Consider the following 115,343-nt stretch of genomic DNA (forward strand, 5'->3'; position numbering starts at 1 on the left):
AGCTGGTATTGAAGTAAGCCTAGCAGGACTACTAATACAAACAGGAGACGTTTCATAGCTAGTTCAATACTCACTATTGAAAATTCGACGATATTGCATGGATAGTAACAAAAAAGGCCACCTAATGGTGACCTTTTCAATTTTCACAGTAATTTAATCGCTTTTTGCTGTCTCAGTCATCTTAAAAACCATTTTCAGCGGTTAAGAGTTGATGCACAAATATCACTTAAGGATAATTTGTCAGCTAAAAGTTACTCGATAAATTATGCTTTACCTTTAATTTCGCTACGACCGCGGTATGGTGCTTTTTCACCTAACTGCTCTTCGATACGAAGCAGTTGGTTGTACTTAGCAACACGGTCACTACGACATAGAGAACCAGTCTTAATTTGACCAGCAGATGTTGCAACAGCAAGATCGGCAATGGTTGAATCTTCAGTTTCACCACTACGATGAGAGATAACAACGGTATAACCGGCGTCTTTCGCCATACGGATAGCCGCTAAAGTCTCAGTCAAAGAACCAATTTGGTTGAACTTGATCAAGATTGAGTTAGCGATGTTGTTATCGATACCACGCTTTAAGATCTTAGTGTTAGTAACGAACAAATCGTCACCTACAAGCTGGATCTTGTCACCCATGATCTGAGTCTGGTATGCCCAACCATCCCAATCTGACTCGTCAAGGCCATCTTCGATAGAAGCAATTGGGTACTCTTCAGTCAATGACTTAAGGAAGTCTGAGAAACCGTTAGCGTTAAAGACTTTACCTTCACCGGTAAGATCATACTGGCCGTCTTTGTAGAACTCAGAAGCAGCGCAATCAAGTGCTAGAGTTACATCTTCGCCTAGCTTATAGCCTGCTTTTTCAACAGCAACTTTAATCATTGCCAGTGCATCGGCATTTGAAGCTAAGTTAGGAGCGAAACCACCTTCGTCACCAACAGAAGTGCTCAGGCCTTTTTCCTGAAGTACTTTCTTCAAGTTATGGAAGATCTCGGCGCCTACTTGTAGTGCTTCACGGAATGTTTTAGCGCCAACAGGCTGAACCATAAACTCTTGGATATCCACGTTGTTATCAGCGTGCTCACCACCGTTTAAGATGTTCATCATAGGTACAGGCATAGAGTACTGGCCAGCAGTACCGTTTAGCTCTGCGATATGCGCATATAAAGGCAGACCTTTAAATGATGCAGCAGCTTTAGCCGCAGCAAGTGATACTGCCAAAACAGCATTAGCGCCTAACTTGTCTTTGTTCTCAGTGCCGTCAAGATCGATCATGATCTGATCGAGTTCGGCTTGAGAAGTTGCATCTTTGCCCATTAAAGCATCACGGATAGGACCATTGATGTTAGCAACTGCTTTTAATACACCTTTGCCCATGTAGCGAGTTTTATCGCCATCGCGTAACTCTAATGCTTCACGGCTACCCGTAGAAGCGCCCGATGGCGCTGCAGCCATACCGTTAAATCCACCTTCAAGATGAACTTCAGCTTCTACTGTTGGGTTGCCACGTGAATCCATGATCTCGCGACCAATGACATTAATGATTTTAGACATAATTACCTCGATTTAAGTTTAAAAATTAAAAGTTAAAATAAAATCTGGTCACCAAAATTTACATTACCAAAAAACAAAAAGGCCGCTTCCGGTCAACGGAAGCGGCCTTCAAATTGGTTTAGCCTAAATCGCGTTTCTGATACGCGGTGGCTGCAGCAACAAAGCCTACGAATAATGGCTGACCATCACGAGGTGTTGATGTAAATTCAGGGTGGAATTGACCTGCCACAAACCATGGGTGGTTTGGCAGTTCAATCATCTCAACTAGCTGGCGGTCGGAAGAAAGACCACTAAATACTAAGCCTGCTTTTTCAAGACGATCTTTATAGTTGTTGTTAACTTCATAACGATGACGGTGACGCTCTACACAAGTATTGCCTTCATAAGCAATCGCCGCTTTAGAGCCCTCTTCAAGATGACAAAGTTGTGCGCCTAAACGCATAGTACCGCCAAGATCTGACGCTTCATGGCGCTGCTCGACATTACCCTCTTCATTGATCCACTCGGTGATCAAACCAACAACAGGATGCGGTGTTTCTTTGTTAAATTCTGTTGAATGAGCACCTTCGAGACCTGCAACGTGGCGTGCAAATTCAATTAAGGCAACTTGCATACCTAAACAGATACCAAAATAAGGTAGGTTATTTTCACGAGCATATTTAGCCGCAAGGATCTTACCTTCTACGCCACGCTCTCCGAAACCACCCGGAACTAAGATACCGTCTAAGCCTTGAAGTACTTCATCGCCTTTAGCTTCAACCGTTTGTGAATCGATATACTTGATGTTCACTGAAACGCGGTTAAAGAGACCTGCGTGTTTCAACGCTTCATTCACAGACTTATATGCATCGGGGAGTTCAATGTACTTACCGACCATACCAATAGTCACTTCACCCGTTGGGTTAGCTTCCTGGTAGATCACGTTTTCCCACTCTTGAAGATCGGCTTCTTTACACTCAATACCAAAGCGCTTAGTCACGATATCATCGAGGCCCTGAGCACGTAACAGTGCAGGGATCTTATAGATGCTATCAACGTCTTTAAGAGAGATAACGGCACGCTCTTCAACGTTACAGAATAGCGATACTTTTGCTTTTTCATTCGCTGGAATCGCACGATCGCCACGACAGATCAGGATATCCGGTGCGATACCGATAGAGCGAAGCTCTTTAACTGAATGTTGTGTCGGTTTTGTCTTCACTTCACCGGCAGCGCCAAGGAATGGCACCAGAGTCAAATGCATAAAGAGTGAACGTTCACGTCCTAATTCGACACTTAACTGACGAATAGCCTCTAAAAATGGTAGGGATTCGATATCACCAACAGTTCCGCCAATCTCGACGATAGCAACATCATGCCCTTCGCCGCCCGCAAGCACTTTCTCTTTGATCGCATTGGTAATATGAGGAATCACCTGAATGGTGGCGCCTAAATAATCACCACGACGCTCTTTACGAAGTACTTCTTCGTAGATACGACCGGTAGTGAAGTTATTACGACGGTTCATCTTGGTACGAATGAAGCGCTCATAGTGACCTAAATCAAGATCAGTTTCAGCGCCATCCTCAGTAACAAACACTTCACCATGTTGCGTCGGGCTCATAGTACCCGGGTCCAAATTGATATAAGGATCCAGCTTCATCATGGTTACATTAAGGCCACGGGCCTCTAAAATTGCTGCCAAAGATGCTGCTGCAATGCCTTTACCTAGTGATGAAACCACGCCACCAGTAACGAAGATATACCTTGTTGTCATTATGAACCTGAGAAAGTGAGTTGGAAATATGTGCTTGTATGAAAGCACTAGGACGGGGCGTAATTATACCAAAGCCCTAGCGATTCGACAAACAAGTTAAACAATAAATTTGATCTAAATGGCTATTCCTGTAATTTTATTTCACCCCAATAACACTCCAGCTCCTCTAACGAGTGCTCCTGCATCGACTTGCCGCTCTGACCAGCTAAAGTTTCAACACCTCGAAAGCGTCGTTCAAACTTAGTGTTGGCCTGCCTGAGGGCTTGTTCCGGTTCGACACCCAAATGCCGCGATAAATTAACGACTGCAAATAAGAGGTCTCCCATCTCATCTTGTACCTTAGATGGGATCACTTCCTCTTGTTCAACTTCATGCAAGACCTCGGCGATCTCCTCATGAATTTTATCGACCACAGGCGCAAGCTCTGCCCAATCGAAGCCAACGCGCGCAACCCGTTTTTGAATCTTCACCGAGCGAGTCAATGCAGGCAAGCCAAGAGGTATATTATCTAATACTGAATGTAGCTCTTTTTCACTACGTTCATTAGCCTTTATCTTCTCCCAGCTCTCTTTCACCTGCTCTGTGCTTGCCCCTTCCAGTTCGCCAAAAACATGTGGATGCCTTGAAGTGAGTTTAGTACAGATTTTCTCTATCACATCACCAAAATCAAATAGCCCTTGCTCTTTTCCCAGTTGACAATAAAACACCACCTGAAAAAGCAGATCACCTAACTCATCGGGGAGTTCGTCCAGTGCCATTCGCTCTATGGTATCGGCAACTTCGTAAGCTTCTTCCAACGTAAAAGGCACTATCGTTTCGAACGTCTGCGCCCTGTCCCAGGGACAACCATTAATCGGGTCTCTGAGTTTAGCCATGATATCGAGAAGAGGCTGCATATCGGCATTATGATGCATCGAAGATCCTTGAATGAATTTTGAAAAATTAAATTTAAAACGAAAATGAAATTAAAATGAAAATGACGACCTAAGCCGTCATTATCTTTTTCTAAAGCCAGTCATGCCAGCCTTATAACCTTCTGGCTTCACTCACACCGTCAATCTGCGTCAGCTTAGCGATCACTCTCGATAAGCCGTCTAAATTGTAGAGTTCGAGTTCAAGCTCAATCGCGGCGGTTTGAGTTTTAACATCTGATGAGGAGCTCATCGCCATAACATGGGTTTTCTCGGCCGCAAGCACAGATGTTAAGTCACGTAGTAATCCCGAGCGATCATTGGCAATAATTCGCATACGGATCTTGTATCCCCCGGAGTAGTTCTCCCCCCAGACAACATCAACAGCGCGTTCCGGATGAGCACGCATCAACTCTTTTACCTGTTCACAATCGGCTCTATGAACTGAAATACCACGCCCTTTGGTGATAAATCCGAAAATCTCATCTCCCGGTACAGGTTGGCAACAGCGGGCAATATGACTCATTAAGTTGCCAACACCATTGACTTCAACCTGACCTTTGCCCTTGCGGGTAGACTTGCTCTGGCTCTTCTTAACCAGATCTTCGACCGCTTCCTCTTCGGTCAGATCGTTGATCCGCATCTGGCTTTGAACATGGTTGACCACCTGATTAAGGCGGACATCACCACCACCGATTCCGGCCAGAAGATCATCCATGCTCACCATGTTAAAGCGCTCGACGGCACTTTGGGCATCTTTGATCTTAAGACCTGAACGAGAAAGCTCCGCTTCGAGCATCTCTTTACCGGCAACTATGTTTTTATCTCTGTCTTGCTGCTTAAACCAGTGCTGGATTTTCGAACGAGCACGGGAGGTGCGAATGTAACCTAAGTTAGGGTTTAGCCAGTCTCGTTTTGGATTTGGGTGCTTGGAGGTAATGATCTCAATCCGCTCACCCGTTTCAACCTGATAGGTAAACGGCACAATTCTGCCATCGACCTTAGCGCCGATACACTTATGACCAACGTGTGAGTGAATATAGTAAGCAAAATCCAGCACGGTTGAGCCCAGAGGCAGGTCGACAACTTCTCCGTTAGGGGTAAATACGTAGACCCGGTCTTCGAATACCTGACTGCGCACCTCTTCGACCAAGTTGCCACTTTCGGCGACATCCTCTTGCCATTGAAGAATTTTACGCAGCCAGTTAATTTTCTCCTCATAACCACTCTGCTTGCCGCCACTCGCGCCCTCTTTATATTTCCAGTGAGCGGCAACACCGAGCTCTGCATCCTCATGCATCTGTTCGGTACGGATCTGAATCTCGACCGTTTTCCCCTCCGGCCCGACAACTATCGTATGAATCGATTGATATCCGTTAGGCTTAGGGTTCGCCACATAGTCATCGAACTCCTTTGGGATATGGTGCCAAAGCGTATGAACAACACCGAGAGCACCGTAACAGTCCTGAAGCCTGTCGGTGACGATTCGAACGGCACGCACATCGAAGAGCTCATCGAATGTGAGGTCTTTGCCCTTCATTTTTTTCCAGATGCTGTAAATATGCTTAGGTCGGCCGTAGACTTTCGCTCGGATCTGGTCTTTATCTAATCTGGCCTGGAGTTGAGCGACAAAGTCATCGATAAAGGTTTCACGATCGAGTCGTTTTCCATCGAGTTGCTTGGCTATCTCTTTATAGGTTTCGGGGTGGAGGTAGCGAAATGAGATATCTTCAAGTTCCCACTTAAGCTGCCCAATACCGAGTCTGTTCGCTAATGGCGCGTAGATGTCGGCAATTTCACGGGCCAATAGCACCCGGGTCTCTTCGTCGGCATTTTTCACTTCCCGCAGCAGGCAGATCCGTTCGGCCAGCTTAATCACGACTGCGCGCACATCTTCAACCATGGCCAGTAGCATGCGGCGAATATTATCTATCTGGGGCTCTCCGGCCCGGGATTGATCATCGACCTTAAGTGCACCAATGGCATTCATGGTTTCAACACTACTCACCAATCTAGCCAACCCGATCCCAAAGGTCTCCTCTAACTTATCTTTAGACAAGATCCCCGCATCGAAAACAACAAACAGTACCGAAGCCTGGAGCGTCTCAATATCCATATTGAGCGGTGCCAGGATCTCAATCATCTCTCTTGCACGTTGGTTAAGAAGATCATTATCCTCTTTACCCTCGGCCACCATCGTATCTATACGGCTGATCAGTTCAAGTAAAGTCTGGGCTTCATCCGTATCACTAATATAGCGATTGACCCACTCCTCCAGCTGAAAATCCGGATCACTAAAATGTGCTTCTCGAACTGATACCATCTCAATAACGTCCTTAATTTATAATCTAAATGGGTATAAGTGACCCATGAAAGTCATCACCCTATCTTCAGCATTGTGCAGTGTTTGTCAATTAACAAACACTGACAAATATGATAATTAACGGTAAATTAATCCAATTCAAACAGCGCCATGGCTTCGATATGATGCGTTTGCGGGAACATATCGATTAAGCCTAACTTTTTAAGCTTATAGCCATGCTTTAACAGTGGCTCACTGTCCCGGGCTAAGCTCGAAGGATCGCATGACACATAAACTATCGCTTTAGGTTTCATCTTTTTCAACCATTGCAGGCTCTCAAATGCCCCCGCTCTGGCCGGATCTAATAATAGTTTATCGACCTTTCCCAGCCACGCCTCTTTAGAGAGGTCGGCACTGAGATCGGTATGAAAAAATGACACATTATCGAGCCCGCAGTCAGAAGCATTCTCTCTGGCCTGTTTGACCATTTCGGGAACACCTTCGACAGCAATGACTTCGGCGCCGGACTTTGCCAACGGCAGGCTAAAGTTACCTACACCACAAAACAGGTCTAACACCCGTTCATTTGGCTTTACCGACAGCCAATCGACGGCCTGTTTCACCATAGATTCATTGATTGCAGCGTTAACCTGAACAAAATTGCCGGGAGTAAAGTTTAGCTTCACATCGTCCAATGCATAATATGGCAAGGCATCACGCTCACCCAGGATAGTTAATTCACCTTCATTTCCCTGAACTATCAGACTGATGTTTTTCTCACTCGCGAAGGCGGTGAGTTTTTTTGCATCTTTATCAGAGAGAGCCTTAGTCATCCTTAATACGGCAAAATAGCCATTGTCGGCATCAATTAACTCAAGATGGCCTAAGGCCTTCTTACCCGAAAGTTGATTAAGCAACAGAGATAATGGCGCAATTAAATCTGATAATGGCTTAGCCAGTACCGGACACCCATCGATATTGATAACCTGTTTGCTCGCTGAGGCCCGAAAGCCCAGGGTAATTTGCTTACTCTCTTTGTTGTAGTAAGTCGCTAGTCGAGCACGCCTGCGATAATCCCACTCCTGACCGATTAACGCCGGTGCTAGAGACTCGGCCTCGGTATGACTCAACTTAGCCATAAGATCGACCAATGCAGACTGTTTATAGCTACGTTGTTTATCTATTGAAAGATGTTGAAGATCGCAACCGCCACATTGTTGGTAATGAGGGCACTTTGGTTCGACTCTGTCGACTGAATCAGACTCTATCTTAAGCAGCTTAGCGCGGGCATGACGCTTTTTTTGTTCGGTGAGCTGTACGGTCACCTTTTCGCTGGGAAGCGCACCGGGAATAAATACAACTTTCCCTTGGTGCTGCGCTATTCCGGCACCCAAGTGATCCAATTGAGTCACTTCCAAGGTGACTTTTGCCGATAGTTGCTTAGAACTGTTTGGTTTCGCTTTAAAAAACTGTGCCATTTAGGCCTCTAAATCAATAATAATACTGGCCAAGACTGCCTCTCTTCTGGCAGTCTAGTGTAACGTTTGTCAAGAAACTGGTAAATCAGCTAACCTAATGAATAATGCCAATAACATGACCAAATACAGTCTCCGTTCCTGGGTTCTGGTACTGGCGTTAGCTCCGACAATTCTGGTCGGGATATTACTGGGCAGTTATTTTACCATAAATCGTTTCTATGAACTCGAAGAAACACTCATAGAGCAAGGCGGCAATATTATTGAGCCCTTGGCGATAGCCGCCGAGATAGGGCTCGAAAAGAAAGATTTTGAAACCACTAAGAAACTGATCACCGCAGCCCAACTGAATAAATCGTCATTGGTCCAATTTATTGCCATTTTCGATACCAACAACCGAGTCATAGTCACCTCTCACCACTATAAAGATCACGAGCTCATGCGCTATGACCAGCCCTTAAGTAGCTTAATGCGCACCGAACTCGAACAAGTGGGTGATAGCCTCATTTTACGCAGTCCGATTTTCTCATCTGAACATGAACTCAAAGTTAACTCCTTCGAAGAACAGGATGCCGAACAGATCATTGCGACTAAGCTTGGATATATCGCGGTTCTTATTAATAAAGAAAATGCGCTATTGGAACAGCACAGAGCCGCAGTTGCCGCATTTATCATAGTATTAATCGGCGTTCAGCTGAACCTGCTATTTACCTTCAGGCTTGTCAAAAACGTCACCCAGCCGATCACCGAAATGGTGCGTGTCGTCGCTAAGATTCGTGAAGGTAAACTGGATACCCGTGTCGATGGCAATCTAATCGGAGAGCTTGATCTTCTAAAACGTGGTATCAATGCCATGGCCGGCTCTCTGTCCGACTACCACGACGAAATGCAACAAAATATTGATCAGGCAACTTCCGATCTACGGGAAACTCTGGAACAGATTGAGATCCAAAACGTCGAACTCGATCTGGCGAAAAAGCGAGCCCTGGAGGCCAGCAGAATCAAATCAGAATTTTTGGCGAACATGTCCCATGAACTCAGGACTCCGCTCAATGGCGTTATCGGCTTTGCTAAACAGCTGTTAAAAACCCCGTTACACTCCAGCCAACAGGACTACATCAATACTATAGAAAAAAGTGCAACTAACCTTCTGGGCATCATCAACGATATTCTCGACTTCTCGAAACTCGAAGCTGGCAAGATGGTGTTGGAAAACATGCCATTTGCACTTAGGGAAGTGCTCGATGATACCATCACACTACTGTCAAACAGCGCACGGGAAAAAGATATCGAGCTTGTAATCGATATTGAATCAGACGTCCCCGAAGACCTGTCCGGCGATGCAATGCGAATAAGCCAGATAATGACCAACTTGGTGGGAAATGCCATCAAGTTTACCGATCAAGGTAGTGTTCACCTCAAGCTGCAATTAACCGAATTCAATAATGAACAGGTTCATTTACGCTGTGAAGTCACTGACACCGGAATTGGTATTGATGAAAGCCAGCAAGAGATGTTGTTTCAGGCGTTTGGACAGGCAGACTCCTCTATCTCCCGTCGTTTTGGTGGCACGGGGCTAGGATTAATCATTACTAAGCGCCTGGTCAATAGAATGGGCGGGCAGATAGGTTGTATCTCTAAACTCGACAAAGGATCAACATTTTGGTTCACCCTTCCATTGCAGACCAGCCAATACCCTATGGGACAAATATTGCCCTTAGATAAATTGCAGGGCAAGAGTGTACTCTTATTAGAGCCCAGAAAGTTATCGAATAACACACTCAACAGGCTCGTTAATCACTGGGGAATGAAGGTGACTAACGCCCACTCTTTCGAGCAGTTAGGCAGCGTCCTTAACCAAAAAGAATCTTTTGATTACGCATTAATCGGCTGTAAGGGGTTAGATGCAAACGGAAATATATCGTCTCGACTGCAAGAGATAAAAGCACAGTGCCAATATCTGGTCTTACTATGCAGCAGTAATGAAGCCATCACTCATAATTTATTGCCATTTGTCGATAAGGTGATCCCGGCGCCAATAGGCGAAAAAGCATTGGCCCAAATCCTTATCGATCCTCAACCCGATTCTGACAGTGTTTCTTTATTGGAAGACTTAGGCATACCGGAGCCCATTGAAAGGCAACCTTTACGGGTCTTAGCTGTCGATGATAACCCTGCAAATTTAAAACTTATCGACACCTTGCTCAAAGAGCTCGTCAATCAGGTTACCGTGATTGATAGTGGCCAAGGTGCAGTGAGTATCGCGCAGGAGCGTAGCTTCGACCTGATATTTATGGATATTCAAATGCCGGGCACCGACGGTATCAGTGCCACTAAGCTTATCCGTCAGGATTCGTTAAACCGAAATACGCCAATTATTGCTGTCACGGCCCATGCCATTGCCGAGGAGCGTGAGCGAATTCAACAAAGTGGAATGGACGGATATTTGCCAAAACCTATCGATGAAGCGGCATTAAAAAGCGTCATCAGTCGCTGGAAGACCAGGCCTAAGTTCACTCACTTCGATCAATTTACACTAAACTGGGAGCTATGCTTAACCCAGGCTAATAATAAGCAAGACTTAGCGCTCGACATGCTGAAAATGCTGCTAGACTCTCTTCCGGAAACGACTCAACAGATAGAGGGTGCGCTTGAGCGGCTCGATGATAAGCAGATGCTGACTACCGTCCATAAATTGCATGGAGCTAGTTGCTATTGCGGTATCCCAACCACACAAAAGCTATGTCAGGAAGTTGAGTCAACATTAAAGCGAGGCTCGAGTATTGCCGATGTCGAACCTGAAATACTTGAGTTACTTGATGAGCTAACTAAGGTAGAATCGGCTGCAAATCAAGTAATATCCCAGTTATCAACGGACATAATCGATGACAATCAAACCAGGCTTCTTTAAGCGCGTAAAAGCATTAGATTTCCAACAGAAGAAAGTATTTGCTATTGCCTTATGCCAACGCATGCTTCCTAATTATCAGCTGTTTTCTCAAGTTTGTGAATTTGGCGATCCTCAGGTTTTAGACACTGTCTTAAACTTGCTATGGCAATCTTGCTACGATCAAAAACTGAAACTTAATATTGATATCTACCTGGAAAGGTTAGAACTTAACACGCCAGATGCTGCCGACTTTGATGTCTACGGCGTCTATCCGGCTATGGATGCATCCACTGCGCTCATCTCACTTCTCAGCGCCATTCAGGGGAAGGTAGAAGAGGATATCGTCAATATCAGTAAGCTTTCGTCGAGCACAGTCGCAAACTATATTGAAGCAATTTCTGATGTTGAGATGGATGAAGAAGCTTTCGATGACTACATTTTTAATCATGAAGTCATGGTTGAAGAGAAGACTTTGCAAGATTCTCTACTGCAACTTATCGAAGACAACCCTAAATTGGATGCAGGGTTTATCAAGGCATTACGTAAGGAGATCATTGAGGCAGGCGTGTCGAATATCGGCATAGCGACAGCGGAAGTTTAACTCTCTCTATTAAAGTCATGCGTAAATTGATTTATGAAGGTCATGTCCTGACCAACTCTGAGGGATTGACCGACACCTGGAAACTCATCATTGGAACACAGAGCCGTATAGGCTCTCTGTTTGAATTAAGAAGACAAGTCAGTTTCTATCAAGAGCTTGGCGTTCTTCCTCCCCTAAGAGTTAGTTTGCTAGCCGCAAAATCAGCTAAAAATGATAGCGCCAAAAAAGTGGGCAAGCCCGTATCAACCAAAAGAAGAAAGTCGAATTAATCTTCATTCGACTCTTCTTCAAGTGCCACCTCACAAACTAACCCTTTTCCCCATTAAGATAAAAAATTAAACACAAAATATCTGTGTATTAAGACCTTAGGGGAATACCAAGCTCCTCATGTTTTATGGTATTTGTAACACTTAATCGTTTCAGGGATGGTATTGATGTCACCTATCTTAACCCCGCTATTTTCAGTACTTGGGATCATGTTGTTAGGTTCACTAACCCAAAAGCTCAGAGTATTGCCGAGCGATACCGATCAGGTGCTAAACCAATATGTTTACTACATCGCCTTCCCGGCAATCATGCTGTTCGCATTGGCGCAGACTCCCATAGAGGAGATCCTTCAATGGGGATTTATTGCCGGTTACAGTTTAGCCATGCTGCTAACCTATTTATTGGTTGCCGTTACCTCCCTGCTCATCAATAAAAACCGTTCAGATATCGCGGCAGTACGAGCATTAAACACCACCTTCGGCAATACCGCATTTATTGGCATTCCATTGCTTTTAATGATGTTTCCAGGGCAACAAAGTGCGTTCGCGGCGGCAGCAATCGCAAGTTTACTCTCGGTTGTGGTATTTGCAATTGTACTGGTAACCCTGGAGCTATATCAGGGCGAGAAACAACAATCTGCGCTATTGACCATTACCCAGTCGCTGCAGCAGAACCCTATCGTCATAGGCAGTAGCATAGGCGTTATTCTTTCAGCGTTACAGATACAGATGTTTGATGCCTTATCTATGATGATAAAGCAGATTGGAATGAGCTCCAGCCCCTGTGCACTTTTTGCTATAGGCATGGTTCTGTCAAAGGCTCGCGGCACCAATCAGCACGGGCACACCAACAAGATAAACCAACTTATAGAATTAAGCTGGATTAACCTCTGTAAGCTGATCATTCAGCCCTTGCTCGCCTATATTTTATTGTCAGCCTTCTCCATCGAAGGAGATTATCTGAGCATGGGCGTTATTTTAGCTTCACTCCCCACTGCGGCCAGTGTCTACCTGCTGGCCCAAAGGTATCAGGTCAAGGCACAGATCAGTGCTCTGGCGATTATGTTGGGCACCTTATTGAGTATTTTAACTCTACCGATCGTTGATACTTTGCTTAACACTCACTGACGAGTTTAGTGGGCAATATTCACACAAAGCTTTACTGTATATAAAATCAGTATATACTGTTTAAAAACACAGTACATTTAAAAAGGATGTCGCTATGCTTTGCCAACTCAGTATCAATAACTTTGCCATCGTCCGCTTTCTGGAGCTTGACTTCAAACCCGGAATGACGAGTATCACTGGCGAAACGGGTGCGGGTAAGTCGATAGCCATTGATGCTTTAGGACTCTGCCTGGGTAACCGAGCCGATGCCAATACGCTCAGGCCTGGGGCGACCAAAGCTGAGTTTAGTGCCAGATTTTCTTTATGTGATGTGCCACTGGCAAAACGGTGGCTTGAAGATAATGACCTTGAATTGGATGATGAGTGTATCCTAAGGCGCACTATAGGCAGTGACGGCCGCTCCAGAGCTTACATAAATGGTAATCCAGTGCCATTAGCCCAAATTAAAAATCTTGGACAGCTGTTAATCGGGATCCACGGACAGCACGCTCACCATGCGATGTTAAAGAGTGAACACCAACTGACCCTACTCGACAGCTACGCCAACCATAGGCTATTACTGGAGTCTGTATCGAACAGTTTCCAACGGTGTAAGCTTATCGAAAAAGAACTTAAAGCACTTCAGCAATCACAGCATGAACGCATAGCCAGGAAACAACTGCTTCAATATCAAGTTGAAGAGCTGAACGAATTTGCCCTATTGGATGGCGAATTTGAACAGATAGAAGCAGAGCATAAGAGACTGGCAAACGGTACAGCGCTGGTTGAAGCATGCCGTAATGAGTTGTTTATCCTGCAGGATAATGATCAAGGCAGTGTAGAGTCACTCATTAACGCAGGAATAGGTCAGGCTCAAGAGTTAGAAACCTATGATCCACAACTAAATAGTGTGGTTAACATGCTGAACGAGGCTTTGATCCAAGTGCAGGAAAGCAGTAGCGAACTGGAACGTTACCTTGATGGGCTGGAGCTCGACCCGGAGCACTTTTCCTTTCTCGAACAACGGCTCTCTAAAGTCATGCTCTTGTCTCGTAAACACCAAGTGACCCCTAATGAACTCTACACACACCACCAGGCTCTGGTCGGCGAGCTTACATCACTCGATTCTGACGAGGAAGCACTCACTTCGCTTCAAGAGCAGGTAGATGCGAGTCGAGCCAGTTTCATCACTCATGCGAAAAAACTTAGCCTGAGCCGAGTCCGTTATGCCAAGGAACTTGATAAGAAAGTCACTCAATCTATACACGAATTGAGTATGCCGAAAGGAAAGTTCTGCATCTCAGTCAACTTCAATGAGTCCCATATCTCCCCTAACGGTTGTGACAGCATTGAGTTTTTGGTTACCACCAACCCAGGGCAACCATTACAACCAATATCTAAAGTCGCTTCGGGGGGCGAACTATCACGCATAGGTCTGGGTATTCAGGTGATCACTGCCAAGAAAGTCTCTACACCTACCCTGATATTCGACGAAGTCGATGTGGGGATATCGGGCCCGACCGCAGCAGTCGTAGGTAAAATGCTTCGTAGTTTAGGAGAATCGACTCAAGTACTGTGTGTGACTCACCTTCCGCAGGTTGCAGGTAAGGGCCATCAACATATGTTTGTCAATAAACAGAGTAGAGCCGGGAAAACAGAAACCTCTATGGTGCCATTGGATAAGACACAGCGCATAGAGGAGTTGGCTAGGTTACTGGGTGGCGATGTTATCACCAGTAATACACTGGCCAATGCAAAAGAACTTTTACACTCCTGAGATCTATACGGCTCTTCAGGTATCAAAAGCAGTTGTGGCACTCACGTCGAGTGCCACAGTATCGAAAGCATAAAAGAGTCTAAGCCAAATAGTAGGCCAAAGCCTGCAGGCAAGCTAAGGCAAAAATACCCGCAAGCACATCATCTATCATGATACCAAAGCCACCTTTCACCTTGGCATCCAGCCAGCGAATGGGCCAGGGCTTTATGATATCGAAGAAACGAAACAGGCCGAATCCAACAAGTAACCAAATCCAACCGGCTGGCGCCGCAATCATAGTGATCAGCAGACCGGCAACTTCATCCCAGACAATGGCGCCGTGGTCATGTACGCCCATATCTTTGGCGGCCTTGTCACAGATATAAAAACCGGCAATCACACTCAAGAGGGTGAGTGCCAGATACCAAGGCAAACTCAGGGGAGCCATGAGTAGGTATAAGGGAATCGCAGCTAAGGTGCCAAAAGTACCTGGTGCCTTAGCCGCCAGGCCGGATCCAAAACCTAAAGCTAAAAAGTGAACGGGATTAGCCAGTGAAAGGCGAGTCAATGCTTCATCTTTGGAGAATATATTCATCAGGAAAAATGCTCGAAACCTAGGTTATTCGGTATAAAACGCTCTCCATCGCGAATTAACTTTACGCAATCACCCGTAGTGATCTGCCCTATTTGAGTAAACTGAACTCCGGCATTGGCCAAGGCCGTCTCGAGCGCTCCCTTCTGCGCTTCCGGAACACTAAACAGTAACTCGTAATCTTCTCCGCCCATTAAAGCGTAGTTTAATGCTTCATCCATCGACACAGACTCAGTCACCGCACTCGATATAGGCAAGCGGTTAACATCAATCACGGCGCCAACTTGAGAGCATTTAAGCATATGTTTAATGTCAGATGCCAAACCATCGGAAAGATCGATGGCACTGGATGCTAGCCCTCTTAATGACTGACCCGCCAACACACGAGGTGTGGGGTAATAATGCCGGTTAATCAGGTATTCATGGTGCTCTGGATCGACTTGTCGTTTACCACGGATCACATCGAGTCCTAGGGCTGAATCGCCAATGGTACCAGTAACGTAGATCCAATCACCATTTTTGGCACCACTACGCTTTAACGCTTTTCCCGTAGGTACCTGACCATTTATCGTGATAGTAATTGAGCGAGGTCCGCGAGTCGTATCGCCACCAATTAATGCCACACCATAATACTCGGCGGCATCGAACAAGCCTGAGCTAAACTCCGTCAACCACTGTTCATTCACATCGGGGAGCGTTAATGCCAATGTCATCCAGGCAGGTTCTGCCCCCATGGAGGCTAGGTCGGAAAGGTTGACTGCCAGTGATTTGTATCCCAGAGCCTGAGGTGGAATATCGGGATAAAAGTGGACATTCTCAACCAAGGTATCACAAGATATCGCGATCGATTTATTCAATGCAGGCTGAACCAGCGCGCAATCATCACCTATGCTTAGCTCTACATCACGGCGCGAGAGAGAACGATTGGTAAAGAAGTTTTCTATTAATTGGAATTCTTTCACGGTAATAGGAACCCGTTAGATATTTGAGGTGAGTTAAAGAGAGTCGACAAGATCATTACAAACGAAAAATAGAATGAACAAAAAAAACGGCATCCTGAGATGCCGTTATCTTGTATTACTTACGACCGACAATCTTGTCGAGAATACCGTTTACAAACTTATGGCCATCTTCTGCACCAAAAGCCTTTGCCAGTTCAATAGCCTCGTTGATCGCAACCTTATAAGGCACATCCTTGCGAAATGTGAGTTCATAAGTAGCGAGTCTCAATACGGCTTTCTCAATAGGAGACACCTCATCAAATGGGCGCTCCACATGAGGAGTGATAAGCTCGTCTAACTGAGACTGTTTAGTTGTGGTACCTGTTAGCAGCTCACGAAAGTAAGCAACATCAACACCATCAACTTTTTGCTCAGTGAGAAACTCATGTTCCACATCGGCAACATTATTTCCGCTTAACTGCCAAGAGTAAATAGCTTGAACGGCTAAACGACGGGCCTTACGGCGCTCAGAAGGCTTCATTTTTATTCCTAATCTTGCAACTGCTGTTCTAGTTCTTGCAGTACATTAACCATTTCAAGCAGGCCAAGTGCAGCTTCGCCGCCCTTATTACCCGCTTTAGTACCAGAGCGCTCAATTGCCTGCTCTATGGTATCGGTAGTCAACACACCGAATGAAACAGGAAGATCAAACTCAAGTGCGATTTGAGCTAAACCTTTGTTACATTCACCTGCAACAAAATCAAAATGTGGCGTACCGCCACGGATAACTGCACCGAGTGCAATGATCCCATCAAATTTACCGCTGGCAGCTACACGACGCGCCGCAAGTGGTAACTCAACCGCTCCGGGAACACGTACTACTGTGATATTATCATCAGAGACTTGACCGAAACGTTTAAGTGTATCAACCGCACCTTCAAGCAGGCTTTCAACAACAAAGCTATTGAAGCGTGAAACTACGATAGCGATTTTGGCGTTTTTCGACTCGATATTACCTTGAACTACGTTCATTTATCTTACCTAAATTAGCTTATTTACCCAGCACGGGCGCGGAAGAGGCGGTATGATAGCACAGCCCCCAGCGTTGATCCCCATGCAATTCATCAGAATTGATTAATTTTTCTTATCAACGACTCCACCCAACACTATTTTTCGTTTGAAAAACAGTTTCAGGTAGAACCAATCATTTTACTCGGCGATATAGCCTGTGACTTCTAAACCGAATCCGGAAAGTGAATGATAACGCTTTGGCGAGCTTAATAACCGCATCTTTGTCACACCGACATTAGCAAGGATCTGTGAACCGACCCCGACCTGACGAGAAGTCCCGTGCCATTGAGCAGGTGCGACCGCTTGACCGCTATCTTCCAGTTCAAATGTTTTTACTTTCGCCAGGATGTCACTGCTATGTTCCTGATGACCCAGTAACACCAATACACCTCCGTCATCGGCGATGCGCTTCATTGCCTTTTCGAGTGGCCAGCTACGCTGTTGATCGCGTTCTGAATGCAACAGATCATTGAAGGTGTTTTGTAGATGTACTCTTACCAACACATCCTCTTTGACCTCACCTTTAATCAGCACGTAATGCAGCTGGTTATCTATGGTGTCTCTGAAGGTCAGCATATCGAACTCACCGAAACGAGTTGGCAACTTACACTGCGCTTCGCGCACAACACTGGTCTCTTTGGTGTTTCGATATTCGATCAAATCGGCAATGGTACCCATTTTAAGACCATGCTTTTCGGCGAAGATCTCCAGATCCGGACGACGAGCCATAGTGCCGTCATCATTAAGGATCTCAACGATTACCGCAGAGGGCTCCGAGCCTGCCAAACGTGCTAAATCACAGCCGGCTTCTGTATGGCCGGCACGTATAAGCACGCCGCCCTCTTGCGCCATCAATGGGAATATATGACCCGGCTGAACAATGTCCGTAGGTTTCGCATCTTTAGCAACGGCAGCTTTTACAGTCACCGCTCTATCTTGAGCAGAAATTCCCGTCGTAACACCTTCGGCAGCTTCGATAGAGACAGTAAAGTTAGTCGAAAATTGAGCATTGTTGTTCGTTACCATCAAGGGTAAGTTCAACTGCTGACAACGTGACTTGGTTAAAGTCTGACAGATCAAACCGCGGCCATAGGTCGCCATAAAGTTAACAGCTTCTGGCGTCACCATGTCGGCAGCCATGATCAAGTCACCTTCGTTTTCTCTATCTTCATCGTCCATCAAGATAACCATTTTGCCGAGGCGAATATCTTCGATGATCTCTTCTATACTGTGTAACGACATTGTAAGGCCTTAATTTTTATTGTAACGATTCCCTATTCAGCAATAGAAATAGCTGAATAGATATATTTTAGTAATAATTTAATCTTCTATTTACAGGTTTTGCCAGTGTTTAACGCAAAAAACCTGAGCGAGCTAACAGATCCATAGTCACATTGGACTCCGGCGCTTCGGCCGTATCGCTTGAGTAAGTCATTAATCTTTCTAAGTGACGTGCAATCAGATCCACTTCGATGTTCACAGTGTCGCCCGCCTTCAGTTCTACCAGGGTCGTTTCACCTGCGGTGTGAGGCACTATGGTTAATCTAAAGCGATTATCGATCACTTCATTGACGGTAAGACTGACACCGTCAATAGTGATCGAACCTTTATGAGCAATATAGCGGGCTAAGATTGAAGGTGCTGTAAGCCAAAACTCAATAGCCTTACCTCGAAATTGCCTGTCATCGACCGAAGCAATGCCGTCTACGTGACCACTGACCATGTGACCACCAAGACGAGTCGTCGGGGTCACCGCTTTTTCCAGGTTGACCTTAGTGCCGACCTGATACTTGGCAAATCCTGTTAAATTCACAGTTTCAGCTGATATGTCAGCAACATAACCATCACTAAGGCATTCAACAACCGTGAGGCAAACACCGTTGGTAGCAATACTGTCACCTAAACGTACGTCGCCTAAATCGAGTTTACCACTGGCAACGTTTAAGCGAATGTCATCACCTAAACGTTCAATTTTTCTCAGTGTACCGACTGACTCTATGATCCCAGTAAACATGAACTTATGACCTTATTTTTAACGTTAAACGGGTATCTTTACCCAATTTACGCTCATCAATTAACTCGACGGCAGGAATGTCAGCCATCGCTTCATAGCCGGGCAGTGAGATTAGATTACGCCCAGCCGACCCTAATATTTTCATCGCTTGATATAACACCAGCTCATCTCCATGGCCTTGCTCGATTACACTCCCTGCCAGAGTTGCACCGGCTTCGACAAGAACAGAATTACATGATTGACCAAGATGTTTGAACAGGAGCGACAGATCGACACGGCCACAATCATCGGCGGGTAACTTGAGATGAGATACATGATCAGGCCAGGCCGTTTGTTCTTCAATGGGATATTCACTGCAAGAGACAAGCAAGATGGGGCTATTGACGGAAAAAAGTTTAAACCCCTTGGTTAACCTTGCTCTACTGTCCAGTATCACTCGAAGTGGTTGGTGGATCTCACTCGGGGCGAGTTCATCGGCCAGCACACCTAGCTCACTATGGCGCACATTCAGCGATGGGTCATCGGCAAGGACAGTCTCGATACCTGTAACCAAGGCGCAATGCCTGGCTCTTAAACGCTGTACATCGCGTCTGGCCTCACTGCCCGTTATCCACTTGGAGACACCATTGTTAAGTGCCGTCTTGCCATCTAAGCTGGAGGCTAACTTAACCGTGACCTTGGGCAGTTCAATGCGCATACGCTTCATAAAGCCCGGATTGATATCGCCAGCCTCATTACTCAGCAAGCCGACGTCGACCTGGATGCCGGCATCCGTGAGCATCTTGATCCCACGGCCACTAACCTGAGGGTTTGGATCTTCAATAGCCACAACTACACGTTCGACACCGGCTTTTATCAAGGCTTCTGCGCATGGCGGAGTACGGCCATGATGACTGCATGGCTCGAGCGTTACATAGGCCGTAGCACCTCTGGCATTGTTGCTCGCCATAGCTAATGCATACACTTCGGCATGAGGGCCACCCGCCCTAATATGAAATCCTTCGCCAATGATCTGGCCAGCTTTACTCACTACACAGCCAACACAAGGGTTAGGCCTGGTGGTGTATTGCCCTCTGCGCGCAAGTTTAATTGCGCGGCTCATCATTTCAATATCTTCTACAGACCACATATTATTCAAACCACATATTATTCAGAGCAGGTAGCTATTGATGCTATTCACACCCTAATACCATTTATTTTTGCAGTTTAGCGATAGCATCACCGAATTCGGACACATCTTCAAATGCACGATAGACTGAGGCAAAACGAATATAGGCCACCTTATCCAGGTTAACCAACTGGTCCATCATCAGATTACCGATCATTTCCGACTTAACTTCACGCTCGCCCGTTGCACGTAAGGTAGATTTAATTTTAGTCAGCGCCTGCTCAATTTGATCCATCGACACAGGGCGTTTCTCAACGGCCCTTAACATACCGCCTCTGAGTTTCTCTTCATCGAATGGTTGACGGCTGCCATCTTGCTTGACGACCCGAGGCATGACAAGTTCGGCCCCTTCAAATGTGGTGAATCTCTCATGACATTCGGCGCATTCACGGCGACGCCTGACTTGATGACCATCAGCCACCAAACGTGAATCGATCACTTTAGTATCTGTTGCGCTGCAAAATGGGCAATGCATAGAGCCTCCGAAGAAGTTAAAAATGGGAATGACTGTTTAGAGGATTTTCTCTACCAGGCCGTCAGGAGCAGAGTTCACAGATGATACCTTTACTCCTGACACAAAAATGGCCGCTAAAAAGCGGCCATTGGAGTTTACCTGATTTAGCCTACAAGGTTAACCGTAAACAGGGAACCTGGCGCACAATTCAAGCACCTGATTCTTAACACGCTCAATCGTGCCTTGATCTGTGATGTCATCCAGCACATCACACATCCAGTTAGTCAACTCAACCGACTGCTCCTCTTTGAAACCACGACGCGTGATTGCCGGAGAACCGATACGAAGACCAGAGGTGACAAATGGTGAGCGTGGGTCATTAGGAACAGAGTTCTTATTAACCGTAATATTTGCATGACCCAGAGCCGCATCGGCGTCTTTACCTGTGATATCTTTACTGATCAAATCAAGCAAAAACAGATGGTTGTCCGTACCACCGGAAACGACATCATAGCCTCGTTCGATAAACGTCTTAGCCATGGCCTTCGCATTCACAACCACTTGCTCCTGATAAGCAGTAAATTCAGGCTCGAGTGCTTCTTTAAATGCAACGGCTTTAGCCGCGATAACGTGCATCAAAGGGCCGCCCTGACCACCAGGGAAAACCGCGGAATTAAGCTTTTTATAAACAGCTTCATCGTCGCAAGCGGATAGGATCAAACCACCACGTGGACCCGCTAGCGTCTTATGGGTTGTCGTAGTTACAACGTGAGCGTGCGGGAGTGGATTCGGGTAGATGCCGGCAGCAACCAGACCTGCAACGTGAGCCATATCTACAAACAGGTAAGCCCCTACTTTATCAGCGATTTCACGGAACTTGCCCCAGTCGATGATACCTGAATAAGCACTGAAACCTGCGATGATCATCTTAGGCTTATGCTCAACGGCAAGACGCTCAACTTCGGCGTAATCAATCTTGCCAGTCGTTTCATCAATCCCGTACTGAACGGCGTTATACAGTTTTCCGGAAAAACTCACGTGTGAACCATGAGTTAAGTGACCACCATGAGCTAAGCTCATGCCCAATACCGTATCGCCGCCTTGAAGCAGTGCCATAAATACGGCTGAGTTAGCCTGAGAACCTGAGTGAGGCTGTACGTTGGCATAAGTAGCACCAAATAGCTCTTTGGCACGAGAAATCGCGAGCTCTTCTGCGATATCAACGTGTTCACAGCCACCGTAATAACGCTTACCCGGATAACCTTCGGCGTATTTATTGGTTAGCTGAGAACCTTGAGCTTCCAGAACACGTGGACTGGTGTAGTTTTCTGAAGCGATAAGTTCGATGTGCTCTTCCTGACGACGAGTTTCATCTTCAATCGCTTGAAACAGTTGTGGATCAAAGTCCGCGATATTCATATCTTTTTTCAGCATTAAAATCACTCCAGCTGTAAATTCTTATAGTAGGGTTGCGCGGTATTCTACAGCGCAATTGATCACAATCCCAGCATTTAGAACATGAAATTCCTTGCTATTCGTTGTGAGCAGTGCTCACAAACAGACGCAAGCCTACGGATTTTGCCATTGAGTGACTGTTTTCTCAGTTTTATTCGAGATTTTAAATCAAACTCATTGGTTTGAGGACAATTCCAGAAAACACTTTTTCATTTTCAACCTTAGTTTAACTCCAGTTCCACTCACCCCAACCTCTTCCAAAGGTACACTTTCGTCTACTTATGACTCAATTCTCTCTCAAACAGGAGAACAAGCATCGAACTCTCCATTTCATCGACTCCAGTTGATTAACATCACATCAGGCAATGATAAATGGGTAAATGTACCGATGACGGTTCAATCTATGAATATCAGATTTATGTTCACTCTCGATTCGAGTAGAATTAACCCAATTCTTCTATCGGATAAGATAAAAAATATGGCTCAGTTTGTTTATAGCATGCTTAGAGTGGGCAAGATTGTTCCACCTAAAAAGCAGATCCTAAAAGATATCTCATTAAGCTTCTTCCCCGGCGCCAAGATTGGCGTACTCGGTCTGAACGGCTCTGGTAAATCAACCCTGCTTCGCATCATGGCCGGTCTGGATACCGAGATAGAGGGCGAAGCGCGCCCGATGCAGGACCTTAAGATCGGTTACCTGCCCCAGGAGCCTAAGCTGGATCCGACTCAAACGGTTCGCGAGGCTATCGAAGAGGCCGTTTCTGAGGCTAAAAATGCCCTCACCCGACTCGATGAAGTTTATGCACTTTATGCTGAGCCCGATGCAGACTTCGACGCGCTGGCTAAAGAGCAGGGACAACTGGAAGCGATCATTCACTCGCAAGATGCCCATAACCTCGACAACGTACTCGAACGCGCGGCGAACGCACTGCGTCTTCCTGATTGGGATGAAAAAATCGAAGTGCTATCGGGTGGTGAACGTCGCCGTGTCGCCATCTGTCGCTTGCTGCTTGAGAAGCCTGATATGCTGCTTCTCGATGAGCCTACCAACCACTTGGATGCAGAATCTGTCGCATGGCTTGAACGCTTCCTGCAAGATTATACCGGCACCGTTGTGGCCATTACCCACGATAGATACTTCCTGGATAATGCAGCCGGTTGGATCTTAGAACTCGACCGTGGTGAAGGTATCCCCTGGGAAGGAAATTACTCTTCATGGCTTGAGCAGAAAGATGCCCGACTTCAACAGGAGTCGGCAACCGAGAGTGCTCGCCAGAAAACCATCGCCAAAGAACTCGAATGGGTACGACAAGGTGCTAAGGGCCGTCAATCTAAGGGTAAGGCACGTATGGCTCGTTTCGAAGAGCTTAATACCAACGATTACCAGAAGCGTAATGAAACCAACGAACTGTTTATTCCACCAGGGCCGCGCTTGGGTGACAAGGTTATCGAGGTTAAAAACCTGACCAAGTCTTACGGCGATCGCGTACTCATCGATGACCTGAGCTTCTCGGTTCCAAAGGGCGCTATTGTCGGTATTATCGGTGCAAACGGCGCGGGTAAATCGACACTGTTTAAGATGATATCCGGTGCGGAGCAACCAGATAGCGGCTCGGTCGAAGTGGGTGAAAGCGTTCAAATAGCCTCTGTCGAGCAGTTCCGTGATTCGATGAATGACAAGAACACGGTATGGCAAGAGATCTCCGAAGGCCAGGACATCATGCGCATCAATAACACTGAGATCCCGAGTCGTGCCTACGTAGGCCGTTTCAATTTCCGTGGTGGCGATCAGCAGAAGATCATCGGTACCCTATCTGGTGGTGAACGTAACCGTGTTCACCTGGCGAAGCTGCTACAGGCCGGCGGTAACGTACTGCTTCTCGATGAACCAACCAACGATTTAGACGTTGAAACTTTACGAGCACTGGAAGAAGCCCTGCTGGAGTTCCCAGGCTGCGCTATGGTCATCTCTCATGATCGTTGGTTCCTCGATCGCATCGCGACTCATATTCTTGATTATCGAGATGAGGGTAAAGTCAGCTTCTACGAAGGTAACTACACCGAATACTCAACCTGGTTGAAAGATACCTACGGTACCGATGTCGTCGAGCCTCATCGCCTTAAATACAAGCGAATGAACAAGTAGATCCAACTTAACAATGACTCGACACTCATCACCGAGGTTGAGCGCTAAAAATGTTAAGCCATTCAAAAAAGCGAAAACTTAGGTTTTCGTTTTTTTATGTCTGGAACATTTATGAAGATTTACCATGGATGGATATAAATCTTCGTTATGTCTGGCCATAAATGTTCCATTCATTTATTGCCATTTCCGCCATCTGACCCATATGGATATGGGAAATGTCTTAAAAGCGTACGGAACGCTTTAGACCTTAGCAGTCAGAACATTTATGAAGATTTACCAGGGATGGATATAAATCTTCGTTATCCCTGCTTTAAACAGCTTAATTTTTATACGCTCCATACTGAGACACATATTAACAAGAGTGCTAGTATGGAGAATCACCCTAAGAGTGGTATCCGTCATATCCAGATAACTAAAACAACTAATAATAACTAAAAACAAGAACAGAGAGCCCTCATTGAAAAAGTTCATCACTTTACCTTCACTCGCCTTGCTGGCTTTTACTCACTTAGCCATCGCCTCGACGACAACTTCATCTTCCACAGAAGCCTCGGCCGTGACCGATGGCCCCTATCTGTTCAATCAAGCAAATACAGATGCCCCCAAAACTGCTTACTGGATCTGCACAAACAAGCTACTCAGCACCCAGGTTCAGGGGTTACGGCTCGTTAGTCCCGATAACTGTGGCCAGCTACCACAGCCGACACTGAACCCGAAGGCAGATCATATCTCCGCCGGTACCTACTCCAATATTAATAAAATCGTGGCTCTCAGTGATGTTCATGGCCAATACGATATATTGCTCACCCTGCTTAGAAACCAGAACATTATCGATAAAGATAACAACTGGGCCTTCGGTGATGGTCATATGGTGATGACGGGAGATATGTTTGACCGAGGCCATCAAGTCAATGAAGTGCTCTGGTTTATGTACAAGTTAGATAAGCAAGCCAATGAGGCTGGCGGCAAGCTTCACCTGTTGATGGGGAACCACGAACAGATGGTGATGCGCGGCGATCTTCGTTACGTGCACGAGCGTTATCAAACAGCCGCTAAGCTACTTGAGAGAAGTTACGATGAACTTTATGACGAAAGCAGTGAGATAGGCCAATGGCTGCGGGCGAAACATACACTGGTCAAAATCAATGACACCCTGTTTTTACACGGTGGCATAAGTGGCGAGTGGATAGACAGAGAACTGACATTAGCTAGCGCCAACGAGCTTTACCGCAAGAATATCGATAAATCGAAGCCTGAATTAAAGCAGGACGAGCTGCTTAATTTTCTCTTCTTCGGTAACGGACCGACCTGGTTCAGAGGTTACTTCAAACCCGGTTATGATGAGACTGAGCTGGACAAGATACTTGATTATTTCGATGTGGAACATATCGTCGTCGGGCACACCTCGCAAGAGCAGGTGCTGGGCTTGTATAACAACAAGGTCATCGCGGTAGACAGCAGTATCAAGGAAGGTATGTCAGGTGAACTATTGCTGATGCAAGACAATACCTTGACCCGAGGCCTCTATAACGGGGAGCGTATCGCGTTATAATCCGGCTGCTCGCCGAGATGGGAGGTTCATTTTAAAGCCAATGTTAATAGGTTCAGTTAAAGATGAACCAAGACAGAGGCCTATGCCCTCTTGGTCATATTAGCCACCACCAGAAGAGATGAGTTCTCTATCATGCGCTCGATTTCACCAGGTGGGATCGAGCCATCGAGAATGATGGTGCTCTGTAGCGCATTATTCATCTCATTCTTATCGCTACTGATTACAGCCATCATTTTAATTGCTTCAAGTTACCTTTTTGGTACAATCTCAACAATTTGGCAACTATTAATGAAAATTAATAGGCGCAAAGCTACTAGCCTAAGTGCAAAGCATATGGTCGTGGGGTTGCAATTTATATGGACATTTCTACAACCTTATCCTACAGCGTTTAATCGCAGATAATTATTGTTGAGGTGTAAATGCTCCCTTCAAGACAACTACTGATTTCTTTCGTTTTTATCTCTTTACTAAGTGCATGTGGAGGTGGAGGTGACGAGCCTGTTTCACCTCCGGATGTAACACCGCCTACTCCTCCAGTAGCTTCCTGTGTGAACCCTCACTCAGCTGATTATCCGGATAGCTACAACGGCAAATTTTCAATTCCCTCCCCAAGAGGCGAATTATCCAGTCATATAACCAGAGGAATAAGCTTTAAAGATTATTCTCCTGTGTTGCTATGGGGAGCATTAGGCCAAAGCAATCAAGGTGACTGTTCTCAAGATGAATACGTTAAGTTGATGTACCTACAAGCACTTCAAGCGATGAAAGCATCGGGTACTCAAAGAACATGGCTATATAATTATGGCCGTTGGAATAGTGAAAATGAGTTATGGGTAGTAGAAGAGAATGATTATCAAATCCCTAAACGATATGTTGAATACATTGTGGAGCAGGCTGAACGACTGGAAATAGACATTTATTTTGCTTGGCAATTTACCACCAATAATGTCAATTTTGAAGACTTGGTTGTACTCGGTGAAGCGGTAACAATGGATAAACTAAAACAAATTTTAGACGCTCACCACAATAACATGATAACTCAAGCAAAGTATGCCCAAGCAATCGGCATTAAAGGCATCGCAGCCGATTGGAATGCCATGAATATCAACTTATCAACCGATGAAATAAAAGATTATTATATAGAGCGTTTTGCTGAAATTATCGATGACATCAGAGTAAACTTTGACGGTGAAATTGTATGGGGACAAGTTGGATACGTTTTTAACGACGAACGAATTTTCTCTCGGGTTGATAGCTTACTTGTTAATGCAATGAATGCAGGGGGAAGTACGCAATTTACCGCAGAAGAGAGTGCTAACTTAACCCCTGAACTTGTGAAAAATAAAACGCTAACATCCCTTGAAAATATGAAAACCCAAATCTACTGTTTAGACATTCATCAGCCCTGCTGGCACGGAAAGTCTGATATAGAACTTCCTATTACCCTCAACATTCAGGTGCAGAGCCGTGATGACTTTTTTTTAAAAGGTTGGAAAGAAGATGGTTTTTGCACTAGCGCGACACTAGAAGACGGGGCTGTTGATAATTGTATTCAGGAGTCTTTCGTTACTGATTTTTCTGTGCAAGCTGTTGGCATTGAAGGCATTATGCAAGCCATAGCTGATCAAGACAGTTTTGAAATCGGCAGTGTTGATATTCACACCGGCTATTGGTTATCAGAGACCTTAGTACCAGGTAAAGAAGGGTTCCCTAACATATCGCAGTCAATTCGCGGCAAGCCTGCTGAAAGCATATTGAAACATTGGTATACCGGAAGCAACTAAGCTCTAGCAAGTTAAAGATGAATCAGGACAGAGGCCTGCGCTTTTTGGGTCATCTTAGCCACAACCAAGAGAAAAGAATTATCTATCATGCGATCGATTTCACCTTGTGGGATCGAGCCATCGAGAATGACGGTATTCCATAATGCCTTGTTCATATGATAGCCGGGGATCACCGAAGGGAAGATATCTCTGAGTATCGCCGCCTCATCGGGATCGCATTTCAGGTTCATCCACCAGCTCGGTTGCTCTGAAACAGGCCTTGTCTCAGGATCAGCCTCAGCTTCTTTACCCACCTTGCCGATAGAGAGAGTCGCAAACATCTTGCCTTTGACCTTGAAGACATAAACCCCCTCCCCGAATGGGAAATCGAGTTCGGTCTGGGGCTTTGACAGCAGGTAGGTTTTAGCACGTTCAAAATCCATCTCACTCATTCCATTATCAGCCAAGATGATAAGTACGTTAGCACCCAATAACCTGGTTTAATATCTATATTCGATGAATTGGTGATCTTGAAAGGATTATGGCTCAGTTGCTATGAACTGGTACTTTTTGCATCAAAGCTTCAGGAACATGTACTTTGGCGAAGTCATCCTCTCCCAAAAAAGAAAACCTCAATAAAGTTAATTATTGAGGTTTTGTTTTAAGTAACTAGAAACTAACCTATTTCATCTCGGCTAATCTTTGTGCATCTAACGCATTGTTAAGTTTATCTTCGACGAAGCCCGGTGAGTGAGTTGCACCCGATATCAGTCGGTACATGGCCGGGATAACCAGCAGGGTCACAAAAGTCGCAAATGCCATGCCGAAGAAGACTACGGTACCCACCGCGATGCGACTCTCCGAACCTGCGCCGGTTGACATAATCAAAGGTACTGCGCCAATTAAGGTGGTAAATGCCGTCATCAAAATAGGACGTAGCCTTCGGGCCGATGCGTCGATAATCGCCTGCTCCAACTCTATGCCTCTGTCTCTGAGCTGATTGGCAAACTCGACAATCAAGATGCCATTCTTAGTGACCATACCGATCAACATGATCATGCCTATTTGACTGTAGATATTTAGCCCCTGACCGGTTAGGAATAACCCCAGGAATCCACCAAATACCCCCATAGGCACGGTAAACATCACTACCATAGGGTTAATAAAGCTCTCGAACTGCGCCGCTAACACTAAATATGCCACCAGCAAGGCCAAGCCAAACACCATCAGCACACTGCTCTGATTCTCTTTAAAGTCTTTCGATTCACCGGTATAGCTGACCGAAATGTCGCTGGGTAAGATGTCTATTGCCGTCGCATCGAGAAAGTCCAGCGCCTCACCTAAGGTATAGCCTTCGCCCAAGTTGGCTTTCAGGGTGATAGATTTCTGCTTATTAGTGTGGCTGAGCTTATGGGCCGAGGCTACCTCTTCGATATGTGTTATCGAGTCTAAGGTGATTAACTCCCCCTTAGCCGAACGCATATAGATCTGGCTTAGATCCGCCATGCTGTTGAAACTGTTTTCATCGCCTCTGAGGTAGACATCGTACTCCTCACCGCGCTCGACGAAGGTGGTTTCACTGCGCCCTCCCAGCATCACCTCTAAGGTCTCAGAGACCTCTGAGACACTTATCCCAAGCTCGGCCGCGCGCTCCCTGTCGACACTCACCACAAGCTCAGGCGTGGTTTCGGCATAATCGAGATCCACGCCTTCGAGCATAGGGCTGTGTATTGCCTCCTCTTGCAGAACCTCGGCCCACTTGAACAGCTCTTTATAGTCGGAGCCGCCAATCACAAATTGCACAGGCTCGCTGGACTGCCCCCTGAAACCGGGCAACATAGGGCGCACCATCACATCGGGGATCCCCTGAAGCGCCTTGGATACGACTCCCAACGCCTGCTGAGCATTAATCTCTCTCTCCTCCCAGTCTTCGAGCTGCATGATCACAAAGCCCGTCTGATCACCCGCTCGCCCACCGAAGGCAGGTGCCTGCACGCTGAATGACTTAATCACCCCCTGACCTAACAGGGGCATCAACCTTTGCTCAACGATATCCATATTGGCGGTCATACGGTTATAACTGGTGCCTTCAGCCCCCTTAACGAAGGCGAAGATCACCCCCCTGTCTTCCTGTGGGGCCAACTGTGAAGGCACGCTCTGCATCAGCAAACCACTGCCGACAATACAGAGCACAATCACCACCGGGGCGGCGAATCGAAAACGTACGGCTTTGGCCACTAACACCCGATAGACGCGTTCAAGCTGACTAAAGATCCCTTCGATCCACAGGTTAAAACGATTAGGTTTAACGTTGGCCTTGAGGATCTTACTCCCCAATACCGGCGTCAGTGTCAGCGCGACTATCGATGAGAAGATCACCGACATAGCCAACATGACCGAAAATTCGGTAAATAGTCGCCCTACCATCCCCTCCATAAATGAGATAGGCAAGAACACCATCACCAACACTGCAGTGGTCGCAACAACGGCAAAGCCGACTTCACGGGTGCCCTTGTATGCGGCCAGCAGTGGCTCTTCACCTCTCTCGATATGATGGAAAATATTCTCCACCACCACAATCGCATCATCGACCACCAAGCCGATTGAGAGAATTAAGGCCATCAGGGTCAACAGGTTAATAGAGAAGCCGAAGAAGTTTGCCGCAATAAAGGCGGAGATCAACGACACAGGCACAGTTACCGCCGGAATAAGTGTCGCACGCGCCTGACCGATAAAGATATACAGGACCAATACCACCAGCCCACCCGTGATAAACAGCGTGTTGTAAACCTCTGTGATTGAACGGTCGATAAATACCGTTGAATCATAGTCGACCACCAGCTGAGTTCCCTCAGGCAAGAATTGCTGTATCCGTTCAACCTCTTGATGAGCGGATTTAGCCACCTCCAAGGGGTTGGCATCGGACTGAGCAATAATCCCCAGACTCAAGTTAGGTACACCATCACTCTTAAAGGTCGAATTTTCATTTTCTGCACCGATAAATACTGAGGCTACATCTTTAAGATAAACGGGCGTGCCATCGCTGGCCGTACGTACCACTAAATAGTCAAAGTCTTCGGGGTGATAATAGAGACGTGCAGTTCTCACCGTCATCACTGTGGTGTCATTACGGACCTCACCACCGGGCGTTTCCACATTCTCTTTTTTCAAGCTAGCGATAATATCGGCAGTAGTAACATTTCGTCCCGCCATCAGCTCAGGTTTTAACTGAACGTACATCACCTTATATAGGCCACCTGAAATACTCACAGAGCTCACACCAGTGATCAGACTAAACCTGTCTTCCAACACACGCTGTGCATAATCGGTGAGCTGAGTTCTGTCCATCACAGATGAACTTAAGTTGATATATACTGAAGGCTCTCCGGAGCCATTATCCTTAGAAACGATGGGGTCGTTCGCTTCATCGGGTAGACGACGTTGGGCACGGGCCACCGCATCACGAACGTCACTCACACCTTCTGTAAGATCCCAGTCCAGATCGAAGGTGATGGTGATACGCGACATGCCGTTTCGGGTCACCGAGGTGATCTCATCGATACCACTGATACCGGTAAGTTCATCTTCGAGTGCCGTGGTTATCTGACTCTCCATGATGGTCGCCGAAGCCCCCTCATAGGTTGTCATGACCGTAACAACCGGATTCTCCACATCGGGCATCTCACGTACTGCTAATTTGGAAAACGACACGACGCCAAACACACAAAGCAGTAAACTTAAGACAATAGCGACAACGGGACGCTTAACCGAGATATCTGAAATCAGCATTAACCTCTGTCTCCCGCAGGCTCGTTTAACTCAGTTTCGGCTGATGCGAGTTGCTCGGTGAGATCGTTAACCTTAAGGCCGTCACGCATATTAACCAGCCCCTGAACAACAATACGCTCTCCCACATCCACGCCTTCGGTAATAAGTACTTCATCCTGAATTCTGGCCCCCAGTGTCACTTGGGTGCGTTTCGCGAGATTATCCGCTCCAACAACATAAACGAAGCGCTTAGTGCCGGAATACTCGATAGCCTGAACCGGGATAACGGGCTCAGATACAGCCGGGAAGCCTAAGCTTGCCGACATCAGCATGCCAGGCTTGAGCTTATGACCTTGGTTATGACTCTGGTTTTCAAAACTAACTCTAACCTTTAAGTTCAATGTTTCTGGATTGATACGGGGATCGATAGCCACTAACTCACCGGTGAAGATATCATCGGGCCAGGCACGATTCGTCGCCGTCACAGTCATTCCTACACTCAACATAGAGAGGTAGTTCTCCGGTACCTGAAGGTCGAGTCTCATCGAAGACAGGTCATCGAGCGACAATAACTCACTACCGGCTGTGACCATCTTGCCTAAGCTGAAATCGAGTAAACCAGCGGTTCCGGAAAACGGCGCTTTAATATAATGGAAATCGAGCTCGGCTTGTGCTGCAGCGAGCCTTGCCATTGCAATATCGACACTGGCCTTCTGCGCATCAATTTCGGTTTGAGTGATCGCACTTTGGCTTATCAGTTTCTGAAACTCTTTAAGCTTACGTTTTTCATCGAAGAGATAAGCTTTCGCTTCGGCAACACTGGCCTGAGGCTTGGCATCTTCAAGCTGGATCAGCAATTGCCCCGCCGTTATCTCCTGATTGGCCGCGACGTTAATGGCTTTAATCTTACCGGCCACCTCGGGAGCTATAAAAACTGACCTGTCTGCCTCCAGCTTTCCTATCAATGCAATTTTTTGAGAAAGCAGATGTTGATCGACCACGCCGGTGACCACAGGAACCACCCTGGGGGCACGGGCAGCTTTATCACCGGGCTTCTTCGCCTGAGTGAAACTGCTGAATGTTACGATAACTGCGACAATCATGATAGGGAGCAAGATCAGGCTTTTTTTCATCGATTATTTCTTTTAATGCTGATTAGATTAGTTGCCACTATTTTAAAGAAAAATCAGGCTTTGTAGGGTAAAGCTGTGTAAAGCAGCGCAAATGAGAAGATGATTTTGATGGGAATCTTGTAACAACTCATTGCAAGTAACAAAGAGGAAACCAACCCCTTACCCCAGCTTAAATACAGGTCAAAAAACGCAACATGAGATACTGAATGTTTATTCGTTTAAAATGGTGAACTTCGCTTACGAGGCTTTGCCTCCATTAAGCTCTTGCCGGATCTTTGTTAATCTTATGGTGAGCAAATTAACTATGAAAATAGGACCCACATTGAAACTTTGCTGGTTAGACACTGACAACAGGCGCGATGCCTATATTTTCTATAAGCATTTTTTGCCCTATGCCAGACTGAGTAAAAAAGAGAAAATAGGGGTTTTATTTACCCAAAAAGGTGAAGGCGAAAGTGAAAAACAGCTTATTGCAGCAGTCAGGCTAAGACCGATTGGCAGTTTCACGCTTCTCACCGGCATGCTTGTGCATCCGGACTATAGAGAGCAAGGTTTAGCTCACCAGATCATGACATCTCTGGCGGATACATTTGAAAACAACAGAACATTTCTCTTCTCACTCCCCTCTCTGGTCGACTTCTATCAGCAGCATCAGTTTATTCAGACAGAAGATGTGCCTAATGATATTTTGCATCTTTTTTCAAAATATCGAAGTCAGGGAAAAGAGCTCGTTTTAATGAAATTTAGTGATGAAGCTCAGTGATGACGACAAGCCTGTACTTATTAAACAAGCGAGCCAAAAAAGTTAAGAATAATATCGAACTCTTTTAGTCAATGAGGATTTTGCCTTTTTACATTAAGGCTTACCTTGTCATTATAAGCATAATGAAGTAGAAAGATAACCCGACTTCACTTTCAGCTCCAGAGACCTTATGACGCCTAAAAAAATTGCTATATTTGTCGATGTTCAAAATATCTATTACACCTGTCGTCAAGCCTACGGTCGACAATTCAACTATAGAAAACTGTGGCAACAAATTAGTCATGAGGGGGAGATAGCTTCGGCAACGGCGTATGCGATTCATCGCGGCGATGATGGCCAATTAAAGTTTCAGGATGCTCTCAAACATATCGGCTTCGATGTTAAATTAAAGCCCTTTATTCAGAGAAGTGATGGCAGTGCCAAAGGCGACTGGGATGTCGGTATCACCATAGATATTATGGAGGCAGCCAGCGAAGTCGATAGCATTATTTTGCTCTCAGGTGACGGTGATTTCGATCTGCTTATGCTAAAAATCTATCAAAAGTATGGAATAGACACCCAAGTCTATGGCGTCCCATCGTTAACAGCAAAGTCGCTCATCGACTCAGCATGTCAATACCATGAAATTGATGACGCTCTGCTGTTATAGCTCAGATATAGTGCAGAAATAGTGCAGATATAATGCGGAAACGGGTAACACTCTTCCTCCCCCGATATATAGAGCAATAGAGAGTAGAGTTAAGCCTGAGCAGCTATAATTGAAATGTCATATTGTCTTTTTGAGGAAACATCATGACTATTTCTACACGTTTAAATAATTATCTTAGCGATAACAAGGTCGACTATAACCTTGTGGCCCACCCCCATAGCTTCAACTCCCTGAGTTCTGCGATTGCCGCCCACATATCTCCGGCACAAGTTGCGAAAGCCGTGATTCTGGAAGACCATGAGGGACGAAAAATGATGGCCGTCCTCCCTGCCGATCATAAGATCAACTTAGGGGCACTCAGCGATAAACTTAATCGAGATTTCCATCTGATAAAAGAACAAGCCGTCTACCAGATGTTCAATGACTGTGAACATGGCGCGATACCTCCTATCGGTGATATCTACAATATGGACGCCGTTTACGATGATCTCTTAGTGGAATCCAGTGAACTATATTTGGAGGCAGGAGATCACAGTAGCTTTGTTCATATAGAAAGGAAGGATTTCGTTCGACTGATTAAAGATGCCAAACATCTTAGGTTCAGCCATCAAACCATCCATTAGCTCGGGCAGACAATAAGGCACTGGAACCTATGGATACACAACATAGGTTCCTATCGCTCTTTAAAAGTCAGTCATTGAAAATGAAAGCTGCACCTTGCACAAAAACAGGTGCAAACCTATTAAAAAAGACTGAATGGGTATCTGCGGGTGAAAATCAGAAGTGCGCCTAAATGTAAAAGTGAGCTTTAGCAGCTCCTGTCGTCAACCTCTGGCACCAGAGAAGCTAGCTTAATTGCCTCCCGGTGCTTTATTACACTATGTAAACCTCTAAATCTCTAAATCAAAAGCGCCAATCTTTTGCAAAATCATACCTGAAGCCAACCACCCAAGATGAGAAGTCATCAAAATAGACCATATCACGATACAGATACTCGATATGGAAGCGTAAATTTTCGTCCGGCAACCATTCCAGCGTGGTGTTGTAACCATCGAACTTCCGACTAATCAATTGCCCATAACCATCATCAAATTCGAAGTAGCCTAACTTGACCTTAAACTGCTCACCCAATGGATAAGCCGCCGCCAAATCAATGGTATGGCCGTCACGGTCTTGAGATATTAGATCCCTTTTGTAGGTTCGCTCCTGATAGGCTGCGGCTAAATACAAGCCATTAGCAAAACCATGAGCCAGAGAGGCTGCCCACACTTCATCCTCACCGGTGATCACCTCTGAAGCCAGACTATCCTCAACCAGATAGCTGATAGCCCCATGAAACTCACCATGGTCGAAACCTACCCCAAGGTTAACCAGATCGGCATCATCGCTGCCACTCCCTCCATCAAATTGTCCGGCCGCAAGCCAACTAAACTTACCGGTTTGCAAACGATAGGTAAGCATATTATCGACGAAGAAGACGCTCTCGGCATCATAGGCAAACGGACTATTCGCATGGTTGAAAATATCCACATATTCGGCGATAAGCAGATATTGAGGGGGTCTATCTTTACCAATTCCAACTCTGCCATAGGGGCTAGCCACTGCGGCATACGCCTTTCTGGCTTTACCAAAATCACCACTATTTGCCATGTCTATGCTCCATTCGCCATGCAATTCGGCTGTCCATCCCGGCATAAACTCATTGGTCGCTCTAATCCCCGCACGGGACAGTGCATCGCGAACATCATAAAACGAGTCACCGTCCTCATCGATGTAACCAAAGGTCGGCCTCATGGTCGCGTAAGCGCTAATCGTATTATTAGTTTTCTCTGGGGTATCCATGGCTTTAGATGGGGAAACTTGCCTTGGCTCAACGACAGGGGCTGCAACCTGAACTTGTTTTTCCTGAGCTTGCTGTTGCTGCGCTTGCAATTGTGCTTTCTCTAACTGTTCGACCTGTTTCTGTAACGTCTCAATTTGCAGCTTCAACGATTCGAGCGTTATATCGGCCCCAACCGCTCCTGTACTAAAAGCTCCGACACAAATTACAATAATAATTAAATTTGCGATTATATGGTTTCGCATAATTTTTTCCCGGGGTAACTAGCGGTAGAAAAAGTATAGACCATTCTTTTTAAAGATAAGATTTAGATGAAATACATGCTTCACGACCAGAAGCCCTGGATTTCATGCTGGCAACGAGTAAATAGCCACTGTTTCCCACTAAGCTAAGGATAATATTGGAATTAAATGCAGTAACAGTTCTACTTTCCATAATTTAGATAGTTAATTTCGCCACATTGGTCATAAATTTACAGATTTAGTAATGCAGATCTAACTTTGGACCAACTTCCATACTATTACCGCGGATTTTTAGAGCCTGATCACACCTTTGGTAAATCAAGGTTGGTACTTTAGTTACCAGAATATTAAAACTTTAAACTTTAAGCATAAAGGTGAATTTATGGCTGCTAAATTTTTCATACCGTCTGTCAACGTGTTAGGACAAAATGCGGTTGACGAAGCGATTGGAGATATCAAGACATTAGGCTTCAAAAGAGCATTAATTGTTACCGATAAACCACTGGTAGAAATTGGTCTCGTAGGACAAGTTGCAGATAAGCTGGGTACTGCCGGTATCGAAGTTACAGTCTTCGATGGCGTTCAGCCAAACCCTACTTCAGGTAACGTTGAGTCAGGTCTTGAGTTACTCAAAGCCAATGACTGTGACTTTGTAGTCTCTCTGGGTGGTGGTTCACCTCATGATTGCGCCAAAGGTATCGCCTTAGTAGCAACTAACGGTGGCAGCATCAAAGATTATGAAGGTCTTGATGTATCTACTAAGCCTCAACTGCCACTTGTTGCAATCAACACGACAGCGGGTACAGCAAGTGAGATGACACGTTTCTGTATCATCACCGACGAAGCTCGTCATATTAAGATGGCCATTGTCGATAAGCACACAACCCCAATTCTATCTGTCAACGATCCTGAATTGATGTTAGCAAAACCAGCGGGTCTAACGGCTGCTACGGGTATGGATGCACTAACTCACGCTGTTGAAGCTTATGTTTCTATCGCTGCTAACCCAATCACAGATGCGTGTGCTATCAAGGCTATCGAGCTTATCAAAGCTAACTTAGTTGAAGCCGTTGATAATGGTCAGAGCATCGATGCTCGCGATCAAATGGCTTACGCTCAATTCCTCGCGGGTATGGCCTTTAATAACGCCAGCCTTGGTTATGTTCATGCAATGGCGCACCAACTTGGTGGTTTCTATGACCTTCCGCATGGCGTATGTAATGCACTACTTCTTCCACACGTTCAAGAGTACAACGCTCAAGTCGCTGCACCACGTCTGAAAGACGTAGCTAAAGCTATGGGTGTTGATGTATCGGCTATGGATGATGCTCAGGGCGCTAACGCGGCAATCGAAGCGATCAAGGCACTGGCATTAGCTGTGAAGATCCCAGAAAATCTTACTAAGCTAGGCGTAAAAGCGGAAGATATTCCAACATTGGCTGACAATGCTCTTAAAGATGCATGTGGCTTTACGAACCCTAAGCAAGCGACACATGAAGAGATCTGCCAGATCTTTACTAACGCTTTATAAAGACTCTCTGCGCCAATAAATTTGGCGCAAGTAAAGTCGTTTCGTTTTCTCCCTGCATCTGAGAACGTAACATAAAGGCCCACTCTTAAAGAGTGGGCCTTTTCTTTTGTCCCGCGTTTGCCCAAACATACACAGCCATCAAATACACCAAAGAAATAGGCAAATGATGATATAACTCGCGATCTAACTCAAAATTTCGAGATAAAGAATTACACATAATGATACAAACGTTATATTGTAGTGTTAGTTAGCTTTTTCCCTGCAAAGAATCAGCAAGCTAGAAGGCCTGTTTACTTTATATGAGTGAACGGGCCTTTTTCATATCCGCCTGCACCCCTTTCAATTTGTTGAAGCTTAGCCCACTTAGAAATCAATCAAATGGCTCTATTGAGAGCAAAAACTTAGCGTGTACTATGATCTGGTATGGAGTGAAACAGAGAGGGATAAGCTGTAATCTACAGGCATAAAAAAGGCCGCCCTAAGGCAGCCTTTATTTTTTTATCCGAAGAGGTTTCGGATTAAAGAGCTACAACGTTTGCAGCTTGAAGACCTTTCTGGCCTTGCTCAACTTCAAAAGATACTTTCTGACCTTCTGCAAGAGTCTTGAAACCATCTGAAGCGATAGCACGGAAATGAACGAATACGTCATCACCGCCATTTTCTTGAGAAATAAATCCGAAACCTTTCTCTTCGTTAAACCATTTTACTGTACCAGTAGTTGAATTAGACATGTATTGCCCCTTATATAAATTCATAAAAAAATATCGCGAAAGTGCGAAGTGCTGAGAAGTTGAATTATTAAGTATTACGATGAAGCTAAGGGAAACACTACGGACAAAAACTTACGAAGATCTGACGCGGGTTTACTTTACTTGATTCTTTAATAACTCCAAACAACAGAGCGGGAGCAAGAATAACACGAATTCAGGATTTGTAAACATAAAGTGTCCAAATAGACCAAATTAAGGGATTCAGCCATAACGAAAGCTAGCTGGCTAAAATCAACATCAATAACTATGTGCCTATAAAAAAGGCCCACGAAAATTCGTGGGCCTCTATCTGAGCTCAATGCAGCGCTTATTACTAAGCTTTTGCCTCGCCTTTCACCCGCTCTCTAAGTTTTTGCATCATCACATAAAACACAGGAACCAGCAGAGTCCCCACTATCGTCGCTGCAAGCATGCCACCGAAAACAGAGTAGCCCAGAGCACGACGACTTCCCGCTCCGGCGCCTGTCGCAATAACCAGAGGAAGCACACCGAGCAGGAATGAGAAGGCTGTCATTAATACTGCACGAAAACGCAGTCTGGCTGCCGTTTCGCCCGCATCTAGAATACTCTTACCCTCTTCTCTTAGCTGTTTTGCAAATTCAACGATCAAGATGGCATTCTTACAAGCCAGTCCAATCAAGAGCACCAAACCAATCTGAGCATAGAGGTTCAAGTCCGTTCCCATCAGCCAAATATTAAGGAAGGCACCAAGTAATGCAATCGGTACCGCCAGCATTACCGCAAACGGAATTGTCCAGCTCTCATACTGAGCCACCAGGAACAGATAAGTAAACACTAACGCTAAACCAAAGATAAGTGGCGCTAAATTGCCCGCCTTAATCTCCTGATAGGTCTGACCCGTCCATTGATAGGTATAACCTGTAGGCAGACTCTGCTCTGCCGCACGCTCCATCGCGCTAATAGCATCACCCGAGCTAAATCCTGCCGCAGGAAAGCCATTAATCGTGGTCGAACTAAACATATTGTATGAGTTCATCACATCCGGGCCCAAGATAGGTGTCACCGTCACCAGCGTACTCAGAGGCACCATCTCACCACTTGCCGAACGCACGTAGAAGCTGGAAATATCCCTGTCCGAATTACGAAACTCACCTTCGGCCTGCACAATAACTCTAAACACCTTACCGTAGCGGTTAAAGTCATTCACATACATGGAGCCAAGCATGGTCTGCATGGTTGTGAACACCTCACTCAATGAGATCCCTAACGCCTTGGCTTTATCCCTGTCTACATCCACATACATCTGCGGAACATCGGCACGGAAGTTACTAAATGCCATGGCAATTTCAGGCTGCTCATTGGCCTTCATAATCAAGGCTCGCATCACAGAAGCCAACTCTTGAGGTGAGCGACCCTGAGTATCTTGCAGCACAAACTCGAAACCACCCACACTACCCACACCAGGGATTGGCGGCAATGAGAATGCCATGGCTTTCACCGATGGATTAGCCGCATACTTAGCCTGAAGCTTGGCAACTATCGCTGCCTCGACCATATCAGGGGTATCCCGCTCCTCCCAAGTGGAGAGAGTAACGATCATCAAGCCACCATTGGACGATACAGAACCAGTTAAGATGCTGAAGCCACTGGCGTGGATCACATTCTCAACACCTGGCTCGGCCAGCGTCAATTCGACTAACTCTTCCATCACCTCTTCGGTACGGTTTAATGAGGCACCATCAGGGAGTTGGATATCGACCATAAAGGCTTTTTTATCTTCCATAGGCACGAAGCCTGAAGGTAAGATTTTGGCAACGCCACCCGTGACAGCAATTAAACACACATAGACGATCACGACTAAAGAGAGTTTGCGCGTCAATGACGAGACAAGCCCCATGTATTTACCGGTGAAACGTTCAAAGTATTTATTAAACGTGGCATGAAAACCAGTTTCGTGCTGCTTGGGTGCTCTAAGTAGTGAGGCACATAGCGCCGGACTCAAGGTTAGCGCGTTTATTGAGGAGATAAGTACAGCGATACAGATGGTCACAGAGAACTGGGCATACATCTGTCCGGTAATGCCTGGCATCACAGCCGTTGGAGCAAATACAGCAAGCAGCACTAACGTAGTCGCAATAATGGGACCGGTAACCTCTTTCATCGCCTTAGAAGTCGCCTCTTTGGGAGAAAGGCCTTCATCCTGCATCAGACGAGTCACGTTCTCTACCACCACGATCGCATCATCGACCACAATACCAATGGCCAAGATCAACGCAAACAGAGATACGGTATTAATACTCATACCAAACAGGAGTAAAAACGCAAAGGTAGCAATCAAGGAAACCGGAATAGCAATTCCGGGAACCAGCGTCGAACGGGCATCTTGCAAGAAGATATAAACAACTAACACAACCAGTGTGATAGAGATGAAGAGAGTCTGTACAACCTCTTTAATAGAAGTTTCAACGAACTCGGTCGTGTCATAAAGCACTTCATATTCCAGATCGGTAGGAAAACGCTCTGAAAGTTTCGCCATTTCGGCTTTAATTCCGGCGGCAACTTCCAATGCATTAGCGTCTGGAGACTGGTAAACGGCGATAATAGCCGAAGGCTTATTGTTTAACTTACCTTGTGCGTCATAGGTTTGAGAACCTAATTCGACACGAGCCACATCGCTGACAACAACCTTAGAACCGTCGTTGTTCGCCCGGATCATGACATCCCTGAACTCGTTTGGATCTTTTAAACGTCCCTTAGTCTGCAGGGTATATTGAAACTGCTGCTCCGGATCAACAGGTGCCGCCCCGATGCGTCCTGCGGCCACTTGAATATTTTGCTCCTGCAAGGCTGCAATCACATCTTTTGCTGTCACGCCAAAGCTTGCCATCTTATTCGGATCAAGCCAAATTCGCATAGCATAATCCAGCGCACCAATAACCTGTACTTTAGACACACCATTTTGGCGTGCTAATGCATCGGTGACATTCAGGCCGGCATAGTTAGTAACAAACAGCGAGTCAAAGGTCTCATTGGGCGACACTAAGTTCACAACCATCAAGATATTAGGGCTCTGCTTTTCAACTGTAACCCCCTGACGTTTAACCTCTTCAGGCAAACGTGGCATCGCCTGCTGAACCCGGTTTTGCACCTTGACCTGCGCCATGTCGGCATCGGTACCCACATCGAAAGTGACACTCAGTGAGTAGCTACCATCGTTGGCACTCTTAGACTCCATGTAGATCATATCTTCAACACCATTGACCTCAGCTTCAATAGGCTGGGCTATAGTGTCTTTGACGATATCGGCACTGGCACCTGAGTAGTTGGTAGATACATTAATTTGCGGTGGTGCAATCTCGGGAAACTCTGAAATCGACAGGATCGGAATAGAGATAAGTCCAACCAAGGTCAGAACGGTCGAAATAACGAAGGCAAACTTAGGCCTGTTAATAAAAAACTCACTAATCATTGCAGCCCCCTTCATCCAGGCTCAAACCGTCTGCACAAACGCTCAATTTTATGGACCTGTTAATAACAAACTCACTAATCATCTCTAGCCCCTGTCATCAATAGACGTGATGGATACATACGCATTGAACCAACTAAATATAGGTTCACTCATTATGGCGGTCCTTATTTTGAAGTATTGCTCTCGGGAGATGAGGACTCTTGAAACGGCACAATTTCTTGCTCGACCGCCTTCACCTGAATACCCGGACGAATTTTTTGCAGACCATCGACGACGATACGTTCTCCATCATTCAATCCACTCAAAACACGCCAATCGATACCAAAGCGCTCTCCGAGTTCAACGATACGCTTCTCGACCATATCTTGATCATTCAGCACCATCACAAACCGCCCCTGTTGATCTTCCTGCACCGCAGCTTGCGGGATCAGCAAGGCATTCTCTTTAACCGGAGATTCAATCACGAGCGTGACAAACATTCCGGGCAACATCATTTTGTCATCGTTTTTGAATGTGGCTCGAATAGGTAACGTACCGGTAGCAGCATCAACCCGATTACTGACAAAGTCGATATAACCGATTTCATTGAACATAGAGCCATTGGGCAGACGCAGGCTGATAACGATATCTGAGAGTTCTACTTCTTTGTCGACTACTTTGGAAAGGTTCTCTTGAGCGTTGATTAACGTTTTCTCAGCGACCTGAAAGTTAACCCACATGGGCTGAAGTTGAACTAAGTTAGCCATGTCTGAGTTAGGGGTAATGATGTCACCGGTACTTACCATAGCATTACTGATACGTCCTGAAATTGGTGCATATACCTTGGTATAGCTTAACTGCAGCTCTGCCCCAAGTACTGCAGCCTCAGCCTGGACAACACCCGCGGCAGTGGTGAGTTTACGCGTGGTGAGTTCATCCATATCCTGAGCGCTGATCATCCCATCGGGAAGTAGGCGTCTGCCGCGCTCCCAGTTCATGACGGCGACATCTCTGGAAGCAAATGCCTGTTTAAGCACCGCTTTTTGTTGCGCTAGCTCAGCGACGTAAGTTGCGGGATCGATCTCGAACAGGAGAGCACCGGCTTCCACATCGTCCCCCTCGACGAACGTTCTTTTAAGTAACTGGCCCTGAATTTGTGACTTGATGGTGACATCTTCCGAGGCATTTGTGCGACCCACAATCTCGGTCCTCGATTGGATCTCTTCCGTTTTAGCCGTGTTGACCACCACACTAGGTAACATGGCCTGTCGAGGGGCCGGAGCCTCACCGCATGCTGTAAGCTGTAAACCTGCGATGAAGAGAATACCCCATTTTAATTTTGAAACGGTTTGAACAGCCATAGAGGCCTCCGAGTAAGAGTTTACAAATTCAGATTATTTTCAAGAAATTATAAGCAGATAAAATCTTTATTGAAACCTGTTTACAAGTTTATTTCATAAAACTAACAGCCAAAAATCTATGACAGAGCTTTTCCTGTAACTATCCCTTTAATTTTGATCTTCCAATACAGGAAAGTGACTCTGGACGATGCAAAAACAAGGAGTTTCAATCCTGTTTTATTTGAGTTTTGAATCCGGAGAATTCTCACTTAAAAACCAAGAGTAGAAAAATCAGATAGCATCAGCTTAACTGATAGGTATACTCACATATCTGCTATACGCTCAATAAAACCTCATGTTTTAATGGGGACAGTCTAAATAAATCCACTAGCGGTCAATTAGCTGTTGCTTTATTAATCGATAGCGAAGCAAGTTTTAAAACAGTGGTAAAAGTGAGATCTAGCACAAGGTTATAGGTAATAAACTCATGCTAAAAAAGAGTCAGACCAGCTTGAATCACTTCTGACTTATTAGGTTAACTGGCACAGTAAACTTACATAAGTAAAGACGAATAAAGTTGACCAATTTGAATAGCAATGCCTATGATGGCATCAGTATCCGCAAACAGGTAGGTAATATATGACAGCAATTTCCCATGTCTACAACTATACAGTTCGATGCCCACACATTAAGGACCCTGCACATCCAACCACCTGGCAAAACCATGTAGAATTCAATCAGTCTTGCGAAATTGGCTTAAACAGAATCACTAAATGGCATGGCCGTTCGGGTCACCGTATTTTTGAGATCGATGGTTTTGTCGTTCGTGAAGCCGACACCGAAAGCGCATACTTTGCGATGCAAACCAGTCGACTCAGAGGCGATGGTCACGCTTTGGCCACTTTCAAGATATTTATGGATGACGCGACTAAAGACACATCAGTCGAAGAGATTATGCAGCACCTCATTGCAGACTACAGCGACAAGATCGCAGGTCTTTAATATCGAAGGAAGTTTTCACTCTTTAGTAATGAAGAGTCTTTAATATAAAATGAAACTGCCTCAATTGATGAGGCAGTTCACGTTTCTGCCCAATCAAATCCTGCACAGATCACACTTCTACACTTTCCCTCCGTTAACGAAATACAAGATAAGTTTAATGGTAAAGAAATAACACCATAAATAATCAATAACTAACATTGAACTTTGTAAAATCTAACGGCTTTACCACTCATTCCTATCAAATTGCCGATTTTCATAGGTACTGTTACACTTTTTCAGCCATTAATTCGTTCATAAAAATAAAAAAATATTCTTGGCCGTGATTGGGTAACAACGAAATCAAGCTGTTCGCCAGTCCGATGGATGATTAAACCTCTTCATTATTAATTAATTAAAGGATAATTGAACTCATGCAAGAAATGGTCAATATAGTCATCGTCGGTGGTGGTGCTGGTGGTATGGAGATTGCCACAAAACTGGGTCGTAAACTCGGAAAAAAGGGAAAAGCTCGGGTCACTCTAATTGATTGTGCCGAAAGCCATGTTTGGAAACCTTTGTTGCATGAGGTTGCCACGGGAGCACTGGATATCGGTATCGATGCTCTCAGCTATCGCGGTCATGCCGCCAATCATGGTTATCATTTTCAGCAAGGGGCTATGACCAACATTGACCGCGACAATAAGCAGGTCATATTAGCGCCTATTATGGATGATGCCGGTGAAGAACTACTGCCGGCACGTCGTATCAGTTATGACTATCTGGTTATTGCCATTGGCAGTATCGCCAATGACTTCAAGATCCCGGGTGTTCGTGAACACTGCGTCTTCCTTGACAGTACCGAGCAGGCTATGGAGATCCGTAGCATGCTGTTAAATAAATTCATGCGCTATGCGAGTCACCACCAGCTGGATGAAAAGATAAAAATTGCCGTTGTTGGAGCGGGGGCCACCGGGGTCGAGATGTCCGCTGAGATGCATCACGCCGTCGATCAACTCAGCGGCTTTGGTTACAAAATCGATAGCAGCCTGTTAGAGGTAACCTTGGTCGAAGCCGATGAACGAATTTTACCTAAAGTAGAAAAGCGTGAGATTTCAGATTCGGTAGCGAAGGAGCTCACCGCAATTGGTGTCAATGTGCTTACCAATACCCGTATCAGTGAGGTCACCCCCGAAGGATTACATACTACCGAAGGCAAACAGATCCCTGCAGATATGGTTATTTGGTCAACGGGAGTTAAGGCTCCCGATTTCTTAAATGAAATTGGTGGACTCGAGAGTAACCATATAAACCAGATTATGGTTAAGCAAAATATGCAGACAACCCGTGATCCCCATATTTTTGCCATTGGAGATTGTGCAGCCTGCCCACAAGAAGATGGAAGCTGGGTTCCGCCAAGGGGGCAGTCAGCAAGACAGATGGCATTGATGACGGCGGATAACATCAGCCTGATGATAGGCAACAAGACGCCTGGCCACGAATACGTTTATAAAGATCTGGGCTCATTGGTTAACCTGTCAAAATTTCATACCGTGGGTAACCTGATGTCATTCATGGGAGGAGGTGTATTAGTAGAAGGTAAGATAGCCAGATTCGTCTATACCTCCTTGTACCGTAGACATTTGATCGAGCTTCACGGGGTATTTAAAGGGACCTTGTTAATGTTTGCCAAGGGGATCAGCCGCATTATTCATCCTCACCTGAAGCTTCACTAGTCTCAGGCAGAAAGCCTGTAGTCATCACATGGAGCCTCCTAACGGAGGCTTTTTAATTTCTAAGAAAAAAGGTTAAAATACCAGGCTGTCGACAACATTTTTCACTCATGCCAATCACTTTATTAAGCCATTCGCATAAGCAATTAACATAAGAGTAACCATGACTAAATTACTATCATTAACATTGATCCTCGCCACTCTCATCACTCTATCTGCCTGCGCGGAGCTTAAAGAAACGGGACGTATCATTGGAGATACCACCAAAGAGGTGACGACTGAAATTGGTCACGCAACAAGAGACACAACCAAAGCTATAGGTCATGCATCTCGCGATGCCGTGAAATCGGTTAACGACGATCTAAGCAAGAAAGACTAATGCTTTATATTTGGCCCGGTTATCGCTCCGGGCCGAACTTTGCAATATTCGTTGCCCGTTAAGCGGCGCTGGCTCTTATTCCATGTGCCATAGGTCCCCCTTTCTCGTCAACATTCACAAATACCATCTTGTTAATACACACCACAGGCAGATGAGTCACTTTATTTCTCACTTCACATCGAACAACAATAGAGGTATTACCGGAACTGATTAACTCGAGTCCAAACTCAATGACATCTCCCTGTCTTGCCGGTGTTATAAAATTAATCTCAGAAATAAACTTAGTGACGATACTGGTACTTTTCATCTGGCAACCAGCAAAGATGGCAGCCTCCTCATCTATCCAGCTTAATATTTGCCCTCCAAACAGTGCATTCGCTGGATTCAAATGTTCAGGTTTAATGAACCTTCTACTGTAATATTTCATCGCTTTCTCCCCTTGCTACTCACGCTCAACATGAGTGATTGCCTAAACTAGAACCTCCATACCTATAAATGAGTAGCACAAAGAGTGCCAACATAAAAAGCGCATTATCAACGCCTTAGACACGAACCAAGTATTGACAATGCACCAAGACTGGGATGACTCAGTGATGAGCTCCCTTAAATGAAGCAAAATACCCTAGGCACACCAACGCATTTCATCGTCATAAAAGCTCAACATTAGTGTCCTCAGCACGTCATATAAATCACCGACTATCATCGCGTTAACCAGCTGGACTCAAAGTAAACACAATAATTTAAGGGTGATGATAGTGATTAATATGAAAACTGTAGCTGCGCTCGTTTCATGCAGTTTAGTGACTATGGCAGCCAATGCTGACCTGTTACCGTCCGCACAAACTGACAGCGAATGGTTTAAAGCCAGTGCACTAAAGGTCGCGGAAAAGACTGAACAACAGACTAAAGAGAAGGCTAAAAACGTGATTCTTTTTGTCGGTGATGGCATGGGGATCTCGACCCTAACGGCAGCACGGATCTACCAGGGCCAGCAAGTTCAAGGTAACGAAGGTGGTGAAGAGAACTTTCTCAGCTTCGAGAACTTCCCTAATACGGCATTAGTTAAAACCTATAATACGAATCAGCAAACTCCTGATTCTGCCGGCACAATGACAGCGATGGCAACAGGCGTTAAGTCTAAGGCGGGCGTATTATCCGTCTCAGACACCAGTTTACGCGCTAACTGTTTGTCATCTAAAGGGAATGAATTGATCACACTCGTCGACCTTGCCAATGCAAAAGGGCTATCGACCGGCGTTGTCAGTACCGCACGTATTACCCATGCCACACCGGCAGCCACCTACTCAAATACCCCGGAACGTAACTGGGAAGCGGACAGCAACCTACCAACTGAAGCCGTTGTAAATGAATGCCAGGATATCGCATACCAACTTGTGATGCGTGAAGAAGCCAATGCGCTTTCTGTGGCACTCGGTGGCGGTCGTCGTAACTTCATTCCGGATACGGTTACAGATGGTGAAGACAAGTCGGGTCGTCGTAAAGATGGTGTCGACCTGACTAAAGTCTGGACCGAGAACTTCAGCAACTCTGCTTACGTATGGAATAAAGCCGGGTTTGATGCCATAGACACAAGGGCGACGGATCACCTGTTGGGCTTATTCAACTCTTCACACATGGAGTATGAAGCAGACAGGGCTGATGATACTGCCGGTGAGCCCTCACTCACACAGATGACCACTAAGTCTATAGATATACTAAAAAAGAATGAACAGGGCTACCTGTTAATTGTGGAGTCGGGTCGAATAGACCATGCCCACCACGCAGGCAACGCAAGCCGGGCACTGGCTGACACGGTTGAGCTTTCAAACGCAGTTCAGGCCGCACTCGACAACACAGATCCTGAAGAGACCTTAATCATGGTTACCGCAGATCATAGTCACGTATTCACGATTGCCGGCTACCCGAAACGCGGCAACCCTATCTTAGGCTTAGTTCACAATGTCGATGGCAACCTGGCCAGCGCCGATGATGGGAAACCCTACACAACTTTAGGTTACACCAATGGTCCCGGTGCCGTGATAGGTCTGCGTGATGATCTCTCATCGGTCGACACTCAAGATAAAGACTTTATGCAACAAGCTCTTATTCCAATGGGAAGTGAAACTCATGCGGGTGAAGATATCAGCTTACATGCCACAGGCCCGGGCTCACATCTGGCTCAGGGCGTTATCGAGCAAAATGTTATTTTCCATATCATCAATCAGGCCCAGTCCCTTGGCGGCACGAAATACTAGAATTTTGGAGCAAAAAAATGAATAAGAAATTACTCGTACTGTCTATGGCAGCAATATTAGGTCTGACGGCATGTGGAAGCGATGGTGACAGTGGTGCAAACGGCAACGATGGTAACAATGGCGGCGATGGGAGTAACGGCAGTAACGGGAAAGATTGGACGGCCGTAAATGAGTGGTATATCGATGGTCAGCGCCGTGTAACAAAAGCCGCCGACACAGTAGTAAACAATCAGGCCGGGGCAGCTAAGAACATCATATTGTTCGTTGGTGATGGTATGGGGATCTCCACGGTTACCGCCGCACGCATTCTTGAAGGTCAGTTAAAAGGAGATACGGGGGAGGAAAACTCACTTTCTTTTGAAACACTTCCCCATATCGGCCTGGCTAAAACTTACAATGTCGATGGTCAAACGCCGGATTCTGCCGGTACCATGACGGCAATGGTCACAGGCGTTAAAACCGATGTTGGTGTGATATCTCAAGCGGAAGGAGTCAGCCGCGGAAACTGCGCCTCAACCTCAGGCCAGGACCTGATGACCTCACTCGAACTCGCTTCGGTAGCTGGCTTATCGACAGGGGTTGTCTCTACCGCCCGAATCACTCACGCGACTCCTGCCGCCACCTATGCACACTCACCTGAGCGCAACTGGGAGAGCGATGCCGACCTACCGGCAGAAGCGATAACAAACGGTTGTAAAGATATTGCCGCTCAACTATTAGACTATAGCTACGGCAGTGGAGTGAATGTGGTCATGGGGGGAGGTCGACGCGCCTTTATTCCCGATACAGTTACCGATGCTGAGGGCAAAACAGGTAAACGTAAAGATGGACGAGATCTCACCGCAGAGTGGACGGCTAAATACAGCAATGCAGCCTACGTCGAAGACAGAGATAGCTTTTTAGCATTAGACCCGACAACGACCGACCATGCCCTTGGCCTGTTCAACTCATCCCACATGGAGTATGACTACGACCGGACGACTGAGGGAGTAACCGGTGAACCTTCACTGGCAGAGATGACGGCTAAAACCATCGACATTCTCAAGAAAAATGATAAAGGCTTTGTGCTTATCATTGAAGCCGGTCGAATCGATCATGCACATCATGCGGGTAATGCCGCCAGAGCCCTTCACGACACAATAGCACTGTCTGAAGCGGTACGTGTCGCGATGGAGAAGACCTCATCTAAAGATACCCTGCTTATGGTCACGGCCGATCACAGCCATGTATTTACCATTGCGGGCTATCCTACCCGTGGCAACCCTATACTCGGTCTGGTGAAAGGAAACGACTCCGCCGGAGTGCCGGTGATCACTAACTCAACGGACTCAAACGGCCTGCCCTACACCACAGTTGGGTATACCAATGGACGCGGTTTTGCAGAGCTTAGTACCGGTGGCGACGAGCGTTATGGCTACCCTATCCAGGCGGGTCGAGTAGACCTGAATTATGTCGACACGCTTAATGCTGGTTTCCATCAGGAAGCACTCATTCCATTAGAGAGTGAAACTCACGCCGGTGAAGATGTCGGGATATTCGCCAGTGGTCCCGGTGCACATTTGATACAGGGAACGGTAGAGCAAAACCATATCTTCCATGTGATGAATCACGCCGCAAACCTGGTCGTAAAAGCACAAGCGGCCCAGTAAGTATCGACAGAGTCGGTTAACAAGCTAACCCATCGAAATTATTGATATGGATTAGTCAATCAGGGTCACCAAAGTGCGTTTTTGATGACCTTGATTTTATTTTACCTTCAACAAAGTAGTGGAGTTTTTATGAAGTACACTTTACTTAACGCAGTACTTAGCGCAGTGATAATACTCTCAATCAGTCATGCCTCTCTTGCCCACTCTGACATTCCGGCTCCGAAGCCACAACAAATGCCAGCACCTTCATTTGAGTGCGCAAGTTTATCACCAAGCAACATAGATGCTCGATATGCCGTTTTCAGTAGCCAATCACAACCGGGCTATGAGGTGAGTGATAGGGAGATTAGGCTGATTAAAAGCCAGAATAGAGTGATCTACAAAAAATCCCCCATAGCATTTGAGGCCTGGGATAGAAATGGTGAATATGTACGATACTTTCCACAGGAGTTGCGTTCAATAACTTATCGGCCCAGCGACCTCCGCTCCCTCAATATGAGCTACGATCTCGAACAGCTTTTCCACTTAGTCTCACCTAAACTCAAGTCACAACTAAGGCCGGCTGAGAGTATTGAGCGCTCATGTTTTACAGTGAATCAATACCAAGGCCAACAAGATGGACAAGAGATAGAGTTGGAGTGGATAGCATCACTTTCGCTCCCCTACCGACTTACCATAGGGCAAGGCCAACAAAGAACAACCTATCGCTTAATCTCGGCTAACAACATCAATGCTGATGAGTTCAATGCCCTCACCAGAGACTATAATGATTTGGATTTCGCCGATGTCGGCGATAGTGAATCAGACCCCTTTATCGCTAAGATGATAACTCAGGGGTTTATCCAACATGGTAATTCAGGTTTTTATGACAGTAATGGCAATCAGCTCTCAGAGGGTCATGGCAGCCACGGCCACTAACCTTTACATGTAGAGGCTGTGACGTACACAGGCCTTTAGATACACAAGTCTTTAGATACACAGACCCGAAAATAAAAAGTCTGCTGATGCAGACTTTTTACCAAAAAACTTCCCTACTGAGCTATTTCAGGTGTCGCTTGAGTTCACCAATAAAGGTATCGATATCGTCGCGACTTATATCGGCGTGAGTCACTAACCTGAGTGTAGAGCCAGGGCTTATCAAGATACCTGATTGCTTTAGTTTCGTCGCGAGAGATGAAATATCTACGCCGTCGTTGACTTGTGCGAATACCATATTTGTCTGAACTTGGGCGAGCTCGACTCGGAACTCTGCCAGTGTCGACAACTGCTCTGCAAGATAACGGGCATTATCATGGTCGATGGTTAAGCGCTCAACCTGATCTGTTATCGCTAAACCCGCTGCCGCCGCAAGTATACCGGCCTGACGCATTCCACCACCTAACATTTTACGCCAGCGTCTCGCTTTCCCTATCAAGCGTTCATCACCTAACAAGATGGAGCCCACCGGAGCACAAAGGCCCTTAGATAAGCAGATAGAGACAGAATCAAAATATTGTGTGATTTCACTAATCTCAATATTCTGCGCAACGGCCGCATTAGCGACTCGCGCCCCATCGAGGTGAATTTTCAAGCCATGGTTAAACGCTAATTGTTGCGCCTCGGCAATATAGTTCTGGGGAAGCACCTTGCCGCCGATAGTATTTTCTAAACTCACCAGTCGCGTATTAGCAAAATGCACGTCATCTGGCTTGATTGCCCCTTTGATATCCGACAGCAAAATCGAACCATCGGCTTGGTTGTTCAAGGGCTGAGGTTGAATGCTACCCAGCACCGCTGCGCCGCCGCCTTCAAACTTGTAGTTATGTGCCTGTTGACCACAGATATATTCATCGCCACGCTCACAATGCGACATCAGGGCTAACAAGTTGGCTTGTGTACCGGATGAGGTAAACAAAGCGCCATCGAAACCATACATTTCAGCAGCCAGAGCCTCTAAACGATTTACTGTCGGATCATCACCATAAACATCATCCCCAACTTCGGCAGTCGCCATCGCTCTGCGCATCGCCTCTGTAGGCATGGTCACGGTATCGCTACGAAAATCAATCATAAGGCCCCTTTACAACAAATAAAATATTTCGAGATTAGGCATACTAACCTTACTGCTGACGAGGTGCTACTGTTAATCGAGCAGAGAAGTCTTCTAAAAGTATCATCAAGATTCAGATAAATATTCAACCATCAACACATCAAACAGCTACTTTAGTAATATACCAAACAGAAAGATTAGCATTAATAAAAACAAACTAAGCACAAACCCACAACAAACAAGAAACCAACACCTGCACCACACGCCAAAACATTAGAATAACTAATAGCAAAAAACAATAAAAGTCAGTATTCCTCACCCGAGTTTTAGTGCAAAATCTCTGCTCTTTTCTCATGATGGCGTATTCCAATGCAAGAAGTTCAATTTATCAGCCTACTATGGCTTATCGGTATCATTGCTGAAGCCATGACCGGTGCATTATCTGCCGGGAAAAAACAGATGGACCTTTTTGGTGTTGTGATTATTGGCTGCGCCACTGCGATAGGCGGCGGAACCCTAAGAGACATGTTACTGGGTAACTACCCGCTAATATGGGTAGAGAACGTACATTACCTGATAGCGATAGCCTTCGCTTCGCTTTTAACCGTACTAATCGCACCGGTAATGCGCTACCTGTCTAAACTATTCCTGGCTATCGATGCACTCGGGTTAGCCGTGTTTTCAATCATAGGTGCCCAGAAAACCTTGATGTTAGGTTTTAGCCCTGTCGTTGCTGTCGTAATGGGAGTTGTCACCGGAGTATTTGGTGGTGTGATCCGCGACATCTTGTGTAACCAGGTGCCATTGATTTTCAAGAAAGAGCTTTATGCCTTAGTCGCACTGCTAACCGCGGGCCTATATGTTGGCCTCAAATCTTTTGAAATTGCAGAGACAATCAACTTAGCTATCTGCTTATCATTTGGTTTCAGCTTCAGAATGTTAGCGATTAAGTTTCACTGGGGCATGCCCAAGTTTGATTACCAATATGAGCACGGCCATGATGGCGCGTCGCACTAATATAGATCATAAACATGCGTTTTAGAACATAACAAAAACGCAGACATAAGTGTTCCAGACACAAATAAGGTCGGCAGAGGCCGACCTTATTTGTTATTACTCTTACCTGATAATCCAATCGAATTATACTGAAGGCGTCTCCTTCAGATGAAGATCCATCTGCGGATATGGAATACCGATATTGGCTTCATCGAGAGCTATTTTAATCTGCTCAAGCAGTTCGAAATATGCAGGCCAGTAATCGCTGCCTTTAACCCAGGGACGAACCACAAAGTTAACCGAGGAATCGGCAAGCTCAGAGATAGCAATCGTATAAGCAGGATCTTTTAAGACATACTGGTTATTCTCAACGATTGTGGTCAACACCTTCTTAGCTTCGGCTAAATTGGCATCATATGACACACCTATCACTAAGTCGACACGACGTGTATCCATGGCTGAATAGTTAACAATAGTCCCATCCATCATCGCCGAGTTAGGTGCAATAATCAGCTTATTGTCCGGTGTTAACAGCTTGGTCGAGAAAATCGTGATCTCATCGACGGTACCCGAGATACCCGCAGCATCAACATAGTCACCTACACGACAAGGACGGAACAGAACCATCAAGACACCTGAAGCAAAATTTGACAGTGAGCCCTGCAGCGCCAAGCCAACGGCTAAACCGGCGGCACCAATAACAGCGACTAAAGATGCGGTTTGAACGCCTAGCTGTCCCAATGTCGCAACGACCGTGAACGCGAATACCAGTGACCAGGCAATATTAGATACAAAAGAGACCACTGTCGGATCAATTTTACGTTTGGTCATCAACTTATCAGATAGTTTCTTAGCAACACCAGCCAGATACTTACCGACAAGGAAAATGACAATTGCAAAAATAATTTTCATTCCATAGGCTACGATAAGCTCTGGTGCTTGCTCGATCAAACCTTCCAAGTTTTCCATTTAATAACTCCCTAAAAATTAACCAAACACAGTTTGGACATATCAAAATTCAAAAATTACGGCCAAAGCCTTTTTCTCAATTATTCATTCAAATCCACGACAAACTCGACTCGTCGATTTAAGGCTCTCCCTTCAGGCTTTTCGTTGCTGGCAACAGGTGATTCAATCCCCATTCCTTTTACAACAAAACGCGAAGAACTAAAGCCATAATCCTCCACCAATATTTGCTTTACTGCGACGGCTCTTTGAGCCGATAACTTTTGGTTTAAGTCCAAAGTTCCCATAGAGTCTGTATACCCCAGAAGACAAAGGTTCACATCATAGCGTTGCAGAAATTGCTTTAATCTCGCCAAGGTCTTCCACTGAGAAAACATCACTTCAGCCTTAGCAAATTCAAAATTGAGCGGCAACTCACTGAGTTCACTACAATTGGGCGGGTAAACTTCACCAGAGGTTGTGCTTAAGCATATACTTTTAAATTCGGCCTGTTTCTCACAACCGGCGGCATCGACCCGAGCACCTGAGCGGGTATCCGGACAGGCATCCTTCATATCAGGAACGCCATCATGATCGCTATCGCTCCAGCTAAATGCCGTAGAACTAAGTATCACGCCTGCAATACATAGAAAACTGAGCATAAGTTGTTTCATCACTTTATCCCGCAGCCTTATATAACTATTACTTGAAACTATAAACTTTCATATCATATCGAACCAGCCAGCTTAAACACTTGCCTTCACGACTTTTCTACAATGTTAACTACTTATTTTAACAGAAACAAAGTGGGTAGGCTGAACTAATACCAATCGGTATAAGAATAACAAACAGAAAGGGGGAAATATTCTTATGGATGACAAACGTTAAACAGGAACATATGTAATAAACATAGCACTTGCCAGTGCTGCTATTCCTCATCCCTATTAATATAGTGCTATTTTGCCCCCTCCTGCGGCCGAAGAGTATTTTATATCTATCTGCGTAATTATCAAAGCTAAAGCAGTAAAAACTCAATAACTATCGCAGCCAAATACTCTCCTCCGCCTTCAGGGCAATTAATGAATAATTATGCTATTTGCATCTGACTTCTGAAATAGTCATAGCACCAGTTAAACACAATCGCATAAACAAAGAAGAAAATTAAGAATGCCGCCTCAAGAAGAAGGGCTGCGGTTAAACTTATACCTAAAAACCATGCAACCAAGGGCACTGTGACAAAAATGATTCCACCTTCGAAGCCGAGGGTATGTCCGAACCTCATTAACAAGCTACGTGATGAACGCTCTGCACCAAATTGCTTATCAAACCAGATATTGTAAAAATAATTCCAAATTACGGCGTAAACACTCAAGCCCACCCCCACCGCAACCAAAGAGGAGGCGTCTTTATCATTGAACATGGTGGCCAAAGGCACTACGATCGCCAAGGCTAATAACTCAAATAAAATTGCGTGAAATACTCTCTCTCTGGTCTTCATATTAATGCTCCAATCTCTTAACTTGAAGCCATTATCATCTAGATGTAAGATACTTAAAAATTAGATACCATCACAATTACTGATATGTCTACCATTGAACAGCTCATCTCATTCGTCACTACCGTTGAATCAGGCTCATTCTCTGCGGCTGCGAGAAAATTAGGTAAAGTACAATCTGCGGTCAGTCAAAATATTATGAATATGGAGATAGACACTGACCTGCAGTTATTTGACAGAAACGGACGTTACCCAAAACTCACCAAGGCCGGAGAGAAGCTTCTGCCTCAGGCGAAAGCCGTCATAGCGCAGCACAGACGTCTGGATCAACAGGTAAAAGCATTAGAATCGGAGGAGGAGCTAAAACTGACTCTTGCTATCGATGAAGGGATCCCCTATTCAGGGTTGGTCGACCTTCTGCCACAACTGGAGGCGCAACACCCGCAACTTCAACTGGAGTTTCTATGCGCATCCAGCCAAGACGTCATTCAGTTAGTGGCCGATAAACGAGCGACTTCCGGTCTGGTATTCAGCGAAAATGTCTACCCCGAGATGCTCGATTTCGAAACTCTGGGCACGGTTCAATTCGAACTATTAGTTAGCCCAAAACATGCTCTGGCACAAACTGATGCCGCTCATGTCGATATTCTGAAACTTCACAGACAACTGGTTATTGGCTCTCAGGGCTCGAAAGTCACCTGGTTTAATCAGGCCCACTCTCCCGATGTTTGGTATGCAGATAACTACTATGTATTGCTTGAATTGGCAAAATCAGGATTTGGTTGGACACTGCTTCCACTGCACTTAGCGGAAGATGCCATTAACAAAAAACAGCTCTGTAAAGTTCCGGTACAATTCGAACAGCTTGGTTGGCAGGCAAATGTGGACGTTATTCAACATACCGCGATGGAAACCTCGGCAAACCGTTCTCTTCGAAAGCTGTTAAGAAGGCTGCTTCAGATGTGAGTCTGAGTTAATACCGATCGGTATAAGGGGCTTGAAGCCAATAGACCCCAAGCACTCCTGAAAAGCTTACCGCAACACTTTAAATTAAGAGCTTAAAGATGAAGCCTGGGCATACCAATTTGACCACACAGGCTTTTCCGGTGGCTCAACTTGCGATTGCATTCCCTCGAGTAAACGTATCAATAACTGGCGATCTTCCGCTATGGTCGAGTAAAAGAGTGGATCATAAAAGCAACGACGTTGAACAGGTTCCAATTGTGTATCAAAGCCCAGATCGACTCCTTTCAAGCATAGCTCTCTGGCCTTGCCATGCAAAGCATGCACATCGGTATCGGCTAACAGATGAGCGACAGGCCCCATCAATAGGATAAGAGACATTCGCCCAGGTGGTGTTCTCTGCCAATCATTGAGTTTCCCCTGTTTGGCTTGCTGTAAAAGTGCCTCCCACTCCGATTGCACCTGAGTCGAAAGAGACTTTGCCTCTACACCCTCACCCTTTTCATACTCTGTAAACCACTGTTTTAGAAACTGCTCCATTTCGCACCACTCACTTCAACAATACAGTCATAAAAATCGAGAGTACCATTCACAGCAAGCACTAGGATGTTGGACTTTAGTCTAGACTCGTATAAGTTCACACAAATTATGCCGCTCCAGCTCTCATTTTCTGATATCGAGTCACTAAATGTGTTTTTACAAGCATCTATTTTAAATAGAAATTATCGCTATCATGAATAGATATTTAGATTGAACTCAGAAGAAAGCGCATAAAAAAGGGGAGCATATTAAATATGCTCCCCTTGTTATTAGACACTAACCCGCTATTTTGCTTCCGGCTTAGGGGGATAGTTCAACAACATTTCAGAGATAGCTTTATTGACTACTTCGACTCTCTCTTCCGGCGTATTCTTTTCACGGATAGTATCGGCTACAGAGCCACGCCATATCAGCTTGCCGGTTTCTCTATCAACCATATCTAAAATTAAGGTTCCAACCTCATACTCACGAACCGTTGTCTGAGTATGCATAGATCCGCCCATGCCCCATCGAGAAGAATAATAGGGGTTATAACCAAAGTTTGTATTGAAGGTATCTACGTTAATCTTCTTATCTACCTTGGTGAGGTAATTCACCAAAATATCTGCTGTTTGAGGATCACTGAGTGTAACGCCCTTCATTGAAAGCTGGCTATCGACAGCTGCGCGTACACGTTGATCCATCAAGCCATCTAAATGGTAACTGGTATCCTGGTTTTTCTGTTCAACCCAGGCATAGGTTTTCACATCACTAAAATTAGCCGCAGGATCATAATCTGAACTTGTCTTCATCGAACTACAGGCGCTCAACGCCATTGCAGTCAAAACAACTATAACTTTTTTCATCTTAAAACCCCGTCAAATCTTAAATTTACACAATACATATTTAAATATCAGCTTACATAGCAATCTTATGATCTACAACTCAATTTTGTATGAAAGCTTGTATCGTTCAGCTTGACTTAAGCTCCAACCTAAATGATAATGATTATCAATCACGTGATATTGGAGTTATCTATGTTTTGGTTTGCAACCGCCTTTCTTATTTCGGCCGCTGTTTACATGTTTGCCCCGGTTAAGGCCACAGCCCAAGCAGAGAGTTACTCTGATAAGCTCAACCTTGGTGATCTCAGCTTGTTAATATTACCAGCCGGAGTACTGGTCTGGTTGATGTTTTCCCTACTCAGCGGGGACACAAACAGCTATGGTGCAGCATCGATTGGCTTTGTACTTACTGCCTGCTCAATAGCATTGCCTAAACTTCATAAATTCATCCTCCCCTGCGCAGCACTAACCGCAATCTCACTCTTAATAGGAGTCGCACAGGCTATTTAAGTCATTCTTATTGCCGGCAGACATTGAGCCTTATGTCAGTTAGAGGCAATTTCGGAATTGCTCCAACTTATCTATATCCCTGCAAATGAGTAGATAATTGTCCATTGACCACCATGTGTGGTCATTTTTTATTTCTACGTTTTGTATTCACATCATTCTTCAATTTGTTAGACTCTGCTTATCATCGCTAATTAATGACGCTCCCATGAAAAAAGACTCAAATGTTTCTCTTGTTTATAGTACAGATATTGGCAGGATCTCCTCTGAAATCGAAACGCCTCAGGCACCTGTAGGTGATGGAATCATTAGGATCCACAAAGACAGCAAGGGCCGTAAAGGAAAAGGGGTCTCTATCATTAAAGGCCTTGGATTAAATGAGAAAGAGCTGAAAGCTTTGGCACAAAAATTAAAAAAACAGTGCGGTTGTGGCGGTACAGTAAAAGAGTTCAATATTGAGGTTCAAACTGATAATAGAGAACAGTTAAAGACCCTATTAGAGAAGCTCAATTACAAGGTTAAATTAGCCGGCGGTTAATCTCCATATTCAATATAGCTGGCCTATTCCCTTTAGTGGAGCTCAAATGGAAAGTTTACAAAATCACTTTTTAATCGCTATGCCCTCACTTAAAGACACTTTCTTTGAACGTTCGGTGATCTACATCTGCGAACACGACGAAAAAGGCGCGATGGGAATAATGATAAATCGCCCTATTGGTATAGAGGTCAATGAGCTCCTGCTTCAGATGCAACTCAAAGAGGAGCCTGAACTTATCACCTCTTTAGGCGCAAAAGTCCTCGTAGGTGGGCCTGTAACTCCTGAAAGAGGATTTGTACTTCACACTCCTCAATCAACCTGGAACAACAGCCAGTCACTCACTGACGAACTCATGCTAACCACATCAAGAGATGTATTGTCGGCATTGGGAAGTAATACCGCCCCGGAGCAGTTCATTGTTGCATTAGGTTATGCTGGATGGAGCCGAGATCAGCTTGAACAGGAACTGGCTGAAAATACCTGGTTATCTATTCCTGCCACTGCTGAGCTGCTATTTTCTACCGAATATGAAGATCGTTGGCAACAAGCCACCGAATCCCTGGGCTTCGATATATGGCAGTTGTCTAACCAAACCGGTCACGCATAGTCAGGTCAGACATAGTCGGATCTGGCTGAGCCAGCTCAATCTTCGAGCAACAAACCAGGCTTGGGTTAGATACTCTAAAGCCATATTCCAACAATTTATTAAGAAGTTATTTATGAGTTCATTAACTGTTTTAGGATTCGATTACGGCACTAAGAGTATAGGCGTCGCCATAGGGCAATCGCTTACCGGTAGCGCTAACCCCCTGTTGTCTATTAAGGCTGTCGATGGGATCCCTAAGTGGGAAGAGATAGGCATGCTGATAGAGGAGTGGAAACCCGACCTGGTCGTTGTAGGCCTACCTCTGAACATGGATGGCTCTGAGCAGGAGATGACACAGAGAGCCAAGAAGTTTGCCAATCGACTCAATGGGCGATTTGGGGTCAAGATCGCCACTCAAGATGAACGTCTCACGACCGCCGATGCAAAGGCCAGACTATTTGAGATGGGCGGCTATAAAGCGCTAACTAAGGGACAGGTCGATGCAATGTCGGCGGTATTGATCATCGAAAGTTATTTCGAAAGCATGTATTAAGAGGCGAGTAATACCAATCAATATTGGTGTAAAGTTTCCCCGCTGATATGACACAAGCAGTCACATTGAAAATAGAGTCTTAGAGGCTCAGTCCCAAGGCATCACTTGGCTAAAATCCTTGTGAACATTGAGAATAGTTATCTAGCTATGAACAAAAAACCAGCGTATGGCAACGCTGGTTTTTTAGTTTAAGACCCATAGATCATGAAACGATTAATCCATATCCAGTGTAACGCCTTCCATAAAGCCTGAACCTGAGGAGTCTGAGCCTTGAAGTTTAATCATCAAGCGGAGATCGTTAGGTGAGTCGGCGTGGTGGAGCGCATCGGCGTAACTTATCTCCCCTTCACTATAGAGATTCAATAACGCTTGATCGAAAGTCTGCATCCCCTGCTCGTTTGACTTGGCCATTGTCTCTTTAAGTGAGTGCAGCTCATTTTTCGCAATCAAACTTCCGATCCTTGGCGTGTTGATCAAAATTTCAATGGCTGCACGTCGGCCTGTACCGTCCGCTTTGGGAACCAATTGCTGGGCGACAATACCTCGTAAGTTTAAAGAAAGGTCAAATAACAGTTGCTGATGCTTACTCTCCGGCACTAGGTGCATGATACGATCCAGTGCTTGGTTTGCATTGTTTGCGTGCAAGGTTGCCATACACAGGTGACCAGTTTCAGCAAATGAGAGCGCAAACTCCATCGTCTCCTGGCTTCGGATCTCACCGATTAAGATCACATCCGGAGCCTGACGAAGCGAACTTTTAAGGGCAGCATCAAATGACTCGGTATCGATACCGACTTCTCGCTGAGTGATGATACTCTTGCGGTGATCATGAACAAACTCAACGGGATCCTCAATTGTCAGGATATGACCTCTAGAGTTTGCATTTCGATAACCCACCAGCGCCGCTAATGAGGTCGACTTACCCGTTCCCGTACCACCGACCATAATGATAAGCCCGCGCTTACTCATCACCAGATCTTTTAAAATTGGAGGGAGCTTTAAATCTTCCACTTGCGGGATCTTAGTTTCAATCCTACGCATGACACAGCCCGGCGCCTCTCTTTGCCAGAAGGCACTGACACGAAAACGGCCCAGATCTTTTGCTGCAAAAGCAAAGTTACACTCCCGACTCTCATGAAACTCTGTCTTCTGCACATCAGTCATCAATGACTCAACAAAGTCCAGTGCCTGAGCCGGGGTAAATGAGCTCTCGCTTAAGGGTCTCACCTCACCATCAACTTTTGCACTGGGTGGAAAGCCTGCAGTGATAAATAGATCCGATGCTTTACGCTCCACCATTATTTTTAAGAAGGGACGAACATCCATAATAAAGCCTTAAAACCTAGCTGATATTAAAAAGTTTGCTTGTTTGCACTCTTATGTTGTGCATCTTCGCGAGTAATTTGACCACGATTGACCAAATTTTGCAGACATTGATCTAAGGTCTGCATACCGTGAGCCATGCCCGTTTGAATCGCAGAATACATCTGGGCGACTTTATCTTCACGAATAAGGTTACGGATAGCCGGGGTCCCCATCATTATCTCGTGAGCGGCAACACGGCCACCACCCACCTTCTTAATCAGGGTCTGCGAAATTACCGCCTGTAGCGACTCAGACAACATGGTTCTTACCATGCCCTTTTCTCCTTCGGGAAACACGTCGACCACACGGTCAATGGTTTTAGCCGCCGATGTGGTGTGCAAGGTACCGAATACCAGGTGACCCGTTTCGGCTGCAGTCATCGCAAGACGAATGGTTTCAAGATCTCGCATCTCACCCACCAGAATAACATCGGGATCTTCACGCAGTGCACTACGCAAAGCCGCATTAAAGCTGTGAGTATGTCGGTGAACCTCACGCTGATTGATAAGGCATTGCTTATTTTGATGAACGAATTCTATCGGGTCTTCGATGGTTAGAATATGCTCGTGACGCTGATCGTTTATATAATCAATCATGGCCGCTAAGGTCGTACTCTTACCCGAACCTGTAGGCCCGGTGACCAGAACCAGTCCACGGGGAAAGCTGGAGATCTTCTTAAAAATTTCCGGCGCGCCGAGTTGTTCGAGGCTTAAGATATCACTGGGAATGGTACGGAATACGGCCGCGGCGCCTCGTGACTGGTTATAGGCATTGACACGAAAACGCGCTAAATTGGGCACTTCAAATGAAAAATCTATCTCTAAATGCTCTTCATAATCTTTACGCTGCTTATCATTCATGATGTCATAGACGAGTCCATGAACACCTTGATGATCTAAAGCCGGAAGATTAATCTTTCTGACTTCGCCATCAACACGTATCATAGGAGATACGCCCGCTGAAAGGTGTAGATCTGACGCTTTGTGCTTTACACTAAAGGCAAGTAACTCTGTGATTTCCATAGTATGGGATATCCATTCAATCAAAAAACTTACATCATGACAACAATAGCAGACAGGCTGGCTAACGCCCAGCAACGAATTACCCAAGCGGCCAAGTTTTCATCAAGAAATGCCGATGAAATTCAGTTACTCGCGGTAAGTAAAACTAAACCTAATACAGATATTATAGCGGCCTATGCTGCCGGTCAGAGACTTTTCGGAGAAAACTATGTCCAGGAGGGAGAATCTAAGGTAAACGAACTAAAATCTATCTGTCCTGAAATCCAATGGCACTTCATCGGTCCCCTGCAATCCAATAAGACAAAGGTCGTTGCGGGCCTCTTCGATTGGATGCATACCCTTTGTCGGGATAAAATTGCTATACGCCTCAATGACCAACGTCCCGATACGCTGCAACCACTCAATATTTGTATTCAGGTCAACATTAGTGGCGAGGCGAGTAAGTCTGGAATTGTCCCTTCTGAACTCATGGCACTGGCCAACACAGTCAATACCCTTCCCAAATTGACGCTGCGTGGATTAATGGCTATTCCAACGGCAACAGATGATAAAAACAAGCAGAAGGATGAGTTTCAACAACTGCAGAGTCTATTTCTGGAATTAAAAACTATCTATCCTGACATTGATACACTCTCTATGGGGATGAGTAACGATTTGGAGCAAGCCGTTGAACATGGCTCGACTATGGTTAGAATTGGCAGTGCGATATTTGGTGAAAGAGAGAAGGGCTTGAATGCTTAAGTAACAGCCCAGGGGATTTTAGGTTTCATTAACCTATCGGGCTTGTTTTATTCAGTTAATGCCCAAATATAAATAGACATAAACAGATAATAAGAGATGTCACATGGTTGAGAAGAAGTTGTGTTTTATCGGGGCAGGAAACATGACCCGCAGCATTACCAGCGGGTTAGTAAAAAGCGGCTATACTCCGTCACTCATTCACGCGACGAACCCCAGCGTCGGTAAATTAAACGACCTGAAGCGGGACCTCAATATTCAGGTTTCACATAATAACCTGGCAGCGGCCAAAGAGGCCGATGTCATCGTCTTAAGCGTAAAACCCCATTTTATGCAGGCCGTATGTGAAGAACTCGGTACCCTCGACCTATCAAAAAAGCTCGTTATCACCATAGCCGCTGGCATTACCGCTAATCGTTATAATGATTATTTCGGACAAGAGATCAAACTTATCCGTACTATGCCCAATACACCGACTCAAATTGGCGTAGGTATGACGGGGCTATATGCCGGCGACAACATCTCAGAAGAGCAAAAGCTGTTCTGTGAACAACTGATGTTAAGTGGTGGCAAAATCGTCTGGGTAGAGAAAGAGGAGGAGCTGAATCAGGTTATTGCCCTGGCGGGCAGCTCTCCTGCATATTTCTTTCTGTTTATGGAATCCATGATAGCTAACGCAACCAACTCAGGCATGGATGAACTCAAGGCTCGGGCCTTAGTTCAGCAAGCCGCGCTTGGAGCAGCCGAAATGGTAATTCAAAACCCACAGCTTTCTGCCGCGCAATTAAGGGAAAATGTCACCTCTAAAGGAGGTACCACGGCTCAGGCGATTGCCGCCTTTGAATCTGGTAATATCAGAGGACTGGTGAGCAAAGCTATGGATGACTGTGTCGCCCGCGCCCAAGAGATGGCTGAGCAATATTAATTTCGATAGTACTAACCTTCAACATTATATAATAGAGCATACTTATGAATGCATTAAGTTTTTTAATCAGTACCGTTTTTGATCTTTACCTGATGGTTGTAATTCTCCGAATTTGGCTTCAACTCGCTAAGGCCGACTTTTACAACCCATTCAGTCAGTTTATTGTAAAAGCGACCCATCCGATTGTCGCACCTATGCGCCGTATTCTCCCCTCCATTGGTGGGTTTGACACGGCATCGGTATTACTTGCCCTTATGGTCGTCGTTGCTAAGTTTGTTATCCTCAGCCTTATTGCCGGCGCAGCCATCGATATCCTAACAATTTTGTTAGTTGCCGTTGTTTCTGTCTTCAAAGAAGCTGGAGTACTGCTCTTCTGGATGCTGATCATTCGAGCCATATTAAGCTGGATTAGCCAAGGTCATAACCCTATTGAGATGGTTATGGGGCAGTTAACCGAACCTTTCCTCTCACCAATACGTCGCATTCTTCCTCCTATGGGTGGCCTGGATCTTTCATTGCTTGTAATGATGATCATCCTTAACTTCGTCAATATCTTGTTAGCCCAATATGTACCTTTCTGGGCAAACGTATAGTGCTTCCAGCCTCCAAGCAGCAGGATGACCTGCTGCTTAACCTCTATATTCAACCCAAAGCCAGTCGGGATCAGATTGTAGGGATCCATGGAGAGGAGCTTAAAATTGCCATCACGGCACCTCCGGTCGATGGTAAGGCGAACGCTCACCTCATCAAGTACCTGTCGAAAGCCTTCAAAGTACCTAAGGGAGATATCGTGATCCTCAAGGGACAATTAGGCAGACATAAACAGGTAAAAATACTTTCCCCCAGGCTTATCCCTGAGATCATTAACGCACTGTTGTAGATGTTTTTGTAACAAAATGAGTGGTATAACTGTGTTTAATGATGTAAACATCTATACTTTAGTAATCCACGATAGAACGGATAACACAGGAGCCGGTCATGTTCAGAGCTATTTTATCAGCACTAATTCTCACTCTCGCCTTTGTCGGGAATGTTTCTGCAGAACAGAAGCAGAAGGTAGGTAATTTCGATATTCACTATGTAGCCTTTGGCAGCACATTTCTCACTCCCACTATTGCTAAGTCATACGGAATCAAACGCAGTAGTTACACCGGGATAATCAATGTTTCTGTGCTCGACACCAACCAAGACGGCAATCCCCCTGTTGCAGTTGAAATTTCAGGCATTGCTAATAACCTTCTCGATGCCCGTATCAACTTACAGTTCAGGGAGATCCGTGAAGCTGATGCTATCTACTATGTCGCAGAGGTCCCCTACCGTGATGATCAGGAGATCAACTTTAAAATCGCAATCAAATATCAGAATAAACTCAATACACAGTTGAAGTTCAAACAGAAGTTCTATGTAGAGTAGAGTTTGTTCCTGGCTAGCTCTGTCACTTTGGATTTAACCGATTAGTATTTTTCAATAACCTCCTGCGGGAGGTTATTTTTTATCACTCACACTCGTGGCATCTAGTTTCAGCGATTTCCCGTGATCATGACTACCGTTTCCCTCTGTGCTTAGTTATCATTGCGCCCAACTATTGAACTCCATTCTTTTAAAGGTATCTCATGGATAAATTTGTCCTCGCCAGCGGTAACAAAGGCAAGCTTAAAGAATTTTCAGAAATATTTTCTCAATATGGTGTAGAGGTACTTCCTCAAAGCCAGTTTAATGTCGAAGAGGTTCCAGAAACAGGCACTACTTTCGTCGAGAATGCCATTATTAAGGCGCGTCATGCAGCTGAAGTTACCGGACTAGCGGCAATTGCCGATGACTCAGGACTCGAAGTTGATCTGCTGGATGGGCAACCTGGAATATATTCGGCCCGATATGCCGGAGAAGACGCCAGCTCCGTCGATAACTATGAAAAATTATTGCAAGCACTGAAAGAAAACAAGAAAGGCAGAACCGCAAGATTTCAATGTATCCTTGTCTACATGCGCCACGCAAAAGATCCTACCCCCATCATCTGCCAAGCATCATGGGAAGGTCAGATAGGTTTCGAAGTCAAAGGTGATAATGGTCATGGCTACGATCCGATCTTTATCCCGGCGGAGCACCAGTGCACCGCAGCAGAGCTTTCCAGTGAAGAGAAAAACCGCCTCAGCCATCGTGGAAAGGCGATGTCACTGTTAATCGATGCAATGCAAAAACAAGGCATACTCATTTAATGCCGGGCAAAACACCACTAAACCTTGATATCTTTAGGGAGCATGAAATTAAGCATCTCCCGAATCGGTTTTCAATGACTCCAGCTTGTTCTATGGGTCTGCGAAACATGAATATATCGACGCAACTGCAAGGCACACTTATATGTTAACTCTCCCTCCACTTAGCCTATATGTGCATATCCCATGGTGTGTGCAGAAGTGTCCTTATTGCGACTTTAACTCCCACGGTCAGCATGGAGAGTTACCGCAACAGGCGTACATTGATGCACTAATCGATGATCTGAAAAACGATATTCAGTATGTTCAGGGGCGAAAATTACATTCGATTTTCATCGGTGGTGGCACCCCTTCATTGTTTGATGCAGCTCAAATCGAAAGGTTGTTGACTCAGGTTTCACTTCTTATCCCCTTCAGCGAACAGATAGAGATAAGCATGGAAGCCAACCCGGGTACGTTAGAGCATGATGATTTCAAAGCCTATTATCAAGCTGGCGTGACGCGACTATCGATCGGTGTACAGAGCTTCTCCAGTGACAAATTAAACTTACTGGGTCGGATACATGATAAAGATGAAGCTAAGGTCGCCGCTCAAAAGGCTTCAGAGGCCGGCTATGACAGTTTTAACCTGGATCTTATGCATGGGCTCCCTAATCAAAGCTTTGATGAGGCTATGGCCGATATCGATACTGCAGCCGCACTTAATCCGCCGCACCTGTCCTGGTATCAGTTGACCATTGAGCAAAATACCTTGTTTCACTCGAAACCACCTCAACTGCCCGATGATGAAGCGCTATGGAAGATCTATGAGCAAGGTCAGAAAAAACTGGCAGGCTTAGGCTATGAGCAGTATGAGATATCTGCTTATGCCAAACCCGGATATCGGTGCCAGCACAATATCAACTATTGGCAATTTGGTGACTATCTCGGTATAGGGTGTGGCGCCCATGGAAAGGTTACCCTTTTGGAATCGAATAAAATAATCCGGACAGTCAAAGTTAAACATCCAAAAGGATATTTGGCTGCAGAGAATTACACCTTCGATCTGACTGAGGTCACAGAAGATGAGAGAGCCCTCGAGTATCTGATGAACCGCTTTCGCCTCATATCTCCTATCCCTAAGAGTGAGTTTGAACAGAGAACCGGCCTATCCCGTACCGTTATCAAAGAAGGCATTGCCAAAGCCAAAGCTAAATCTTTGATAACAGAGAATGAAGAATATTGGGAATTAACTTCAAAAGGTCAGATGTTTGTCAATGAGCTGTTATCACAGTTCTGTTGATTAGCCCCCCATTTCCGGGGAGTTAAAAGTAGTTTTTAGCTCTCCGGAAACATCTGCTAACACTTAGATCAAAACTTTAACGAACAGCTTCATTAGGATTAGCCTTCAGTTTTTAAAATAACAAGAAGACTAAAACAGGTCCTAATTATGCCTATAAGAACAAAAACCTGCATACTCGCCCTGGCTTTAACCACCATTATCGGTGGCGCAGCCATTGCTACCCCTTCACAACATCCTCTCAGCCCTGGCGAACCCAAGGCTCAAAAAGCTGAAAATGAGTCAGAGAAGGCTAACGCACTGTTTGAAAGTATCTTCATGGAAAATGTGATGCAGAGCCCGATATCTCAGACTCATTTAGGTATCAAGACTGACTATGACAAGTGGGATGAGAGAGGTGAAGAAGCCGATTCTAAGTCACTGGCGCGCACGAAACGTCATCTCACACAGCTTGAGCAGATTGATGCCACCAAGTTAGATGAACAAACACGCCTCAGCTTTAATCTCATGCAACAAAAGTTGAGTCAGGAAGTTAAAGACTACAAATGGCGCTTTCATAACTATCCGGTCAACCAGATGCATGGTGCCCACACAATGGTCGCATCTTTTTTAATTAACCAGCACCAGATCGACAGCCACGCCGAGGCCGAGGCCTATATTAGCCGACTCAGGGGAGTGCCGGAATACCTTGTTCAACTGGAGAAAGCACTTCAGATCCGGGCAGAGAAAGGCATTCTTGCCCCACGCTTCGTATTTCCCCATGTCCTATCCGATAGCAAAAACATCATCAAGGGAGCACCATTTGACTCCGGTGAAGACAGCGCAATCTGGGCCGATTTCAAACGTAAAGTAAATCTGCTGGAGATAGAAAGCAAAGATAAGCAGCTACTGTTAAGTGAAGCCAAACAAGCCTTGTTGACTCGAGTAAAGCCTGCTTACGAAGAGCTTATCACCTATATTGAACAACTCGAAACCAAGGCTGATACTCGTGACGGAGTTTGGAAGTTTCCCCAGGGTGAACAGTACTATAACAACGCATTGGCACGTACCACGACAACCGATATGACAGCCGAGCAGATCCACGAGCTGGGTCTGAAGGAGGTCGCTCGTATTCATAACGAGATGCGTGAGATCATGAAGAAAGTGAATTTCGAAGGTGATCTGCCCGCCTTCTTTAAATTCATGCGTGAAGATAAGCAGTTCTATTACCCCGCAACGGATGAGGGACGAGATGCCTATTTAAATCAGGCAATCACGCTTATAGATACCATGTCCTCCCGATTAGATGAGGTATTTAACGTTAAACCACAAGCCCCTATGATTGTAAAACGCGTTGAAGCATTCAGAGAGAAATCGGCAGGTAAGGCTTTTTATAATCAACCTACTCCCGATGGCAGCAGACCCGGCACTTACTATGCAAACCTCTATGATATGGAAGCCATGCCTAAGTATCAGATGGAAGCGTTAGCTTATCATGAGGGGACACCTGGGCATCATATGCAGATAGCCATCGCACAAGAGCTTGAGGGTGTACCAAAATTCAGAAAATTTGGAGGCTATACAGCCTACATTGAAGGTTGGGGGCTATATAGTGAGTTTTTCCCGAAAGAGATGGGACTCTATTCCGATCCCTATTCAGACTTCGGTCGACTCGCGATGGAGCTATGGCGCTCTTGCCGGTTAGTTGTTGATACGGGAATGCATGCTAAGAGATGGACCCGTGAAGAGTCTATCAACTTCTATGTTGAAAATACTCCTAACGCAAAATCTGATGCGATTAAGATGGTTGAACGCCATGTTGTCATGCCATCACAGGCCACAGCCTATAAAATCGGAATGCTAAAAATACTCGAATTAAGGAAGAAAGCTAAGCTGGCACTGGGTAAGCAGTTCGATATCAGAGAGTTCCATACTCTGGTGCTACAAAATGGACCTTTACCATTAGACATACTCGAAGAGCAGATAGATCAATGGGTTTCTCGAGAGGGCCAAGTAAACCAAGGGTAATTGAATCAAATTTCAGTCAATCTGAAAATAAAAAAGCCAGTTGGGAGATCCAACTGGCTAAATCAAAACCTTCAATGCATTTTGAAACTTAATGTAAAAAGTACAAAATCAAAGCTGACTCTTCAAATGATCTATCTTAACGTATTTAGTGGCTTTACTTATTCTTAGTAAATAACACTAATGTAGAGTACAGAAAGACTAATTTTTCACTTAAAGAAAAATACCCCGGTATAAACCGGGGTAAAACCAAAACTAGGATGATGGTTTCAAGGCTGACACTGTTTTAGTTCTTAAACCTCTGCCAGCATCGATTTGGGTTGCATTAATAGCTAGTCTGCATAAATAAATCAAGAGGGGTCATTCTTAACAAACTTATGGGGGTCAGGCCTTCCCAAATCAACTAGTTGCAATTGTATGCTTTTAAGAACAAAGCGCAATAGAAACACAGACACAGTATTAGTACACACTTAATAAGAAGGCGGTATATTACTAATATAAATACATTGTAATTGCATGTTTTAAAAACAAAAAAACCTCACCCTGTCATCAGGTGAGGCTTATCATCCTTTACAGAAAACAATGTTTCCTAAAAATGCTGTAAAATTATACCTTTGATGGATAAGCTATTAGGCATTCAATACCTTACATTTAGCCCCTTTCGGATAGGTCTTTTCCATTTAGAGTAGGGCTACTTCCGCTTGGCATAGAGTTCGGCATAAGGCTCATCCCAATAAGGAGGCGAACCGATATGTCCTTTAATAAAGTCAATGAAAGCGCTGACTTTAGGAGCTAAATGCTTTCTTCTTGGATACACAGCCTGCAGAGGCAGGTGATGAGTTAACTGCCAATCTTGCAATAAGGGAACTAAGGTCCCTTTTGCTACCTCATCTTCAAGCAGGTAACTTGCCAGATATACCACGCCTAAGCCACTGACTGCGGCAGACTTTAATGCGGGGGCATTATCGACTCTGAAATTGCCGGATACACCAATTTCGCAATAATCGTCACCCTGTTTAAATTGCCAGACGCTATGCTCATGCCATTCACCTTGATAAACAAGGCAGTTATGGTCGACTAACTGCTCGGGACGATCCGGTTGACCATGTAACTTGATATATTCAGGAGATGCGGCGAGTAAAAACTGACACTTCATCAAAGGTCTGGCAACCATACCTAATGGCAGTTGCTCAGACATGGTGAGTAGTAGATCTAACCCTTCACTGACAACATCGACTTTATGATCCAGCAGGCTCACCTGTAGTTCCAACTCGGGATGCGTCGTCATAAACTCAGGTAGAGCAGGAATTATATGCATAGTACCAAAGGACTGAGAGATCCCGACCTTTAGTACCCCGCGAGTCGCATCATTAAGATTATGAACACTGGCAATAGCCTGATCGGCATCTCGAAGTAACTCTTCACCTTGGGTATACAATAATTGTCCGGCTTCGGTTAAGCTCAAGCTTCGCGTAGTACGTTGAATAAGCTGAACCCCTAATTTATGTTCAAGATCAGCAACTTGAGTGCTCACCTTGGACTTAGAAATCCCCAATTTCCTTGCTGCGGAACTAAAGCTGCCGGCACGGGCAACATGAGTAAAAATTGCGATAGGTTCCAATAGTTCTAACATGTAAATCGCCTTAAGGTGTTTACGACACTAACAATACTTACATTAAGTAAGGGAAACTGAATTAAACAAATCTTGAAATATTCCATTTAAAACAGTCGCTTATTTTATAAAAGCACACTAGAGTAGAGTCAGACGTCTGACCGAGTCAACTAGCAAAAAGGTCAGTTTTCTTATTTTTTTGTAAGTATACCAAAGATTTGTGCTTTGATTCTAATCCCTATTTTTTTGTCTTAAGTTTTACATCAGAAAATGCTAGGTAATATGGCTTAATTTTGTTGGAAACAGGGAGGAAACTCAATTTTTAAGTGGAGCTTATTTCGGGTGATTTATACCAATCGGTATTACACCTCAAACAAAACGAAAAAAGCCCGTATTCAGATAATACGAGCCTGTTGCATAAATGGTGGGAGGCAACTAAGAGTCCAAGTTTACATTAACACTCTACTCAAGCAGTTTTCTGGCAGGAGCATCAATTAAACGATATTCACTCAGCTCCGGGACTTCTGCTCTCAAGTTTTGCTCCAGGGCTATCAGGTATTGAAAGTTATCACACATTTCATCGGCTCTTTTCTCGAGATCTTTGGTCTGCGCTTCCATTTGCATCTCAATATCTTGGCCTACATTTTCCATTTTTCTAGAGAAAGACTCCATTTTTTGCTCGAAAGAATCGCCATCTCCCGAAAGCATCTCGCTACCTAAGTTAACCATCATAGTTCCCACAGAGCTTCTAACCAGTTCTTCCATCTCCTTTTCAAACTCTTCACCAAAGGTATCTTCAAGCGAAGATTGCGTCGATCCAAGATAAAACTTATCTCCGTGTTGATAGGCAACCTGCTCGACCCGCTCCTCCAGTCCATCCATCATCTCGTCGAGTTTTGCTCCAGCCGCATCTCCAAGTAATGGTGTTAACGCCATACTCGCTGCCGAGGAGGCTATACCTACAGCGTCATGCACCAGTGCGATCACCTCAGGAAGCTGGGTTGAGACCTCTTGCGAATATTGAGTCAATAACGTCTTCTGCTTACTATTTAATGAAACCTCTTTGCCATCCACATAAAGTTTATCGAGTTCGATTCGGTAGACCTCTGAGCGACCTTCACTCACCGTGATCATTTGAGGTTCGACGGCAACGTCATAATTTAGTGCAACCTCACACTGATTATTATCTTGGTACGACTCTGACGAATGCTCCTCATGAGCCGATACAGAGTTAACTACACTCCCCGCAAAAAGAACTGCAGAGATCCCTATAGAAGTTGCTAATTTTCTCATCAAATTTTCCTTAACCTTAATATTCCAGAAGGGTTTTAATAAATGAAAAGAGCTATTATTCACTACAGCAAAACCCGATATACTCAATATAAAAGCACAAGGCGTGCCAAGACTGCAACTAACTGATTACATGGAGATTACAAACGGAGTGAGGAATTTTGCTGTTGGATATTAGTAAATAAAGCCAGTTTTTGGCCAATTTACTAATACCAATCAGTATAAAGATGTGATCGCTCAGCGAGAATTTAGCGCTTCTGAGGCAAGGCCATTCATTGCTCCTGCAGGAATGACATTTACAACATCCATGTTGCTCGCAGCGAGTGAAGAGCATAGTTGTTCTACGTTTAAGCTCGTTAACACAGCATCAGAAGCGCTAAAACTCGCCTTTCAGGAGTGTTTTTGGCTGCCTACTTCATCAAAGAATAACTTCACAAGGGATCACCATTGCATCATCTATTCGCCTTGAATTAGTTTGCCTAAAATAACTCTGAGTAGATCACTTTCTTATACTGATTGGTATAATACCAATCGGTATAATTCTCTGGAAATGAAAGGTTACTAGAAAATGGAACGCCCAAGGCGTTGACAGAACTCTTCAAGTGCTGCGGTTCCTGCGAGTGAGTTACCATTTAAATCTAATTCAGGAGACCAAACACATATAGACATGTCTCCCGGGATCACTGCAATAATGCCACCACCGACACCACTTTTACCAGGCATACCGACTCGATAGGCAAATTCACCAGCGCCATCATATAAACCGGAAGTGGCTAATAAGGCGTTCATTTGACGTGTTTGTACAGGAGAGATTAACTGTTTTCCGGTCAAGCTTTGGCCCCGGTTAGCCAGATATAACATAGCTTTAGACAGATCCGCACAGCTCATACGAATAGCACAATAATGAAAATAACTCCTCAATACGGTATCAACGTCATTGTTGAAATTACCGAATGACTTCATCAGATAAGCAATCGCCGCATTTCTTGCGCTGTGTTCATATTCAGATCTTGCCACCACCTTGTCTGAGACAAGCTTATGATTACCACTGAGGTGACGAATACTTTCAAGCATACGGTGCTTCGGTGCCCCCAACCTGGATTGCAAAAGGTCAGCGATGACTAATGCACCGGCATTAATAAAAGGATTTCTCGGCAGTCCCCGCTCTAACTCCACCTGAACCAGAGAGTTAAACGACTGACCCGATGGTTCTTTGCCTACCCGAGACCAAATTTCATTCTCTTCATATAAAGTTAAAGCCATTGTAAGGCTAAATACTTTTGAAATACTCTGAATAGAAAAGGGCTCGAGATAATCTCCAGCCCCTATAGTAGTTCCATCTATAGTTGTGACGGCTATTCCGATCTTATTTGGATCTACGCACGCAAGGGCCGGAATATAGTCAGCAACTTTTCCCTGTCCAAGCAGAGGCCGAACTTTATCGACCACCTGCTCTAACAAGGCCTGTTCAGGCATTAGCTCCACCAGATATCATATAGATCACTAACGACGACATCAGATACTTTCTGTCCTTCCCAAAATGCAATCGCAGCAGCACGATCATCTTCGGTGCACTTGCCAATATCTTGAGTAGCAATAATACCTTCCCACTCTTTATGACCACCGCCATGGAAACCTAAGTCACGCGGCTCAATCACTTCATCAATAAACTGATCGACTATTGAATCGATCTGCTCTTCAGAAACTGACTCATCAAATGTCCAGTTGATATCGAAACCAAATTCTTGAAACTCATCTACGCGCAATTTTTTACGCAAACGACGACTACGTGTTGCCATTGTAATTCCCACCTTAATTAACGTGATTTTATAAAAAGAGTACAAATAAATATTTGTAACAGTTAATCAACTACAAACTCAGTCGATACGCTCAAACATTATGTCCCATACACCATGACCGAGTCTGTGACCTCTGGCCTCAAACTTAGTGAGTGGTCTATGGTCAGGACGTTCAACCACATCCCCTGTCGGCGACTGGTTCTTATAACCTTCTGCAGCCCCCATCACTTCCAACATATGCTCGCTATAATTTTCCCAGTCCGTGGCAAGATGGAAAACACCACCGGTTTTTAGGGTACTGCGGATCAGTTGTGCAAATTCAGGCTGAACAATACGGCGCTTATGATGACGCTTCTTGTGCCAAGGATCTGGGAAGAAAAGCTGCACTCGAGCAAGTGAGCCCGGCACAATACTATTTTCAAGCACTTCTATAGCATCATGATGGAAGACGCGTAAGTTAGTCACTCCGGCTTCTCCTGCAACACTGAGACAAGCTCCCACGCCAGGTTTATGAACTTCAATACCGATAAAGTTAAGTTCAGGAGAGGCTTTAGCCATTTCAACAAGAGAAGCTCCCATACCAAAACCAATCTCTAGCACTGTATCTGCATCTCTACCAAAGACCTCTTTCAAATCTAGTGGTTCTGGAGAGTAATCAAGACCCATCGCTGGCCAATGTTGCTCCATAGCGGCGGCTTGACCTTTAGTTAATCGGCCTTCTCTTAATACAAAGCTTCTTACTTTGCGAAGGTACTTACCTTCTTCATTAAACTCCGCTGTTGTTACGTCGCTCATTATCGCCCTCGATCTTGGCATGGTTAATAGAAAACTAGGGCATTATCCAAAGATCATCAATCAGTGCAAGCCCAATATACTTAACAGTTCATAAATAAGTGACCAAAGTATACCAAGTTTCACAAACTGTGCGAACGACACTCCCCTATTTCCCCCACTACAGTTCAAACATAGCTTGTCTCTATAAGCCATGATAGATAGACTGCGCGTCATATAATAATGACAACTTTAAATGTGCCTAATATGCCGCCAAACGACTCCAACTCCTCCGGTAGTGCAACTTTCTCTACCCGCATCATCGGCTGGTACGATGAATTTGGCCGCAAACACCTGCCTTGGCAAATAAACAAGACCCCATATAAGGTATGGGTATCGGAGATCATGTTGCAGCAAACTCAGGTTAGTACGGTTATCCCCTACTATCTTAAGTTTATGGAGCGTTTTCCGGACATTCAATCACTCGCCAATGCTCAGCAAGATGAAGTACTACATCACTGGACCGGGCTCGGCTATTATGCTCGTGCACGAAACCTACAAAAGTCGGCACAAATTATTCGCGATGAGCACAATGGCAATTTTCCAACTGAGTTTGAACAGGTGCTTGCGCTTCCCGGCATAGGCCGCTCTACCGCCGGTGCGGTGCTTTCACTCTCATTGGCGCAACATCATCCAATTCTCGATGGCAACGTAAAACGCGTGCTAGCCCGTCATGGTGCTATCGAAGGTTGGCCAGGGAAAAAGACGGTCGAAAATAAGCTCTGGGATCTAACCGATAAACTCACTCCACTACGCGATGTGCAGAAATATAACCAGGCCATGATGGATATTGGCGCTTCGATCTGCTCTCGTTCTAAACCAGCTTGTTCCCAGTGCCCTGTAGCAATCGACTGTCAGGCTCAACTCTCCGGAAGACAAACTGAATATCCGGGTAAAAAACCTAAGAAAATTACACCAGAGAAAAGTGCCTTCATGTTGGTCTTATCAAAAGGCGATGACGCCCTACTGGAGAAACGTCCTCCAGCAGGGATATGGGGAGGTTTATGGTGCTTCCCTGAGTTTCCAAGCCGCCAAGAGCTAGGGTTGTATCTGGTCGAAAATGGGCTAGACTCCGCTAAAATGGAAGATTTACCAGGCTTTAGACATACTTTCAGCCATTTTCATCTGGACATAACTCCAATTTATATTCATGTCGACGGCTGGAGAGATAATCAGATCATGGAAGATAAGCCCTCACTCTGGTATAACTTACCCAATCCCCCTAAAGTTGGTTTAGCTGCAGCAACTGAGCGAATTCTGGCCAGCTTAGGTTCTGTATTAATTAAGGAGTAATCATGGCTCGCACTGTAAACTGCGTCTATCTGAAAAAAGAATCTGAAGGCCTAGGGTTTCAACTATATCCTGGTGAGCTGGGTAAACGCATTTTCGATAACGTCAGCAAAGAAGCCTGGGCTCTTTGGCAATCGAAGCAGACCATGCTTATCAATGAAAAGAAACTCAACATGATGAATGTTGATGACAGAAAGTTTCTTGAAGAGCAGATGATAAACTTTCTCTTTGAGGGTAAAGAGGTAGAGATCGAAGGCTACGTCCCTCAGAAGGATGATGAGTAACTGACACAGCTCTTGCTAACAAGAAACCCAGATTATATATAAAGAGCTACATAACTCTTGTTAACAAGAAGTCCAGACACAAAGTAAATTTCTATCCATCCATGGGAAATTTACATAAGTGTTCCTGACACAAAAAAGCGCCGTTAGGCGCTTTTTTATTAGGGGAAACTGGAGATAAGACTGGAGACAAAGTATGGAAACTTATTTCTTAATTCCTTCAACCACTAAGTCTAAGGTTACATGAGAAGAGGCAGGACCTAGATCCATCTTGATGTCATAGTCTTTTAACGCAAATTCGGTGCTCCCGGTAAAACCGACACGATATCCGCCCCACGGGTCTTGGCCCTCTCCGATGCTATTTGCCTCTATCGCTATCGCCTTAGTTACACCGTTAAGGGTGAAGTCACCATTAAGCAGGAACGCACCATTACCCTGATCGACAACCGAAGTTGAGACAAATGTTGCTTGAGGGAATTTTCCTGTATTTAAAAAGTCAGGGCTACGAAGATGCTTATCACGCTCAGCATGGTTAGAGTCAACACTACTGGTATTAATAGTCACATTGACCTTAGCATCAGATACCTTGTCGGCATCGAAACTGAAGTCCCCCTTAAAATCATTAAAGCGACCCGCGACAAAACTGTAGCCTAAATGGCTTACCTTAAACTGAATTGATGCGTGAGCACCTTCAGTATCAATCACATAATCTGCAGCAGCTGCCGCTCCACTCAGTAACATCGAGGCCGTTAATGCTGTTGCTAATAAACTTTTTTTCATCACTTCTATCCTTCAATTAATATATTATGTTTTCACTATCTTTAACCGGGTAAGGTCGAAACTATTGAGTTTCTAACCTCGCTTTACTTTCACCATTCTTAGTAGGGTTGAGTCTTTATCGACAAAGTGATGTTTTAACGCCCCAAGAGCATGTATCAATGCCAGTCCCATCAGGCTATAGGCTGCATACTGATGTACTAAGCCTGCGATATCGGCCTGGTCATCGATAAATGCACCAAATCCAGGCACTTCAAACCATTCAAATACCCAAATACCACGGCTATCGGCTGTAGAAATTAAGTAACCACTAAGCATGATGAGCAATAACAACAGGTAAATAGCAGAGTGTGCCATCTTCCCCGCCTTCTTCTCCCACGCTTTATGAGTCGGTTCACCCGCAGGCTTAGGATTAAGCTTGCGCCAAATTAATCTGAAGAGCGTAAGCATCAACAACAAGACACCAAAACTCTTATGCAGATGAGGCGCGGTTTTATACCAGGTACTGTAATAAGTCAGATCTACCATCCAAAAGCCCACCGCAAAAAGCCCTAGCACTGCCAGTGCTGAAACCCAATGGATTAATATTGTGATCCTTCCATAGGAATTTGTTGTGTTGCGAAACATAACTAATCTCGTCTATAAACCTTCACTCCATCTTACGTTCTATTTTTAAAACTAAAATATCGAAAAATCGGCGTATAACGCCTACTTTTTAGAACGTTTAATCTTTCCGAGCACCAAAGTTAGTATTTCTATTGATTAAACTGGAGAGTAATTACAATAAGATGAGTTATTTTTAGCCAAAACGAGACTTTGCAGATGAATAAAACAGCTATCATCTGGATACCAGCTCGAGTTTGAACACTAACTAACCGAACAGTTACTGGATTACAAAAAAGCACTTGCAGGAAAAATTACATCGCTATAAGATACGCGCACTCCAAACGAGACGGGTCATAAACAACCTGATTAATACTTCGCTTAGAGTAGATGACTAACACTTAGTTTAGTTGCCCGAATAGCTCAGTCGGTAGAGCAGAGGATTGAAAATCCTCGTGTCCCTGGTTCGATTCCGGGTTCGGGCACCAATATTTAATTTAATAGTTAATAACTATTAAGAAAGATAAGCCGGCATAGCTCAGTTGGTAGAGCAACTGACTTGTAATCAGTAGGTCCCGAGTTCGACTCTTGGTGCCGGCACCACCTTCTTCTTATGAAGAGCGATGAAGCCACTCTTTTGAGTGGCTTTTTTGTTCTGAAATTTAAAAGCAAATAGCTCAAAACTTCAAGAGCTCAAATATAGTTATCAGTAGGTCTCCCCCGCAAGAGCTTCGACTCTTGGTGCCGGCACCAAATTATCTCTCTTTGTTGAAAGTTAAGAGTTAAGAGTTAAGATAATAAGCCACACTCTTTATCGTCTTTTTCAGATCTATGGTTTGAAGAACACAGCCCCCGAAAATCCTCTTCCCTGGTACCGGATAAGGCGATGATGATCATTATCACCTGTATGTGAAGCATAATAAGTAGAAACAATAAATGGAGAGTAATAGTCAGCTTCATCTTCTTCTGCAAATTTTTTAATCGTCTATTTAACGCCCAATCAACTTCTACCTTCAAATTATCTCAAGCTCTAACAGGTTAAGGTACAGATAAACCAGCTCGCTTTATCTCCGATACTATCCTTCAGACACTATCCGTATGCACTATCAGGTAGATGAAACCTACCCACAGGTGATTTTTACACCTGAACTTGCTCGCAATTAGTACAAATATCACGTGATCGTTCAGTTTTTGACAAGTTGAACATCTTTGTTGAAAAACTACTTGCGCGCTCCGAAGCATCGCTATATTATACGCGCACTCCAAACGAGACGGGTCATAAACAACCTGATTAATACTTCGCTTAGAGTAGATGACTAACACTTAGTTTAGTTGCCCGAATAGCTCAGTCGGTAGAGCAGAGGATTGAAAATCCTCGTGTCCCTGGTTCGATTCCGGGTTCGGGCACCAATATTTAATTTAATAGTTAATAACTATTAAGAAAGATAAGCCGGCATAGCTCAGTTGGTAGAGCAACTGACTTGTAATCAGTAGGTCCCGAGTTCGACTCTTGGTGCCGGCACCATCTTCTTCTTTATGAAGAGCAGAACAGCCACTCTTTTGAGTGGCTTTTTTGTATCTGAAATTTGAAGTTTGAAATTTCAAGTGTTCATGAATAACTATCAGTAGGTCTCCACCTACAAGAGCTTCGACTCTTGGTGCCGGCACCATACAATAGAAAAGCCTCGACATTGTTCGGGGCTTTTTTATGTCTGAAATTTACAGTTCAAAGAATCAGATATTCTCTCCCTCTCGTCAGTCTTATGCCATGTTAAAAACACTTCAGGACGGGACAATTCATAGATACAAAAAAGGAGCCTTGAAGGCTCCTCTGTTTAACTGTGCTTACTATTTACGGTTTACTGCTCACTAGCAGCTATCACTAAATACTAATGCTAAGAACTACCAGCTCTTCATCTTATAGCCTTTGACGGCATAAAATAGGATAAACAGGTAACAGGGTAACATCACCATATAACCGCCCTGCTGCCCCAATGACGATACAGAGCTTGTCAGTCCCCAAAATAGTGGGCCAAAGGCTCCGCCGGCAATACCCATAACCAGTAATGCTGAACCGGTACTGGTTAACTTCCCCATGCCCGATAGCGCCAGTGGCCATACCGCCGGCCAAACAATCGCGTTAGCCAAGCCAAGGAAAGCAATCATCAGCAAGGTATCAGGCAGCTGTGCACCACCTAACGGAACCAGCACGGCGTTTGCAATTGCATAGGACTCGTTGTCACCAAATACAATGCCTAAAGTTAGCAGTACTCCCAGTATTGCCGAAATCATCAGGGCTTTTGGCTGAGAGATAAAGCGGGGAATGGTCAAGATCCCTAAGGTATAACCAAGCACCATACAGATCATGGTATATGAGGTCATCACACCATAACTTTCCACACCTAAAGAGAGGGCAAATGTACCTATGGTATCACCGGCAATAACCTCGACGGCAACGTAGAAAAACAGCGCCGCCACACCAAATGCCAGATTAGGATGAGACAAAGCCTCTTTTATATGACCTTTACTGTTGGCATCACTGGCATCATCTTCTTTTGCTAATTCAGGTAGAGGCGATTTCTTAACTACCAATGCTAATAAACCGATAAACAGCGCCATTCCCATATATGGGATCACCAGGCCATTGGCCATCTCATCAATCTGAACCTGAGTCAGCTCTGTCCCTACTCTATCTTTAAAGCTATCCAGAATAAGAGCCGTAAATACCATGGGTGCTATAACCCCGGCACCTTTATTCAAAATTCCCATCACACTAACACGTGCGGCGGCAGACTCTTCAGGACCAATGCGGACAACATAGGGGTTCACAGCTGTTTGAAGTAGAGTCTGGCCCGCTCCCATCACCAGCTGCGCAAAAAGAAATAGTGCAAAAACCTGAGTCTTAGCGGCGGGGATAAACAGCAAACCAGCTATCATCATGACCCCCATACCCAGCGCCATGCCGTTTTTATAACCCACCTTTCGTATTAACCACGCCGAAGGTAGCGCGGTAAAGGTCACTGCAATATAAAATGAAAATAAAATTAGTGACGCTTGCAGCGGAGATAATTGAAGGATCTGTTTCAGATAAGGCATCAATGAACCATTGAGCCAGGTTGCAAATCCCAGCACAAAAAAGAGCACTGCGACTATCGTCATCGGGATAACGCTACTGCGCTTCTTATCACTATTTAATGTCATTTCCATAAGCCTGCTTCTTATAATATTTAATTGTGGAATACGGTACGGTTAATCTTCACTTACTCATATAAATCTGTGGCTAAACACTGCCAAACCCCCTCTATTCACGGGTTAATTTAAACAGCTTTGTTTCACTGATGTTAAAACAGAAACATAAAAAAGACAACGCTGTCATTTTATTCATTTAACATCAGATCATATGTTCATGAATTTTTATGCGCTAAATCAGTAACAAATTCTCGTGGCATAGGATTAAACCTTAATGAAAATATTTCGCCTATACATCCAAAATAGCAGCAACCACTGTACTAACAGCAGCGAAATAACGGCGACCAGTTCCTGGCCCGCTGCTGGAATGGCGTCGATGATGCCACCGAAGAGGCCTTTGGCGGTAAATTTCCAATTGATGAGACTGGAGGCAAGATAAATGATAATGGCATTGCACCCGATAACAACGAAGGGGAAAGCCATTGTCTGCCACTTAAGCAGATCGACAATAGCATAGAAAATAGTGAGCAGAATTAAGCTCCAGCCTATGGTTACTAAGGTAAATGAGCTGGTCCATAGATCTTTATTTACCGGCACGACAATATCCAACAGCCAACCAAGTCCCAAGAAGCCAACTCCAGCGATTAACATATAAGCCACTTTAGCCCATTCACCTTTAGGGTGAGGCCTAACGATAAAATGCCCGACAAATACGCCAGCCAGCGCATTAGCTACGGCCGGAATAGTTGATAAGATCCCCTCAGGATCTAATGGGCGGTTCTGGTAAGTGATCCCCGGAAGAAAAAGAGTATCAATAAACGCGTTAACAGAACCTTCAGGAGTGAAACTCCCGGCCCCATAGCCCGGAACCGGGAATAATAACTGCAGGAGTGCATAACCAATCAAAACTCCAGCCATAACTATGATCTGTGTACGTAAGCTGGTATGCCATACCAGGATTGCGGCAAAAAACCAGGCAAAAGCGATTCGCCCCAACACACTGGCATATCTCACTTCACCGGGCACGGTCGGGGCTCCTGTCCCCCAGCCGTGGTTGTATAGAATACCGAAGAAAAGCAGGAGTAATAGACGCTTAACAGCGTGTTTATACAGAGGCATTCTCTGAGCTACGGGTAACTTATCTAATCGCTTTGGCGATAAACCTAATGCTACTCCCGATAGAAAAATAAATAGCGGAAAGATAAGATCGTAAAAGGTAAATCCATGCCATTCACTATGGTGCATCTGAGCGTCAAACCACAGCCAGCCTTGCCAACTGGTCAAGGCAAGCAAGCCTGCAAATAGAGCTTCACCGCCTAAAATCCAAAACATGTCGAAGCCCCTTAACGCATCGAGAGACATTAATCGACGTTTGGAGACCTTAGCTTGAGCAACTTCCATTACTTCTTCCCTAGTTTATTCTTCTTGTTTTGTATTTCTTATTATTGGCTTGCATAACAAAAAGCCCCGACAGCATCTCTGCCGGGGCTTAAATTCGTTTAACTACAAATGGCTAAGGCTAAAACACACGTTCGCCACCAATATAGGTTTGTTCAACGTTAGTATTAGAATTGAGCAAGATAAGGTCTGCCCGACAGCCTACAGATAGCAGGCCTTGCCTCTTCTCAAGATTAAGAAATTGCGCCGGATAGAGAGATCCCATTCTTATGGCTTCGTCTAAATCTATTCCTAACATATTGACGGTATTGCGAACCGCTCCAGCCATATCGAGTACGCAACCGGCAAGCTCACCCGTGAGCGCATTTAATCGATCACCTTGTCGTAACACTTGAGTGCCAAAGAGCTCAAAACTCGCTTCACTATCCAGGCCGACCGGAGGCATAGCATCGGTAACCAGCATTACCTTGCCTTGGGGTTTTGCGTAGATAGCCACCTTAGCCGCAGCCGAATGAACATGGTGTCCATCGACAATCAAGCCACACCAGGCATCCCGGCTTTCTAAGGCTGCACCAACCATGCCCGGCTCTCTTGAGCCAAATGGCGACATAGCATTAAACAGATGAGTAAACCCGGTAGCGCCAGCTTCGAGTGCGGCTACAACCGTTTCATAATCGGCATTTGAATGACCAAGGCAAACCTTAACATCGGCTGCAACGAGTGCCTTAATCACCTCAACGGAGACATTTTCTGGTGCCAAAGTCACAAGCTTAATGCCTAAGTCATCGCGACTATAGAGTTCGAGTTCGGCGTCGGATATGCGACGAATATGAGATTGAGGGTGCACCCCTTTTTTAGGAATAGAGAGGTGCGGCCCTTCAAAGTGCACACCCAATACACCAGCACTAGCTTTAGTTAATGATGCGGCAACGGCATCGGCCGCTCTTCGCATCACGTCGATGTCATCTGTAATGAGGGTAGGCAGAAAGCCTGTGGTACCGAATTTAGCGTGTGCGGAACCTATCGTCTCGATGCACTCGACCGAGGTATCTGCATTTAATAACGCCCCGCCACCACCATTTACCTGCACATCGATAAAGCCGGGAGAGAGCATCCCATCCAGTTTCACTTCCTTTGCACCGGAAACGGTATCAAATGCCAGAATATGCCCATCTTCAATAGTTATCGGGTATTCACTATGAAAAAACTCACCATCGAATACTTGCTGTGCAATAAAAGTCTGCTTCATCTCATTTAGATCCTGAGTCTACTTTAATCATCTGTTCTGAAACTGCTGACGGGCATAGTATGCAGCCCCGAATTCCGGTGGCGCCAATGTGGGCGAAAGCTTAGCAAGCACATCTTTACCCAACCATGGAGCCATGGGCTCTGCAAGACCACCAATCATAGAGAAACGAGGTGGTTCAATTTCAAATAACTTGCGCGCCAGCTCACTGATATAATCAGCGCCCTCTTTGACTATGCCAAGAGCAACTTCGTCACCAGCATGGGCGCACTCAAGAACGGTACGAGCAAGTTTTGCGTAAGTCCCGGATGACTGCCCCGCTAACTGTTCAACAATTCCCAACGCATCTTTAGTCTTAAAGTAACTCAGAACCCGTTCGGTTAATGCCGTCTCTTCAGCGAAGCCATCGAGATAAAGTAAGACCCGCTCAGCAGCTTGTAAACCTAACCAAGCACCACTACCTTTATCACCTAATGCAAAACCATGCCCACCCAGGCATAGCTCCTTACCGTTAACATTGGCGTAGCCACATGAACCGGTACCGGTAATGATAACGGCACCATCTCCCCCCTTGTGTGCTCCGATGCATGCAGTATGCAGATCTGTGGTCACATACATACTGGCAAACGGATGATCCCAATTAACGATATCATTATAAAGTCTGGGAACATTAACTCCTGCAAGACCGAGACCAGCGACTAAGGTTTTGCTGTCACTCAAGTTCATTCCTGCATCTTTCAATGCAAGCTCAGTAGATAGCTGAATCGACTCAAATGTTTGAGATAAACCGTGAAGTGGATTTGCGCGCCCGGCGACACCAGTACCAATTACAGCATCCTCACCAGAGTAGATCGTTGCCCGGCATTTACTGCCACCACCATCAATACCAATAAACAAGGGTTTCCCCATCGTCTGGTTCACACTCATACAGACCTCATTCACAGTTTTCATCCGGAGCCTAGCAAGCTCTAACTAGATTCCGCTACCGATTAAGTTAACCTCATGTTACAACACAAATGACAGCGTTGTCATTTACTTTTTAACCCTAATTGCAACTGTATACGGTCTCCCCTTCGAGCCCTTGTGCCAGTAAGGGTTAGGTGTGACCAAGATTAATATTATCCCGAAGCCACACCTGTTAACCCTTTGTTACATAGAGACAGGTATTACACGACCGCTAATGTTACATGACGACTAATTTTACCTTACGACTGGTGTTACCTGACAACTAATGTTACCTGACAACTAAGGAGCGCCCCCTTCGTTTGCCGTCAGCGCCAACCGCCCTCACTTCAACATGCCCCTCAACGGCTACAGGAGACTGATATGCTTGCCACTGTCCACCAGCAACCCGATATTCAATAACGAGTCCAGGATAAATCAGGTTAGTGAAAAGCTTCCCCTCATGGATATGAGCGCCTACTGTAGGAATGCGGTATTCGATACCTGCCATATCGAGCTTTGATAACTCTTTATGTCCGAGTGTATTCGCGATAACTGACCATTGAGCCAATTGGCGGGCACGCATCTCTTGGCTGAAGAAACCGGAGTCTTGATTATAAAGCGCGCCTTCATGCTGGTATGGCACTTCCCAATCGGCCTTATGCCATGCCTTCTCGGCTAAGATTAATAACCTTGGGAAGGTCATATATTCGACGACGGCATCACTTCTTAAGGTCTCAGACCAGATCTGACCCTGTATACCAGAGAAACCCATCCCTTTGTTAATTGGACCACTGACGCGTTTACCATTTTCATCTAATTGCTCAGTATCATCCGCTTCGAAAGCCTGCCCCTGAATATCGGTCCATTGTTCGGCATTTGCAGGCAGGTTATCCGGCATGAAGCCATACAACTTTCGCTCGTTGGTATTTCTGCTTGCCCAATAATAACCATGCTCTTTAGGGTCTGCTTCGTATGGAAAATCGAAATAGAGCATTTCCGGCATACCTAAAATGGCATCCCACCCCAAGTTCACCTGCTGATGCGCACGCTTATAACCGCCATGAGAGATCACATCCCAAACGTTACTCTGTGACTGCTCTGGCATATTTTCATGGCGGGTATGACTCATACCATCACTCCAGCCGGCAGGCTCTATGCCTTTCTTACTGAGGATATTTGAGACTCGCTCGACAAAGTAAGCACCAAACTCATCACTGGATTTTACGCCCTGCTCATTGTCTGCAAGGAATCTTTCACAGACAGGAGATTCGAGCCAGGCACCGGCCGTTTCATCGGCGCCGATATGATAAATTGAGAGCGGCAGACCCGCTTGCAGGTGCAACTTGGCGATCTCGTCGATAACCTTAGTCACAAAGTGGAAGGTCGATTCCATACACACATTCAGGGTATTGTCGTCATAATATTGAATCGATGAATAAACCGTCTTGTCATCGAAGTCGGCTAACAGATACTCCTTCGCGGCTTGCTCATTACCCAACGCCATAAACTTGTTGTAGCGAGCCTCCATCGACTTAATGGCCGCCCGTGAATGTCCCGGCATATCCATAGATGGAATGACCTGGATCTGTCTCGCAGCGGCATACTTTAATATCTCGATGTAGTCCGACTTAGAGTAGTAACCGTTGACTGCGGTGTCTGCAAAAGGACCACTGCCGAGTTGAGGCAAGAGACAGCTTGTCTCGGTCAGATCATGGCAACGTTTACTACCTATATCGGTCAACTCAGGCAGGCCATCTATCTCTAACCGCCAACCTTCATCGTCAGCCATATGCAGGTGTAGCTTATTTAGCTTGTATGCCGCCATCTGATCTAACATATCTAAGATCAACTGCTTACTATGGAAGTTCCTGGACACATCAATATGCATACCACGAAATCCATATCTGGGCTGATCTTGAATACTCATGGTATTAACAGATAGCTTGTTTGTGTCTATCAGGCTGGTCAAAGAAGCCAACGCATAGGAGAAACCGGCATCATCGCCTGCTGATATTGTGATATTGTTTTCTGCGATATTTAAGCGGTAACTTCCGCTTGCCTGCCCGTCGGTTACTTTTTTAAAGTTGACTACTAAACCGTTTTCACTCTGGCCCACACCGATACGCTCGAGTCGCTCCAGTGCCGCTGTAATTGCGCCGGCATCGATTGAGTTTAGGTTTAACTTTATGCCTTGAGCGAGAGAAACAGGTCTATCGCTCGATGTTACTTCAACGCTTAACGGAGTAGGTATAATTGTGTTCACAGCCGATTCAGGCTGTGTGTCTACACCTTGATTATCCAGAAACAGAACCTCAGGTGTCGCCCACTTCAGCTTATCTGTATCGCTTCGCTTATATTGTGTGTCTGCATCGGTAAACGCGACATTATATGGCCTGAGTTCCATCCCGGTCTCAGCATCCTTGGTGACTTGAGTGCTTTTTATCACTACCGGCTTTAGCTCACCCGATACAAGGTAGTAATTTGGCATCGCATCCGTTTCTGATAACTGCCAAAGCTCACCACGAAAATCTATGGTCTTAGTAATCCCTTTCTTAAGTCCTTTGAAAGAAGCTGTCGGCTCAATTTTGTGAAGATCGCCCTTAACTCTGGTAATGGTAAACTCATCACTATTCACCGACTTAACGGGTCTCATCTGGCTAAAGTATATCGCCCAGTCTTTACTCGCGATATCGACAGAGGAAGTGAGATCGATTTGAGCGCTGAAGCAGCGTCCATCTACGCCGAAAGTTGGGCAGCCATCGGGATAGTTAGTGATTAAGCGATACTTAATATCTAAGGTGTCACCGAGTCGATTGAGCGCTGACTGAGTAATACTCTGGTCTATCAGTATCTTGGCTTCTGTGGGACTGGTTACCTTCTGGCTACACGCGCCAGTGCTCAGAACTAAAGTTATTGCTGCAGCGATAAGTTTAAACTTCATCATCTTCCTCTTAATGTCAATATTCCCTCATTCTCACTAACAGAACGAGCTAACTTAAGTCCGCAACCCTTCCCCTTGCAATATCAAGCCCTCGGTCAACTAAGCAAATCGCTTACTATCATGAGAGGCCGTACCTGAGATCGTGGCTTAATCATCTACTTTGTTAACATTCACCTGAGAGCAAAATATATATTCCACCTCAAGCTGAGCCCCATTGGCGAAATAGGATTCATATAATGTTGTCAGTTGCCTGCGTTATGGATTACTCCTGAACAGAGTCTTTGAGAAGTGTAACCGTCGATAAAAAGGGAGAACAGAAAAATTATCGCGATCAGGAACAGCAGTTCAATAAACCACTGCCCCACACATTCATAGCCCCAAAGAAAAAAAGCCAGGTGTATATTCTCAATCTGAGTGTAACACCTGGCCAATACTAGTTTCTGGGGAGAGACTAAATTTACAAACACAGATGTATAGAGCTTAAAGCCAGTATTCATCTGCCAAAAACATGAATCAGGAGACCTCTTCCTTCTCATGCAGACCTTACAGACAAGTTATCACACAAGCAGATGACAACGCTGTCATTTATTAATGTACACAAAATAACACAGAATATCTACATTTACCTTACATTCATTTTGAACTTTTTTCTTACCTACTTATGAGTCTCAATTAATATAAGTTAACCCCCAACTTTAATGAGGGGTTTAACTTTTAGCATCCATAAAAAAACCAGTCAGGAGACTGGTTTTTAGAAGGAAAAATCAAGCTATAACAGACAGTTTAAAAACTCATATTTAAACCAAGAACATAACGGCGACCATTTTGGTATACAGACATTAGTCTGCTCTCCGTCTGATCATATTCCACTACTTGCTCATCGGTTAAGTTAACCGCCTCAAATGTTAGCTTGAAGTTTTCGGTTATGTTGTAAGTTGAGCTAAAGTCGAGTTGGCCATAATCATCATTATACAGTTCGGCACCAGTCCAGCTTACGCCCTTGTACCAATCGGTTCTGTAGTTATACATGAAACGTGCACCGAATGTGTCATTCTCATAGAACACCTGAGTATTTGCCATATGCTCAGATACGCCTTCTACTAAGCCTGAGCCTAACTGACCTTCGACACGGTCTTGATCACTCTCAGCATTGGTATAGGTATAGTTTGCAGCAATACCGAAATCACCAAATGTCTGTTGATACCCAAGTTCAATACCGTCGGTTGTTCCACCAAGACCATTCTCCGGACGGCTGATAGTCACATCAACCATCTCATCTTCTTGCTCATGATAAAACTGATCTACATAGGTTCCGGTAGTACGGTAGCTCTTAATATCTTTAAAGAAGTATGTTGCTGATATTATTGATGCATCTCCGAAGTACCACTCCCAAGAAATATCAAACTGGTCCGCAATCTCCGGATCTAAGTTTGGGTTACCAGCCGTACCGACAGGGAACTCACCATTTAGATCACCAATTGATACTATTGGTGCTAAATCAGAGTAGTTAGGACGAGCCATTACGCGAGCCGCTGCAAATCGTACAATTTGCTCATCGGTAACATCGAATGCAATGTTAAAGCTTGGCAGGATTTCAGTATATTCCCTCTTCTCGGTTACCCATTCTTTATAAGCAGGAGTTAAATATGTCTCCCACTCACCACTACCGACAGTTTCTAATCCCCAGGAATCACCACTGAAATTATAGCTGGAAGCGGTCTGCTTCGTTTGAACAATTCGAACACCTAAGTTACCGCGGAATCCTTCACCATCGAAATTACCCTTGATATATCCACCGAGTATTTTCTCATTGAGTTCCCAGATCTCAGCTAAGTTATTATGTACCGCATATTCGGCTCCCTCACCGAACCCAAGGTTCATAAATGTGTCACGATCTCCCTCTAACTGATCAACAACATTGCCACTGACAACATTACCCGCAACAGACTGGGTACCATTGGTTTGGCCACAAGTATCCAAAGTAGGACACTGCTCGAAAATATCCCACATATAAGGTGTTGAACCATCAGCTTTTTGCCAGTGCCAGCTATATGCCTGACGCCCCTGCGTTCGGTCATGATCTCGATACTTTAAACCCGTCTCGATGGAGCTAAACGCACCAAACTCTACTGGGATTTCAAAATCAATCTGGCCAAATGTCTCTTCATCGGTAGTAGGCTTGTTACCACCCCAGGTCCAATTTTGACTCCACTGAGAGCCATCTGTTGGATCTACGCCTATGTTTACCGATGGCTTACCGGAAAGGTCAAAAGAGTATCCAGAGTCGGCAGGGTCTACGTTAGGAACAAAACTCCAGGATGTTTCGTTGTAAGTACCACCTTCAGCCTCTGTTTTACCTAGCTGTGCATGTACGCTAAATGCATCTGCAGCATAGTTAATCTCTAAATCAATAGAAGATGTTTCGGTGCTTGACTCCCTGTTGATGAAATCCCACTCATAAGAGCCACCACTGGCTACCGTGCCTTTGTATATATTTGAGCCACTTGCAGCTGTACCTGTAAGTGAATCCAGGTTGTTTTGTGGTCGAATAAGCAAGTTACTGTTGAGGTTGTTCGCATCCATCTGCGAATCAAGAACATTTAATGTAAAATCTAATGAATCTGTTGGCGCATACTGAAGGCTGGCAAACAGTGTTTGACGCTCTCTATCCTGCTTAAATATCGGGTTACCGATGTCCTTAGGCGCCCTCATACCGTTTTCATCTTCCGGGGTCCATCCCAGAATCTCAAGCCCCTCACGCTGAACAGTTCTATCTTGCTTAGTAGCAGAAACTAAAATACCGAAAGTTTCCGACTCATTTTTCCATGAATACAGTGCATCGATCTGGGGATCTGTTTCTCCAGATGTATCTGAGTATTGTCCTTGCAAGTTTAGGTTGACCGAGTTTGCATCTAGCTCTAACGGCTTACGGGTACGCATAACAACCGTACCACCAATAGAACCTTCATCCATATCCGCAGTAGAGGACTTATAAACTTCTAGAGTTTTAACTAATGAAGAGGGCAGCAGAGTAAAGTTAAAACCACGGGAAGGGTTATCTAAGATAAACCAGTCAGCAGTAGCTACATTTTGACCGTTAAGTAAGGTACGGTTCTTCGTTGGGCCAGAACCACGAATTGTGATCTTCTCGCCTTCACCAAACTCACGACTCACACCAACACCGGTTATACGAGATAGTGATTCAGCAACGTTCTTATCCGGGAATTTACCGATATCTTCAGCGGTAATGGTATCAACAACAGCGTTAGCAAACCGTTTATTATTGATATCGGCTTTACGTGAAGCGCGGATACCACGCACTTCGATCTTCTCGATATTCTCGTCTGCTGTAGAACCTGCCGATTCTGCTTCGGCAGCAACAGCAGACATAGACATTGCAGTACCAAGCAGTAGGGCGATATTTGTAGCTAGTACAGTTTTCTTAAAATTAGATGGTCGCATCTCATTTCCCTTCCATAACTTTATTTTATTTTTTTAATTTCCATAACCATTCCCTAACGGAATGACAACGCTGTCATGTTCGGTACAAACATTACACAAAAATTAACCTGTGCGCTACAACAAAATAACCAAAAAGAAGAAATACCCGCCTAGCACAATATTTATTTCACAATTGTGATGAGCAAGCCCGAGCTTAAGAACTGAGGGTTACAAAGGGTTTCAGCCCCGTCATGCATAGATACGAAAAAAGAAATATTTATATAAGTGATATACGATTTAAATTTCTTGTTTGCTAATTAGGGGAAAAGTTCGCACTATAGCCAGTAACAAGTTGAGAATTAGTTTTTCGTAAAGCTTAGATTTGCGTTCAATGGTTAGCCTTGAAGCATCTCAGGTTAATATGCGTAATACACTGATATAAAGAGTGTTTAGCTGAATGAAAGTCACAATAAACGATGTAGCAAAGTATGCTGGCGTCTCGATAAAGACGGTTTCCCGAGTCACTAATAATGAACCATCTGTAAAGCAGGCAACCATTGACAAGGTCAATGAAGCCATCGAAGCACTAAATTACCAACCCAATCTAGCAGCAAGAAATTTAGCGGGTACAAAATCCTATGTGATCGGCTTTATTTACGACAATCCGAATGCTTATTATGTCATTGATATGCAGAATGGAATCCTATCTTCCTGCAAAGATCTTGGCTATGAGCTGCTAATTCATCCATGTAATGCTAAGGCCGATAACATCTGTGAAGAGTTAACAAAGATGGTTAAGCATGCAAGGCTTGCTGGCTTAGTGCTAACTCCACCGTTATCTGAAGATCCCAAAATATTGGAAGCATTAGATAAGATAGATGCAAATTATGTACGTATCATAGCCGGCGCTAAAATAGATGATGAGACCGGCCTGGCAGTGCTGGTTAACGATAAACATGGAGCAGTTTCTATCACACAACACCTGATTGAACTCGGCCATAAAAATATCGCCTTCTTGAGTGGCGATCAGCACCATGAATCGACCAAAGAGCGTTTATCCGGTTTTACCCAGGCAATGAATAACAATAATATTGTCATCAATAAAGACAATATTATTGAAGGGGAGTATTCATTCGAATCTGGTGTTAATGGAGCGAAAGAGCTGTTGAGAAGGGATGACAAGCCTACAGCCATAGTCGCCTGTAACGATGAAATAGCAGCCGGAGCGTTATTTGCCGCCAGACTCGAAGGACTGGATATTCCTAACGATATCTCTATTGTTGGTTTCGAGGATAGTCCATTCTCGAGACAGACATGGCCTAAGCTGACGACGGTTCATCAGCCAAACCAGAAGATTGCTCAGATGGCTACCGAACTATTGATCGCTAAAAGGCGAGCACAAACTTCAGAACACGCCAAAATTTTTATCCCGGAGCCGGTGATCAGAGACTCCTCGTCCAGTCCCGCTTCCAAATAACCCATACAAGCTGTAGAAATAATAATGCCGCAGAGAGAGCTCTGCGGCATTGTTATTTCTAAAACATAAAAGAGTAGACTAAACCGCCTCTTCGTTTTCTTCACCGGTACGAATACGTATTACACGCTCGACTTCGGTAACAAAGATCTTACCATCACCAATTTTTCCTGTTCGAGCTGTATCTACAATGACTTCCAGAGCCTGCTCTAATAATTCATCTTGAATGACCAGTTCAATTTTTACCTTAGGTAAGAAATCCACCATATACTCGGCACCGCGGTAAAGCTCCGTGTGACCTTTCTGTCGCCCAAAACCTTTAACTTCAGAGACCGTCATTCCGGTGATCCCTATTTCAGCAAGCGCCTCTCGCACATCATCTAACTTAAATGGCTTAATAATGGCTTCGACCTTCTTCATCAAACACTCCTTTTATACTTGCTTCAATGGGGTTTATCTCTCAAGCCTTAAGCTTAACATGACTGGCATGGACACTGTAGTCGATTATATTATTTACAATAAAGAAGCATTTTTCTTAGTTCAGAACAATCTAAATCACTTCTTACATGCCTCTTATCAGCGGCTATACTCAGATACTGAGCAGCTATTCTCTATAGTGACTCAATGGTGATTGCCGGATGCAAACACCTGAATTTCCAGGGAGGAAATCATGAAAACCTGTACCGGATTTACATTAATAGAGCTAATGACTACCTTAGTAGTTGCTATGGTACTTATCAGCATAGCAATGCCATCGCTCGCATCTTTATATCATGCCTATCGTGCAGACAGTGCCATACGAACAATACAAAGCACATTGCAACTAGCCAGAAACAGCGCGATTAGTTATGGCTCTCGGGTTACAGCTTGCCCACTGCTGGAAGGAGATTGTACACAAGACTGGACATTAGGGATCACGATATTTATCGATAGAGGAGATTCCAACACTATAGATGGCTCAGATAAAATTTTACTGACAACAGACAACTTTCATCAAAGCGACTTTGTCACCTACAATCGCACAGCAGTTAGATTTCAACCCGATGGGTTAGCTTCCGGAACCAATGGCACTTTGCGCTACTGCCCAAACTCTGTATCTAGCAAGCATTCAAAAGCGGTTATCATCAACCAAGCCGGCAGAGTACGCTTTTCTAAAGATAGTAATATCCGATGTGATTAAACTAAACTTAAAATCCTCTAGCCTTTGTCAAAATTTCCTTTACAGCCAATATTTTGGCTGTAAATAATTGTTATTTGATGCTGTAAACTACTTAGTTCTCACATATACTTAACAGATAATTGAAGGGAAGATCTCATGCTACGATTATCAAAAGGTTTCACACTCATAGAAGTAATGGTGACAATAGCTGTAGCGGCTATTTTACTTGGTATAGGTGTGCCATCTTTGGTTTCAGTATATGAAAGTGTACGAGTGAATAACAATATCGAAAAAATCAACAATATTTTTCTATTCGCAAGAAACCAAGCTATTAGCTACGGTACAACGGTAAACGTTTGTGCATTCGCCTCAGCGACATCATGCGGTACCGACTGGGGAAATGGAATAAGAGTATATATAACGAGAGCCGATAGCAGTGAAAAAGAACTGCGTGTGATTGATAACTTTAATCCCAATGATAAGCTGAAAGGGCCAAGTTCTGCTTTTACTTTTTCACCCGATGGTCTGTCAAGCAGTGCAGATTTAATTTACTGTCCGGGAGGAAAAAGCAACAACTCAAAAAGTGTAACAGTTAGTAATAGCGGATTAATATCATACGGTGAAGATGGAAAAAGCTGCTAAGCTCGTGAGTAAATTAATTTGTGCTATGAACTTAGCAGGTTTAAAAAGTAAATGTTAATTTAGAACAACTGTCAGTGTCAGAGACTACACTACCTTAATGTTCTCTCATCAAGGCGCTTAGCTTTCTCACTAGAAAAATCTTCTCCCAATGAAACACACTCAAACACATTTCTTATGAAATATTTTTTCCCTTGATGATCTGTTAACTGTTTACCCGGCAGACCAGCCACTTTTAGTTGCACATCTTTCTCTTTCCAGCGGTAGAACACTATTTGTTCCCCTTTCTTTGTGCTGGACACATGGCACTTATATTCTTGATAAGCTGCTTCTGCGGGAACAATAAAAAGTGCCACAGCGAATAAAATACCGACATATAGAGTATTTCTCATCATTTCCAGCACTCCTTATTGGGCCCCTTAACTCCAGTATCGGTTAAGGTAATTGTTTTGCAAATAGAGTCGCGGCTAGCTTGTGTTCCTATCGCCTTGGCAGTGATCGTAAAAGAACTCGTACCACTAGATGTCACTTCATAGTATCCGTGTTCAGTTTTATAAGCTGTTGCGCCTAACCCCAGTTTTGTCATATCCGTCGCATAGGCTCTATTGTCCATATAGTACTGTTCTTGCAGGTTTGCAACACGTAGCACGGCGGCGACCCCTTCTGAACGACCACTTTTAGTGACATAATCTATATAAGAGGGGTAGGCTATAGCCGCTAATATAGCGACAATAGCTACCGTGAGCATAACTTCAATTAAGGTAAATCCTTTTATATTTCCCATTACTGATTCTCATTTAAATGATAGTAAATTCGGTTAGTCGTTAGCCCACTGCCTAACTCTACGGTTCCTTTACATTCACCATTTTCACATTCCCCCTTACCGACACCGATAATGTAAGCGATAGATTCTTCACCCTCTTTAGGTTCTGGGATGACAATCTGTGGGGTATCCGGAACCCGCTCACCAATTTCATAGTAAAGTTCACTGGATGTCCTTGTTCCCTTGTGCAAATCAAACACATAAAGTCTACCTTGACCAGAGAAGCCACAAATTCCGGCATCCAGATCAACCTCAGTATTAACTGGAGGCAAGAAAGAGGTAAAATAAACTTTCCCGTCGAAAATCAAAGACGCAGAAAGACTCTTTTCACCCGAACCTGTAAAATTAAAATACCAGCCCTTCTTGGTACCGAAGGCAATATTGTCACTTTCGGATGATGGAGCCGATGTGGTGACATTATATAGATCTGCAAGTGTCAAAGCTTCTGGGGTATCTTCACCTGTAAATGTCTTGGTCACGACATCTCTATCTTGAAATACATAAAACATATCGTTGGTAACCGTACCTAACGGGTGAGTACGATTCCCCGTACCAACAGTAACCGCATCATAGGGAAGGTTTTGGTAGGACAACACTCCCCCCTCACTATGAATATTGCTTATTTGAGTCTGCGCTACCGTGGGTTCTGCAAAAAACATCCTGTTATCTGGTGCTGTTCCCGAACCGATAGCTGCAAATTTAAAAGTTGACCAACCAGTTTTATCAGCTGAAGGTAGATCCATACGCCAAACATTACCACCTATGTCTGTTGCATATACTCTGTCAGTGATACCGTCATTATTACTGTCTAATACCGCGACCTTGTTCGGAACACTATACATACCTGCAGCTGAAAACTTATGGATAAACTCACCAGTATCGGCATTGACAATATACACAGCCTCTCCAGTTCCATCAGATGATGCCATGCCTCCACCAAATATGAGCACAGGCCCCTCTACTCCAGATATAGAGGTAACCACAGGCTCTGACCAAGTTTGTCCTAGATCCTCTAATCCACTGCTGTTTGAGTCAATCTTCCACTTAAATGCTGGGCTATCAGGATTGGTAATGTTTAACGAATAGTAGGAAACCCCACCTCGACGCATTCCCAAATAAACCCACGCCTTATTGACTTTGCCACTAGAATCCGTTTCAGTGTACGCGACAGGTGATAGGTCCATACCATAGACGCTATGCTCACCAGTTGGCAGATTTTCTCTTAAATCCGGAATATTGTTGAGCAGTTCAGCTGGAGCAAATGCCCAAGACTCTGTAACAACCCCAACGGAGTAGTCTGAACTTCCTTTGTCAGAGTCTTTAAACATATGCACTAACCCTTGGTTGGTACCAACAAGGATCCGAACATCTAAGCTTGAAGTTGAGGGGCCAAAGTTGATTGCCAAAGGTTTAGAGTGCAGTGGGTCTCCCATCACATCTTCTCTGGCACCGGAAAAGCTGCCATTATTATCATCATCATCGACATCCACACCATAGAGCCAGTCAAGATGCTCTCGAACCGCGGTCGTCTGAGAGTCTGCAATAGGGCTACCAAGTAGTGAATACATAGTCGAGGTCGATACGTTATCAATATCGACTAGGCTACTTCCGCTATTGGTGAGTATTCTTCTATTTTTAAGTGCCGTTCTCAATGCGGGTAAGACACCGCCGGCAGTGACTTTATTGCCATCATTGTTTGCTCCCGAACAGGTATTCCAAAAAGTACACGTGGTCGAAGCAATATTACCGTTAGAATCGATCGCATTAGCCGTACCGCCAGGGCCGACAATATCCCCCGAACCATTGACCTTTAGCTTTTTAAGGTTTCCACTCCAGCGAGGACCTTGTCCGGGCAGGAACATTGCAAAATAGGCTGAATTGTAGGTTTGGGTTTTATCGAAGTTGTTACTGGCGATGCTGGGTGATGTAAAAGATGAGTCAATAGACAAAATAGACTTCAGAGCATCATCCATCGCAGTGACTAGATCAAGGCCGTTCTTAGCAACGTAATAGCCTTTCGATACACCACTCACTCTGGGGTTACCCCCTCGAAATGCAGCTTCCTCGAGCAGAGCCGCAGCCGCATCCGCACCTTCGGAAAAGCCGATTGTGAATAACCTTACATTTTGCTGATTATCGACGCCACTTGAATCTTTTACACCTTTAACTAAATCATTATTGTACATATATGCTGCTAACGCAGGCATATAGCTTGTCTCATCGTCACCTCTTGTGTTCGTAAAGGTAAAAGGCGCATAGTTGGCGGCATTAGCAGCGGCAGCAGTTAACCCGGCGATAGCACCATCAGCAGCCCTGTCTAACGTTGGGGCACCGTCGGTAATATAGATGATATAGGCGGTATCGGGGCACTTTTTAAAAGGTGTGGTATAACTCCCCGAACTGATAATACTTGGTGGGTTATTTGGCACATAACCATCTATTTCATACCGTCCCTGACCGTTTCTATCTTTATTACCAAAGGTCACCGATCCACCACTAAAGTACTGATGTGCTTCATATAAAGTTTCACATAATGGTGTATTGGTTTGAGCCGGCATACCATTGATTAATGAAATAAGAGTGCTCTCATTGGCCGGTGTCATCTCCTTAATGTCAGAAACGATCCTTCCTCCATCAATCTCATATTCTTGGGGGTAATTGAGGTTAAATACCGCCAGCCCCGCATCAATAGGAATAGATAAACCGGTCAAAGCTGTCTTCAATGCATCCTTTGCTACTTCCAGGCGCGTGCCCGTGCCACCGCTACTTTGCCCCTCTTCAGTTTTAGTTACCCACTGATACCAAACTAAATAGTGCGGTGTATATAGGGTAACGGGTGAGCCTTTACCAAAATCTGTATTGGTCTCACTAAACGAACGATCGGCGTCCGTGGCTCCGGAGGTATACATATTTTTGTCATTTATTGGGTAACCATTGTCAAAATAGGTTTCATTTTTCCCCTTAATGATACTCCCCGGGTTTGCAGGATCAGGCTTAATAATATCTTCATGGCAGTCAACCAAAGCAGCCTTATTCAGACCGTTATTTTCAGCTAAAGAGAACCACTCCCCGCTCTTACCGCTTGACTTAAACTCTCTAATATAACCTGTATATCGGCCGCGCTCATTTAATGCTGTAACTGCACTATTACAGTTGTTATTCGACACCTCAAAACGACGACTTTCGTTGGGGTCCTCCGGTACAGGCATACTGGCGGTATTATCGATTCCGCCGGCATTCCAATAGATTCCTTTATTATTGATATATCCGGAGTACCCATCTAAATAGTCACCAAAACCATCGGCGTAATTACATGCCCCGCTGGCTTTCTCAGCTGCAGAACAGTACGAACTCACTGCATTTTGATCCTCTGTCGACATACTACCGGAGTTATCAAAAACAAATAAAACCTGTGGACGTTTACCGGTATTGACTGAAGAGTCAATCAGATAGAGTTCAGTATCGTCGGCAAAAGTGCCTGCCGACAAAATCACTAAAACGGTGAACACACCATATAAACAGTTTTTATAAAACATATCGTTAATTCCCTGTCAGCACTTGCTGCTCTACACCCGAGGCAACGGTAAGCGAACCTAAATCATCTCGACCAAATGCCACCGTACTCGTTATTTGTACTCGTCTACAACTAACCAGATCGGCCCCAGTGGCATTTGATGTTCTCTGACAACCAACATCTCTTACGCCAGTCTCAGGTAACGGAGTGATCACTTGATTGCTGCCAAAAGTTGTCACAGTAGTTCTGGTAGCAAGGCTGGCGAAAGAAGCGCCAGCATTATCGGCTATCACCTGAGTGAGTCCGCCATCGGCAACAGCCTTTGCTTCGAGCCTTTCTGAACCTGCGCCAGCCATTCTCATCGATTGATTGGAGTTTACGGCTAAAGCGACACCAATCACGGTCATGATGACAAGCACGATCAAAGAAAAAAATAGTGCAATACCTTTCTGTTTTCTCATCTAAAACCTCAATTAGCTTCTTATCAATACCGGATTTTCTAAAACAATTGTCGTCGACATCACCTTACGCCTAAAATGATCGTTAGGCGCATCGATAACCTTATCGCCAAGCTGATATTGAGTTTCATTGGTATAGTTATTATCCTGTTGAGGCGAACGTACCAACAAATACATTTTCAGTGCTACCAGTCGCTGAAAACCTTCATTGTCCCACATCAAAGAGGTCACACTCTCTGCAGGCATATAGCTATCAGGAGTGCTATCACCGTCATTATCAAAACCATAGAGAATTCTCATGTTTTCGATGCCCTCAACCAATTGTTCATCATTACTCATGCCCGTACTTGTAAGGGTTTTACGGCGAAGAATAGGAATACTTTCGGCATTGTCACCAATAAAGTAAACGTGGTGCTGATACTCCCAGATCCGAGAGTTTGTTAAATTAGCTGATGGCGCCCCATTACTGAAAAAAATAGCCTGACTGGAAGTCGCTGATACGTAGTATCCAGATGCATCACCTGCCACAACACTCGGACCAACAAAACGCTTAATCTGCAGTACATCAGTTTTATTTTTTACACTATCGGATAAACACGCCAAACTCTGAGCACTTACACCGTTTTCATACCCCCATAGACGCCTAAAGTGGGCAGCTTGATTATTCGGTAAGCTGGCATTATTTAAGCCTGCTCCAATGCAGTCTGTACCTGTGGGAGGAATTGTTGCATCAACTGTCGTATTCACACCCACGATGAAATCAGTACCAGTAAGATCTCCCATAAACCCCAACTGACTAATATCTCGCTCCATAATAGCCAGTGCAATACGGCCATTTTCCTGAATCTGATTAAATTGTCCTGTTGTCGTCACATTAGATGAAGACATATTAAACATGGTAAAAACACCCGCAGACAAAAATAGGCTAATCACCAGCGCCACCATCAACTCTACGAGTGACATCCCTCTTTGAAACTTTGTCATACTACCTGCTAATTTCTTCATTTAAATGATCACTGTTTGCAATGTAAAGAGTCGACGCCTATCACTTGAAGTTCCACAACTGCCTGTTTCACCTGCATCCGACACTGGGCGAATCCCTTTCCAGGCCATAACCACTGTGACATTGTTGCCATTGATAGTTACGCAGCCTGTCGGAGTGTCCAGCCCACCAACGTTTGTCGTTCCTACCTTCTCAGCTTGACCCACAAAGGACGCTCTCCATTCATAGAGATCCCATGCTACTGTTTCGCTTGTGCTACATATAGCAGCTCCTGTACATGCTTTTGAGGGAATTGTAGGGACACCAGTATAGTTCCCTGCATAATCTGGAAGTTGGTCTCGATTGAGTTTCATTCGGCTGATAATATCGCTGGCATAATAGGAGGCTTGAGTCTGCTGAAAGGACTCGAAGCTACCGCGTTTAGCGACAATATGAAGATTGAATATACCAACCAACCCAATAACTAAGATCACAAGTGCAACCATCACCTCGATTAAGGAGAAGCCCTTAGCTCTGTCATTCATCTGTGTCAAATCCCCTTCCTTCGCCACATTATTGACGGTAAAAATGGTAATTTACCCTTTAAAAATCTGAAAGTTAGGCTAAACAACCATAGTAATGGTTAATGATAGTTTAGTCGAATGTTAGGCGCTAGTAATATTAGTGTCTAAAAATCGACTCTGTTAGATCCAGTATGAAATTCAGGCAACAAAAAAGGAGGCCTAAGCCTCCTTTTTATGAATATAACTAACTAGTTAATCAAGTTACCTGAGTTCGGCCGGGACTGCAAAAACGGTATCCTCTTTACGTCCTTCAACCTCGGTAATAACGCTGGGCGCAAGCTTGGCGACTGCGTCTATGACTTGTTGAACAAGCACTTCGGGAGCTGACGCTCCGGCGGTCACTGCAACTCTTGTCACGCCGTCAAACCAAACAGCATCTATATCTTCTGAATTGTCGACCAGATAAGCTTGAGTACCTTTCTTCTGGGCTAGCTCACGAAGACGATTTGAATTGGAACTGTTCTTCGAACCAACCACAAGAAACAGGTCGACATCATCTGCAACGTTGCGCACGGCATCTTGCCTGTTTTGGGTAGCGTAGCAGATGTCATCCTTTCGAGGGCCTTGAATCGCCGGGAAGCGCTTCTGAAGTGCCTCGATAACATCCTTGGTATCGTCCATCGAAAGGGTCGTTTGAGTAACAAAGCATAAGTTATCCTCATCTTTGACGACTAAGGACTCTACATCGGCCGGAGACTCAACCAGCAGCACACCACCATTGGGGTTATTATACTGCCCCATGGTGCCCTCAACCTCAGGATGGCCCGCATGGCCAATCAGAATACACTCGACACCTTTACGACTGGCACGGGTCACCTGCAGATGAACTTTAGTCACCAATGGACAAGTGGCATCAAATACCTTTAAACCACGGCGCTTTGCTTCGGCTCTCACGGCTTGCGATACACCATGAGCACTAAATATCACAATACTATCGTCGGGAACCTGATCAAGCTCTTCGACAAAGACAGCACCTCGGTCTTTAAGGTTCTGTACCACATAGCGGTTATGTACGACTTCATGACGCACATAAATCGGCGGTGAAAACAGTTCTAATGCACGTTCAACAATGCTGATAGCTCTATCGACACCGGCGCAAAAACCTCTGGGGTTTGCCAGTTTTATCTGCAGACTCTTAGCTTCTTGCATACTCTAAAGTACCTGTACGACTTCAAGTTCGAATGTGACTGTCCGACCCGCTAAAGGATGGTTCAGATCGACCGTAACCGAATCTCCAGCCAGTTCACGAACGATACCGGGGATCTCACTTCCACCAGGGCCGCCAAAACTGACGATAACACCAGGCTCGAGTGACATATCAGCCGGAAATTTACTTCTGTCCATATGATGAATCGCATCAGGATTAGACTCACCAAAGGCATCAACAGCGCCGAGGGTAAAAGAGTGCTTATCCCCTTCGACCAAGTTTGCTATTTGAGACTCAAAAGCCGGACTCAGAGTATCGTCACCGATATTCAATCTGGCGGGTTTGCCGGAAGCCTTGGTGCTATCGGCAGTAGAGCCATCTTCTAGCACTATATTCATATGACATAAAATTGAACGTAGATCAGACAAGTGTATTACTCCTTCGCCGCGTTATTATCATTTTGCTCTTTCTGACTCTTCTCTTTATCGTCACCGATAAATGAGTCAAGAATGATCAGACCCGCACCGATACAGATAGCCGAGTCGGCAATATTGAAAGCAGCAAAATGACTGGTATTCCAGAAAAAATCTAAGAAGTCTACAACATAGCCGTGTTGCAAACGGTCAATCAGATTTCCTAAAGCCCCGCCAATCACTAAGGTATAGGCTAAATTTAGCCTCCACATCTTAGTCGGTTGCTTTCTGAGCCATATAGTTAATATGGTGCTAAATGCGACAGCAATAAAGGTAAATAACCATTTTTGCCACCCTCCGGCATCACTTAAAAAGCTAAATGCGGCGCCATAATTGCGTACATAGGTAAAGTTAAAGAAAGGTAATAAGTTCACCGATTCATGCAGTTCAAAGTTGGTTAAGACCCATTGCTTCGATATCTGGTCGGCGATAAACACCAATACAACTACCCAATACCAACGCAAACCACTGTCTTTCCAGTTAGTTGGCATTAAAATGTTTCCTTCTATGCATACTTTGGCACATCGTCTTATCAAATAGATACTGATAATAGCGAAAAAAAATCTAGCGAATCGACCAACGAAAGTCGGAAGCTTACGCTTCCGACTTGGTTAGTATTAACACTTCTCTTTAAGCAAACTGACGAACTTCACCGTCACCTTCAATATTGGTCACACAACGAGTACAAAGCGTTGGATGCGCTTCCACTTGACCAACTTCTTCTCTGTGATGCCAGCAACGTTCACACTTCTCAGTTTCTGCCTTATGTAATCCAAGCTTCAACGATGTCATTTCGGTTTCGATAGCATCGGCAGGTGCAGATGATAGTGAAACAATCTCAGTTTTCGAGGTCAATAGAACGAATCTGAGCTCATCTCCTAATGTCGCTAATGCTTGTGACAACGCATCGTCCGCATATAGAGTAATTTCAGCTTCCAGAGAACCACCAATCTGTTTCTCACGTCGAGCTTGTTCAATGACTTTATTGACTTCGCCACGAACCGTTAGCAGTTGCTCCCAATAATCATCACTCAAATCTGACTCTAATGTCACAGACTCAAGGCCCTGATACCACTCTTGAGTGAAGACATACTTCTCACGCTCACCCGGCAGTAACTGCCAAATTTCATCGGCGGTGAAACTTAAGATTGGTGCTACCCAACGCACCATAGCTTCAGAGATCAAGTAAAGCGCACTCTGACAGCTACGACGTGCCAGGCTGTCTCCCTTAGCCGTGTACTGTCTGTCTTTAATGATATCTAGATAGAAGCTACCCAGCTCAACTGAACAGAATTGCATTAACTTCTGTGTTACCACGTGGAAGTTATACTGTTCGTAAGCTTCAAGCAGCTCCTCTTGCAGTGCAGCGGCGCGGCGCACAACCCAACGATCCAGCGCAACCATATCTTCAACGGCCACGAGATCTTTAACAGGATCGAAGCCATTGATGTTAGCAAGCAGGAATCGTGCAGTATTACGAATACGACGATAGGCATCGGCGCTACGTTTTAAGATCTCATCAGAAACCGTCATCTCACCGCTGTAATCGGTCGCAGCGACCCATAGACGCAGGATATCGGCACCTAACTTATTCGTCACAGTTTGTGGCGCAATAACATTACCGATAGATTTTGACATCTTGCGGCCGTTACCATCCACGGTAAAACCGTGAGTAAGCACTTGCTTATAAGGTGCTTTGCCATTCATAGCTGTCGAAATCATCAATGAAGACATGAACCAGCCACGATGCTGATCGCTACCTTCTAAATAAAGATCGATCTCATGACCCTGATACTCGGGACGTGAGGCTACAACCGACGAGAAAGAAGACCCTGAGTCGTACCATACATCCAATGTGTCTGTCACTTTACGGTACTGATCAGCTTCATCACCTAGAAGCTCTTGAGCATCAAGATCCCACCAGGCTTGAATACCTTCCTGTTCGATCTTATTGGCAACACGCTCCATCAAAGAGGTGCTGTCCGGGTGTAACTCTTCTGTTTCACGGTGGACAAATAGGGTAATTGGCACGCCCCAGGTACGTTGGCGGGAGATACACCAATCCGGACGATTCTCAACCATCTTCTCGATACGGCTCTGGCCCCAATCCGGGATCCACTGAGTCTGTTCAATCTCACCAAGCGCCTGCTTTCTCAATCCTTTTTGATCCATAGAGATAAACCACTGTGGCGTAGCTCTAAAGATGATCGGAGTCTTATGACGCCAGCAATGCGGGTAACTATGCATGATATTTTCATGCTTGATTAAGGCACCCTTCTCTTCGAGAAGCGCTACGACATTGCCGTTAGCCTTAAACACATGTTGACCGGCAAATATCTCTGTATCAGCCTTATAAACACCATTATCACCGACAGGGTTAGCCACTTCCAGACCGTACTTCTGTCCGACAACGAAGTCATCCTGACCATGACCAGGCGCCGTGTGTACAACACCGGTACCCGAATCAACGGTTACGTGGTCACCTAAAATAACCGGTACGTCAAAGTCATAGAAAGGATGGTTAAATCGCAACAACTCAAGCTCTTGCCCTTTGACCTTACCTAGTGCCTTATGAGACTCGACGCCATAACGCTCCATGCAAGACTCTACCAGCGCATCGGCAAGGATAACTGTAGAGGTAGCGCCATCTTTTACAAACTCAACCAAAACATAATCAAGCTCTGGCGAAACAGATAGGGCTCTGTTTGCCGGCAATGTCCACGGTGTCGTCGTCCAGATAACCATAGATGCAGAACCTGCGCAGTCCTGCACATTAAATTTAGCAAGTAAGGCAGCTTTATCTGCAGCAGCGAAAGCGACATCGATAGCCGGAGACTTCTTATCTTCGTATTCAACTTCGGCTTCGGCCAGAGCTGAACCACAATCCGTACACCAATGAACCGGCTTAACACCTTTATGTAAGTGGCCACTATCGATCACTTTAGCCAACGAACGAACGATATTCGCTTCAGTATCGAAGTCCATCGTAAGGTAAGGCTTATTCCAATCGGCAAAAACACCTAAGCGAATAAAGTCATCACGCTGACCGTCGACCTGCTTAGCGGCATATTCGCGACACTTTTCACGAAATTCAGCTGCCGTTACTTTATGTCCCGGCTTACCGACTTTCTGTTCGACCTTTAGCTCGATAGGCAAACCATGACAATCCCAACCAGGAATATAAGGTGCATCGAAACCAGATAGTGTTTTAGATTTTACAATAATGTCTTTTAGGATCTTATTGACTGAATGGCCTATATGAATGCTGCCGTTCGCATAAGGAGGGCCATCATGTAAGATAAAAGGCTTACGGCCAATACGGCTATCACGGATCTGTTGATACAGCCCATCTTCTGTCCAGGACTTCAACATCACTGGCTCACGATTAGCCAGATTACCACGCATCGGAAACTCAGTTTCCGGCAAATTCAAAGTAGATTTATAGTCGCTCATTGATCCTATACCGTTAATTTAGCCAAGAGGCTTAGCCTGCATCGCAGCCAAGCAGAGCTTTGGCTTTGTTAGCGTCATTGTTAATTTGTTTCTTCAGCGCTTCCAGTGATTGGAATGGCTGCTCATCTCGAATCTTTGCTACCAATTCGACTTCAACAGTTCGCCCGTACAGGTCACCGTCGAAATCAAAAAGGTGTACTTCTAATTGGCATACTTGGCCATTGACTGTAGGCCTAAAACCTACATTAGCAACACCTTCATAAGTATCGCTATTATCCCAATATAACTTAACGGCAAACACTCCTCTAACGGGAGAAACTTGGCGTTTCAAAGCAATATTGGCGGTTGGAAAACCTAATGTTCGTCCAATTTTTTCACCGTGCGCTACTTTGCCACAAAGGGTAAATGGGTGGCCGAGTAAACGTCTGGCTTGCTCCATCTTGCCTTTGGCAAGTAACTGTCTGATCTCTGTTGAGCTGACTCTTTTATCACCAAGAAGAAAACTCTGGGTACTAACCACTGCAAAGCTGTGCTGTTCACCGGCAGACTTGAGCATATTGAAATTGCCCTTGCGCTGCTTACCAAAACAAAAATCGTCACCGACAACCAGGTACTTCACCCCAAGAGATTCAACCAATAGCTTATCGATAAAATCTTCAGCAGGTAAGTTAGCGAACTTTGCATTAAAGTTAATGCACACTAACCTGTCAATACCCAGTTCTTCGAGTAAGAAGATCTTATCTCTCAAGATACTAAGCCTGGCAGGTGCACTTTCGCCCCTGAACATCTCTTGTGGTTGAGGCTCAAAGGTCATCAATGTCGCCGGAACCTTCAATTGTCGAGCCTTCTTTACTAGCTTCGAAATAACTTCAGCATGTCCACGATGGACGCCATCAAAATTGCCAATAGTGAGAACACAACCATGATGTGCTGGTAAAATATTATGTATACCGCGAATTAGTTCCATTACATTAAATAACTAGCTAGCTTAAGTGGGCGGATTATATACCAGCTGACATGGATAATCAGCAATGATCTTGCTCGCTCTTACATTGAACCACTATTTATAGTCCGGTTTTAATCTTCCAGGGACGAATTCCCAGCAGTATCATGCTCAATAAATAGCTCACAGCCCCTAAGCCAATCAGACCTAAGAGTGATATTGCCCTTTGCGAAAACACTTGTTGCAGCCAGGTATCCTGACCGGGTAAAAACTGTATTAATACAAGTGTCATCACTAAACAAGACAATAATGTTTTTAAGAAGAAGAGTCCGGTTTGTCTGTTTACCCGGTAAACGTTAGCTTTATGCAGGCCGCGATAGAGTAAACTTGCGTTCAGCAATGCCGACAGGGAGGTCGCAATAGCTAAGCCAACATACCCAAATGGAATTGCAAAGATGACGTTAAACACCATGTTACTCACCATAGCTATGATGCCATACCTAACCGGCGTTTTAGTGTCTTGCCGAGAATAATAACCGGGGGCCAGCACTTTAATCAGCATGAAACTCAACAAACCACTGCCGTAAGCCATCAAACTATAGGATGCCATCTCCACATCATCGATAGTGAACGCACCACGCATAAACAGAACCATTAACATAGGCTTGGCAAGGATGATCAAGCCACACATTGCTGGCATGCCAAGTAATAATATCGCTTTCACTCCCCAGTTCATGGTCGTTTCAAAGCCTTTACCCTCATCATTGACATGTTTTTTAGATAATGCAGGCAAGATCACAGTAGCAATAGCGATACCAAACAAGCCTAGGGGGAATTCGAGCAGACGATCTGAATAGTATAACCAGCTGATTGAGCCGGTCATCAGGTAGCTGGCAATAAAGGTATCAAACAATAGATTTATCTGAGAAACCGATACCCCGAAAATCGCAGGAATCATCAAGGTTCTTATTTTGGTGACGCCAGGGTGATTCCATCCCCAAGAAGGTTTAACAAGGGCCTTCTCTTTAAGTAAAAAAGGCAGTTGAAACAGAAACTGTATTAAACCACCAAAAAATACCCCTAATGCCAGACCGATTTCTGGCTGCTCAAGTTCAGGTGCAACAAACAGGGCAGCGCTGATGATCGCAATGTTTAAGAAAACGGGTGTAAAGGCTGAAACGGCAAATCTGCCTCGAGTATTGAGGATAGATCCAGCCAGCGCCGTGAAGGTGATAAACCACAGATAAGGAAAGGTGATTTTTAACAAGAAAGAGGCAAGTTCAAATTTAGCACCGCTGGGTTCATCATTAACCCAGGCGACGAACCAACCATTACCAAACAGTGCAATGATAACAGGCGAAGCAAGCACACCGACTAGAGTGACAATACTGACCAGTACCCCTAATGTCCCGGTAACTTTAGCGATGAGCAGACGAACCTCTTCATCGGATTGCTTCTGCTGATACTCGGTGAATACAGGTACAAATGCTTGCGCAAATGCGCCTTCGGCAAACAGACGCCTTAAGAAGTTAGGGATTTTATTCGCCAGGATAAACACATCGGCACCGCTCCCCGCTCCCATTAGGTTCGCAATCACAACATCTCTGACTAAACCTAAAACACGAGAAACTAAGGTCATTGCACTAACGATAATGCCTGACTTAATTAATTTTTTACTCAAAAAACCCCCTGAATGGAGCCGAAAACTTCAGGCGAGTAGTCTCAAAAAGTTGATTTTCCCCCTGTCACCTTCCAACAATAGCTGCTAGAATTGCGCATCATATTACACGAGTTAGGTTGAAGATAGCCAAGTTGGTTGGATTAATTTATCTTTAGGATAAAGATTCAATCATTGTCATTGACAAAATGACAAAAATAGGGCATATTCCCGACCTTTAAAATATCTAACCCTTTTAGGAGTTGCACCTTGGCTAATAGCAAGTCTGCAAAGAAGCGCGCGCTTCAATCTGAAAAGCGTCGTCAGCATAACGCTAGCCGTCGCTCAATGTTACGTTCATACGTAAAGAAAGTTATCGCAGCAATCAATGCAGGCGATCACACAGCGGCTACTGAAGCATTTAATGCTGCACAACCAATCCTTGACCGTATGGCGACTAAAGGCCTTATTCATAAGAATAAAGCTGCACGTCATAAGGCACGCTTGAACACTAGAATCAAAGCACTTGCTGCTTAATTTTAGATTTAGCGTTTAAAAAACCGGCCTAGGCCGGTTTTTTTATATCTGTTTTTTGCCTTTAGCCGGGATATTCAAAATTCAGGCACAAAAAAAACTGACAAAATCAGTTAACTTTGTCAGTTGAAGATGAATAACATGCCTAATGGCAGTAGATATTATTCAGCAGCTTGATAATTTCCGACACCTCTTTACTCTTCAGAGAGTAAAATACGGTTTGAGCTTCCTTACGGGTCTCGACCAAATTATCTTTACGCAGCCAGGCTAAATGTTGAGATAAAGCAGACTGGCTTAACCCCAATTTCTTGTTCATTTCACCTACACACATCTCTCCTTCACTAAGAAGGTAACATAGGATAAAGAGACGGCGTTCATTCGCCAAAGCTTTCAACATCACAACGGCATGATCTGCCCGTTGCTGCATTAATTCAATATTCATTACTCGCAAATTCTCCTAAAACAATCCCCGCCACTAATATAGCGTTGCCTTACAGATATAGTCGGGACATAAAGCACACTTTTTGCTAGATTGTTTTCAAAAGTGGGACATAAGTAATAAAAACAAAGGAAACTTATGAAAATCTATCGTCGTACTCTGCTCATTAGCCTATTTTTCACTGGGTTAATTGGCTGCCAACACATCCAGTTAGAAGAACCAAATGTAAAAATAACCAAACAGTTACAGCAAAGCGCATTAAACTCCCCTCTCGCTTATGATCTCGTGGAATCTCTCACAGTCGAAGTTGGCCCGAGACTCGCGGGAAGCGAAAAAGATCTTCTTGCCGTTCAGTGGGCTGAAAATAAGTTAAGCCAACTGGGCTTCGATAAAGTCTATAAAGAAGCCGTTCAAGTTCCCGTATGGTCCAGGGGAGAGGCTAAAGCCAAAGTGATCTCGCCTTTCTCACAACCTTTAGTGATCACAGCATTGGGGGGAAGTGTTGCCACCCCGAAAGAGGGCATTAGAGCCTCTATCGTAAGATTTGACACATTAGAATCATTAAAGCTTGCTGATAAAGGTGATGTTGAAGGAAAAATTGTCTTTATTGATCATATTACCGAACGCCATAAGACAGGCAAAGGCTATGGTAAAACCGTGGGCGGACGCTCCAGGGGAGCTATTAGCGCATCACAGAAAGGAGCTAAAGCTATCGTCATCCGCTCCATTGGCACCGACCATGACAGAATGGCGCATACAGGAATGATGAGGTACAAGGATGGCGTTGCAAAGATCCCTGCAGCGGCGATGTCGAATCCGGATGCCGATCTTATTAATCAGATTTTGAAACGAGATCCGAATGTTGTACTCGATCTCTTTATGTCATCACAAAGCCATGGCTTTGCGACCTCTTACAATGTTATTGCAGAGGTTACCGGCGACAGCAAACCTGATGAGATAGTGCTAATCGGTGCCCACTTAGACTCGTGGGATGAAGGCACAGGCGCAATTGATGACGGAGCCGGTGTTGCCATAGTCACGGCGGCGGGCAAGTTAATTCAAGACCTCCCTCAAAAGCCTGCGCGAACCGTTCGTGTGGTACTTTATGCCGCCGAAGAGGTCGGCCTTGTGGGCGGTAAAGCTTACGCCAAAGCCCATAAGCATGAGCTGGAAAAACATTACATTGCTGCTGAGTCGGACTTTGGTGCGGGTCGGATTTACCAGATAGATTTTAGGGTAAACGAGAGTGCCTTAGAAGCGATACAAGCGGTCAGCAGTCCTATGGAAGACAATGGGGTTAAGTTAGGTAGTAATACAGCTTCAGGAGGGCCTGATGTCTCCATGCTACCAAAACAAGGTGTTCCAGTAGCCTCACTCAGACAAGATGGTCATGATTACTTTGATTACCATCATACGCCAAACGATACCTTGGATAAAATCCACCCGATGGCATTGCAACAGAACGTCGCAGCCTACGCGCAATTTGCCTACCTGATGGCCCAGTCAGAAGTTGAACTCAGGCCCCTTACAGCCGGGTCCAACCTCAAGCCGGTTATAATAGAAGCAAAATAAGCAAGAGTCTGGCTTCTCATTAAAAAAAGCAGCCTAAGGCTGCTTTTTTAATCCTGAATATAAATAATCGACTATATTCGACGGCTTATATTCAACTTTTTGTATTAAAGAAGGCATTCCATACTGAAAGCTGTTAACTACTGTTCCTCTCGCTTGAAAACAGGCGCCAGTGCGGTCGACTCGGCTTCACAGTAGTAATAACCTGCAACATCAAACTCGATTAGCCCTGCGAGGGTTTTAATATCGTTATCCAGGATGTATCTCACCATCATGCCTCTGGCACGTTTAGCAAAGAAACTTATCACCTTATATTGACCATTCTTTCTATCTTTAAAAACAGGAGTGATCAAGGAGCCCTTTAGTGACTTAGGTTTAATAGCCTTAAAATACTCGTTAGAAGCCAGGTTCACCACAATCTCATCGCCCTGTTCCGATAGAGCCAGATTAACCTCATCGGTTATCACATCTCCCCAGAACTGATACAGGTTCGTCCCTTTGGTGTTGGCTAGCCGGGTCCCCATCTCGAGGCGGTATGGCTGCATCAAATCTAATGGTCTGAGTAAACCGTATAAACCAGAGAGAATTCTGAGGTGTTTCTGTGCGCGCTCAATACTCTGCGGAGATAAAGTGTCGGCATCCAGTCCGGTATAGACATCACCACGAAATGCATAAAGGGCTTGTTTGGCATTATCAGTAGAAAAATCCCGACTCCAACTTGCAAATCGGGCCGCGTTTAAACCGGCAATCTTATCGCTTACCTTCATAAGTGATGCTATATCAGATGGGGTTAGCTTACGGCACTCTTCGATAAGTTGTTCACTATGTTGAACCAGTTTAGGTAAAGTATGCTCGCTTGTGCCTGCTTCATTTTCATAATCTAATGTTTTTGCTGGTGAAACTAAAACTAACATCCCTTATCCTCTAATATCTCGTCTGGGCTTATCATACCCAGAGCCCCATAAAAAAACCACGCTAGTTCGCGTGGTTTTTTAGATTGTGCTAATTCATTCAACCGAACGTCAGCTCAATAATATTGTACTCGGTTTTACTCTGGCGAAGATTCTGCTGAGGTATTTTCCTTCATCACCCATATCCCCTCTTCCAGCTCGTCAATTTCAGGGAACTGACTGCTGTCAAAAACCGGAGTTAAGCCAGCTTTAACCTGACGCTCATAATCTTTAATCACTGCAAAAGCGACTTTAGATAACATAACTATCGCAACAATATTAACCAGAGCCATAAGCCCCATAGACACGTCTGCAAAGTTCCAAACCAGACTTAACGAGGCAACAGAGCCAGCCATCACCATAGCAAGCACCAAGCCACGGAAAATAAACAGTACCTTCTTACTTTGAGTCAAGAACATAACATTGCTTTCGGCATAACTATAGTTAGCGATAATCGAAGAGAAGCAAAACAGAATAATAGCGAAGGCAATAAAGTATGCCGACCAACTACCCAGCTCATTGGTTAAGGCCAATTGTAAGAGTCCAATACCTTGCTGACCATCTGGATTATTTAATACTCCGGACAACAAGATAATTGCAGCAGAAGCAGTACAGATCACCAGCGTATCGACAAACACACCAATCATCTGAACAAAACCCTGAGATGCAGGGTGGTTTGGGTTAGGTGTAGCAGAGGCTGCAATATTTGCCGCGCTGCCCATACCAGCTTCGTTTGAAAACAGACCGCGAGCAATACCAGCCATCATAGCTCCCATTGCACCACCGGCAGCCTCTTCCCAACCAAACGCACTCTTAACGATTAATGAGATCGCCGCCGGGACCTGATCGATATTGATCACAAGCACCACAAGGGCAATGACAAGATAAGCCACAGCCATAACGGGAACAATCAGCTCTGATGCTCTGGCTACTTTCTTCAAACCACCGCAAATGATGTATGCAGAGGCAAGCATGATAACAATACCGATTATGGTTTTATCAAAACCAAAAGCATTATTAAGTGCATCGGTCATGGTATTAGCTTGCGCCGCATTGAAAGCAAAACCAAAAGCTATGATAAGTAGAATGGAGAAGATGCTTCCCATCCAACGCTTACCGAGGCCGCGTTCCATATAGTAAGCGGGGCCACCGCGATATTGCCCTTCACTATCTTTAACTTTATACACTTGAGCTAAGGTCGATTCGATAAATGCCGTCGCCATACCTAAAAGTGCAATCAACCACATCCAGAAAATAGCGCCAGCACCACCAACAGTAATAGCAACGGCAACACCCGCCATATTACCTGTACCGACTCGTGCAGCCATTGAAGTACAAAAAACCTGGAATGAAGATATCCCATCAGTCTTGTTGCGCCCTTGAATCACTAATTTGGCACCATGACCAAACATGCGAAACTGAATAAACCCAAGGCGAAGTGTAAATAGTATACCGGCAGCAACCAGTACATATATAAGTACGCTCCCCCACAACAAGCCATTTATGGCATTGACCGCAGATTCAATCGCGTTAATCAGAGTCTCAAACATAATTATTTATTATCCCCATGACAAAAGCGGACTGGCAAAAACTGCCTAGACCGGGTTTGACGTTAAATTTCCTTCCCAATTTGATCAAAGAATGTCGGTGAGATTATCTTTTAGAATTGTCCTTTCATGATTTTTTACATCATGCTCACCAAATTCGATGCAGCAAAATAGCATAGCATGAAAAAATCACCATGTGACACAGATCACATTTAAGCATTTAGATAACACTAGAATCACATGGATAAACAATACTAAGTTACTGTTGTAACTGATTCAACAAAGGATTTACTCGCTTTCTGGCAACATTTAAGAAATTTAATAACTTTACCGAAATAAGATGTAGAACACATTTTTGTAATAAAATTACAAATATAGTACCGAATATGAGCTTTGGTTAACTTTTTGCTTACTATAAATGGGGTTATTTATGTCACAACAGCAAGAGATCAGCGCGTTAAAGAAATTTGTAAGAGCTACAAACTTTCTAGCGACATCGCAAATTTATCTAAAGAAAAACGTACTGCATAAGCGTGCACTTGCACACACAGATATCAAGCCTAGACTACTAGGTCACTGGGGTACTTGCCCTGGTATCAACTTTGTCTACGCTAACGTCAACCGTCTAATTGTTAAAAACAACCGCTCATTCGTCTACCTAGTAGGCCCAGGTCACGGTTTCCCTGCAGTACAAGCTAACCTTTTCATGGAAGGCTCTCTTAGCCATTATTACCCAGATGTTATTCCATACAATGAAGAAGGTATCACTGATATCTGTCAGAAGTTCTCTGCAGCTTATGGTTACCCTTCACACGCTAACCCGGAAGCACCTGGACAAATTCTGGAAGGTGGTGAACTAGGTTATTCACTTTCAGTTGCCTGGGGTGCAGTATTAGATAATCCTGATCTGATTGCAGCTTGTCTGGTTGGTGATGGTGAGTCAGAAACCGGTCCTCTTGCTGCTTCTTGGTATGCAAACCGTTTAGTAGACCCTGCCACTAACGGTGCGGTACTACCAATCGTTCATATCAACGGTTATAAGATCTCTGGTCCAACTCGTATGGGTCGTATGAGTCACGAAGAACTTGATCTTGAATTCCGTGGTCTGGGTTACCACCCAATCATCGTCGATGACGAGCTTGAAGAAGACGTCTACGTTCAGATGGCAAATGCCATGGACAAGTCATATGAGATGATCACAGATATCCAGAAACGTGCACGCAGCGGTGAAGATGTTGTTAAGCCACGCTGGCCTGTCATCTTAATGCGTACCGCTAAAGGTTGGACCGGTACTGCTGAGTACAATGGTAAGAAGCTTGAGGGTAACTGCGAATCTCACCAGGTTATCGTTAACAAGTGTGCTACCGACAAGGGTCATCTAGACGCCCTAAACACTTGGTTAGCAAGCTATAAGTTCGATGAGCTTTACTCAATCAACGATAAAGGCGAGCTAATCTTCGATAAAGAGATCCAGACTCTTCTTCCGCCAAAAGATCTATGTTGTGGCCGTCAACACTTAAGCTACGGCGGTGAAGTGGTTCGTGCTCTTGCAAACCCGGATCTGTCTAAACTCGCTTACGGTGCAGAAACGCCTCGTGGTACACGTGGCCTATCT

At 44.8% G+C, this 115,343-nt stretch carries 99 protein-coding genes, 4 tRNA genes, 1 pseudogene and 1 riboswitch (2 of these 105 only partly in view); of the genes and pseudogenes, 43 read left to right on the top strand and 61 right to left on the bottom strand.

Annotated features, from left to right (window positions below; genetic code table 11):
* The 6 genes from ftsB to rlmD all read right to left on the bottom strand — a co-directional run.
* Positions 1-56, bottom strand: the 5' end (the start) of a protein-coding gene (gene ftsB, locus EKG39_RS02460) for a cell division protein FtsB (protein ID WP_126504700.1). It extends 244 nt beyond the left edge of the window; 56 of the gene's 300 nt are visible here — the first part of the coding sequence; it begins with the start codon at positions 54-56; its stop codon lies beyond the left edge, outside the window.
* Positions 57-263: 207 nt separating this feature from the next.
* A complete protein-coding gene (gene eno, locus EKG39_RS02465; RefSeq protein WP_126503877.1) occupies positions 264-1,559 on the bottom strand; it encodes a phosphopyruvate hydratase in 1,296 nt (431 codons plus the stop codon).
* Between the two features lie 118 nt (positions 1,560-1,677).
* The gene (locus EKG39_RS02470) at positions 1,678-3,315 is read right to left on the bottom strand and encodes a CTP synthase (protein ID WP_126503878.1); all 1,638 of its coding nucleotides are present in this window, start codon (positions 3,313-3,315) and stop codon (positions 1,678-1,680) included.
* 122 nt (positions 3,316-3,437) lie between these two features.
* A complete protein-coding gene (gene mazG, locus EKG39_RS02475) occupies positions 3,438-4,229 on the bottom strand; it encodes a nucleoside triphosphate pyrophosphohydrolase (protein ID WP_126503880.1) in 792 nt (263 codons plus the stop codon).
* A gap of 112 nt (positions 4,230-4,341) precedes the next feature.
* Positions 4,342-6,549 (bottom strand): GTP diphosphokinase, encoded by a 2,208-nt coding sequence (relA, locus tag EKG39_RS02480; RefSeq protein ID WP_126503882.1) that lies wholly within the window; start codon positions 6,547-6,549, stop codon positions 4,342-4,344.
* 128 nt (positions 6,550-6,677) lie between these two features.
* Entirely contained in the window at positions 6,678-8,006 is a 1,329-nt protein-coding gene (rlmD, locus tag EKG39_RS02485; RefSeq protein WP_126503884.1) for a 23S rRNA (uracil(1939)-C(5))-methyltransferase RlmD, read from the bottom strand.
* 97 nt (positions 8,007-8,103) lie between these two features.
* On the opposite strand from rlmD, the gene barA reads away from it, so the two are divergent.
* The 4 genes from barA to recN all read left to right on the top strand — a co-directional run bounded on the left by barA (position 8,104) and on the right by recN (position 14,644).
* Positions 8,104-10,914 carry a two-component sensor histidine kinase BarA gene (barA, locus tag EKG39_RS02490; RefSeq protein ID WP_126503887.1) on the top strand — a complete coding sequence of 937 codons (2,811 nt, stop codon included), beginning with the start codon at positions 8,104-8,106 and terminating at the stop codon, positions 10,912-10,914.
* Complete coding sequence (locus EKG39_RS02495; RefSeq protein ID WP_126503889.1) at positions 10,889-11,494, top strand: YjaG family protein; 606 nt, start codon at positions 10,889-10,891, stop codon at positions 11,492-11,494. The genes barA and EKG39_RS02495 overlap by 26 nt, the downstream gene beginning before the upstream one ends.
* A gap of 434 nt (positions 11,495-11,928) precedes the next feature.
* Positions 11,929-12,888: an AEC family transporter gene (locus EKG39_RS02505; RefSeq protein ID WP_185817507.1), complete on the top strand. Its 960-nt coding sequence runs from the start codon at positions 11,929-11,931 to the stop codon at positions 12,886-12,888.
* A gap of 94 nt (positions 12,889-12,982) precedes the next feature.
* Complete coding sequence (recN, locus tag EKG39_RS02510) at positions 12,983-14,644, top strand: DNA repair protein RecN (RefSeq protein WP_126503895.1); 1,662 nt, start codon at positions 12,983-12,985, stop codon at positions 14,642-14,644.
* A 79-nt stretch (positions 14,645-14,723) separates the two neighbouring features.
* Here the strand turns inward: recN and EKG39_RS02515 are convergent, their stop codons facing one another.
* The 9 genes from EKG39_RS02515 to glyA form a co-directional block, all read right to left on the bottom strand.
* Positions 14,724-15,218 (bottom strand): phosphatidylglycerophosphatase A family protein, encoded by a 495-nt coding sequence (locus EKG39_RS02515; protein WP_126503897.1) that lies wholly within the window; start codon positions 15,216-15,218, stop codon positions 14,724-14,726.
* A complete protein-coding gene (gene thiL, locus EKG39_RS02520) occupies positions 15,218-16,177 on the bottom strand; it encodes a thiamine-phosphate kinase (protein WP_126503899.1) in 960 nt (319 codons plus the stop codon). Before thiL ends, EKG39_RS02515 begins: the two co-directional genes overlap by 1 nt.
* Before the next feature lie 115 nt (positions 16,178-16,292).
* Positions 16,293-16,697: a transcription antitermination factor NusB gene (gene nusB / locus EKG39_RS02525; RefSeq protein ID WP_126503901.1), complete on the bottom strand. Its 405-nt coding sequence runs from the start codon at positions 16,695-16,697 to the stop codon at positions 16,293-16,295.
* 8 nt (positions 16,698-16,705) lie between these two features.
* Entirely contained in the window at positions 16,706-17,188 is a 483-nt protein-coding gene (ribH, locus tag EKG39_RS02530; protein ID WP_126503903.1) for a 6,7-dimethyl-8-ribityllumazine synthase, read from the bottom strand.
* Between the two features lie 177 nt (positions 17,189-17,365).
* The gene (gene ribBA, locus EKG39_RS02535; protein WP_126503905.1) at positions 17,366-18,469 is read right to left on the bottom strand and encodes a bifunctional 3,4-dihydroxy-2-butanone-4-phosphate synthase/GTP cyclohydrolase II; all 1,104 of its coding nucleotides are present in this window, start codon (positions 18,467-18,469) and stop codon (positions 17,366-17,368) included.
* A 109-nt stretch (positions 18,470-18,578) separates the two neighbouring features.
* Entirely contained in the window at positions 18,579-19,241 is a 663-nt protein-coding gene (locus EKG39_RS02540; RefSeq protein ID WP_126503907.1) for a riboflavin synthase, read from the bottom strand.
* Between the two features lie 4 nt (positions 19,242-19,245).
* Positions 19,246-20,370 (bottom strand): bifunctional diaminohydroxyphosphoribosylaminopyrimidine deaminase/5-amino-6-(5-phosphoribosylamino)uracil reductase RibD, encoded by a 1,125-nt coding sequence (gene ribD / locus EKG39_RS02545; protein ID WP_126503909.1) that lies wholly within the window; start codon positions 20,368-20,370, stop codon positions 19,246-19,248.
* Positions 20,371-20,434: 64 nt separating this feature from the next.
* Entirely contained in the window at positions 20,435-20,884 is a 450-nt protein-coding gene (gene nrdR / locus EKG39_RS02550; protein WP_012141619.1) for a transcriptional regulator NrdR, read from the bottom strand.
* A 156-nt stretch (positions 20,885-21,040) separates the two neighbouring features.
* A complete protein-coding gene (gene glyA, locus EKG39_RS02555) occupies positions 21,041-22,297 on the bottom strand; it encodes a serine hydroxymethyltransferase (protein WP_126503911.1) in 1,257 nt (418 codons plus the stop codon).
* Positions 22,298-22,796: 499 nt separating this feature from the next.
* Between glyA and ettA the strand changes: the two genes are divergently transcribed.
* Together ettA and EKG39_RS02565 are read left to right on the top strand one after the other, a co-directional pair.
* Positions 22,797-24,464, top strand: coding sequence for an energy-dependent translational throttle protein EttA (gene ettA / locus EKG39_RS02560; RefSeq protein ID WP_126504701.1), 1,668 nt, complete (start codon positions 22,797-22,799; stop codon positions 24,462-24,464).
* A gap of 457 nt (positions 24,465-24,921) precedes the next feature.
* On the top strand, positions 24,922-26,016 hold the full coding sequence (locus tag EKG39_RS02565; RefSeq protein ID WP_126503913.1) for a metallophosphoesterase: 1,095 nt from the start codon (positions 24,922-24,924) through the stop codon (positions 26,014-26,016).
* Positions 26,017-26,096: 80 nt separating this feature from the next.
* Here the strand turns inward: EKG39_RS02565 and EKG39_RS02570 are convergent.
* Positions 26,097-26,216, bottom strand: a pseudogene (locus EKG39_RS02570) (MmcQ/YjbR family DNA-binding protein); the annotation flags it as partial.
* 67 nt (positions 26,217-26,283) lie between these two features.
* Positions 26,284-26,369, top strand: a riboswitch (cyclic di-GMP riboswitch).
* A gap of 66 nt (positions 26,370-26,435) precedes the next feature.
* On the opposite strand from EKG39_RS02570, the gene EKG39_RS23310 reads away from it, so the two are divergent.
* A complete protein-coding gene (locus tag EKG39_RS23310; RefSeq protein WP_185817508.1) occupies positions 26,436-27,800 on the top strand; it encodes a glycoside hydrolase family 113 protein in 1,365 nt (454 codons plus the stop codon).
* A gap of 11 nt (positions 27,801-27,811) precedes the next feature.
* Here the strand turns inward: EKG39_RS23310 and EKG39_RS02580 are convergent, their stop codons facing one another.
* The 3 genes from EKG39_RS02580 to EKG39_RS02590 all read right to left on the bottom strand — a co-directional run bounded on the left by EKG39_RS02580 (position 27,812) and on the right by EKG39_RS02590 (position 32,680).
* The gene (locus EKG39_RS02580) at positions 27,812-28,222 is read right to left on the bottom strand and encodes an MmcQ/YjbR family DNA-binding protein (protein WP_126503915.1); all 411 of its coding nucleotides are present in this window, start codon (positions 28,220-28,222) and stop codon (positions 27,812-27,814) included.
* A 238-nt stretch (positions 28,223-28,460) separates the two neighbouring features.
* On the bottom strand, positions 28,461-31,568 hold the full coding sequence (locus EKG39_RS02585; RefSeq protein WP_126503917.1) for a multidrug efflux RND transporter permease subunit: 3,108 nt from the start codon (positions 31,566-31,568) through the stop codon (positions 28,461-28,463).
* Complete coding sequence (locus EKG39_RS02590; RefSeq protein ID WP_126503919.1) at positions 31,568-32,680, bottom strand: efflux RND transporter periplasmic adaptor subunit; 1,113 nt, start codon at positions 32,678-32,680, stop codon at positions 31,568-31,570. Before EKG39_RS02590 ends, EKG39_RS02585 begins: the two co-directional genes overlap by 1 nt.
* Before the next feature lie 304 nt (positions 32,681-32,984).
* Between EKG39_RS02590 and EKG39_RS02595 the strand changes: the two genes are divergently transcribed.
* From EKG39_RS02595 to EKG39_RS02605, 3 genes are all read left to right on the top strand, one after another.
* On the top strand, positions 32,985-33,443 hold the full coding sequence (locus tag EKG39_RS02595; protein WP_126503921.1) for a GNAT family N-acetyltransferase: 459 nt from the start codon (positions 32,985-32,987) through the stop codon (positions 33,441-33,443).
* A 169-nt stretch (positions 33,444-33,612) separates the two neighbouring features.
* Positions 33,613-34,092: a LabA-like NYN domain-containing protein gene (locus tag EKG39_RS02600; protein ID WP_126503923.1), complete on the top strand. Its 480-nt coding sequence runs from the start codon at positions 33,613-33,615 to the stop codon at positions 34,090-34,092.
* A 143-nt stretch (positions 34,093-34,235) separates the two neighbouring features.
* Positions 34,236-34,715 carry an aminoacyl-tRNA deacylase gene (locus tag EKG39_RS02605; protein ID WP_126503925.1) on the top strand — a complete coding sequence of 160 codons (480 nt, stop codon included), beginning with the start codon at positions 34,236-34,238 and terminating at the stop codon, positions 34,713-34,715.
* Positions 34,716-34,995: 280 nt separating this feature from the next.
* On the opposite strand, the gene EKG39_RS02610 is transcribed toward EKG39_RS02605, so the two are convergent.
* Complete coding sequence (locus EKG39_RS02610) at positions 34,996-36,177, bottom strand: porin (RefSeq protein ID WP_126503927.1); 1,182 nt, start codon at positions 36,175-36,177, stop codon at positions 34,996-34,998.
* Between the two features lie 379 nt (positions 36,178-36,556).
* Between EKG39_RS02610 and yiaY the strand changes: the two genes are divergently transcribed.
* Positions 36,557-37,705 carry an L-threonine dehydrogenase gene (gene yiaY / locus EKG39_RS02615; protein ID WP_126503930.1) on the top strand — a complete coding sequence of 383 codons (1,149 nt, stop codon included), beginning with the start codon at positions 36,557-36,559 and terminating at the stop codon, positions 37,703-37,705.
* A gap of 518 nt (positions 37,706-38,223) precedes the next feature.
* On the opposite strand, the gene cspE is transcribed toward yiaY, so the two are convergent.
* From cspE to EKG39_RS02630, 3 genes are all read right to left on the bottom strand, one after another.
* The gene (gene cspE / locus EKG39_RS02620) at positions 38,224-38,436 is read right to left on the bottom strand and encodes a transcription antiterminator/RNA stability regulator CspE (protein WP_126503932.1); all 213 of its coding nucleotides are present in this window, start codon (positions 38,434-38,436) and stop codon (positions 38,224-38,226) included.
* 352 nt (positions 38,437-38,788) lie between these two features.
* Positions 38,789-41,905 (bottom strand): efflux RND transporter permease subunit, encoded by a 3,117-nt coding sequence (locus EKG39_RS02625; RefSeq protein ID WP_126503934.1) that lies wholly within the window; start codon positions 41,903-41,905, stop codon positions 38,789-38,791.
* 164 nt (positions 41,906-42,069) lie between these two features.
* Positions 42,070-43,245, bottom strand: coding sequence for an efflux RND transporter periplasmic adaptor subunit (locus tag EKG39_RS02630; protein WP_126503936.1), 1,176 nt, complete (start codon positions 43,243-43,245; stop codon positions 42,070-42,072).
* 618 nt (positions 43,246-43,863) lie between these two features.
* Here EKG39_RS02630 and EKG39_RS02635 point away from each other — a divergent pair.
* The 3 genes from EKG39_RS02635 (at position 43,864) to EKG39_RS02645 (ending at position 46,314) form a co-directional block, all read left to right on the top strand.
* The gene (locus tag EKG39_RS02635) at positions 43,864-44,226 is read left to right on the top strand and encodes a hypothetical protein (RefSeq protein WP_012141601.1); all 363 of its coding nucleotides are present in this window, start codon (positions 43,864-43,866) and stop codon (positions 44,224-44,226) included.
* 410 nt (positions 44,227-44,636) lie between these two features.
* On the top strand, positions 44,637-45,938 hold the full coding sequence (locus EKG39_RS02640) for an NAD(P)/FAD-dependent oxidoreductase (protein WP_126503938.1): 1,302 nt from the start codon (positions 44,637-44,639) through the stop codon (positions 45,936-45,938).
* Positions 45,939-46,098: 160 nt separating this feature from the next.
* Positions 46,099-46,314, top strand: coding sequence for a hypothetical protein (locus tag EKG39_RS02645; RefSeq protein WP_126503940.1), 216 nt, complete (start codon positions 46,099-46,101; stop codon positions 46,312-46,314).
* A 58-nt stretch (positions 46,315-46,372) separates the two neighbouring features.
* On the opposite strand, the gene EKG39_RS02650 is transcribed toward EKG39_RS02645, so the two are convergent.
* Positions 46,373-46,741, bottom strand: coding sequence for an acyl-CoA thioesterase (locus EKG39_RS02650; RefSeq protein ID WP_126503942.1), 369 nt, complete (start codon positions 46,739-46,741; stop codon positions 46,373-46,375).
* A 322-nt stretch (positions 46,742-47,063) separates the two neighbouring features.
* Here EKG39_RS02650 and EKG39_RS02655 point away from each other — a divergent pair, with 322 nt between their 5' ends.
* From EKG39_RS02655 to EKG39_RS02665, 3 genes are all read left to right on the top strand, one after another.
* Complete coding sequence (locus EKG39_RS02655) at positions 47,064-48,569, top strand: alkaline phosphatase (RefSeq protein WP_126503944.1); 1,506 nt, start codon at positions 47,064-47,066, stop codon at positions 48,567-48,569.
* A gap of 17 nt (positions 48,570-48,586) precedes the next feature.
* Positions 48,587-50,218: an alkaline phosphatase gene (locus tag EKG39_RS02660; RefSeq protein WP_126503946.1), complete on the top strand. Its 1,632-nt coding sequence runs from the start codon at positions 48,587-48,589 to the stop codon at positions 50,216-50,218.
* A 129-nt stretch (positions 50,219-50,347) separates the two neighbouring features.
* Positions 50,348-51,136 (top strand): hypothetical protein, encoded by a 789-nt coding sequence (locus EKG39_RS02665; RefSeq protein WP_126503948.1) that lies wholly within the window; start codon positions 50,348-50,350, stop codon positions 51,134-51,136.
* Positions 51,137-51,257: 121 nt separating this feature from the next.
* Here EKG39_RS02665 and ltaE read toward each other — a convergent pair whose 3' ends face one another.
* Positions 51,258-52,268: a low-specificity L-threonine aldolase gene (ltaE, locus tag EKG39_RS02670; protein ID WP_126503950.1), complete on the bottom strand. Its 1,011-nt coding sequence runs from the start codon at positions 52,266-52,268 to the stop codon at positions 51,258-51,260.
* A gap of 348 nt (positions 52,269-52,616) precedes the next feature.
* On the opposite strand from ltaE, the gene EKG39_RS02675 reads away from it, so the two are divergent.
* A complete protein-coding gene (locus tag EKG39_RS02675) occupies positions 52,617-53,264 on the top strand; it encodes a trimeric intracellular cation channel family protein (RefSeq protein ID WP_126503952.1) in 648 nt (215 codons plus the stop codon).
* Between the two features lie 123 nt (positions 53,265-53,387).
* On the opposite strand, the gene EKG39_RS02680 is transcribed toward EKG39_RS02675, so the two are convergent.
* The 3 genes from EKG39_RS02680 to EKG39_RS02690 all read right to left on the bottom strand — a co-directional run bounded on the left by EKG39_RS02680 (position 53,388) and on the right by EKG39_RS02690 (position 55,686).
* Positions 53,388-54,212: a mechanosensitive ion channel family protein gene (locus EKG39_RS02680; RefSeq protein ID WP_126503954.1), complete on the bottom strand. Its 825-nt coding sequence runs from the start codon at positions 54,210-54,212 to the stop codon at positions 53,388-53,390.
* Between the two features lie 80 nt (positions 54,213-54,292).
* Complete coding sequence (locus EKG39_RS02685) at positions 54,293-54,862, bottom strand: OmpA family protein (protein ID WP_126503956.1); 570 nt, start codon at positions 54,860-54,862, stop codon at positions 54,293-54,295.
* 413 nt (positions 54,863-55,275) lie between these two features.
* Complete coding sequence (locus EKG39_RS02690) at positions 55,276-55,686, bottom strand: PACE efflux transporter (RefSeq protein ID WP_126503958.1); 411 nt, start codon at positions 55,684-55,686, stop codon at positions 55,276-55,278.
* Between the two features lie 84 nt (positions 55,687-55,770).
* Between EKG39_RS02690 and EKG39_RS02695 the strand changes: the two genes are divergently transcribed.
* Positions 55,771-56,649 (top strand): LysR family transcriptional regulator, encoded by an 879-nt coding sequence (locus tag EKG39_RS02695; protein ID WP_126503960.1) that lies wholly within the window; start codon positions 55,771-55,773, stop codon positions 56,647-56,649.
* Positions 56,650-56,733: 84 nt separating this feature from the next.
* Here EKG39_RS02695 and EKG39_RS02700 read toward each other — a convergent pair whose 3' ends face one another.
* Positions 56,734-57,186 (bottom strand): DUF924 family protein, encoded by a 453-nt coding sequence (locus tag EKG39_RS02700; protein ID WP_126503962.1) that lies wholly within the window; start codon positions 57,184-57,186, stop codon positions 56,734-56,736.
* A gap of 284 nt (positions 57,187-57,470) precedes the next feature.
* Entirely contained in the window at positions 57,471-58,031 is a 561-nt protein-coding gene (locus tag EKG39_RS02705; RefSeq protein WP_126503964.1) for a DUF4136 domain-containing protein, read from the bottom strand.
* A 171-nt stretch (positions 58,032-58,202) separates the two neighbouring features.
* Between EKG39_RS02705 and EKG39_RS02710 the strand changes: the two genes are divergently transcribed.
* The 4 genes from EKG39_RS02710 to ruvX all read left to right on the top strand — a co-directional run bounded on the left by EKG39_RS02710 (position 58,203) and on the right by ruvX (position 60,194).
* Positions 58,203-58,520 carry a hypothetical protein gene (locus tag EKG39_RS02710; RefSeq protein WP_126503966.1) on the top strand — a complete coding sequence of 106 codons (318 nt, stop codon included), beginning with the start codon at positions 58,203-58,205 and terminating at the stop codon, positions 58,518-58,520.
* A gap of 205 nt (positions 58,521-58,725) precedes the next feature.
* Positions 58,726-59,055: a stress response translation initiation inhibitor YciH gene (gene yciH, locus EKG39_RS02715; protein WP_126503968.1), complete on the top strand. Its 330-nt coding sequence runs from the start codon at positions 58,726-58,728 to the stop codon at positions 59,053-59,055.
* Between the two features lie 46 nt (positions 59,056-59,101).
* Positions 59,102-59,662, top strand: a complete 561-nt coding sequence (locus EKG39_RS02720) for a YqgE/AlgH family protein (protein WP_126503970.1) — start codon at positions 59,102-59,104, stop codon at positions 59,660-59,662.
* Between the two features lie 112 nt (positions 59,663-59,774).
* On the top strand, positions 59,775-60,194 hold the full coding sequence (gene ruvX, locus EKG39_RS02725; protein WP_126503972.1) for a Holliday junction resolvase RuvX: 420 nt from the start codon (positions 59,775-59,777) through the stop codon (positions 60,192-60,194).
* A 213-nt stretch (positions 60,195-60,407) separates the two neighbouring features.
* Here the strand turns inward: ruvX and EKG39_RS02730 are convergent, their stop codons facing one another.
* A complete protein-coding gene (locus EKG39_RS02730; protein ID WP_126503974.1) occupies positions 60,408-61,520 on the bottom strand; it encodes a PilT/PilU family type 4a pilus ATPase in 1,113 nt (370 codons plus the stop codon).
* A gap of 26 nt (positions 61,521-61,546) precedes the next feature.
* Positions 61,547-62,581: a type IV pilus twitching motility protein PilT gene (locus tag EKG39_RS02735; protein ID WP_126503976.1), complete on the bottom strand. Its 1,035-nt coding sequence runs from the start codon at positions 62,579-62,581 to the stop codon at positions 61,547-61,549.
* Positions 62,582-62,617: 36 nt separating this feature from the next.
* On the opposite strand from EKG39_RS02735, the gene EKG39_RS02740 reads away from it, so the two are divergent.
* The 8 genes from EKG39_RS02740 (at position 62,618) to EKG39_RS02775 (ending at position 69,743) form a co-directional block, all read left to right on the top strand.
* Complete coding sequence (locus EKG39_RS02740) at positions 62,618-63,322, top strand: YggS family pyridoxal phosphate-dependent enzyme (RefSeq protein WP_126503977.1); 705 nt, start codon at positions 62,618-62,620, stop codon at positions 63,320-63,322.
* 103 nt (positions 63,323-63,425) lie between these two features.
* Entirely contained in the window at positions 63,426-64,244 is an 819-nt protein-coding gene (proC, locus tag EKG39_RS02745; RefSeq protein ID WP_126503979.1) for a pyrroline-5-carboxylate reductase, read from the top strand.
* Positions 64,245-64,288: 44 nt separating this feature from the next.
* Positions 64,289-64,837, top strand: a complete 549-nt coding sequence (locus EKG39_RS02750) for a YggT family protein (RefSeq protein WP_126503981.1) — start codon at positions 64,289-64,291, stop codon at positions 64,835-64,837.
* On the top strand, positions 64,837-65,124 hold the full coding sequence (yggU, locus tag EKG39_RS02755; protein WP_126503983.1) for a DUF167 family protein YggU: 288 nt from the start codon (positions 64,837-64,839) through the stop codon (positions 65,122-65,124). The genes EKG39_RS02750 and yggU overlap by 1 nt, the downstream gene beginning before the upstream one ends.
* 98 nt (positions 65,125-65,222) lie before the next feature.
* Entirely contained in the window at positions 65,223-65,657 is a 435-nt protein-coding gene (locus tag EKG39_RS02760) for a DUF4426 domain-containing protein (RefSeq protein WP_126503985.1), read from the top strand.
* Between the two features lie 200 nt (positions 65,658-65,857).
* Positions 65,858-66,460, top strand: a complete 603-nt coding sequence (rdgB, locus tag EKG39_RS02765) for an RdgB/HAM1 family non-canonical purine NTP pyrophosphatase (protein ID WP_126503987.1) — start codon at positions 65,858-65,860, stop codon at positions 66,458-66,460.
* A gap of 142 nt (positions 66,461-66,602) precedes the next feature.
* On the top strand, positions 66,603-67,739 hold the full coding sequence (hemW, locus tag EKG39_RS02770; RefSeq protein WP_126503989.1) for a radical SAM family heme chaperone HemW: 1,137 nt from the start codon (positions 66,603-66,605) through the stop codon (positions 67,737-67,739).
* 147 nt (positions 67,740-67,886) lie between these two features.
* Positions 67,887-69,743, top strand: coding sequence for a DUF885 domain-containing protein (locus EKG39_RS02775; protein WP_126503991.1), 1,857 nt, complete (start codon positions 67,887-67,889; stop codon positions 69,741-69,743).
* A 688-nt stretch (positions 69,744-70,431) separates the two neighbouring features.
* Here EKG39_RS02775 and EKG39_RS02780 read toward each other — a convergent pair.
* The 5 genes from EKG39_RS02780 to trmB form a co-directional block, all read right to left on the bottom strand.
* Positions 70,432-71,373: a LysR family transcriptional regulator gene (locus EKG39_RS02780; RefSeq protein WP_126503993.1), complete on the bottom strand. Its 942-nt coding sequence runs from the start codon at positions 71,371-71,373 to the stop codon at positions 70,432-70,434.
* Between the two features lie 441 nt (positions 71,374-71,814).
* Complete coding sequence (locus tag EKG39_RS02785; protein WP_126503995.1) at positions 71,815-72,645, bottom strand: YggN family protein; 831 nt, start codon at positions 72,643-72,645, stop codon at positions 71,815-71,817.
* Positions 72,646-73,203: 558 nt separating this feature from the next.
* Entirely contained in the window at positions 73,204-74,118 is a 915-nt protein-coding gene (gene glsB, locus EKG39_RS02795) for a glutaminase B (protein WP_126503997.1), read from the bottom strand.
* The gene (locus EKG39_RS02800; protein ID WP_126503999.1) at positions 74,118-74,441 is read right to left on the bottom strand and encodes a YggL family protein; all 324 of its coding nucleotides are present in this window, start codon (positions 74,439-74,441) and stop codon (positions 74,118-74,120) included. The genes glsB and EKG39_RS02800 overlap by 1 nt, the downstream gene beginning before the upstream one ends.
* A gap of 78 nt (positions 74,442-74,519) precedes the next feature.
* Positions 74,520-75,236, bottom strand: a complete 717-nt coding sequence (gene trmB / locus EKG39_RS02805) for a tRNA (guanosine(46)-N7)-methyltransferase TrmB (RefSeq protein WP_126504001.1) — start codon at positions 75,234-75,236, stop codon at positions 74,520-74,522.
* A 243-nt stretch (positions 75,237-75,479) separates the two neighbouring features.
* Between trmB and mutY the strand changes: the two genes are divergently transcribed.
* Both mutY and EKG39_RS02815 read left to right on the top strand, forming a co-directional pair.
* Positions 75,480-76,565, top strand: a complete 1,086-nt coding sequence (gene mutY / locus EKG39_RS02810) for an A/G-specific adenine glycosylase (protein ID WP_126504702.1) — start codon at positions 75,480-75,482, stop codon at positions 76,563-76,565.
* A 2-nt stretch (positions 76,566-76,567) separates the two neighbouring features.
* Positions 76,568-76,846, top strand: a complete 279-nt coding sequence (locus EKG39_RS02815) for an oxidative damage protection protein (protein WP_126504003.1) — start codon at positions 76,568-76,570, stop codon at positions 76,844-76,846.
* A 201-nt stretch (positions 76,847-77,047) separates the two neighbouring features.
* Here the strand turns inward: EKG39_RS02815 and EKG39_RS02820 are convergent, their stop codons facing one another.
* Complete coding sequence (locus EKG39_RS02820; protein WP_126504005.1) at positions 77,048-77,623, bottom strand: YceI family protein; 576 nt, start codon at positions 77,621-77,623, stop codon at positions 77,048-77,050.
* Positions 77,624-77,695: 72 nt separating this feature from the next.
* Positions 77,696-78,247 (bottom strand): cytochrome b, encoded by a 552-nt coding sequence (locus EKG39_RS02825; RefSeq protein WP_126504007.1) that lies wholly within the window; start codon positions 78,245-78,247, stop codon positions 77,696-77,698.
* Between the two features lie 388 nt (positions 78,248-78,635).
* Between EKG39_RS02825 and EKG39_RS02830 the strand changes: the two genes are divergently transcribed.
* The 4 genes from EKG39_RS02830 to EKG39_RS02845 all read left to right on the top strand — a co-directional run bounded on the left by EKG39_RS02830 (position 78,636) and on the right by EKG39_RS02845 (position 79,748).
* Positions 78,636-78,711 (top strand) — tRNA-Phe (locus EKG39_RS02830).
* 39 nt (positions 78,712-78,750) lie between these two features.
* Positions 78,751-78,826: transfer RNA gene (locus EKG39_RS02835), tRNA-Thr, on the top strand.
* Positions 78,827-79,557: 731 nt separating this feature from the next.
* Positions 79,558-79,633 (top strand) — tRNA-Phe (locus tag EKG39_RS02840).
* Positions 79,634-79,672: 39 nt separating this feature from the next.
* Positions 79,673-79,748, top strand: a tRNA-Thr gene (locus EKG39_RS02845).
* Positions 79,749-80,125: 377 nt separating this feature from the next.
* Here the strand turns inward: EKG39_RS02845 and nagP are convergent.
* The 6 genes from nagP to EKG39_RS02875 form a co-directional block, all read right to left on the bottom strand.
* Complete coding sequence (gene nagP / locus EKG39_RS02850; protein WP_425470117.1) at positions 80,126-81,430, bottom strand: N-acetylglucosamine MFS transporter NagP; 1,305 nt, start codon at positions 81,428-81,430, stop codon at positions 80,126-80,128.
* 246 nt (positions 81,431-81,676) lie between these two features.
* Positions 81,677-82,813 carry a transmembrane glucosamine N-acetyltransferase NagX gene (nagX, locus tag EKG39_RS02855; protein WP_126504009.1) on the bottom strand — a complete coding sequence of 379 codons (1,137 nt, stop codon included), beginning with the start codon at positions 82,811-82,813 and terminating at the stop codon, positions 81,677-81,679.
* 118 nt (positions 82,814-82,931) lie between these two features.
* Positions 82,932-84,059: an N-acetylglucosamine-6-phosphate deacetylase gene (nagA, locus tag EKG39_RS02860; RefSeq protein WP_126504011.1), complete on the bottom strand. Its 1,128-nt coding sequence runs from the start codon at positions 84,057-84,059 to the stop codon at positions 82,932-82,934.
* Positions 84,060-84,086: 27 nt separating this feature from the next.
* A complete protein-coding gene (gene nagK / locus EKG39_RS02865) occupies positions 84,087-84,983 on the bottom strand; it encodes an N-acetylglucosamine kinase (protein ID WP_126504704.1) in 897 nt (298 codons plus the stop codon).
* Positions 84,984-85,290: 307 nt separating this feature from the next.
* Positions 85,291-87,942 (bottom strand): family 20 glycosylhydrolase, encoded by a 2,652-nt coding sequence (locus EKG39_RS02870; protein ID WP_126504013.1) that lies wholly within the window; start codon positions 87,940-87,942, stop codon positions 85,291-85,293.
* A gap of 783 nt (positions 87,943-88,725) precedes the next feature.
* Complete coding sequence (locus EKG39_RS02875) at positions 88,726-91,404, bottom strand: TonB-dependent receptor (protein WP_126504015.1); 2,679 nt, start codon at positions 91,402-91,404, stop codon at positions 88,726-88,728.
* A gap of 436 nt (positions 91,405-91,840) precedes the next feature.
* Here EKG39_RS02875 and EKG39_RS02880 point away from each other — a divergent pair, with 436 nt between their 5' ends.
* Entirely contained in the window at positions 91,841-92,860 is a 1,020-nt protein-coding gene (locus tag EKG39_RS02880; RefSeq protein ID WP_126504017.1) for a LacI family DNA-binding transcriptional regulator, read from the top strand.
* Between the two features lie 78 nt (positions 92,861-92,938).
* Here EKG39_RS02880 and EKG39_RS02885 read toward each other — a convergent pair whose 3' ends face one another.
* Positions 92,939-93,277 (bottom strand): P-II family nitrogen regulator, encoded by a 339-nt coding sequence (locus EKG39_RS02885; RefSeq protein WP_126504019.1) that lies wholly within the window; start codon positions 93,275-93,277, stop codon positions 92,939-92,941.
* Between the two features lie 250 nt (positions 93,278-93,527).
* Here EKG39_RS02885 and EKG39_RS02890 point away from each other — a divergent pair, with 250 nt between their 5' ends.
* Both EKG39_RS02890 and EKG39_RS02895 read left to right on the top strand, forming a co-directional pair.
* Positions 93,528-94,037: a GspH/FimT family pseudopilin gene (locus EKG39_RS02890; RefSeq protein WP_126504021.1), complete on the top strand. Its 510-nt coding sequence runs from the start codon at positions 93,528-93,530 to the stop codon at positions 94,035-94,037.
* A gap of 135 nt (positions 94,038-94,172) precedes the next feature.
* Positions 94,173-94,658: a GspH/FimT family pseudopilin gene (locus tag EKG39_RS02895; protein ID WP_126504023.1), complete on the top strand. Its 486-nt coding sequence runs from the start codon at positions 94,173-94,175 to the stop codon at positions 94,656-94,658.
* 89 nt (positions 94,659-94,747) lie between these two features.
* Here EKG39_RS02895 and EKG39_RS02900 read toward each other — a convergent pair whose 3' ends face one another.
* From EKG39_RS02900 to murJ, 12 genes are all read right to left on the bottom strand, one after another.
* The gene (locus EKG39_RS02900) at positions 94,748-95,050 is read right to left on the bottom strand and encodes a TapY2 family type IVa secretion system protein (RefSeq protein WP_126504025.1); all 303 of its coding nucleotides are present in this window, start codon (positions 95,048-95,050) and stop codon (positions 94,748-94,750) included.
* Positions 95,047-95,439: a type IV pilin protein gene (locus tag EKG39_RS02905; protein WP_126504027.1), complete on the bottom strand. Its 393-nt coding sequence runs from the start codon at positions 95,437-95,439 to the stop codon at positions 95,047-95,049. Before EKG39_RS02905 ends, EKG39_RS02900 begins: the two co-directional genes overlap by 4 nt.
* Entirely contained in the window at positions 95,439-99,014 is a 3,576-nt protein-coding gene (locus tag EKG39_RS02910) for a PilC/PilY family type IV pilus protein (protein WP_126504029.1), read from the bottom strand. Before EKG39_RS02910 ends, EKG39_RS02905 begins: the two co-directional genes overlap by 1 nt.
* Before the next feature lie 4 nt (positions 99,015-99,018).
* Entirely contained in the window at positions 99,019-99,453 is a 435-nt protein-coding gene (locus tag EKG39_RS02915; RefSeq protein WP_126504031.1) for a pilus assembly PilX family protein, read from the bottom strand.
* 12 nt (positions 99,454-99,465) lie between these two features.
* Positions 99,466-100,434 carry a PilW family protein gene (locus tag EKG39_RS02920; RefSeq protein WP_246028398.1) on the bottom strand — a complete coding sequence of 323 codons (969 nt, stop codon included), beginning with the start codon at positions 100,432-100,434 and terminating at the stop codon, positions 99,466-99,468.
* Positions 100,435-100,455: 21 nt separating this feature from the next.
* Complete coding sequence (gene pilV / locus EKG39_RS02925; RefSeq protein WP_126504705.1) at positions 100,456-100,977, bottom strand: type IV pilus modification protein PilV; 522 nt, start codon at positions 100,975-100,977, stop codon at positions 100,456-100,458.
* 240 nt (positions 100,978-101,217) lie between these two features.
* Complete coding sequence (ispH, locus tag EKG39_RS02930) at positions 101,218-102,165, bottom strand: 4-hydroxy-3-methylbut-2-enyl diphosphate reductase (protein WP_126504035.1); 948 nt, start codon at positions 102,163-102,165, stop codon at positions 101,218-101,220.
* Positions 102,166-102,168: 3 nt separating this feature from the next.
* The gene (gene fkpB / locus EKG39_RS02935) at positions 102,169-102,591 is read right to left on the bottom strand and encodes an FKBP-type peptidyl-prolyl cis-trans isomerase (RefSeq protein ID WP_126504037.1); all 423 of its coding nucleotides are present in this window, start codon (positions 102,589-102,591) and stop codon (positions 102,169-102,171) included.
* Positions 102,592-102,596: 5 nt separating this feature from the next.
* A complete protein-coding gene (gene lspA / locus EKG39_RS02940) occupies positions 102,597-103,127 on the bottom strand; it encodes a signal peptidase II (protein ID WP_126504039.1) in 531 nt (176 codons plus the stop codon).
* A 139-nt stretch (positions 103,128-103,266) separates the two neighbouring features.
* Positions 103,267-106,089 (bottom strand): isoleucine--tRNA ligase, encoded by a 2,823-nt coding sequence (ileS, locus tag EKG39_RS02945; RefSeq protein ID WP_126504041.1) that lies wholly within the window; start codon positions 106,087-106,089, stop codon positions 103,267-103,269.
* Positions 106,090-106,120: 31 nt separating this feature from the next.
* The gene (ribF, locus tag EKG39_RS02950; protein ID WP_126504043.1) at positions 106,121-107,056 is read right to left on the bottom strand and encodes a bifunctional riboflavin kinase/FAD synthetase; all 936 of its coding nucleotides are present in this window, start codon (positions 107,054-107,056) and stop codon (positions 106,121-106,123) included.
* A 97-nt stretch (positions 107,057-107,153) separates the two neighbouring features.
* Positions 107,154-108,713: a murein biosynthesis integral membrane protein MurJ gene (gene murJ, locus EKG39_RS02955; RefSeq protein ID WP_126504045.1), complete on the bottom strand. Its 1,560-nt coding sequence runs from the start codon at positions 108,711-108,713 to the stop codon at positions 107,154-107,156.
* Between the two features lie 246 nt (positions 108,714-108,959).
* Here murJ and rpsT point away from each other — a divergent pair, with 246 nt between their 5' ends.
* Positions 108,960-109,226, top strand: coding sequence for a 30S ribosomal protein S20 (rpsT, locus tag EKG39_RS02960; protein WP_126504047.1), 267 nt, complete (start codon positions 108,960-108,962; stop codon positions 109,224-109,226).
* A 142-nt stretch (positions 109,227-109,368) separates the two neighbouring features.
* On the opposite strand, the gene EKG39_RS02965 is transcribed toward rpsT, so the two are convergent.
* Positions 109,369-109,665, bottom strand: coding sequence for an ArsR/SmtB family transcription factor (locus EKG39_RS02965; RefSeq protein WP_012141537.1), 297 nt, complete (start codon positions 109,663-109,665; stop codon positions 109,369-109,371).
* A gap of 135 nt (positions 109,666-109,800) precedes the next feature.
* On the opposite strand from EKG39_RS02965, the gene EKG39_RS02970 reads away from it, so the two are divergent.
* Positions 109,801-111,234: a M28 family metallopeptidase gene (locus tag EKG39_RS02970; RefSeq protein ID WP_126504049.1), complete on the top strand. Its 1,434-nt coding sequence runs from the start codon at positions 109,801-109,803 to the stop codon at positions 111,232-111,234.
* Positions 111,235-111,371: 137 nt separating this feature from the next.
* On the opposite strand, the gene yaaA is transcribed toward EKG39_RS02970, so the two are convergent.
* Positions 111,372-112,145, bottom strand: a complete 774-nt coding sequence (gene yaaA / locus EKG39_RS02975) for a peroxide stress protein YaaA (protein ID WP_126504051.1) — start codon at positions 112,143-112,145, stop codon at positions 111,372-111,374.
* A 134-nt stretch (positions 112,146-112,279) separates the two neighbouring features.
* The gene (locus EKG39_RS02980) at positions 112,280-113,731 is read right to left on the bottom strand and encodes an alanine/glycine:cation symporter family protein (RefSeq protein WP_126504053.1); all 1,452 of its coding nucleotides are present in this window, start codon (positions 113,729-113,731) and stop codon (positions 112,280-112,282) included.
* A gap of 427 nt (positions 113,732-114,158) precedes the next feature.
* On the opposite strand from EKG39_RS02980, the gene EKG39_RS02985 reads away from it, so the two are divergent.
* Positions 114,159-115,343 carry the 5' portion of a phosphoketolase family protein gene (locus EKG39_RS02985; protein ID WP_126504056.1) on the top strand. It continues 1,182 nt past the right edge of the window, so only the first 1,185 of its 2,367 coding nucleotides appear in the window; it begins with the start codon at positions 114,159-114,161; its stop codon lies beyond the right edge, outside the window.

Origin of the sequence: Shewanella atlantica (assembly GCF_003966265.1) — a bacterium.
Taxonomy (GTDB): Bacteria; Pseudomonadota; Gammaproteobacteria; order Enterobacterales; family Shewanellaceae; genus Shewanella; species Shewanella atlantica.

What these genes read in the sequence shown, in the direction of transcription:
- ribD (WP_126503909.1), bottom strand. Translation starts at nt 20,370, where the DNA reads ATGTGGTCTGTAGAAGATATTGAAATGATGAGCCGCGCAATTAAACTT.
- lspA (WP_126504039.1), bottom strand. Translation starts at nt 103,127, where the DNA reads ATGCCAACTAACTGGAAAGACAGTGGTTTGCGTTGGTATTGGGTAGTT.
- EKG39_RS02780 (WP_126503993.1), bottom strand. Translation starts at nt 71,373, where the DNA reads ATGTTAGAACTATTGGAACCTATCGCAATTTTTACTCATGTTGCCCGT.
- EKG39_RS02635 (WP_012141601.1), top strand. Translation starts at nt 43,864, where the DNA reads ATGACAGCAATTTCCCATGTCTACAACTATACAGTTCGATGCCCACAC.
- EKG39_RS02820 (WP_126504005.1), bottom strand. Translation starts at nt 77,623, where the DNA reads ATGAAAAAAAGTTTATTAGCAACAGCATTAACGGCCTCGATGTTACTG.
- ileS (WP_126504041.1), bottom strand. Translation starts at nt 106,089, where the DNA reads ATGAGCGACTATAAATCTACTTTGAATTTGCCGGAAACTGAGTTTCCG.
- EKG39_RS02495 (WP_126503889.1), top strand. Translation starts at nt 10,889, where the DNA reads ATGACAATCAAACCAGGCTTCTTTAAGCGCGTAAAAGCATTAGATTTC.
- EKG39_RS02970 (WP_126504049.1), top strand. Translation starts at nt 109,801, where the DNA reads ATGAAAATCTATCGTCGTACTCTGCTCATTAGCCTATTTTTCACTGGG.
- EKG39_RS02540 (WP_126503907.1), bottom strand. Translation starts at nt 19,241, where the DNA reads ATGTTTACTGGGATCATAGAGTCAGTCGGTACACTGAGAAAAATTGAA.
- EKG39_RS02600 (WP_126503923.1), top strand. Translation starts at nt 33,613, where the DNA reads ATGACGCCTAAAAAAATTGCTATATTTGTCGATGTTCAAAATATCTAT.
- mazG (WP_126503880.1), bottom strand. Translation starts at nt 4,229, where the DNA reads ATGCATCATAATGCCGATATGCAGCCTCTTCTCGATATCATGGCTAAA.
- EKG39_RS02580 (WP_126503915.1), bottom strand. Translation starts at nt 28,222, where the DNA reads ATGGATTTTGAACGTGCTAAAACCTACCTGCTGTCAAAGCCCCAGACC.
- EKG39_RS02605 (WP_126503925.1), top strand. Translation starts at nt 34,236, where the DNA reads ATGACTATTTCTACACGTTTAAATAATTATCTTAGCGATAACAAGGTC.
- EKG39_RS02640 (WP_126503938.1), top strand. Translation starts at nt 44,637, where the DNA reads ATGCAAGAAATGGTCAATATAGTCATCGTCGGTGGTGGTGCTGGTGGT.
- eno (WP_126503877.1), bottom strand. Translation starts at nt 1,559, where the DNA reads ATGTCTAAAATCATTAATGTCATTGGTCGCGAGATCATGGATTCACGT.
- EKG39_RS02585 (WP_126503917.1), bottom strand. Translation starts at nt 31,568, where the DNA reads ATGCTGATTTCAGATATCTCGGTTAAGCGTCCCGTTGTCGCTATTGTC.
- EKG39_RS02875 (WP_126504015.1), bottom strand. Translation starts at nt 91,404, where the DNA reads ATGCGACCATCTAATTTTAAGAAAACTGTACTAGCTACAAATATCGCC.
- pilV (WP_126504705.1), bottom strand. Translation starts at nt 100,977, where the DNA reads ATGAATGACAGAGCTAAGGGCTTCTCCTTAATCGAGGTGATGGTTGCA.
- EKG39_RS02595 (WP_126503921.1), top strand. Translation starts at nt 32,985, where the DNA reads ATGAAAATAGGACCCACATTGAAACTTTGCTGGTTAGACACTGACAAC.
- ruvX (WP_126503972.1), top strand. Translation starts at nt 59,775, where the DNA reads ATGAGTTCATTAACTGTTTTAGGATTCGATTACGGCACTAAGAGTATA.
- EKG39_RS02890 (WP_126504021.1), top strand. Translation starts at nt 93,528, where the DNA reads ATGAAAACCTGTACCGGATTTACATTAATAGAGCTAATGACTACCTTA.
- EKG39_RS02965 (WP_012141537.1), bottom strand. Translation starts at nt 109,665, where the DNA reads ATGAATATTGAATTAATGCAGCAACGGGCAGATCATGCCGTTGTGATG.
- EKG39_RS02700 (WP_126503962.1), bottom strand. Translation starts at nt 57,186, where the DNA reads ATGGAGCAGTTTCTAAAACAGTGGTTTACAGAGTATGAAAAGGGTGAG.
- rlmD (WP_126503884.1), bottom strand. Translation starts at nt 8,006, where the DNA reads ATGGCACAGTTTTTTAAAGCGAAACCAAACAGTTCTAAGCAACTATCG.
- mutY (WP_126504702.1), top strand. Translation starts at nt 75,480, where the DNA reads ATGCCGCCAAACGACTCCAACTCCTCCGGTAGTGCAACTTTCTCTACC.
- EKG39_RS02735 (WP_126503976.1), bottom strand. Translation starts at nt 62,581, where the DNA reads ATGGAAATCACAGAGTTACTTGCCTTTAGTGTAAAGCACAAAGCGTCA.
- EKG39_RS02980 (WP_126504053.1), bottom strand. Translation starts at nt 113,731, where the DNA reads ATGTTTGAGACTCTGATTAACGCGATTGAATCTGCGGTCAATGCCATA.
- nusB (WP_126503901.1), bottom strand. Translation starts at nt 16,697, where the DNA reads ATGAAGCCTTCTGAGCGCCGTAAGGCCCGTCGTTTAGCCGTTCAAGCT.
- nagP (WP_425470117.1), bottom strand. Translation starts at nt 81,430, where the DNA reads ATGGAAATGACATTAAATAGTGATAAGAAGCGCAGTAGCGTTATCCCG.
- EKG39_RS02655 (WP_126503944.1), top strand. Translation starts at nt 47,064, where the DNA reads ATGATAGTGATTAATATGAAAACTGTAGCTGCGCTCGTTTCATGCAGT.
- ltaE (WP_126503950.1), bottom strand. Translation starts at nt 52,268, where the DNA reads ATGATTGATTTTCGTAGCGATACCGTGACCATGCCTACAGAGGCGATG.
- EKG39_RS02905 (WP_126504027.1), bottom strand. Translation starts at nt 95,439, where the DNA reads ATGGGAAATATAAAAGGATTTACCTTAATTGAAGTTATGCTCACGGTA.
- rdgB (WP_126503987.1), top strand. Translation starts at nt 65,858, where the DNA reads ATGGATAAATTTGTCCTCGCCAGCGGTAACAAAGGCAAGCTTAAAGAA.
- nrdR (WP_012141619.1), bottom strand. Translation starts at nt 20,884, where the DNA reads ATGCATTGCCCATTTTGCAGCGCAACAGATACTAAAGTGATCGATTCA.
- cspE (WP_126503932.1), bottom strand. Translation starts at nt 38,436, where the DNA reads ATGTCTAATTCAACTACTGGTACAGTAAAATGGTTTAACGAAGAGAAA.
- EKG39_RS02800 (WP_126503999.1), bottom strand. Translation starts at nt 74,441, where the DNA reads ATGGCAACACGTAGTCGTCGTTTGCGTAAAAAATTGCGCGTAGATGAG.
- yciH (WP_126503968.1), top strand. Translation starts at nt 58,726, where the DNA reads ATGAAAAAAGACTCAAATGTTTCTCTTGTTTATAGTACAGATATTGGC.
- proC (WP_126503979.1), top strand. Translation starts at nt 63,426, where the DNA reads ATGGTTGAGAAGAAGTTGTGTTTTATCGGGGCAGGAAACATGACCCGC.
- EKG39_RS02660 (WP_126503946.1), top strand. Translation starts at nt 48,587, where the DNA reads ATGAATAAGAAATTACTCGTACTGTCTATGGCAGCAATATTAGGTCTG.
- EKG39_RS02775 (WP_126503991.1), top strand. Translation starts at nt 67,887, where the DNA reads ATGCCTATAAGAACAAAAACCTGCATACTCGCCCTGGCTTTAACCACC.
- EKG39_RS02915 (WP_126504031.1), bottom strand. Translation starts at nt 99,453, where the DNA reads ATGAGAAAACAGAAAGGTATTGCACTATTTTTTTCTTTGATCGTGCTT.
- EKG39_RS02910 (WP_126504029.1), bottom strand. Translation starts at nt 99,014, where the DNA reads ATGTTTTATAAAAACTGTTTATATGGTGTGTTCACCGTTTTAGTGATT.
- EKG39_RS02685 (WP_126503956.1), bottom strand. Translation starts at nt 54,862, where the DNA reads ATGAAACAACTTATGCTCAGTTTTCTATGTATTGCAGGCGTGATACTT.
- EKG39_RS02740 (WP_126503977.1), top strand. Translation starts at nt 62,618, where the DNA reads ATGACAACAATAGCAGACAGGCTGGCTAACGCCCAGCAACGAATTACC.
- EKG39_RS02680 (WP_126503954.1), bottom strand. Translation starts at nt 54,212, where the DNA reads ATGGAAAACTTGGAAGGTTTGATCGAGCAAGCACCAGAGCTTATCGTA.
- EKG39_RS02625 (WP_126503934.1), bottom strand. Translation starts at nt 41,905, where the DNA reads ATGATTAGTGAGTTTTTTATTAACAGGCCTAAGTTTGCCTTCGTTATT.
- ribH (WP_126503903.1), bottom strand. Translation starts at nt 17,188, where the DNA reads ATGAACGTAGTTCAAGGTAATATCGAGTCGAAAAACGCCAAAATCGCT.
- EKG39_RS02665 (WP_126503948.1), top strand. Translation starts at nt 50,348, where the DNA reads ATGAAGTACACTTTACTTAACGCAGTACTTAGCGCAGTGATAATACTC.
- EKG39_RS02750 (WP_126503981.1), top strand. Translation starts at nt 64,289, where the DNA reads ATGAATGCATTAAGTTTTTTAATCAGTACCGTTTTTGATCTTTACCTG.
- EKG39_RS02695 (WP_126503960.1), top strand. Translation starts at nt 55,771, where the DNA reads ATGTCTACCATTGAACAGCTCATCTCATTCGTCACTACCGTTGAATCA.
- nagA (WP_126504011.1), bottom strand. Translation starts at nt 84,059, where the DNA reads ATGAAGCAGACTTTTATTGCACAGCAAGTATTCGATGGTGAGTTTTTT.
- EKG39_RS02515 (WP_126503897.1), bottom strand. Translation starts at nt 15,218, where the DNA reads ATGAATATATTCTCCAAAGATGAAGCATTGACTCGCCTTTCACTGGCT.
- EKG39_RS02705 (WP_126503964.1), bottom strand. Translation starts at nt 58,031, where the DNA reads ATGAAAAAAGTTATAGTTGTTTTGACTGCAATGGCGTTGAGCGCCTGT.
- EKG39_RS02610 (WP_126503927.1), bottom strand. Translation starts at nt 36,177, where the DNA reads ATGCGAAACCATATAATCGCAAATTTAATTATTATTGTAATTTGTGTC.
- EKG39_RS02645 (WP_126503940.1), top strand. Translation starts at nt 46,099, where the DNA reads ATGACTAAATTACTATCATTAACATTGATCCTCGCCACTCTCATCACT.
- yiaY (WP_126503930.1), top strand. Translation starts at nt 36,557, where the DNA reads ATGGCTGCTAAATTTTTCATACCGTCTGTCAACGTGTTAGGACAAAAT.
- EKG39_RS02900 (WP_126504025.1), bottom strand. Translation starts at nt 95,050, where the DNA reads ATGATGAGAAATACTCTATATGTCGGTATTTTATTCGCTGTGGCACTT.
- EKG39_RS02920 (WP_246028398.1), bottom strand. Translation starts at nt 100,434, where the DNA reads ATGACAAAGTTTCAAAGAGGGATGTCACTCGTAGAGTTGATGGTGGCG.
- EKG39_RS02710 (WP_126503966.1), top strand. Translation starts at nt 58,203, where the DNA reads ATGTTTTGGTTTGCAACCGCCTTTCTTATTTCGGCCGCTGTTTACATG.
- EKG39_RS02885 (WP_126504019.1), bottom strand. Translation starts at nt 93,277, where the DNA reads ATGAAGAAGGTCGAAGCCATTATTAAGCCATTTAAGTTAGATGATGTG.
- EKG39_RS02730 (WP_126503974.1), bottom strand. Translation starts at nt 61,520, where the DNA reads ATGGATGTTCGTCCCTTCTTAAAAATAATGGTGGAGCGTAAAGCATCG.
- glyA (WP_126503911.1), bottom strand. Translation starts at nt 22,297, where the DNA reads ATGCTGAAAAAAGATATGAATATCGCGGACTTTGATCCACAACTGTTT.
- EKG39_RS02785 (WP_126503995.1), bottom strand. Translation starts at nt 72,645, where the DNA reads ATGAGAAAATTAGCAACTTCTATAGGGATCTCTGCAGTTCTTTTTGCG.
- EKG39_RS02870 (WP_126504013.1), bottom strand. Translation starts at nt 87,942, where the DNA reads ATGAAGTTTAAACTTATCGCTGCAGCAATAACTTTAGTTCTGAGCACT.
- nagK (WP_126504704.1), bottom strand. Translation starts at nt 84,983, where the DNA reads ATGAGTGTGAACCAGACGATGGGGAAACCCTTGTTTATTGGTATTGAT.
- ettA (WP_126504701.1), top strand. Translation starts at nt 22,797, where the DNA reads ATGGCTCAGTTTGTTTATAGCATGCTTAGAGTGGGCAAGATTGTTCCA.
- hemW (WP_126503989.1), top strand. Translation starts at nt 66,603, where the DNA reads ATGTTAACTCTCCCTCCACTTAGCCTATATGTGCATATCCCATGGTGT.
- EKG39_RS02470 (WP_126503878.1), bottom strand. Translation starts at nt 3,315, where the DNA reads ATGACAACAAGGTATATCTTCGTTACTGGTGGCGTGGTTTCATCACTA.
- EKG39_RS02825 (WP_126504007.1), bottom strand. Translation starts at nt 78,247, where the DNA reads ATGTTTCGCAACACAACAAATTCCTATGGAAGGATCACAATATTAATC.
- EKG39_RS02895 (WP_126504023.1), top strand. Translation starts at nt 94,173, where the DNA reads ATGCTACGATTATCAAAAGGTTTCACACTCATAGAAGTAATGGTGACA.
- EKG39_RS02650 (WP_126503942.1), bottom strand. Translation starts at nt 46,741, where the DNA reads ATGAAATATTACAGTAGAAGGTTCATTAAACCTGAACATTTGAATCCA.
- EKG39_RS02505 (WP_185817507.1), top strand. Translation starts at nt 11,929, where the DNA reads ATGTCACCTATCTTAACCCCGCTATTTTCAGTACTTGGGATCATGTTG.
- EKG39_RS02720 (WP_126503970.1), top strand. Translation starts at nt 59,102, where the DNA reads ATGGAAAGTTTACAAAATCACTTTTTAATCGCTATGCCCTCACTTAAA.
- ribF (WP_126504043.1), bottom strand. Translation starts at nt 107,056, where the DNA reads ATGGAACTAATTCGCGGTATACATAATATTTTACCAGCACATCATGGT.
- relA (WP_126503882.1), bottom strand. Translation starts at nt 6,549, where the DNA reads ATGGTATCAGTTCGAGAAGCACATTTTAGTGATCCGGATTTTCAGCTG.
- EKG39_RS02630 (WP_126503936.1), bottom strand. Translation starts at nt 43,245, where the DNA reads ATGGCTGTTCAAACCGTTTCAAAATTAAAATGGGGTATTCTCTTCATC.
- EKG39_RS02760 (WP_126503985.1), top strand. Translation starts at nt 65,223, where the DNA reads ATGTTCAGAGCTATTTTATCAGCACTAATTCTCACTCTCGCCTTTGTC.
- EKG39_RS02590 (WP_126503919.1), bottom strand. Translation starts at nt 32,680, where the DNA reads ATGAAAAAAAGCCTGATCTTGCTCCCTATCATGATTGTCGCAGTTATC.
- EKG39_RS02880 (WP_126504017.1), top strand. Translation starts at nt 91,841, where the DNA reads ATGAAAGTCACAATAAACGATGTAGCAAAGTATGCTGGCGTCTCGATA.
- ribBA (WP_126503905.1), bottom strand. Translation starts at nt 18,469, where the DNA reads ATGTCGTTACACAGTATAGAAGAGATCATCGAAGATATTCGCCTCGGC.
- EKG39_RS23310 (WP_185817508.1), top strand. Translation starts at nt 26,436, where the DNA reads ATGCTCCCTTCAAGACAACTACTGATTTCTTTCGTTTTTATCTCTTTA.
- recN (WP_126503895.1), top strand. Translation starts at nt 12,983, where the DNA reads ATGCTTTGCCAACTCAGTATCAATAACTTTGCCATCGTCCGCTTTCTG.
- ispH (WP_126504035.1), bottom strand. Translation starts at nt 102,165, where the DNA reads ATGCAAGAAGCTAAGAGTCTGCAGATAAAACTGGCAAACCCCAGAGGT.
- EKG39_RS02690 (WP_126503958.1), bottom strand. Translation starts at nt 55,686, where the DNA reads ATGAAGACCAGAGAGAGAGTATTTCACGCAATTTTATTTGAGTTATTA.
- barA (WP_126503887.1), top strand. Translation starts at nt 8,104, where the DNA reads ATGAATAATGCCAATAACATGACCAAATACAGTCTCCGTTCCTGGGTT.
- nagX (WP_126504009.1), bottom strand. Translation starts at nt 82,813, where the DNA reads ATGGAAGTTGCTCAAGCTAAGGTCTCCAAACGTCGATTAATGTCTCTC.
- EKG39_RS02675 (WP_126503952.1), top strand. Translation starts at nt 52,617, where the DNA reads ATGCAAGAAGTTCAATTTATCAGCCTACTATGGCTTATCGGTATCATT.
- yaaA (WP_126504051.1), bottom strand. Translation starts at nt 112,145, where the DNA reads ATGTTAGTTTTAGTTTCACCAGCAAAAACATTAGATTATGAAAATGAA.
- glsB (WP_126503997.1), bottom strand. Translation starts at nt 74,118, where the DNA reads ATGCCTGAACAGGCCTTGTTAGAGCAGGTGGTCGATAAAGTTCGGCCT.
- trmB (WP_126504001.1), bottom strand. Translation starts at nt 75,236, where the DNA reads ATGAGCGACGTAACAACAGCGGAGTTTAATGAAGAAGGTAAGTACCTT.
- EKG39_RS02815 (WP_126504003.1), top strand. Translation starts at nt 76,568, where the DNA reads ATGGCTCGCACTGTAAACTGCGTCTATCTGAAAAAAGAATCTGAAGGC.